This is a genomic window from Flavobacterium gelatinilyticum (assembly GCF_027111295.1).
Classification (GTDB): Bacteria; Bacteroidota; Bacteroidia; order Flavobacteriales; family Flavobacteriaceae; genus Flavobacterium; species Flavobacterium gelatinilyticum.
The window spans coordinates 4151564-4266906 of the sequence record NZ_CP114287.1; the positions used below are offsets into that span (position 1 = coordinate 4151564).

Genomic DNA, 115343 nt, shown 5'->3' on the forward strand with positions numbered 1-115343 from the left:
AATAGGCTCTTAGTTGAATTTGTATTGAATGAATTTAACAGGAAAGGTGTTAGGGTAAAGAGTGATGTGGAATTTATTTCAATATAATGTATGAGTATGAATTGGTATGTTTTATACACAAAACCTAAATGGGAGAAAAAAGTTGCGGAGAGACTTGTTCAAATCGGGATTGAATGTTATTGTCCATTAATAACTCAAATTAAACAATGGTCTGACAGAAAGAAAAAAGTAGAAGTGCCTTTGTTTAATTCCTATGTTTTTGTTCAGTTGCCGGATTCTGACCGTAATTCTGTTTTTCAGATTGCAGGTGTTGTCAGATATTTATTTTGGCTGGGAAAACCTGCAGTTGTAAGAGATGAAGAGATTAACGTTATTAAAACGAGTTTAAAATCCCCTGATCTTGCAGAAATATCCGTTTCGTCCATTCAGGTTGGTGATAAAATAAAATTGGAATCAGGAGCCTTTAGTAATCAAAATGCCATAGTCAAAGAATTGTCGAAAAATTATTATATATTAGTATTGGAATCTTTAGGTTGTTTGCTAAAAATAAAATATAAGTAGATTATTATAAAATAAAATTCAATAATTCAAGTTAAAACAGAGGATATAATTTCAATTAGTGAAATTTATTCTCTGTTTTTTTAATAAAAAAATTCCTTAATTATTGATTAATAATGTGTTGGGAATAAGTACTTTTAATAATAAGTGGTTTTTGAGAGTATTAGGGAAAACGGTATTGAATAAATTGACTTAATATCTTATATTTGCCGAAAATGATTTTCGTACGTCTGATCCAAAATTGGGACTCAGAAGGGCGAAGCCGTGAGTTTTTATCACTGAATTAATAAGAGAACAAATTGGAAAAAAATATTAAAATAGCAGTTATCGGACTTGGGTATGTAGGTCTGCCATTAGCCAGATTATTCGCTACAAAGTACCCAGTTGTAGGTTTTGATATTAATGAATCACGAGTTAAAAGCTTAAATTCTGGAATTGACAGCACATTAGAAGTCGATTCCGATGTTTTAAAAGAGGTTCTTGTTAACAAAATAAATGAAGAAAGAGGTCTGTTTTGCACAGGTAAAATAGAAGATATTGCCTCTTGTAATTATTTCATCATTACAGTTCCAACTCCGGTTGATAAAAATAATCGTCCGGATTTAACTCCATTATATAAATCAAGCGAGTCAGTAGGGAAAGTATTAAAAGCAGGTGATATTGTAGTTTACGAATCTACCGTATATCCCGGAGTTACAGAAGAGCAATGTGTTCCGGTCTTAGAAAAAATTTCCGGTTTGGTATTTAATAAAGATTTTTTTGCTGGTTATTCTCCGGAAAGAATTAATCCTGGTGATAAAGAGCATACTGTTGATAAAATTCTAAAAGTGACTTCAGGATCAACTCCGGAAATAGGCTTAAAAGTTGATGAATTATACAAATCAGTAATAACAGCAGGAACCCATCTGGCGCCTTCAATAAAAGTTGCGGAAGCAGCAAAAGTAATTGAAAATTCCCAAAGAGATATTAATATTGCTTTTGTTAATGAGCTAGCTAAGATTTTCAATCTGATGAATATAGATACACATGAAGTTCTGAGTGCAGCAGCAACAAAGTGGAATTTTCTTCCTTTTAAACCTGGTCTGGTAGGCGGACACTGCATTGGTGTAGATCCTTACTATTTAGCACAAAGAGCTCAGGAGTTTGGATATCATCCTGAAATAATTTTGGCGGGAAGACGTTTAAATGACAGCATGGGAGAATACGTTGCTTCACAAATTGTGAAATTGATGATAAAAAAAGGTGTTTCTGTCAATGGAGCAAATCTGTTAATGTTGGGAATAACATTTAAGGAAAATTGTCCGGATGTAAGAAATACAAAAATTGTTGATGTTATAAAAGCATTAAAAGAATACGGAATAGTAGTTACAATTTATGACCCTTTAGCAAATGTTGAAGAGGTTAAAAAAGAGTACAAACTTGAAACTATAAATTCCTTGCCAATCGAAAAGTTTGATGCTATAGTTTTAGGGGTAGCACATAATGAATTTTTAAAATTAAATTTTTCAGAATTGCAAAAGGAGAATAGTTTATTATATGATGTAAAGGGAGTTTTAGGTTCTATCGCTGATAACAGGCTCTAGAAGCTTCAAAATTCCTTTTTAATTTTAATAACAAAATGGATAATAATAATACAATTATACATGTAATTTTAACAGGTGGAGTTGGAAGCAGATTATGGCCTCTTTCTCGTAAAAGCCAACCTAAACAATATTTAGAGATTTTTGAAAATAAATCCTTATTTGAAATGACTGTTGAAAGAAATAGTCATTTAGCAGATAGAGTAATGGTGGTTGGAAATGTGGATAATCATCATTTAAGCGGTAAAGTGATGGACAAAACACAAACTGCTTATACAAATATAGTTGAAGCCACTCCGCGAAATACGGCAGCTGCTATTGCTTTTGCTGCTTTTGCATCAAATCCTGATGATATATTAATTGTAACACCTTCTGATCATATTATTGATAAAATGCAGGATTACAATAATGCAATACAAGAAGCAGTATCTAAAGCTAAAGAAGGTTTTATTGTAACTTTTGGGATCATTCCTACCAAGCCGGAGACTGGTTATGGTTATATCGAATCAAAAGGTGATAAAGTATTATCATTTCGCGAAAAACCAAATGAAACTACCGCCAAAGAATTTATAGCAAGAGGTAATTTTTTATGGAATAGTGGTATGTTCTGTTTCAAAGCAGGAGTCTTATTGGATGAATTAAAACAATTTCAGCCTGATGTCTATGAAAAATCAAAAGCAGTTTGGGATGTAAATAAAGATGGTTTTCTTGATTTAGATTTGTCATTAGAAATTCCGTCAATAAGCATTGATTACGCTGTAATGGAGCGCAGTAAAAAAATTAAGGTTGTTCAGGCCACTTTTTCATGGTCAGATTTAGGTTCTTTTGAATCTGTTTATGAATATTTGGTTACAAAGGGGCATCCTATAGACGGGAACGGAAATATGGTCATTGGGTGCGAAAACCATACAACATTCCTAGGCCTGAAAAATACAATATTTGTTCACACCGATTCGGCCAATTTAATTTTGCAAAAAGAAAATTCGCAGGATGTAAAAGATATATATAACGAATTAGAGAAGCAAAATTCAGTTTTATTAAATTAATAAAAATCTAAATGAAAAAAATTCTTATAACTGGCGGTGCCGGTTTTATAGGTTCTCACGTAGTAAGACGTTTTGTTAATAAATATCCTGATTACCAAATTTTTAATTTGGATGCATTGACATATGCTGGAAATTTAGAAAATATAAAAGACATCGAGGATAGATCTAATTATACTTTTGTCAAAGGAGATATTGTAGAAGAACAATTCATAAATGAACTTTTTGCAACTCATAAATTTGATGGGGTATTGCATTTAGCTGCAGAATCTCATGTCGACCGATCTATTGAAGACCCGCTTGCATTTGTAAAAACAAATGTTATTGGAACAATGAATTTATTGAACGCAGCCAAAAATCAATGGAAGGAAAATTATGAAGGAAAGAGATTTTATCATATCAGCACAGATGAAGTTTATGGCTCTTTAGGTTTTGATGGACTTTTTACAGAAACAACAGCTTATGATCCTAATTCACCATATTCAGCGTCTAAAGCTAGTTCTGATCATTTTGTAAGAGCTTATGGTGAAACTTATGGACTTCCTTATGTTTTAACTAATTGCTCTAATAATTATGGCTCTTATCATTTTCCTGAAAAACTGATTCCTCTTTTTATCAATAACATCATTAACAATAAGCCATTGCCTGTATATGGAGATGGTAATTATACTCGTGACTGGCTTTTTGTAGAAGATCATGCAAGCGCAATCGATTTGGTTTTTCATGAAGGAAAAAATCATGAAACCTATAACATTGGTGGGTTTAATGAGTGGAAAAACATAGATCTTGTAAAACTTCTATGCAAAATAATGGACGAAAAACTAGGAAGAGAAAAAGGGACTTCAGAAGGTTTAATTACATACGTAAAAGACAGGCCGGGTCATGATTTAAGATATGCAATTGATGCTTCTAAGATTAACAAAGAGCTGGGATGGAAACCCTCTGTAACTTTTGAAGAAGGTTTAGAAAAAACAATTAATTGGTATCTTGAAAATGAAGAATGGTTGCAGAATGTAACTTCAGGTTCTTATAAAGATTACTATAAAAAACAATATTCATAAATACAATTTAAGAAAATATAATTTTTTGATATTAAATTTAAATGAAAAAAATAACATACATCCTTGTTCTGTTTATTACTTTGTTTTCATATTCTGTAAAGGCACAAGACATACTTAAATCAAAAGATTTAAGTGTAGTGAAAGTAGATTATTTATCTGATGATGATTTGGCAAAAATAAGTGCACAGCTTAAAAGTAATAACACTACTATCGAACAGGTTGAAGCCATGGCTCTCTCAAAGGGGATGAGCCAGATAGAATATGACAAGTTAAAAGCCAGACTCAATGAATATTCGCAAAAAAGCGCAGGAGGAGGAAATAAACCTAAAATTCAAGAGAATAAAATTGAATCTGGAAGGAAACAAGAAGAGATTAGAAATGAGAAAGTAAAAGATTCTGCTAATGCATTGATTTTTGGATCGGAACTTTTTGATAATCCCACTTTGAATTTTGAACCGGATTTAAAGTTAGCTACCCCTGTGAATTATTTATTAGGACCAGGTGATGAGTTGCAAGTTAGTATTTATGGCGTTCAGGAATTTAATGCTAATTTGCCGGTTAGTGTTGAAGGAAAAATTTCTATTCAATATGTGGGGCAAATAGCAGTTTCTGGAATGACCGTTGAAGCAGCAACACAAAAAATTAAAGGAGCTATTGCAAGAGTTTACAGCACTGTTCGCTCTGGACAGTCGCAGGTAAGTGTTAGTCTTAGTCAAATACGAACTATTAAAGTTACAATTGTTGGAGGAAAACAACCGGGTAATTATTCCATTTCTTCTTTAGCTACTGTATATAATGCATTGCATTTAGCTGGAGGCCCTGGGAAAAATGGAAGCTACAGAAATATTGAATTAATTAGAAATAATAAAGTTTACAAAAATATCGACATTTATAGATTTCTGGTAAAGGGAGATCAGTCTGATAATGTAAGTCTGAAGGAAAATGATGTGATTAGAATTCCAGCATATTCTCAAAGAGTTACTGTTCAGGGACAGGTAAAAAGACCTGGAATTTTTGAAATGAAAAAAGGTGAGAGCTTTTCTGATTTGTTAAACTTTTCTTCAGGTTTTAATGAGTTTGCCTATACAGCATCTGTAAATGTAGTGCAAAAGACAGGTAAAGAATTTAAAGTACAGGATATAAATGAGGATCAATATAGTACTTATCAGCCACAGTCAGGAGATGTTTTTAGAATTACAAAAATATTAAACCGTTTTGAAAATCGTATTAAGATCGAAGGAGCTGTTTTCAGACCTGATTATTATTCTTTTACAGATGGAATGCGAATTTCAGACCTTGTTGCTAGAGCAGAAGGCTTGAAAGAAGATGCATACAGTAAGAGGGCTAGAATTATTCGTTTAAAAACCGATTTAACAACGGAGATTGTGAATGTTGATTTAGAAGCGGCATTAGCAGGAGACATAAATTCTGACCTTGAATTAAAAAGGGAAGATATTGTGACAGTATATTCTATTTTAGATTTTAGAGAGGAATATAAAGTTACAATTGATGGAGAGGTCAAAAATCCTGGAGTGTATGATTATTTTGAAAATCTTACTTTAAACGATTTAATTGTTCAGGTTGGAGGTCTTACTGGTTCAGCATCAAAACGAGTTGAAATTGCAAGGATGGTAAAATCTGATGTTATTGACGATTCAAATCCAAAACGTATTGAATTGCTTCAGTTCGAAATTTCATCGGATAGTAATGAACAGGCAAAGAATTTTGTTTTAAATCCTTTTGATGTGATTAATATTAGAAGAATAGCTGTTTACGAAAAACCCCAAATGATTACAGTTAGTGGAGCAGTTACCTATCCGGGCAAGTATGTTTTAGAGAATAAAAGAGAGACAGTCTACAATGTAGTAATGAGAGCGGGAGGATTGACCTCTGTAGCTAATATAGAAGGAATGAAAATTCAGAGACCTATAAAGCAAGATCAAATAGATAAAATAAAAAGTATAGATTTAAATTTATCAAAAACAGATACATTAAATGATAAGTTAGTTAAAAAATTGGAGAACGATTTGATGTTTTCCACAATACCGGTAAATTGGGAAAAAATCGTAAAAAACAAAAATCATTATTCGAACGTAAGTTTATTTCCTGGAGATGAAATTATAATAGCTACTTATAATGAGGGAGTAAAAGTTTCTGGTAACGTTTTGTTAACCTCTGAAATTCCATATAGAAAAGGGAAAAACTTTAAATATTATATTAATTCTGTTGGAGGTGTTGATAGTAAGGGATGGAAAAAAAAAGCTTATATAATATATCCTAATGGAAAAGCTGATGTTACAAAATCATTTTTATTCTTTAGATCGTATCCTTCGGTTGAACCTGATTCTCAAATAATAGTTCCAGAAAAACCTGAGACAAGGAAGATGAGTACAGGAGAATGGGTAAGTATAGGAAGTGTATTAACCAGTTTATCATTATTAATAATAACTGCTTTTAGATAAAAAAATAATGGAACATCGAACGACAGAAATTGACGAAGTATCGTTAAAAGAACTTATAGATAAAGGTAAGGATTGGTATTTGTATTTGCTTTTAAAATGGAAACTTATAATTATTGCTGTTTTTTTAGGTGCGCTTTTAGGAATTGGTTATTCTAGTGTGAAAAAAACTACATATACTGCTACATTATCTTTTGCTTTAGAAGATGAAAAATCTGGGGGGCTAGGAAATGCTTTAGGGTTAGCAAGTTCACTTGGACTTGATTTGGGAGGAAATGGAGGAGGAATGTTTACAGGAGCTAATTTAACAGAGCTTTTTAAATCACGTGCAATGGTAGAAAAAACCTTGTTAACTCCGGTAAAATTAAACGGAAAGGTTATTTCATTGGCTGAAATGTATATTCAGAATAATAAATGGCGAGAGAAGTGGAATGAAAACCCAAAGTTACGTTTGTTAAATTTTTATCCTAATTCTAATCGAAACAACTTTACGCGTATTCAGGATAGTGTACTTGGTGTAATGTATGGGAGTTTATCAAAATCGGGTCTTTTAGTTGGTTTAAAGGATAAAAAAATGTCAATTATTAATATTGAGGTTTCTTCTACAGACGAACTGTTTGCAAAATATTTTTGTGAAGCACTAGCAGAACAGGTTTCAGATTTTTACATTAGCACAAAAAGTAAGAAAGCAAGAATGAACATGGCTATACTTGAGCGGCAAACGGATTCTATTAGAGGAGAGCTAAATGGCGCTATTACTGGTGTTGCCGTTGCTAACGATAATACTTTTAATTTGAATCCTGCCTTAAATGTGCGACGAACACCGTCTGCAAGAAGACAAGTTGACGTTCAGGCTAATACTGCTATATTAACTGAATTAGTGAAACAAACCGAACTTGCTAAGGTTACCTTAAGAAGAGAAACTCCTTTGATTCAAATTATTGATAGACCAATTTTGCCATTAGAAAATGAAAAATTTGGTAAGTTAAAGGGGATAATTTTTGGGGGTTTTTTATTTGGTTTTCTTAGTATTATCTTTTTAATCGTTAAACGTATTTTAAACAATTAGTTTAAAATTTATAATAAACATCAATAAGAGCAATTATGTTAAATAATAAAACAATATTAATAACTGGAGGAACTGGATCTCTAGGTAAAGCGTTAACAAAACATATTTTTGAAGTATATCCTTCTGTAAAAAAAGTAATAATTTTTTCTCGTGATGAGCAAAAGCAATTTCAAATGGCGCAGGAATATCCGTTGAATCAATATCCTCAAATAAGATTTTTTCTTGGAGATGTTAGAGATGAACAAAGATTAATTCGAGCATTTCAGAATGTAGATTATGTTATCCATGCAGCAGCGATGAAACATGTGCACTTAGCAGAATATAATCCAGACGAATGTATTAAGACTAATATTGGAGGAGCACAAAATGTAATACACGCTGCATTGCAAACAAATGTTCAGAATGTGGTAGCATTATCTACAGACAAGGCTTGTGCTCCTATTAATTTATATGGAGCGACAAAATTAACCTCAGATAAATTATTTGTTGCTGCAAATAATATAAAAGGTGTTAACCCAATTAAATTTTCAGTAGTGAGATATGGTAATGTAATGGGATCTAATGGTTCTGTAATTCCATTTTTTATTAATAAAAAGAAAGAAGGAAAATTGCCAATCACAGATATTGCTATGACACGTTTTAATATTTCTCTTCAAGGAGGAGTTGATATGGTTATGCATGCAATGGAACATGCTTGGGGAGGTGAAATTTTCATACCTAAGATTCCTTCATATAAAATTACGGACGTGGCAGAGGCAGTAGCTCCTGATTGTCCAATTGAAATAGTTGGTATTAGACCAGGTGAAAAGATACATGAGGAAATGATTACTGCATCTGATTCTTTTTACACATATGACCTAGGAAAATACTATACAATTTTACCATCTATTCCTAACTTTAAGCTTGATAATTATTTAAATCATTTTAAAGCAAAAAAAGTTGATGAAGGTTTTTATTATAATTCTGGATCAAATGATGAATGGGAGACTATTGATAGTTTGAGAAGTTTAATAAAAGAACATGTTGATGCAAACTTTGAAGTGTAATGGAAAATAAAATTATACCTTACGGAAGACAAGAAATAACGGATGAAGATATTAAAGTTGTAATTGAGACTTTAAAATCAGATTTTTTAACTCAGGGACCTAAAATAAAAGAGTTTGAGGAAAAATTTGCAAAATCTGTTGATGCGAAATATGCTGTAGCTGTGAATAACGCTACTGCTGGACTTCATATTGCTGTTATGGTTCTTGGTTTAAAAGAAGGAGATCGAGTGATTTCCACTCCAATTACTTTTGCTGCTTCAGCTAATTGCGCACGATTTGTAGGCGCAGAAGTTTGGTTCGCAGATATTGATAGAGATACTTATTTGTTATCTCTAGAAAAAACAAGAGAATTAATAGAAAGCAAACCTAAAGGTTTTTTTAAAGGAATTATTCCTGTAGATTTTGGTGGATTACCAGTGAACTTAGAAGATTTTAGGAAATTAGCAGATGAACATAATTTATGGATTTTAGAGGATGCCTGTCATGCACCAGGAGGATATTTTATTGATTCAAAAAAGCAAAAGCAATTTTGTGGAAATGGAGTATATGCTGATGCCGCAGTTTTTTCATTTCATCCAGTAAAGCATATTGCATGTGGTGAAGGAGGGATGATTACGACTAATTCAGAAGAAGTCTATAAAAAACTTTTGTTATTACGTTCTCATGGAATAACAAAAGAAAATATGTCAGAAAATCAAGGCGGTTGGTTCTATGAAATGCAAACTCTAGGTTTCAATTACAGAATGACAGATTTTCAGGCTGCTTTAGGAATATCTCAATTAGCTAGAAATGAAAAAGGAGTTATTATTAGAAATGAAATTTCTGAACGTTATAAAAAAGCTTTTTTAGGAAAATTGAAATTTCAAGCCTTACCAGAACATTTTTTAAACGCACACCATCTTTTCGTAATTGAAGTTGATGATAGGAAAGGATTATATGATTATTTGCATAAAAATAAGATATATGCTCAAATACATTATATTCCTGTTCATCAGTTACCTTATTATAAAGAGATAGGATATAATATTGATACAGATTTGAGTAAATCAGAAGATTATTATTCAAAATGTATTAGCTTACCAATGTATCCAACTTTGAGCACTGAGGAACAAGATTTTGTTATAAAGAAAACACTTGAATTTTTAAATGTCTAATCTTTGTATAATTCCTGCAAGAGGAGGAAGTAAGCGAATTCCGAGAAAAAATATCAAATTATTTTTGGGTAAGCCAATAATTGCTTATTCAATTGAGGCCGCAATTAATTCTAAATTATTTGATGAGATAATGGTCTCTACTGATGATGAAGAGATTGCTGAAATAGCAACAAAATTCGGAGCAAATGTGCCATTTTTCAGAACAGAAAAAACAGCAAATGATTTTGCAACAACTTTTGATGTAATTGAAGAAGTTCTTCTAAAGTATAAAGATTTAGGCCAAAATTACGATGTAGTTTGTTGTCTTTACGCTTGCGCCCCGTTTGCAACTTCAATTAAACTTGCTGAAAGTTTAGAAGTGTTAGAAAAAAATAATTATGATAGTGTATTTCCTGTTATGCAATTTGGATTTCCTATTCAAAGAAGTTTAAAATTTGAAGATGATAAGATTAAATTTTTCTATCCAGAGTTCAGTTTGTCAAGATCACAGGATTTAGAAAAAAGTTATCATGATGCAGGACAATTTTATTGGATGCAGGTTGATAAATGCTTGCCAGAAAAAAAGATTTTAACTGAAAATAGTGGAAGTATAGTTATTTCTGAATTGGAAGGGCAAGATGTTGACAATGAAGTGGATTGGAAATTAGCAGAATTAAAATATGAATTGTTACAAAGTATTAAATAAACAAATATATTCTAAAGGAGATTTTTCAATTGTACCGATTCGTTATGAAGATCGTTTAGACATAATGAAATGGCGTAATGAACAAATTTATCATTTGCGTCAGGATAAGCCTCTTACAATTGAGAGTCAAGAGCATTATTTTAAAAATGTTGTAGGTAAACTTTTCGACCAAGAAAAACCAAACCAACTTCTTTTTTCTTTCTTAAAGAAAGGGAAATTAATTGGTTATGGAGGATTAGTTCATATTAATTGGATTGATAGCAATGCGGAAATTTCTTTTATTATTGACACTGAATTAGAAAACAACTATTTTCATGATTATTGGGTACTATATTTGGAGCTGATTGAACAATTGGCTTTTATAGAATTAAATTTTCATAAAATTTTTATTTATGCCTTTGATTTAAGGCCGCATTTATATGTGGCAGCCGAAGCTATTGGTTTTGTTAAAGAAGCAGTTTTAAAAGAGCATTGTAAATTTCAGGATAATTTCATAGATGTTGTTATTCATTCAAAAATTAACAGAAAGTGAAAATAGGATTACTAGCTTCTGGCGGTTTGGGATATAGCATCTTGCAACAAATATATAGTTCATACGAACTATTATTTGTTATGACAGATAAAGGTTCTGATTTAATTTGTGATTTTTGTACAGGAAATAATATACCTTGTTTTGTAGGAAATCCAAGAAATGGGAATTCAGATAATTTTTTATCCACAAAATCATGTGATATTCTAATTTCAATAAATTATCTTTTTTTAATTGAACAAAGTATTATCGATATTCCTAAAATTTTAGCATTTAACATCCATGGATCTTTGCTCCCTAAATATAGAGGAAGAACTCCACATGTTTGGTCAATAATTAATAATGAAATTGCTACAGGAATTACTGCACATATAATTGATTCGGGTTGCGATACAGGAGATGTTCTTGAGCAAGTTAAAATAGACATTGATTCGACAGATACCGGAGCAACAATTTTAAAAAAATTTGAGGCTCATTATTTTCCATTGGTAGTAAAAGTATTGAATAAAATTAAGGAAGGTGAATTAATTAAATATCCTCAGGACAATTCAAAGGCCACATATTTTGGAAAAAGAACTCCTGATGATGGGTTGATCGATTGGTCATGGCATCGTGAAAGAATTTATAATTGGGTTAGAGCGCAATCATTTCCATATCCTGGAGCTTTTACGTTTAATTTACATAATAAGGTGATAATTGATTGGGTCGAATTGGATGATCATGGTTTTGATTATAATGTTCCTAACGGTACAATCGTTACAAATAATCCCGTTAGAATTAAAACGCCAAATGGATTGGTCAAGATTACAAAGTTTAGAAATTCGATAAATAATATCATAGTAAATAATAAATTTGAAGATATATGAAAATTGACTCATTTGAAATAAATAATGTAAGTCCTGTTTTTATTATTGCTGAACTTTCAGCGAATCATAATGGAAGTATTGAAGTAGCTATTGAAACTATAAAGGCAGCAAAAAGAGCTGGAGCAAATTGTATAAAATTACAGACTTATACTGCAGATACTCTTACTATTGATTGTGATAAAGACGATTTTTTAATTAAAGGTACTATTTGGGAAGGGAAAAATTATTATCAATTATATCAAGAAGCTTATACTCCTTGGGAATGGCATGCGGAATTATTTAAAGTCGCCAAAGAAGAAGGTTTAATTTGTTTTTCTTCACCTTTCGATAAGACAGCAGTTGATTTTTTAGAAAATCTTGATGTTTCTGCTTATAAAATAGCTTCTTTTGAAATAACAGATATTCCCTTAATTGAATATACTGCTTCTAAAGGTAAACCAATTATTATATCAACTGGAATTGCGGAAGAAGCAGATATAGAATTAGCAATAGATGCATGCAGAAGAATGGGGAATAATGATATTGCATTGTTAAAATGTACTTCAAGTTATCCAGCTCCAATTGAGGAAGCCAATATGTGTATGGTCAAAGATTTGGCAGAACGTTACAACGTAATCAGTGGACTGTCTGATCATACTATGGGTGCAACGGTTCCAATTGTAGCTACAGTTTTTGGAGCAAAAATTATAGAGAAACATTTTATATTGGATCGTTCTATTGGCGGACCTGATGCTTCTTTTTCAATGAATGAACAGGAATTTACTGCAATGGTTAAAGCTGTTCGTGAAGCAGAAAGCGCAATAGGTGTTGTTGATTATTCTTTAACAGAAAAACAAATAAAAGGGAAAGATTTTTCTAGATCTTTATACATAGTGGAAGATATTAAAGCAGGAGAAATTTTAACAGAGAAAAATGTTCGTTCAATTAGACCCGGTTTTGGGCTGCACCCTAAATTTTATAATGAAATTTTGGGAAAAAAGATAAATACAGATATTGAAAAAGGAGAAAGATTCGATTTAACGTGGATAAAATGAGTAAGCAGTTAAAAAATTATTATTACAATAGTATTACCAAACATCTGGATTACGAACTCTATGATCTTTTATTGAATAATGTTAACGGAATTTTATTTGATTATAGTGATCATCACCTTTCGAATAAGATTACCTTTAAAAAAAAAATTAAAAAAATAGTTAAAAATTATTTTTTTTGGTTTCTCTACTTGAAAAATATTTCTTTTAAAAAGTATGATAAAAAGAAAATAATCATAAGTAGTTCATATGTCGACCTATGTGTAGAAAATAGTATAGTTGTATCACCGCCATGGATTTTTTCTCAGAACGCATTTTGTTCTTGGAAGTTAATACTAATAATTAGAAGGATTAATGACAAAATTCAAAGGAAAAGTATTAAAGTTTTATTTTCTCCTGAGTTCAAAATATTAATAGATAATTTTCAAGATGAATTTTCGTTTTTACTTAATAAGTATAAAGTAAATGCCCTAGTTTTTCCCAATGATTTAGCTTTTTTTGAAAATTTATCAATTAAAATAGCTAAAATGATTAATATTCCAAGCATAGTTTATCTTCATGGAATGCCAGCGAGATATAATAGTATTGATGACAATAGAGGGGAATATTTAATTGTATGGGGTAAGGGGTTTAAAGATCTTTATGTTAAGAACGGAGTAGATGAAAAAAAGATATTAACGTCAAAACATCCTGTTTATTCTGAATTTAAGAAAACAAATCTTAAATCTAATCTAACAAATGTTCTGGTTTTAACTAAAGCTACCTGTGGTGTTCCGAGTTCATCTTCGGAATTGATACTATCCAATGATAGATCGACAGTTTTATATTATATAGAGTTAGTAAAAAATAATTTGAAAAAAATGGGAGTCGAAAAAGCAACTTTAAGACTGCATCCCTCAGAAGATCCTAGTTTTTACAGTGAAAATTGGATTGATGAATTTTATGATATAGATAATTTATCAAAAGAAGAATCCCTTGCTAAAGCATCATTAGTTATAGGGCCTACCTCTACAATGTTACTTGACTCTATAAAAAAAAATACAAACTATATTTTATTTGACCCAGTTGAAGATGGAAAAACTTTAGGAGGAATGCCATTGGTAGAACCTTTTACCGGTGAGTCGTTTATTAAATTGTCTAATGATTTAGAAGAGATGATTTACAATATTAAAAATCCAAATGATAATATTGATTTTGAAAAATTGAATAATTTTTTAGAGGTTAATCCTGATGATGAAATAAGAATCACTAAAATTTTAAGTAATAATTAACAGTTTGTCTGTAAACAAACTTATAATCTCAATTTGTTTTTATTATATTCTTAATTCATAATGCAAAAATCTTACACAAAGAATTATCTTAAAATTTACTTATGGCAAATTGTCTCTTTAGTTTTAAATCTTCTTTCAATGTTTATCGTTGTCCCCTATCTTTCTTCTCAGCCAATGCTCTATGGAATCTATTCAGTTTGTATTTCTTTTTCTATTTTTTTAGCATATGCTGATCTCGGATTTATGGGAGCTGGACAAAAATATGCGGCCGAATATTTTGCCAAAGGTGATAAAATCGAAGAAATTAAAGTAATTGGATTTACAAATTTTGTTTTGTTGATTTTCTTATTCTTATTTTCAATTTTTTTTCTAGTTTTGAGTCAACAACCTGAACTACTTGTAAAGGGAATTGGTGCTTCAAATGAAAGAGATATTGCGTCTTCATTATTTTTAATATTAGCTCTTTTTACACCTACAACGTTATTGCAGCGATTGCTACAAATGATATTTGCTGTTAGAATGGAAGACTTCATTATTCAAAGAACTAATATTGTTGGAAGTATATTTAAAATAATTTCTGTTTTGTGGTTCTTTAAAAGTGACAACTATGACATAGTGGGTTACTTCTTGTTTGTACAATTTGTAAATTTTATATCTGCATTAATTACTTTATTTATTGCTAAAAAACGATATAACTATGATTTTTTAGCACTAATCAAGTCATTAAAATTCAATAAAAATATATTTAATAAAACAAAAAGCTTGGCTTTTACTAGTTTATTCATGACTGTCTCGTGGATATTGTATTATGAGCTTGATTTAGCGGTTATTGGTCATTTATTAGGAGCTGAGCAAGTTGCAATTTATGCAATTGGCTTAACGGTACTTTCCTTTTTTAGAAGTATTTTAGGTATTCTTTTTTCTCCATTCAATGTAAGGTTTAATCATTTTATAGGAAGTGGTAACGAGTCAACATTAAAATCATTTTATTTGCAAATAGTTGTTATAATAGCACCAATTGTGGCTTTTCCTATTATTACTTTCGCAATTTTAGCGGAACCAATTATAAAGTCGTGGGTGGGACCAAATTATACGTCATCAATTACAATTGTACAATTTTTAGTTTTTTGTAATATATTGGCTTTTATTACTTATCCCACTAGTTTTATGTTATTAGCCAAAGAAAGGCAAAAGATGCTTTACTTTGTTAACACTTTATTACCTTTTGTATTTTGGATTGGGATCGTATTTACAATTGATACTTTAGGAATAAAATCTTTTGCTATTTTTAAATTTGTAGCTTTTGTACTTTCAGGTTTAACATTATATAAAATAATGATTGATTACCTCAACTTAAAAATTTTAGATTCTTTAAGTAAAATTTTACTTCCATTGCTTTTGCCCATGATTTTTCTAATCTTTTCATCATTATTTGTAAGGTATTATTTACCTCGAGAAAAATCAAAAGAAAATTTATTTATAGTAATATGTACTATTAGTTTATTAATGCTTGTTTCTTTTGGAATACAGTATTTTACATCACAAGATTGGCGAAAACAAATTAATAAAACTGTAAAATTATTTAGAAAGTAACTTGTTTTAAAGATGAAGAAATTAAAAGTTTTAATTTTTAGTGATTGTTATATTTATGGTGGAAGTGAGAAGTTAGTTTCTTTCTTGTTGAAAAATGAAATTTTAAAGAATAATTTTTGTTTGTTGTATGGTTACAGAAAGCATAAAGAATATGAGATAGGTCTGCGCAATGAGAGAATTTTAGATAGAAATGGGAACTATTCACTAATCTTGCTATCTAACGAATCTTTGTTTCACAAAATTAATCTAACTTCGTTACCCACATTTTTAAAAAATAGTCTAAAAATTCCTTTTTATTTTTTAGAAAGGTTTCGGATTTATTTTTTATGGAATTTAGTAGTATTAATCTTTTTATTGTTAAGAACTAAACCTGACGTGATACATATTAACAATGGAGGTTATCCTGCAGCAAAGAGCTGTAATATTTTAGTTTGGGCAAACTTTTTAAGTTTAAGACGTAAAATAATTTATCAGGTAAATAATCAAGCTAGAGATCGTGAAAATTTTTTAGAAAAATTTTATGATAAATTTATAAATAGGAATGTTAGTTATTTTATTAACGCATCTAATAAAGCTAAAGAAGAATTAATAAAAAAGAGAAATTTTGACGAGAATAAAATTTTAGTAGTTAATAACTGTGTTCCTTTGCCTGAAGTAAATTGCAATAGAGAGCAAATTCTAAAAGACTTAAATATTCCTAATGACAGTTTTTTGATCGTAGAAGTAGCATTTTTATCAGAAAGGAAAGGACAAAGATTTTTAATAAGCGCATTGGCGGACTTATATCAAAAGAAACTTCTGCCAAAGGACAAAGTCTATTGTGTTTTTATAGGTAATGGTGAAGATGAAGCATTATTGAAAAGAAATATTGAAGAATTGAGGCTGGAGTCTAATGTTTTTCTGTTAGGGTATAAAAATAATAGTGAAGATTTTATTTCTGCTAGCGATTTATTCGTATTGCCATCAATAAGAGATGAGGATATGCCTTTAGTTGTATTGTCCGCCTTAGGTTATGGCAAACCAATTTTATCTACAAATTTTGCTGGAATTGCACAAGTAATTGAATCAAATTTTAATGGTGTTTTGATTGAAAATGATAAAAATACATTCATAGAAAGTTTAGCGAATGAAATTCTTCGATTATTTAGTGATCAGGAATTGAGATTGTATTTAGGGAATAATGCCAAAAAAAGTTACATTAATTACAGTCCTGAAAGTTATGGACAGAAATTAAAAAATATTTATGAACAAATCGATGCATGAAGATATAATTTTATTATTAGGAGGTAATGGGTTTATAGGAAGTAATGTAGTAGATTTCATTCTTAAAGATAAGGAATTTTCTTGTTGCAAATTTGTTGTTTTATCAAGACGAATTATTGAAAAACAATTTGATAATATAGAATATGTAACGGGAGATTATTCAGATATAAATTTACTAACTAGTTTATTTTCTAAGTGGAATTTTACAAAAGTTTTTCATTTTGCTACTTCTACAACACCTTTGACATCAGGTAGTAATATTTTGTGTGATATCAATGGAAATTTAATTGCAACTATAGGTCTATTGGATATAATGAAAGATTTTGGTTGTAATTCAATTATGTATTTATCATCAGGGGGGGCAGTATATGGAGAAAAGAATTTAAATAAAATTTCTGAAAATGAAATTTGTGATCCAGTTAGTTCTTATGGAGTTGTAAAATTAACAATTGAAAATTATATCAGATTATATAAAAAACAATATGATATTGATTTTTTAATTTTAAGAGTTTCGAATCCTTTTGGCAAATTCCATACATCTGAAAAGCAAGGTGTTATAAATATAGCAATTAGGAGAGCTTTGAGAGGAGAACCTATTGAAGTATGGGGGGACGGTACTCAATCTAAGGATTATTTGTTTGTTGATGATTTAGTGGAAATTATTTTTCAGCTGATAAAAAATAAAATTGTCAATAAAACTATTAATGTTGGTTCAGGGAAAACTTATCAGTTAAATACAATATTAGGTATTATTAAAAAGTATCTGCCAGATTTGGTAATAAACTATGTTGATTCAAAAAATACAGATGTAAAAGATTTCTGTCTAGATACTTCATTAATGCATTCATTAGTACAACATAATTTTACACAATTTGAAGATGCGATTCAGAAAACAATTTTGTTTGAGAACGAAAAAAATAATTAAAAACTAATTGTAGAATTAGCTTAAATGGAAGAAGTTAGATATAATAAAATCGCGTTAATATTAGTTTTTCTAATAGTCTTTTTCATATTAATGCATCCCCCATTTGTTCTTTCGATTTATGTTCCAACGTATATAAGATTGTCACTTTTTCTTTTTATTGTATTATTTTCTCTTTTTACCATCGTATTTAGAAGATATTTTATAAAAATATATATACCGATACTTTTATTTTTCACTGTTTGTGCATTTTATTGGCTTTTAATAGGTGCTATTTTTGAAGAGATAGTATATACTTTGTTATATGTCCTATTAGCAATTGTACTAATGGTTAGTGTAAGGAGAAATAAAAGCCTCAGAGGATTGGTAATCAAATTTTATTTTATACTAGTTTTAATTCTTTCTATTTTATCAATAATTTCATTTTTAGGGTTCAATTTAGATTTAGTTTCGTATACATTAAAGCCTGTGGGTGAGGGAGATTATGTCTACCAATATTTTCATAATTATTTTTTAGGCTACATAAATCCAAAGGTTTTTGAATCTGGAGTAATCGGAAGAGTTTGTGGATTTTTGTTTGAACCAAGCTATCAAGGTTGGTTTCTTTCTACTAATTTCTTTTTATTATCTAAGTGGATTAAAAATAGATGGTATCTTATTTTGGCTCAGATTATTGTATTTCTTGGAGCCCTAAGTTCTTTTTCAACAATGAGTTGGGTAGTGTTTGCAATTGTTTTTGTGTCTATATTGGGATTTAAGTTCATGTCAATTCTAACTGTTAGAGAGAAGACTGCGAACATTATATATAGCTTAACACTATTTGTTGGAATATTAACACTATTTACAGTGGTAAGTCAAGACAAATTATTCGAAGCATTAGGGCCTTCTTCTTCTGAAGATAGAACAAATAGATTGGATACTTCATCTTTTTTTTTATTTACAGCGTCACCAGTACAATTAATGTTAGGAAGAGGACCAGGTTTTATTGGCAAGAATAGTGATCGTGGAGAGTCAAATCCAATTGTTAAATCATTAGTAGAGAATGGATTAATAGTGACTGTTTTTGTTCTGATATTCATAATATATTGTACTTATAGATCTAAATATTATATGATAGCTAACTTACTATGGCTAAACAGTGTAGTGATTTTATTTACACCATTATTTATTGTAAATGTTTTAGTTTGTAAGTGGTTGGCAGAAATAGAAGATAATTAATTTAAATTCAGAAAAAAATAGTGAATAGTAAAAAAATTGCACGAATTGAGACGTTAGACTGGTTGAGAGGTTTAATGGCATTGTCTATTATGTTTTATCATGTAAGTGGTTGGGAAGGTTTTCGTTTAGAATCTGATACAATACTTGGAAGGCTTGGAATTTATGGTGTTTCTATATTTTTTATTTTATCCGGTTTAAGTATGGCAATAGTATACAATAGTTACATAATTAATTTAAAAACAGCTGTTAAATTTATAATTAGAAGAGTATTTAGAATTTGGCCATTGTTGTGGCTGGTATGTTTTTATCTTTTTTTTCAATCAAGATTGTCAGGAGAGGGTTGTAGTTTACTAGGTCTGATTTTTAATATAACTACTTTATTTGGTTTTATAAAACCATCAGCTTATATGGCTACTGGTTCTTGGTCAATAGGTAACGAAATGGTTTATTATTTCTTAACTCCTGCTATTTTTTCCTGCTATAATTATAGTAAAATTTTAGGAAATTTATTTCTTTTTATGTCATTTATTATAGGTTTTTTCTTTTCTTTCTACTTGCTGAATCAAAATATTAATCTGAGTGGTCAATGGTCACTTTATATAAACCCATTTAATAATTTTTTCTTGTATGTAAGTGGTATTGCCATTTATTATAATTTTAAAAGTATTGAGTGTAATTCAGTGTTGGTTAATTTTTTATTGATAGGTTCGGTAGTAGCTTTTTGTTTTCTTCCTTTTTTTGGAGATCATATTGTATTGGTAACAGGAATAGGTCGAATCTTATTTGTGGCAATTTGTCTTATAATTGTATTTTGTTTTTATAAGATGAAAATTAATTTACCACCATTTGTAGCTAAACCTCTTGAACTACTTGGACTATCAACATATGGAGTTTACATATTACATCCTGTAATATATTCTTTTGTGCTAAATTTTTTGAATGTAAAGAAAGGCTTACTTGTTTTGGTCCCATTATTAACGATTTTTATATCTTTCTTTCTATACAATTATTTTGAACTGAAATTTATAAACATTGGAAAAAGACTAACTTCAAAAAAATAAAAAACTTAAATAAAGTCTAATTATAAAACAAATAACATATTATGAAAGCAGTAATATTATGTGGCGGTTATGGAACTAGAATTCGTGATGTTGCAGATGATATCCCTAAACCTATGATTCCGATTGGAGGAAGACCTATTATATGGCATATTATGAAGACCTATGCATCTTTTGGATATCAAGATTTTATATTATGTATGGGGTATAAAAGTGAAGTAATAAAAGACTTTTTCGTTAATTACGAACTAAGAAGTGCTGATATTAAAATAAAACTAGGCGAAAAAGCTGAGCAAATTATATCAGAAACTAGCCATGATGAAGATGGTTGGGAAATAACTCTCGCAGAAACTGGAATTAAATCAATGACAGGGGCTCGAGTTAAAAAGATTAAAAAATATATTGGAGATGATCCTATGTTTATGCTTACATATGGGGATGGAGTTGGAGATATTGATATAGATGCTTTAGTAGCTTTCCATAAATCTCATGGAAAAATGGTTACTTTAACTGGAGTTAGACCTCCTGGACGTTTTGGAGAATTAGGAATTGCTGAAGACGGATCAACTATTACTGGATTTAATGAAAAACCGCAGGCAAGTGGTGGACGAATAAATGGCGGATATTTTGTGTGCAATAGAGAATTCTTCGATATCTTAAGCGATGACGATGATTTGGTTCTAGAACAGGAACCAATGAAAAAACTTGTTGAATTGGGAGAATTGAAAGTTTTCGAACATGATGGTTTCTGGCAACCAATGGATACTTCAAGAGAGTATTCTTTATTGAATGAACTTTATAATAATAATCAAGCACCTTGGGTAAAATGGGAGAAAAAGTAGTATTTGGAAATGTATATCGTGGAAAGAAAGTTTTAGTAACTGGGAATACAGGATTTAAAGGCTCATGGTTATGTGCGTGGTTGCTTTCATTAGGAGCTGATGTATATGGAATATCCAATGAGATTCCTACTTCTCCTTCAATGTTTGTAGAGCTTGGATTGGAAAATAAAATGAAACATTTTTTTGCTGATATTCGTGATTTAGGCGCTATCGGAAAAATAATCAATGATATTGAACCAGATTTTGTTTTTCATTTAGCAGCGCAGCCAATAGTTTCATTATCATATAGCGAGCCAATTGATACGATTTCTACGAATGTAATGGGGACAGCAAATGTACTAGAAGTATTAAGAAGTTATAAAAAACCTTGTACAGCCATTATAATTACTAGTGATAAATGCTACGATAATGTGGAATGGATATATGGTTATAAAGAAACCGATGCTGTGGGAGGTAAGGATATTTATAGTGGAAGCAAAGGAGCTGCTGAGTTAATTTTCAAATCTTATTATCATTCTTTCTTTAAAAAGGATGAGGGTGTTGTTAAGATTGCTTCTGCTCGTGCCGGAAATGTTATCGGTGGAGGAGATTGGGCTTTAGATCGAATAATTCCCGATTGTATGCGCTCTTGGAGTTTGGGGAAAGTCGTAGAGATTAGAAGCCCAAAAGCAACTCGTCCTTGGCAACACGTTTTAGAGCCTCTTAGCGGTTATTTGCAATTAGGCGAACGTTTATACAATGATCACTCTTTAAATGGTGAAAGTTTTAATTTTGGACCAAAACCAGAATACAATCACACTGTTCAAGAAATTTTAGAAGACATGAGTATACGTTGGCATTTTGAGAATTCTAAAGATGCTTATCAGGTAACAGGAGATATTAAATTTTATGAAGCTGGGCTATTAAAATTAAATTGTGATAAAGCGTTATTTCACTTTCAGTGGAAACCAACATTAGATTATACTACTTTAATTGAATATACTAGTGATTGGTATTATGAGTTTTATAAAAATAAAGGGGATATGTACTCTTATACTCAAGCACAAATAGAGGGGTATGAGAATTTAGCAAAACTTGGAAATATAGCATGGACAAGATAAATGTAGAAGGAGTTTTTTTAACTCCCTTAAAACGTATATATAACCCTAAAGGAGATGTTTTTCATGGAATGAAAAAATCCGATATAGGTTATTCGGGATTTGGAGAAGCTTATTTTTCAACTATACATTTTGAAGATGTAAAGCCATGGAAAAAACATTACGAAATGACTTTGAATTTTGTAGTTCCTTTGGGAGACATTCGTTTTGTAATCTATGATGATAGGGAAGATAGTATTACTAAAGGAGCTTTTTTTGATATAACATTAGGAGAAAATAATTATCAAAGAATCACTATACCTCCAGGAGTTTGGGTTGCATTCGAAGGTGTTGGAAAAAATTATAATCTGCTATTGAATTTGGCTAATATTGAACATGATCCGAATGAAATAGAAAGAAAGGATGATTTATCTGAAATAAGTTATTCATGGTAAAAAAAAAAATTTTTGTTACTGGAGGCAGCGGATATATTGGTGCCCGAATTTGTTTACACTTAGCTAATGCTGGTTACGCAGTGACTGCTCTTTGTCATTCTAAAATTCCTTCAGATAAGGATTGGATAGCAAAAATGGATAAAGTTTTGATCGGAGATATTTCTGATGAAGGATTTTTGAAAAAAATGGCTGATTTTGAGTATGATACATTATTGCATTTAGTTTCATTAGATCATCACCAATCAAATAAAAATCCGGCATATGTCAGTTCAGTAAACATTACTCCAGTTTGGTCTTTGTTAGACGCTTTTTCAAAGAAAGGATTGAAAAAATTCATTTACTTCTCAACTGCACAAGTGTATGGGCAGTTAAAAGATGAATTAGTAAGGGAAGATAAATTGTTATCAAGCCAAAATCCTTATGGATTAACACATCAAATTGGAGAATTAATTTGTGAATATTATAATGCAACATCTAACGTTGATTGTCGCATTGTTAGGTTGACAAATAGTTATGGAGCACCCATTTTTGAAGAAAACAATTGTTGGTGGCTGGTTATTAATGATTTGTGTCGAATGGCGTATAATCGAAAAAAGATTGTTTTACAATCAGATGGATCTCCTTTGCGTGATTTTATCCATGGTTGGGATGTATGCGCTGGTGTTAAACTGATTATAGAAACAGAAGAAAAATATCCTGTCTACAATTTATCATCAGGAAATACAATATCCATATTAGAAATTGCTGAAAAGATAAAAAATGTTTTTGCACAACGATATGGAACCCAATTGCCAATAATAGTGGAATCAGAACAAAAAGCGAACTTAAAAACAAAGCCTTATCAAATAGATAATAGCTTAATTCATAGTATTGGATTTCTGCCTCAATGGTCTCTAGAAGATGGGATTAATGATCTTTTTGACTATTTGCAAAAAGAAAACTAGATTAACTTTTATATATATGTTAGAAACAAATAATTATTTATTTTCTGTTGTAATACCAACCTACAATAGAAAAGTAGATTTAGAAAGATGTCTTAATTCATTGTTGGAACAGACCTTTAAAAATTTTGAGGTGATAATTTGTGACAATGCATCTACAGACGATACTAAAGAGTTAATAGAGAAGTATAAAGCACTTTTGAATTTAAATTATATAATTTTACCCGAAAATTCTGGCGGGCCTGCAAGGCCAAGAAATACGGGGATAATGAATGCAAAAGGAGATTGGATTTGTTTTTTGGATTCAGATGATTGGTATGCACATAATAAGCTAGAGTATATTTCTAATTTAGATTTAGAAAATATAGATTTTGTTTACCATAAACTTGTAGCTATAGACAGAAAAGGGAGGCAAGGAACAATGTATACAAGACAGATAAATAATGATGAGCCTTTAATAGATTTTTTAACACGTTTTAACCCAATATTGACATCTTCAACCTGTATTAGAAAAAGTGTTTTTACCGAAAATAAATTATTGTTTTCAGAAGATAAAAAGATTGTCGGTGTTGAAGACTTTGATTTATGGATTAGAATGGGGCTTGTAGGTACAAAGTTTAAATTAATTGATAAAGATTTAGGTTTTTATAATAAGGAAAGTACAGATAGTTTATCTTATGTGGATGAACGTCAAATTTCTAGATTGAATGAGGTTTATTCTTCATACATGGAATTGCTTTCAAAAAATCAACAAAAAAAATCCGTAGCAGCTCTTAGTTATCAAAAAGGTGTATTGCTATTAGGTAATAAGAATAAAAAAGCAAGTCTTAAAAACTTTGTCATTGCATTAAAAAGTGGTGTTACTTATATAAAATTTAGAGCTCTATTTAGAATTCTTAAATTAAATCCTCTCGAATTGATAAAAACTTAAAAATTATTAAGTGATTTTAATTCTTATAATTAATAAATATAGCCCCAAAAAAATATAGTAAATGGCAAAGAAAATTTTGCATATTTCCGAAAGAGGTGAAGGTGGTGGTGGTGAATCTGTTTTTAGAGAGACAGTAGTTTTATTTCAAGAATTAGATTTGATAAATACTCATTATACTGCTTGTAAACAATCAAATAAATTACCATTCAAAGTAGATTTTGACTTTAAGGAAAAGGAGCAGTTGGCAGATTTTATTTACTCTTTTTCAAACAAAAGAAAAATGGATTTAATGCTGAAAGAAATTGAACCGGATATAATTCATTTACATCACTATGGAAATTTATCTCCTTCTATTTTACATTCTTTACATAACTATAAAAAACGGAGAGATAACATAAGAATAATACAAACCGTCCATACTTTTCAGTACTCATGTTCTCATCAGGCTGCTTATGATTACAATAAAACAAAAAGGTGTTTGGACTGTGCAAGTGTTCATTTTAAAACTAAAATATTTTATAGAAAATGTAGTAGAGCAGGTTTTGTTCATTCAATAGCTAAAGGATTCAATAGTTTAATAACGCATTATTACTATAAGAAAGAGATCATTGATACGATAGTTGTTCCATCAAATTTTATAAAAGAAGCGATCCTTTTAAATAAATTTTATAGTGATAAAAAAATAGTTGAAATTAATAATCCAATTTTTGAAAATTTAGAAAAAAAGGTGAAATTTCATAAAGAAAACAATATAGTTTATTTCGGCAGATTATCAGAGGAGAAAAATATAAAGTTATTGATTACTGCTTTTTCTCTTTTTGCTTCCAAAGATATAGAGAACTATAAGCTATTAATCATAGGAGATGGTTCAGAAAAAAAGGAACTTCAACAATATGTGAATGAAAAAAAGATTTTAGATAAGGTGATTTTTTTTCCATTCATGACACAAAGAGAACTTGCTAAATACTTGGAAACTTCAAAAATCTCAATTATGACTTCAAAGTGTTTTGAAAATGCACCAATGATGATGATAGAGTCATTTAATTATAATATTATACCTATTGCTGCGAATCACGGAGGAATGAGAGAGATGGTCTTAAAATTGAATTTTGGTTTGTTATTTGAAAGTGAAGATGAGTATTCTTTAGTTGATCAAATTACTAAAGCAGTCAATGATTATGAAAAATTAATTAACGAAAAACCAAAATTGGAAGCCAAAATTCGGGATTTGTTTTCAAAATCAAAATATTTTACGGAATTAAGCAACTTATATTCTTACAGATAAATTATGTTACAAAATTTTTCAGTTTTGATGTCTGTTTACATTAAAGAGAACTCAAATTGTTTAAGACAATCTTTAGAGTCTATTATAAAACAAACATTATTACCTAATGAAATAATTATAGTTAAGGACGGGCCGTTGACCATTGAATTAGATGATGTAATTAATGAGTACTGTGGTAAATATCCAATGTTATTTTTAGTAATTGAATTGCCTCAAAATAAAGGTTTAGCATATGCTTTAAATGAAGGTATGAAACATGTTACAAATGATATTATTGCGAGAATGGATTCTGATGATATTTGTATAGCTGAAAGGTTTGAAATTCAAATTAAATATTTGATAAATAATAATTTGGATATAGTTGGAGGGCAAATAATTGAGTTTTCATCAGATATAGAAAATGTAGTTTCAATTAGAAAGGTTCCATTATCTCATAATGAAATAGTTCAATTCATGAAATTTAGAAGCCCTTTTTCTCATCCAACAATTGTTTTTAGGAAAAACTTGTTTGAGTATCTAAAAGGTTATGATGCAACAATATTTCCAGAAGATTATGATTTCTTTGTCCGAGCTTATTTGACAGGATTTAAATTTGGTAATGTGAAAGAAAATGTCTTATATTTTAGACTTGGAGAAAATTTGTCTGAAGCAATAAAAAGAAGATGGGGAAGAAAATATGCAATGAATGAAATGAAATTGTATAGAAAATTCTTAAGATTGGGTTTTTTTAGCCCTCTAGATTTTTTAAAAGTTTTGATCTTTAAAATTCCTTTGCGAATTTTGCCCTTTAGTCTGTATAGTTATATCTATTTTAAATTTTCTAGGTAATGAAAAAAATTTTAATTACTGGTGCAACAGGATTTGTGGGAACAAATCTTAAAGAATCTCTAAATGAAAATGAAATAGAAACCTTAAACATTCGGTATGTTCCAAACCAAAAAATAGAGATAAAAGCAGATGTTGTTATCCATCTTGCAGGAAAAGCTCACGATTTAAAAAAAGTGTCCAGAGCTAATGATTATGAGGAGGCAAATTTTGAATTAACTAAACAAGTATTTGATGCTTTTTTACAATCCAGTGCTTCAACATTTATTTTTATGAGTACAGTAAAAGCTGTAGCGGATAAAGTTGAAGGTATTTTAGTAGAGAACATTATTCCAAACCCTAAAACGCATTATGGAATTACAAAAAGAAAAGCAGAAGAATATATACTAAACACGCAAATATTTGAAGGAAAAAGATTTTATATATTACGACCATGTATGATTCATGGTCCAAACAATAAAGGAAATCTTAATTTACTTTATAAAGTAGTTAATAAAGGATTGCCTTGGCCTTTGGCAGCGTTTAAAAATGAAAGATCATTTTTAAGCATTAACAATCTCTGTTTTGTAATTAATGAAATTATTAAAAATGAATTTATAGAATCAGGTATTTATAATCTTGCCGATGATGAATTTTTGTCAACAAATGAGCTGGTAAAAATTATAGCTTCTGTATCGAACAAGAAGAATCTTTCTCTTGCAATACCTAAAGGTTTTATAAATAATATTGCTAAAATGGGTGACTTAATTAAATTCCCATTAAACTCTGAAACAATTCAAAAGCTAACCGAAAATTATAGAGTTTCAAATCAAAAAATCAAAAATGCAATTGGAATTGAAAAATTGCCTCATTCTGCAAAAGAAGGATTGGAAAGAACAATAAAAAGTTTTATAAAACAATGCAATACATAATATTAGGTTTAATTTTAATGATCTTAATGCTTCTTTATTTTAAAGTTGCAGATCGTTTTAATATTATAGACAAACCAAACCAAAGGAGTTCACATACCGAAATAACTTTACGCGGAGGAGGAATTATTTTTTGGTTCTCAGCTTTATTATATTTTGTGCAAAATATTGAAAGCAATTTTTTTTTCTTTGCAGGAATTACCTTAGTAAGTTTGGTGAGCTTTTGGGATGATATTCAGAGTTTGTCAAACAAAGTACGTATTTCTATTCATTTTCTGGCAATAACTCTGGTGTTTTATGATTTAGACCTGTTCACCTCTATGCCGATTTGGTGGATATTCATTAGCTATGTTTTAGCTATAGGGCTTATCAATGCCTATAATTTTATGGACGGAATAAATGGCATAACAGGATTGTATACTTTGGTTGTTTTGGGATCATTACTTTATGTAAATACAAAAGTTCAGCTTTTTACAGACGGTACTTTTGTAAAATATGGTATGATCGCCAGCTTAGTTTTTCTATTTTTTAATTATAGAAAAAAAGCGAAATGCTTTGCAGGTGATGTAGGAAGTATTGCAATTGCATTTTGGGTTATTTATTTAGTTTTAAAATTAATTCTTATGACTAATTCTTTAATCTGGCTTTTATTTTTAGCTGTATATGGAGTTGATGCTGTTTGTACTATTTTACATCGCTTATATTTGAAACAAAATATCTTTGAAGCACATCGTTTACATTTTTACCAAATTCTGAGTAACGAATATAAAATACAGCATAGATTAGTATCACTTTATTATGGGGTGGTACAAATTGTAGTTTCTATTTTAGTAATATTGCTTTATCAAAAAATAAACGATTATATATTATTTGCTATTATAATTATTCCACTGCTTTTGATGTATTCAATAAAGTTTTATTTAATTAATAAAAGCAATTTAAGATTAACTGTATGAATCCACAAATAATTCAGGGAGGAAACTTTTCAGACCATCGAGGAACTATTTCATATGTAAATGACTTTACTTTTGAAGACATAGAACGATTTTATATCATAAGTAATTCTGAAGAAAATCCAATTCGAGCCTGGCAGGGACATAAACTGGATGCAAAGAATTTTTATTGTGTAAGCGGTTCTTTTAAAATTCATTATGTAAAAATTGACAATTGGGAAATTCCGTCAAAGGATTTACTTATCGAAACTATTGCAGTTTCTGAATTTGATAGTAAGGTTGTTCACATTCCTGCAGGTTTTGCTAATGCGATAGAATCTCTCGAAAAAAACTCAAAACTGATATCTTTTTCAACGTTGCCATTAGTAAACGTAAAAGAAGATGAAGCTCGATATCCTTCTGATTATTGGAATTTAAATGAGTAGAATTTATTTGTCATTGTCAGAACAAAATGGCTCTGAAATTGAATACATAAATAAAGCATTACAGTCTAATTGGATTACTTCTGGCGGGCCTAATGTAAATGATTTTGAAATTGAGCTTGAGAATTATTTTGGAAAGGATTCGTTTGTAACAGCTTTGAATTCTGGAACATCCGCAATACACTTAGCTCTTATTATATTAGGAGTAAAAGCAGGTGATGAAGTAATTTGTCAAAGCCTCACATTTTCGGCATCGGCAAATCCTATTTTGTATCAGGGAGCAACACCAGTTTTTGTTGACAGCGAATCTGAAACGTGGAACATATGTCCTAATTATTTGGAAGCGGCAATAAAAGACAGAATAAAAAAAGGCAGAAAACCGAAGGCAATAATAGCAGTTCATTTATACGGAATGCCATATAAAGTAGATGAAATTCATGCTATAGCAGATCGATATGAAATTCCGATTATTGAAGATAGTGCAGAAGCTCTAGGAAGTAACTATAAAGGGAAGAAATGTGGTACATTTGGCGCATTTGGAATATTTTCGTTTAACGGTAATAAAATAATCACAGCATCAAGTGGAGGTGCTTTAGTTTCCAATTCAAAAGAGTTAAAAGAAAAAGCAATTTTTTACGCTACACAATCAAAAGATAATGCAATTCATTATCAACATAGTGAAATTGGATATAACTACAGAATGAGTAATATTTGTGCAGGTGTTGGATTAGGACAAATGAAAACTCTCAAAGAGAAAATTGAGTTGAGAAGAAATAATCATTTGTTTTATCAAGAATTTTTTTTAGATGTTGAAGAGGCTGAACTTTTTGAGGAAAAAAATGGAAATTATTTTTCAAATTATTGGTTAAATACGATTTTGTTAAAATCAAATAAAGAAAAAAACGATCTATCAGAAGCTTTTGAAAATGCAAACATCGAGACAAGACCTATTTGGAAACCAATGCATATACAGCCAATTTTTGAAAGATATCCTTATTATGGAGGTAAATTGTCAGAAAAATTGTTTGAAAATGGTCTTTGTTTACCATCTGGATCCAATCTTACAGCGCATGATAAAAAGAAAATTGAAAACACACTAAGAACTTTTTTTAATAAAAGATAAGATTATTTTTTTTAAATGAATATAGAACAAACAAATATTAAAGATTTAGTAATTATCGAGCCGGCACTTTTTAGCGATGAAAGAGGTTATTTTTTTGAATCATACAGTAAAGTGAAATTTGAAAATTTTGGTATTAATATTGATTTTGTTCAGGATAATCAATCATTTTCAAAATATGGTACTTTGAGAGGCCTTCATTATCAAAATCCTCCTTTTGCTCAAACAAAATTAGTACGTGTTTTAGAAGGTGAAATTATAGATGTGGCTGTTGATTTAAGAAAAGATTCAGCTACTTACGGTAAATCATTCAGCATTTTATTATCAGCCGAAAACAAGAAACAGTTAATAGTTCCAAAAGGGTTTGCGCATGGTTTTTCTGTTATAAGCGAAACAGCATCTGTAATGTATAAATGTGATCAATTTTATAATAAAGCTTCAGAAGGAGGAATTAAATATGATGATCCATCGTTAAATATTGATTGGGGAATGGACCTGAAGGACGCGATTGTTTCCGAAAAAGATCAGATTCTGCCTTTTATAGAAAATTGTAATAGTTTATTTTAATGAAAACAATTCTAGTAACTGGCGCAACAGGACAATTAGGCTCTGAATTAGCTGAACTGGCTGTAAAATACACAAAGTACAAATGGCTCTTTGCAGATAGAACACAAATTACGTTAGATGATTTAGATTTACTCAGCACTCAGCTTAATAAGATTCAGCCTGATATAATTTTTAACTGTGGGGCTTATACCGCAGTTGATAAAGCAGAAATTGAAAAGGATCAGGCCTTTAAAATTAATCATTTAGCTGTCGGAAAAATAGCAGTATATGCTTCAAAAAATAATGCAAAACTGATCCATATTTCGACAGATTATGTTTTTGACGGATCTTCCTCAATTGCATTAGACGAGAAAGCAGAAACAAATCCAATAAATGTGTATGGTGAAAGTAAGTTAGCCGGCGAAATTGCATGCATTAAACAAAACCCGAACTCCATTATAATTAGAACTTCATGGGTATATAGTAAGTTTGGGCATAATTTTGTGAAAACTATGCAGAGATTAATGCAGGAAAGAGATGAGATTAATGTTGTAAATGATCAGATTGGATCTCCAACTTATGCAGCTGATTTAGCAGAAGCAATGATAAAAATACTCGAATCTCCACAATGGATTTCCGGAATTTACAATTTTTCAAATGAAGGAGAAATAAGCTGGTACGAATTTGCGTTAGCAATAAAAGAATTAGGGAAATATAGATGTAATATAAATGGTATTCCATCTTCATCTTATCCAACTCCGGCTAAAAGACCTGAATTTTCATTGTTAGATAAGGACAAAATTAAAACAGTCTATAATCTATATATACCAGAATATAGAGAAAGTTTAAAGAAAATGTTTATATAATTTTATAAGATTTATGAAAGGAATTATTTTAGCGGGAGGTTCCGGTACACGTTTGCATCCATTAACATTGGCAATGAGTAAACAAATGATGCCGGTTTATGATAAGCCAATGATTTATTATCCGTTGTCGACTTTGATGATGTCAGGAATAAATGAAATATTAATTATATCAACTCCCCACGATTTGCCTAATTTTAAAAAATTATTAGGAGATGGTTCTAGTCTGGGGTGTAAATTCAGTTATGCAGAACAGCCTGTTCCTAACGGTCTTGCCCAAGCTTTTGTAATAGGAGAAGAATTCATTGGAAATGATGATGTAGCTTTAATTTTAGGAGACAATATATTTTTTGGTTCCAATATGCAGGAATTGCTAAAATCGAACACTAAACCAAAAGGTGGAGTTGTCTTTGCTTATCATGTTTCTGATCCTGAACGTTATGGAGTAGTAGAATTTGATAACAATCATAATGCAATTTCTATTGAGGAAAAGCCAGAAAACCCAAAATCTAACTTTGCAGTGCCAGGACTATATTTTTATGATAATTCTGTAGTTGAAATTGCAAAGAATATTAAACCAAGCGCAAGAGGAGAATATGAGATAACTGATGTAAATAAAGTATACTTAGAAAAACAATCCCTAAAAGTTGGAATATTAAGCCGTGGTACGGCGTGGCTTGATACAGGTACATTTAATAGTTTGATGCAGGCAGGGCAATTTGTGCAGGTTCTTGAAGAAAGACAAGGATTAAAAGTAGGCTGTATAGAAGAAGTAGCATGGAGACAAGGGTTTATAGATGATAAACAATTGGAGAATTTGGCACTGCCATTAGTTAAATCAGGTTATGGCTCCTATTTGATAGATTTTTTAAAACAAAAGAAAAACAATTCGAAAGTTTAATTTTGAGGGTAAATAGTTTTTAAAGCCCTTTAATTTGTATTTTTGTAATACTATACTAGTTTTTTTACAACTAACACTAAACCAAATTGAGTACAGATAAACCAAACAAGCTGTCATCCTTGTTATACAATTCTTTTTCGCCAAGGAACTTGAGAGCAAACATTAATAATCTTAGTTATCTGCCGAGGTGGATAATTGTAGGGATTGATGTAATGGTTCTTATTTTTTCCTTTACCTTCACTTATATGCTCTTTGAAGGTACAGCATTGGGCTACATTATAATTTCACACGACTTTTATTTTGTTTCAGGCTTAATAATTGTAAATGTTTTTTTCTTCTGGCTGTTCAGAACATATTCGGGAATTATACGGCACTCTTCTTATATAGATGCCATAAAATTGCTTTTTTCTCAAATGTCAGTTTTAGTTTTCTTTTTGTTTGTTAATTTAATATTTGAATTATATACTGGTCAGAAAGCTTTTTTGAATACGGCATTATTTATAAATCTCGTTCTGTCATTCTGTGGTTTGTTTCTCTATCGAGTTATTGTAAAACAGACTTTTGAATTGTATTTTTCAGAAAAAGCAAATTCAAAACTTATTAGAACAGTTATTTATGGTACAGATGCAAACGCAATCTCGGTAGCTAATGCCTTAAAGTTCGAAACGCCATCAAGATTTAAGATTGTTGGATTTGTAGACAAGAACAATCAGAATGCTTCTAAACGAATGCTAGATCTGCCTATTTTGATCCTTAGAAAAAAATTGCCAGCTTTAATGAGGTCTGTAGCTGCAGAAGGTGTAATTATTGCCGATAAAAGCTTGACAAAAGACGAGCAATTAATTATAGTTGATCAATGTCTTGAATTTAATTATCGAGTTTATACCGTTCCCCTGATTTCTGATTGGGAAAATCAAAAGGAAATTTCTCAAAAGGTAAAGAATATCCAGATTGAAGATCTGTTAGAAAGAAAACCTATTGTTTTAGACAGTAAATCTATTTCTAAACAATTAAAAGACAAAACTATTTTAATCACAGGGGCGGCAGGTTCTATTGGCAGTGAAATAGTAAGGCAGGTTTTGGGCTTTAATCCTAAAACGGTTATTATTTTAGATCATGCCGAAACACCTTTGCACAATTTATGCCTCGAAACATTGCAAATGAATTCTAGTGCTAAAATCGTAGCTGTGATTACTGATGTAAAAAGCAAAAAGGCATTAGAAAAGGTATTTAAAAACTATAATCCTCATGTTGTTTTTCATGCTGCGGCTTATAAACATGTTCCGTTGATGGAAGAAAATCCTGCACAAGCGATTTTGACAAACATAAAAGGAACAAAGAATCTTGCCGATTTATCATGTAAATATCATGTGAAAAAATTTGTGATGGTTTCTACTGATAAAGCGGTAAACCCAAGTAATGTAATGGGAGCCAGTAAACGTATTGCAGAGAAATACGTTCAGTCTTTATTCTTGAAAAATCAAAAAGAAAATGTTCCGGGAGTAACTAAATTCATTACTACACGTTTTGGAAATGTTTTAGGTTCTAATGGTTCTGTTGTGCCATTGTTTACTAAACAAATTGCAGAAGGCGGTCCAGTTACAATTACACATCAGGATATTATACGATATTTTATGACCATTCCCGAAGCTTGTCAATTAGTTTTGGAAGCCGGTGCAATGGGTAATGGTGGAGAGATTTATATTTTTGATATGGGTAAACCGGTCAAAATTATTGATCTGGCTAAAAAAATGATCAAACTTGCTGGGTTTATTCCGGACAAGGAAATCAAAATTAAAATAGTAGGTTTGCGGCCTGGTGAAAAGTTATACGAAGAATTATTAAATGATACTTCTAAAACACTTCCAACCTATCATAATAAAATTATGATTGCTCAGGAGATACAGGATGAATACGAGAATCTTCATACGGATATTGACGAGTTAATTGGAATCGCAGATTTTTACGAGAACGATGATATCGTAGCAAAAATGAAAAAGATAGTTCCTGAGTTTAAAAGTATGAATTCTGCTTTTGAAGTTCTTGATAAATAATTTTTTAAAAAGAATTTAATATATATGTAAAAGGTGTTTTTTAAAAAACGCCTTTTTGCTTTTTAAATAAATAATAAAAGACTAAAAATCCTGTTAAATCAAGATTTGAAAGGTTTTTCTATTACAATTTATAAAAATCAAAATGAATAATAATTCTAATGAATGGCTGTTTGAAATAACACCAAAAAATAAATTCTTCTCAATTAACTTTAAGGAAGTATGGCAATATAGGGATCTATTATTCCTGTTTGTTAAAAGAGATGTAATTACAGTGTATAAGCAAACAGTATTAGGACCATTATGGTATTTGATCCAGCCATTGTTTACATCGATAACATTCACCATAATCTTTAATAATGTGGCCGGTATTAATACAGGTCCAGTTCCTCCCTTCTTATTTAATTTAGCAGGAATTACTGTTTGGAACTATTTTACAGCTTGTTTAAATGGTACTTCTGATACATTTAAAGCTAATGCCGGAATATTTGGAAAAGTTTATTTTCCTAGAATAATTACACCGCTTTCCGTGGTAATTTCAAATTTGATTAAATTAGGAATTCAACTTGTAATTTTTATTGCTTTCTATATTTTTTATTATTTCAAAGGATCGAATTTGTATCTAAATGGCACATTATTTCTTTTTCCTTTCTTAATTATAATTATGGGAATTTTGGGATTTGGATTAGGTATGCTCATTTCGTCTATGGTAACTAAGTATCGTGATTTTAGCTACTTGGTTGTATTTGGAATACAGTTATTAATGTACTTGTCAGCGGTAATGTATCCTATGGAACTTGTAAAATCAAAATTACCAGCTTATGGATGGATTGTTGAATATAACCCGCTTGTGTATATTATTGAAACCGCACGTTATATGCTCCTAAATGTTGGCGAAATTTCAATAATGGGATTAAGTTATACAATAGGTGTTACTATTGCAGTATTTTTTCTGGGTCTATTGATTTTTAATAAGACTGAGAAAAGTTTTATCGACACAGTTTAAATTGAAAATACCTATTAAACTTTTTTTTGACAACTAACAATTAATTATAATTGAAAAAAGATATTATTTTAAAAGCCGAAAATATTTCTAAACAATACCGTTTAGGAGAGGTAGGTACTGGTACTTTAACTCATGATTTGAATAGGTGGTGGCATGAAATTCGTGGTAAAGAAAACCCCTACTTAAAGATTGGTGATACAAATGATCGTTCTACAAAAGGAACTTCAGAATATGTCTGGGCTCTTCAGGATATTAATTTTGAAGTGGAGCGTGGGGAAGTTTTAGGAATCATTGGCAAAAATGGTGCAGGAAAATCTACACTTTTAAAAATACTTTCGAAAGTAACTGCACCTACTACAGGGAGCATAAAATCACGAGGAAGAATTGCATCATTATTAGAAGTCGGAACAGGATTTCATGGAGAAATGACCGGTCGCGAAAATATCTTTTTAAATGGAGCAATTCTGGGAATGACCAAAAAAGAAATTGCTTCTAAATTAGATGAAATTATTGAGTTTTCAGGCTGTGAGCGATATATAGATACTCCTGTAAAAAGATACAGCAGCGGAATGACTGTTCGTCTAGCATTTGCAGTAGCCGCTTTTCTTGAGCCTGAAATTCTAGTAATTGATGAGGTATTGGCTGTTGGTGATGCCGAGTTTCAAAAGAAAGCAATTGGTAAAATGCAGGATATCTCTAAAGGAGAAGGAAGAACTGTATTATTTGTAAGTCATAATATGGCCGCAGTAAAAAGTCTATGCAGCAGAGGAATCGTTCTCGAGCATGGAAAAGTTAAGTTTGACGGAGACATTGAACATGCTGTAAGTTATTATTTAAGTGGAGATTCAGAAATATCTAATCAAAAAATATTTGGAAGTGATTATGAAAATTTAGAATTTAAACTGGAGAAAATTTCATTAAATGGTAAGGGGAAAAGTTTTAAAGAACCGCTTTCTGAAAGTGATGAAATACATTTAAATACTTCTATAATTATTAAAAATGAGAAAGCTCAAAACTATCATATAACATATCATTTATTTAATGAAATGGGTGAAGCGCTTTTTTCTTTTTCGCATCCTAAAGATCAAGTGGCATTAGAGTACGGATACAACGAATTGACTTGCACATTCCCAGCTTCTTTTTTTCAATCCGGACAATATTATCTATCTCTTTTTTTAATAAAAGATGAGAGAGAAGCCGCGTTTATTGAAAAAGATATTATTTCATTTACCATTGTTGACGGCAGCCGCGAATTGGGTGTTTATATGGGACGTGAACCCGGTTACATCAAACCAAAATTTGCCTGGAAGAAGAATTAATAAATATTAACTTTAATTACTAGATATGTAAATATCTAAATGAATTTCAACTATTATAAATGGTAAATGAAAATTTCGTTGTTTCTGTCAACATGATTACTTATAAGCATGAGCCTTATATTAAACAAGCTATAGAAGGTGTTTTAATGCAGCAGACGAATTTTGATTACGAATTAATTATTGCTGACGACTGTTCGCCAGATGCAACGCAGGATATAATTAATGATATAATAAAAAAACATCCTCGAGGTAATAAAATCAAATATTTTAGACATAAAGAAAATATAGGAATGCAGGAAAATGGAATTTTTGCTTTCAATCAATGCTCAGGAAAATACATGGCTCTTTGTGAAGGAGATGATTATTGGACAGATCCATTAAAACTGCAAAAGCAAGTTGATTTTTTAGAAGCCAATCCGGATTATGTTTTATGCTTCCATCCTATTAATATTTTAAAAAAAGATGGAGAAATTGTTGATGATTTTATTACAAAAATTCCAGAGAACTACGAAATTTTGGAAACTTTGGCAAAACATGGAAATTATATACATACCCCGTCTGTCGTTTTTAGAAAAGTGATAACCAATCTTCCTTTCGAATTTAGATTAACCCCAATAGGAGATTATTTTTTATATATAATTCTTGCCGAATTTGGCAAAATAAAATATTTAGAAGATAAAATGGCCGTTTACAGATTTGATGTTGGAGTAATTTCTAAAATGTCGAGTATAGATATAGCAAATAATAATGTCAAAATGTATTCCTGTATAATTGGCTATCTTAAAAATGAAAATATTAAGAAAATTATTCTCGATAAGCAGATAAAAGTCGTGACAGAACATTACAAAATGATTGAATCAAGTTGTAAGGAAATGGTCGAATTAGATTATAAAGATGCTTTTGTATCTCGTCATTTTGTTTTTATTAAAATTAAAACACTTCTCCTTTATTATAAAAATCCAAAAATGTTTTTTAATAGAATAAAAAGAAAGCTTAAATAAATGCTGTCAATAATTATTTGTTCAAGAACAAAAGAAATTTCTCAGCAGTTTCTTGAGAATATAAAAAATACAATTGGTAATGATCATGAGATAATTGTTATTGATAACTCTGAAAATAGGTTTTCGATTTTTGAAGCCTATAATCTCGGAATTAAAAAAAGCAATGGAACTTATTTGTGTTTTATTCATGATGATATCAATTTTCATTCTGTGGGTTGGGGAAAAATATTGATATCCATTTTTCAATCTGATGAAGAAATTGGACTAATTGGTATTGCCGGTACAAAAGTTAAAGGTAAAATGATATCCGGATGGTGGGATTGTCCGGAAAAATATAGAGTAATGAATATAATTCAGCATCTTAATTCAAAAAAGAAAGAAAATTGGAATACAGGATGGCAAGATAATTATATTGAAGAAGTTGTTGCTATTGATGGTGTTTTTATGGCAATACCTAAAAATGCAAAAATATCTTTTTCAGATAGATTCAAAGGTTTCCATAATTACGATTTAGATATCTCATTTAAAACTAAAAAGAGTGGAAAAAAAATAGTGGTAACAAATCAAATTTTGTTAGAGCATTTTTCAGAAGGTCAAGTAGACGGAAATTGGGTTAAATCAACATTAAAAATACATAATTACTATAATAAATTATTACCTCTCACAGTAGAAAATAATTTAAGCAAAGATGAATTAGAAAGTATCGATTTTGAAAACTTTAAAAAAATGATCTATCTGGCCTTTACATACAAAAGACCATACCTGGCGTTTCATATTTGGTTTAAGTTTTTTTTAAAACATCCAAAAAATAAATTTCATAATTATTTTTTAAGAGAATTTATCAAATTGATTTAAAAAATGCTGGCAATAATTATTCCCTATTTCAAACTCGAATTTTTTGAAGAAACATTGTTGTCGCTTGCCAATCAGACCAATAAACAATTTAAAGTCTATATTGGTAATGATGCGAGTCCTTACGATTGTTCTGATTTAATAGAAAAGTATAAACAAAAAATAGATCTAGTATACCATAATTTCGAATCTAATTTAGGAAGTATTTCATTAATTCAGCAATGGGAACGTTGCATTGAACTTTCGGGAAATGAAAATTGGTTAATGCTTTTAGGCGACGATGATGTTTTAGGAAATAATGTCGTAGAAGAGTTTTACAATTTTTTAGAATCAAATAATAAAGAAGTTGATCTAATTAGATTTAATCTTAAAGTTATTGATGAGAATGGTGGTTTAAAAAGTCAGCCATTTGATCATGAAGTTCATGAAACGTCCGAAAAATTACTAGATCAAATGCTTCTAATGAAAGAAACAATAACAGCTAGTGAATTTATTTTTAGCAGAGATGTTTACAATCGAAATGATGGCTTTGTAGAATTTCCGCTTGCGTGGTTTTCAGATTATGCTACATGGTTGGTATTTAGTAAAAACACTGGGGTTTTTTATATAAAAAATGCCATCGTGCATTGGAGGCTTAGTCAAAGTAATATATCTTCTGTTGTATCAACAGAGAAAAATATTCAGCTAAAAATAAAAAGCCTTTTTTTGTTTATGTATTTTGTACAAACTAATTTTAACATTGAAAACAAAAGACTAAAAAGCTATACACATTCACAGTTAATTAATTTTTTTGGTAATATTTCAGATTTTGTAAAAATCAGAATTTTAAGAAAAGAATTTTTTAAGTTCAAATTCAAATTAGCAGATATAATTATTATTGAGTTTATTTTTGATCGTATTAAAAGGAAAAGAATAAAAAATTTATGGAAGTATTTGTACCGCATTTAAAGGATAGAAATATTTACCTTGATGAAATCATTTATTTTTCAGATTGTAATTTTATTTTCAGCGATTTTAGTAATTATAAAAATACTTATGAAATTGTAAATATTCACTTTCCGGAAGCTATTTTTAATTGGACTGTTCCTACTAATGAACAGCTAAATGATCTTGAACAAAAAATTTTAGACTGGAAAAAATATTCGAAAATAGTTTATACTTTAAATGATATCAAATCACATTACGACAATCAAGATAAATTTGCTGATTTATTTAGATTGATACAAAAACATGCAGATGGAGTAATTCATTTAGGAAATTATTCTTTAGAAAAATATAAAAATCTTTTTTCTGTCAATTGTCAACATGTTGTAATTCCCCATCCTTTGTATGATAGTTTAATTAAAGATTTTCCAATATCAGATTTTCAGGAAAAATTTCAATTGAGTTTAAAAGATAAATATATTGTTTCGGTAATTGGAGACATAAGGTCAATGGAAGAAGTAAAACTTATTTTTAAGGTTTTTAATAAAATTCCGAACAAAAATAAGTTTCTAATTGTTCCTAATATGTTTTTGTTTATGAAACTGCCAAAGTTTTTTCCATATCGTTTTAGAAATATATATAGAAAAATTGAAGAGTTCTTGTTTTGTTTTCCACTTCAAAAAAAACAGTACTTTTTTAATTTTAAATTTATAGATTATAATTACATGGTAGATTTAGTAAGGAATTCATCATTAGTTATTATTCCAAGATTAAAAAATTTAAATTCAGGGAATCTATACTTGGGATTAAGTTTCGATAAACCAATGATAATTCCAAAAGTGGGAAATTTAACGGAAACGGCAGAGTATTTTAATTTTCCATTATTAGATTTGCAAAAGAAAAATTATAAAGAAGTTATCGATATTGCAATGGAATTAGATAAAAAAACATTTTTTAAAACTAAAGAATACCTGCAGAAAAAAGAAAAATTTAAAGCCAGTACTATTGCGGCATTATATGATGATTTTTTTTGCCAATTGATAAAAATTAAATGAATCCATTAGTTTCTGTAATTGTTCCATGTTATAATCAAGGTCAGTATTTAGTAGAGGCACTTGAGTCGATATGTAATCAAACATTTGAAAATTGGGAATGTTTAATTATTGATGACGGAAGTATAGATAATACGGCAGAGATCGCGAAATCATTTGTTAATAATGATTCTCGTTTTTGTTATTATTTTAAAAAAAATAGCGGAGTAAGCAGTACAAGAAATTTAGGATTAGAAAAAGCAAATGGACAATATATTCAGTTTTTAGATTGTGATGATGTTTTAGATGTTAGAAAACTGGAATTATCATTAAAAGAACTGGAGTTAAATAAAAACGTACAAATCGTTATATCTAATTTTAGAATGTTTACAGATGATATAAAGGTTTCATCTGACCCATTCTGTATTTTAGATCCTTCATATTTTAATCTCGAAGGATTTTTATACCAATGGAATATATCATTTTCTCTTCAAATGCAATGTGGTTTTTTTGAAGCCTTATTGTTCCATAATATTCGTTTTCCTGAAAATTTATCAGCACAAGAAGACTGGGTAGTCTGGGTAAGTTTGTTTAAAACAGGTACTAAGGCGGTTTTTATAGATAAACCATTAGCATATTATAGAATTAACCCTAACAGCAGAATGTCAACCCTTGGTATTGATGATAATAAAGTAAAGGTTTTAGAGAATTTTAAATCTATTCTTTCTAATGATGAATATAACAAATTTATTTCAAATTTGATTTCAAGAATTTATCAGTCAAATGAAGACGTAAAAAAGAGGTTGAAAGAAGTTAGAAGTTCAAACACTTATCAAACGGGTTTAATGATTAAAAAGATCTTAAAGAAAATTGGCCTGTTAAAAATTTCAAGATCCCTCTTTAAAACAATTCTTCGATTAAAAAAATAATAATGGCTAAACTTACTATAATCATACCAAGCTATAATCATGGAGAATTTTTAATCGATAGATTAGAAACTATTTATAATCAAACATACAAAGATTGGGAAGCAATTATTATTGATGATAAATCCACAGATGACAGCGTAATAATAATTGAAAAGTTTCTTAAAAATAATCCTGATTTTAATATCAAATATTTTATCGTAAACGAGAATAACTCGGGAAGTGGTTATAACTCTTGGAAAAAAGGTATTGAATTGGCCGAAACAAAATATATCTGGATTGCTGAAACAGACGATTACTCTGACCATACTTTTCTGGAAGAATTGATTCCTGTTTTAGAATCTAATCAAGAAGTTTCTTTGGTGTTTTCTGCCAGTCATTATGTTGAAAATAATAAGATTACCTACGATTCATCAAACAGAACAAAAGATTTAAATGTCAATAAAAATGAATATAAGGTAATAGATAAAAGTGTTTTCTTTAAAAGAATGCCATTTGATACTTACATAACAAACGGAAGTTCAGTTGTCTTTAAAAAGCCAAATGAAACTCTACCGGATACTATATTTACAAACAGACAGTGTTCGGATATTTTCTTATGGTCATATTTATTAGAAAACAATTCGTTTGCATTTTTAAATAAAAACTTAAACTTTTTTAGAAGGCATGTTGGATCAACATCTTCATTTTTGCAAAAACATAAATTGGAAACAATCTATCATGAAAATGCTAAATATCTGAATCTTTTTAATCAGACCGAGAAATATTCTCAATTTATTAATCATTACATTAAATACTATATCTGGAGCCATAAAAGGGATTTTTTAAATACCTCAAGTGTTCGAAAAATACAGACTGATAAAAATCTAAGACTGTTGTATTTTTATGAATTGATTCGCTTTACATTCTTTAAACTTTTAAAAAAATGAGTGCTTCACCTCTGGTATCTGTTATTATTACAACTTATAACAGGACTTTTTATTTAAAAAAAGCTATAGATTCAGTTTTTAATCAGACTTATAAAAATTTAGAGGTTATAGTAGTTGATGATGGAACTATTGGAGATGAAAATCAAAATTTATGTTCGGAATATAATTCCATAACGTATTTAAAAATCAAAAATTCAGGTGGTCCTTGTAAACCTAGAAATGAAGGTATTAAAATTTCAAAAGGCAAGTATATTATTTTTTTAGATGATGATGATATTTGGGAACCTAATAAAATAGAAGTACTTCAGGATGTTTTAGAAAAAAATCCGTCATTTGGTTTAGCACATCATTACTGTAAATTAATTGATGAAAATGATAATGAATTAAATAAGTATGTAGGCAAACCGGGTAAAATTGAAGACAAACATGGTGATATATCCATGAAAATGATAGGAAACTATACTGTTAGTGATTATCCTCTTTGCAGGGCAGAAATTATTAGAAAAGTGGGATTTTTTAATGAAAAAATGATAGCAGCTGGTGAAGATGTTGAGTATTGGAACAGAGTCTCTTTTTTTACTAAATTTTATTATGTTGATTTACCACTTACAAGATATCGGATACATTCTTCAAACAATTCAAAGATTAATGAAAAAGAATATTTAAAACTAAATCTCTACAATAAAGAATTTATAACTGAATATAAAAACAGAGGAATTATTTCAAAAAAAGATTATCCCAGATATATTCAAAAACTGGTACACAATCAAATAAAGATGTTTAAATTAAACTATTTAAAAAGTTTAAGCATCTTAAATAAATTAGATTCTTTTTGGTTTCTCAACTGGAAGAATTTTAAATTATTTATTTTTATTTTAATAAAAAGATAAATTGAGAGTAGGTTACAATCCCAATAAAGATAAAAAACAAGAACCAAATGATTTTTTTCATCAGGTTGTTATTCCTGTCTATATACCGGACAGCGAAGGTTATTTTAAAGACAGCTTGAAAATTTTAAAATATTGTATAGAATCCTTATTTAAAACAATTCATCCCAAAACTTATATTACAGTTGTTAATAACGGAAGCTGTACTGAGGTAGTTGATTATTTAACTAATCTTCAAAAAACAGGAAAGATACATGAGTTGATTAACACAAGTAATATTGGAAAATTAAATGCAATTATAAAAGGAATTTCTGGACATGATTTTTCTTTGATAACAATATCCGATTGTGATGTTCTTTTTTTAAATGATTGGCAGAAAGAAACATACAATGTTTTTGAACAATTTCCAAAAACTGGAGCTGTATGCCCAACACCTTCTTCACGTTCACTTAAAAACCACACTTCTAATATTTGGTTTGATTTACTTTTTTCAAAATCACTTTATTTTTCAAAAGTTAAAAATCCAATAGCTTTAAGAGCATTTGCAGAAAGTGTTCAAAATCCAGGTATGTATCAGGATATTCACCTCGAAAAATATCTGACCGTTTCTAAAGATAATTTCAAAGCTGTTGTTGGAGCGGGTCATTTTATTACCACTTACAGAAAAGAAGTTTTTGACAACAACGGTATTAAATATTCAAATTTTATGCTTGGTGGAGATAGTGAAGCAAAATTACTCGATCTTCCGGTTGTAGAAAAAGGAATGTGGAGACTGTCGACAGAAGATAATTTTGCATATCATTTAGGAAATGTAGCAGAAGAATGGATGAAAGAAACTCTATCGGCATTAGATCAAAACAAGTTCTTTATTGATAAACCAATTATTTTGAAAAAAATCAGATTTTCGAAATTTGAACTTTTTATAAAAAATAAAATATTCTCAAGAATTATAATGCAGAAGAAAATCTGGGAATATTGTATTAAATGGAAAGGACTTTCAAATGAGGAAGCAATTAAATACAAATAAATGATGAATGATTCAGTAGAGGTTATATTGATTTCACGGGAGCCGCTTCCTTATCCCGGAATGGGAAGCTGGACAACATTATATAATTATTATTTGGAAAAAAATCATAAAATAAATTATGTTATTTGCCCTAAACCAGAAAAAAATAATAATTCTGTACAATATAGTTTTGTTACTAATAATTTTTTTTACAAAATAAAATATAAAATTTTCAGAAAAAAGAATCAAGATTTTCTTCTGGCCTTAAATAAGATTATCAGATCTGATAAAAAATATATAATTCAGATGGTGGATAATTTTGGTATGGTCAAGCCTTTACACGATTATTTAACTTCAAAACGATTGCTGGACAACTGTTATGTTCAGTTTTTTTATCACGGTTATTTTCCATACAAGACAATGAATTTGAGATTCAATGTTTATGAATTAATTAATGAATTAATTGTCTTAACTCATGATAGTTATAAAGAGTATAAAAAGACAATTAATGTTCTACCTTGTCATGTTTCTGTTCTTCATAATGGTATTGATACTACTATATTTAAAAAAATATCTAATTCAGATAAAAAAATATTAAAACAAAAGTTCGATTTAGAAGACAAAAAGGTTTTTGTCTGGTGTTCACAAGACAGACCTAAAAAGGGATTGCATATTATTTTAAATGCATGGAGAAAAATTTACGAATTGAACCAAAATATTGTTTTGCTTGTCATAGGGTGCGAAAGAACAGAAGAAATTAAGGGAGTAAGATTTTTAGGGAGAATACCAAATCATAATTTATCTCAATACCTTCAGGTATCAGACTGTTATCTTTTTCCGACTCTCTGGCAGGAAGGCTTTGGGCTTAGTTTAATTGAAGCTATGCATTGTGGAAATTACTGTATCGCATCTGCAACGGGTGGAGTTCCTGAAGTCCTGCAATATGGAAAACTGGGCAGGCTAATAGAAAATCCTCATTTTGTTTCGGAATGGGTGGATGCAATGAATGATTTTTTGGACAATAAGTTTGAGGTTTCAGAAATAAATGACGATCTATATTCTATTGAATCATGGATAAATGGAATGAATTGTATTATTGAAGAAGCAAAACTTAGACTGCAAATGCCTACAAAATGAGAATAAACCAATTAACATTTACCAGATTTTTAGCAGCAATTTCAATTGTGATTTTTCACTATGGGAAAAAAAGTTTCTTGTTTAATAACTCTATTGTGGGGTTTGTATTTGATAATGCAGATGTCTGTGTAAGCTATTTTTTTATTTTATCAGGATTTGTAATGATGATTGCATATTCGAATAAAGAAGAAATATCGGCAAAAGAATATTTTACAAATAGATTTGCCAGAATCTATCCTCTGTATTTCTTTGCAATATTTATAATGTTTTTGCTGCAGGTTCGTACTAATGAATTAGATATTTCAGGAGTGTTTTTAAATGTTTTAATGATTCAGTCTTGGATTCCTGGTAAAATTTTATCTGTTAATGGGCCAGGATGGTCATTGTCTGTAGAATTTGTGTTTTATGCCATTTTTCCTTTTATGTTTAACAAATGTTTCAATAGATTTAAAATTAAACACATTTATTTATACATAATTTCATTCTGGGTTTTAAGTCAGTTGGTTTTTCAGATACTTTATTATTTATATGCAGATATATCTGTAACCGCAAAAGATTTCATAATGTACAATCCTATATTGCATATCAATGAATTTTTGATTGGAAATCTGGCAGGTTTTATCTTCATTAAAAAATTACAATTTAAAAAAGCAAACTACGATTTTCTAATTTTGACTTTTGTTGGTCTTATAGTTCTTTCTTTAAAATTTTCAATTGGTAAAATTTTTCATAACGGGTTACTTGCCCCATTATTTATCTCATTAATAATTTTAATTTCATTAAATAATGGAATCATTACAAAACTTTTCCAACAGAAGCTATTTGTATTTCTGGGAGAAATTAGTTTTGGAATCTACATTTTGCAGTATCCTGTTTATTCTATATTTAGTGCTTATAGTTTAAACAAGTATTTTCATCTAACAGATCCTACGTTGGTTTTCTTTATCAGACTTATTATTTTAATTATTGCTTCTTCATTAGCATATATTTATGTTGAAAAACCACTTCAGAATAAAATAAAAACAAGAAATAAAGCAGCATCTGTAATTGAAAATCCGGTGTAATAAAATTTAAGGTAATGAAAACAATAGCAATAATTCCGGCCCGTGGAGGATCAAAACGAATTCCTGAAAAAAACATTCAGTTATTGGGAGAATTACCACTAATCGTTCACTCAATATTATATGCGCAGGAAAACAGTGACATAATACAGGATATTTATGTTTCAACAGATGATGCTGAAATTAAAAAAACTGCATTACAATTTGGTGCAAAAGTTATTGACAGACCAATTTCTATTTCAGGGGATTTAGAGCCAACAGTTTCTGCATTAAAACATGTTTTAGAATCAATTGAATCAGATGTTGAAAATGTCATTTTATTGCAGGCAACAAATCCGTTACGCCCTCAAGAATTATTAAAAGAAGTTTTCGAAAAATATCAAAATGATAATTTAGACAGCATCTTTACAGTTTCAAGAAATCATCAAAAATTTGGAAAAATTGTAAACAATAAGTTCCACCCTTTTAATTATACAATCGGACAGAGAAGCCAGGATTTAGAGCCTCTTTTTTTTGAAAACGGATTACTTTATATTTCCAAATCTTCTTTAATTCAAAAGGATATTATTATTTCAGAAAATGCTTTTCCATTCGAAGTAAATCATATTTTTGCACAAGTTGATATCGATACTCCTGATGATTTAGATTATGCAAGATATCTATATCAGAAACAATAAAACCCCAAATCTTAAAACAAATGAATCCATATATAGAAATTGCAGGCCGTAAAATTGGGCCAGATTTTCCACCTTTAGTTATTGCCGAAATCGGAATCAATCATGAAGGATCGCTTCAGGTCGCAAAAGAAATGGTCGATGCTGCACACAGAGCAGGAGTTGAAGTTGTAAAACATCAAACGCATATTGTAGAAGATGAAATGTCCGGTGCAGCGAAAAAAGTGATTCCCGGAAATGCAGATGTTTCTATTTATGAAATCATGGAAAGATGCTCATTGAATGAAACAGATGAGTTAGAATTAAAAAATTATGTCGAAAGCAAAGGCATGATTTTTATTTCGACCCCTTTTTCAAGAGCGGCAGCCGAAAGATTAAAGAAATTTGATATTCCGGCCTATAAAATTGGTTCAGGTGAATGTAATAATTATCCATTACTAGAACATATTGCCTCATTTGGCAAACCGGTAATTTTAAGTACCGGAATGAATACGATAGAAAGTATCCAAAAAGCTGTAGCAATTTTTGACAAACATAACATTCCTGTTGCGTTATTACACACGACAAATTTATATCCAACACCAATTCATTTAGTTCGATTTGGTGCAATGGTAGAACTTCATGAGGCTTTTCCAGATAAGGTATTTGGGTTAAGCGATCATACATTGAACAATAATGCATGTTTAGGAGCAGTCGCTCTTGGGGCAAGTATTTTAGAAAGACATTTTACAGATCATATGCAGCGAACAGGTCCTGATATTGTTTGCAGTATGGATGAAAAAGCCTGCGCAGAATTAATAGTTTCAAGTGCGGAAATTGCCTTAATGCGAGGCGGAACAAAAAAACCTGCACCAGAAGAACAAGTGACAATTGATTTTGCTTTTGCTACCGTTTGCGCCATAAAACCAATTAAAAAAGGAGAAATTTTAGCAAAAGAAAATATTTGGGTAAAACGTCCCGGAACAGGCAAGATATTAGCAGAGCATTTTAATGACTTATTAGGAAAGAAAGCAGCGAGAGATATTGAAAATGATGAACAGTTAGATTTTACGGATTTTGAGTAATTCTCCAAAAAAAATATTATTTCTTACCGGCACTCGTGCAGATTTCGGAAAAATAAAATCACTTATTCAAACCCTCGAAAAACAGCAGGATTTTGAAGCTTTTGTTTTCGTTACGGGAATGCACCTGCAGGAAATTTACGGTTATACGTTAATTGAAATAGAACGCTGTAATTTTAAAAATGTTTCTACTTTTGAAAATCATACTCACGAAACAACAATGGATTTGACTTTGGCCAAAACAATTGAAGGTCTTTCCAATTATTGTAAAATCATAAAACCAGATATGATTGTGGTTCATGGCGACCGGGTAGAAACGCTTGCCGGAGCTATTGTAGGATCTTTAAACAATATTTTAGTTGCTCATATTGAAGGTGGCGAAGTTTCAGGAACTGTTGATGAGTTAATTCGTCATAGTGTTAGTAAATTAAGTCATGTTCATTTTGTATCTAATAAGGAAGCAGCGAAAAGATTATTGCAGATGGGAGAAGTAAAAGAATCTATCTTTACCATTGGTTCTCCGGATATAGATATAATGTTTTCTAATAATTTGCCTTCGCTTGAAACAGCAAAAGAATATTACGGAATCTCATTTGAAGATTATGCACTTGTAATGTTTCATCCCGTTACGACAGAATTTAATTCGATGAAAGAATACGCCGTTACTTTTGTAGACTGTTTACTTGAAGACAATCGTAATTATGTTGTTATTTTTCCAAATAACGATTTGGGAAGCCAATTTATAATCGACGAATTTAAAAGACTGGAAGGAAATACAAGATTCCGGGTTTTTCCATCTCTGCGATTCGAATATTTTCTAACATTATTAAAAAACAGCCAGTTTATAATTGGTAATAGCAGTGCCGGAATTCGCGAAGCTCCTTATTATGGGGTTCCAATTATAAATATAGGAACACGTCAGCAAAACAGAGCCGTTCATGCAGATATTCTAAATGTTGATTATTCAAAAAAAGATATTCTGAAAGCGCTTTCAAAAATAGATTCTCATAAAGTTCAGGTTTCAGATAATGATTTTGGAGAAGGAAATAGCAACGAATTGTTTTTACAATCATTAAAGAAAAACGATATTTGGCAGCTCAATCACCAAAAGCAATTTAGAGATATATAAATCTCTTTACTAATTACTATCAACATATATGTTTTTTAACTCAGTAGCATTTGCTATCTTTTTGCCAATCGTTTTTTTCTTGTATTGGTTTGTTTTTAATAAAAACAAAAGCACTCAAAATACCCTATTAATTATTGCCAGTTACTATTTCTATTCCTGTTGGGATTGGAGATTTTTATTTCTATTGGTTTTCTCAACTTTTTTAGATTATTATACAGGGATTCAAATAGAAAAAGGAAAATCAGAGAGAAGCAGGAAATTCTGGTTTTGGTTAAGTATTTTGGTAAATCTGGGGTTCTTAGGAGTATTTAAATATTATAATTTCTTTGCGTCTTCATTTGCAGAATTATTAAATTCAGTTGGCGTAAAAGCAAGCCCGATTTTACTGAATGTAATTTTACCTGTCGGAATTTCATTCTACACTTTCCACGGACTTTCTTATGTCATTGATATTTATTTTAAAAGAATAAAAGCCGAATACAATTTTGTAGATTATTCTTTATTTGTGAGTTACTTTCCACTTTTAGTTGCCGGACCAATTGAAAGAGCAACACATTTATTGCCGGAAATAAAAGTAAAACGTACATTTGATTTAGAAAATGCAAAACAAGGCGTTTATCAAATTATTTGGGGGTTAGTAAAAAAGGTAATTATTGCCGATACTTGCGCACCTTATGCCAATGCAGTTTTTGATAATTATGCTTCGATGAATTCCTTCTCGCTTATTTTGGGAGCAATATATTTTGCTTTTCAAATTTATGGGGACTTCTCCGGATATTCAGATATAGCACTTGGAGTTTCAAAACTATTTGGTTTAGATTTACTTCGAAACTTTAATTATCCTTATTTCTCAAGAGATATAGCTGAGTTTTGGCGTCGCTGGCATATTTCGCTTTCATCTTGGTTTCGGGATTATTTATATATTCCGTTAGGCGGAAGTAAAGGGGGGCTTTGGATGAAAATTAGAAATACATTTATCATTTTTGTCGTGAGCGGATTCTGGCACGGTGCAAACTGGACATATGTAGTATGGGGGTTCATAAATGCTGTTTATTTCCTGCCATTACTTCTTTCAAAAAGCAATCGAAACAACATGGATACGATTGAATTAAAATTCAATTTTGATTCTGTAAAAGTGTTTCTTAGTATACTTTATACATTTGCGTTAACCTGCATTGCGTGGGTGTTTTTTAGAGCTAAAACAATTACAGATGCTGTTTTGTATTTAAAGCGAATTATTACCAGCAAAGATTTCAGTTTTCAGTATTTAGACAACGAACGTTACAACTATGAGCTTTTATTGATGATTGCATTATTTGTGTTAATTGAATGGAATAATCGAACTAAAGTCGAACCTCTTTCTGGAAAATGGAGTACATTAAAAGTAGCTTTAGCAATTTTAGCGATAATGGCTTTCGGAACTTTTTCAGATTATAAAGAATTTATATATTTCCAGTTCTAATGAAGAAGTTTTTAATTTATATCGCTAAAATTATTGTCGTAACTATTTTAATAGCATTTCTATTAGACGGCTTGTATACTTATGTTTTCATTCAGTCTAATAATAGAGGAAAAATTGAAAAAGTTTTTAATTCAAAAGCCCAAAAATACGATGTAGTTTTTTTAGGATCCTCAAGAGCAAATAATCATTTTGTGGCACAAATGTTTGAAGACAAAGGATTAAAAGCATTCAATTACGGAATGAGCGGCGGACATTTATTTGAGGCATCATTGATGCTGAAATTAATGATCGAAAGAAAATACGAAATCAAAAATGTCATTCTCGAAGCCGATTTGAATTTATCAAATGAACATCAGGCCGAAGGGATTTCCGCAAGATTTCTGCCTTACATACATAATTCAGAAGTTATTAAAGATCATTTTTCAAAAGAAGCAGATTTTAATGAATTATATTATATTCCGTTTTACAGGTATATAAAATATGATTCAAAAATTGGTTTTAGGGAAACTTTTTTTATCTCAATCAATAAAAAAACAAATGCTTTAGATAATTTGGGCTACTATCCTTTGGTAAAACATAAAAATGGCAATATGAAAAATAATATTGTCAATCTAAATCCATTAAAGCACAATAAGTATTACGAAGAGATTAAAAATCTTTGCAAAGCACATAATATCAATTTTATTGCTGTCATGACACCTATGTGTGAAAATACTAAAGGGATGAATTATTTTGAAAAAGTCAAAAAAGTTTATCCTGAAATTCATAATTACGAAAATGTAGTAATTGAGGACAAATATTTTTCTTCTTGCGGACATATGAATGATGCTGGGGCAAAAATATTTACAGAAAGGATTTTAAAAGATTTTTTTAAAAAGTAATTTTTCAATGGAGAAAAATAAAATACTATTGTTGTTTCCAGATGGTGTAGGAATTAGAAATTATCTTTATTCTAATGTTTTCCATAACTTAAAAGAAGATATTATTCTATTTCATAATTTTGATCCTGAAACTATAACTGCCATTAAAGAAAATACTTCAATTAATGCAGAAATTTTAATTCCAGTTTATAGAGAGTCTATTAAAGAAAAGTTTTTAAGAGAATTAATTTGTCTTTCGCGATTATATTACAATAACTCTCAAGTTAATAATCCAACTTTATTAACCAATTGGAATTGGAAGCAGCAAGGATTTTCAAAAAAGCTATTCTATAGATTGATTGAGTTATCATCCATTTTTTTTAAAAAATATTCAAGTATTTTAAAACTTGAAAAAATGTATCAAAAGGCTATTCGCCAAAATTCATTTTACAAGGAAGTAAAAAATATTTTGAAGGATTCACAAGCTAAACATGTTTTTTGTGCCCATCAAAGAGCATTAAATGCATCTCCTGTTTTTGCTGCCGCCACTGATTTAGGAATTGAGACGAGTACCGTAATTTATTCATGGGATAATTTACCCAAAGCTCGTTTAGCATTGCGTGCAGATAAATATTTAGTTTGGTCTGATTATATGAAAAATGAATTGAAACAATTTTACCCTGAAATTCCGTTAGAAAATATTCATGTCACGGGAACTCCTCAATTTGAGTTTTACAATGATCCGGAAAATATAATTGAAAAAGAAGTTTTTTACACAAAATACAATCTGGATTTAAATAAAAAAATTATTTGTTTCTCTGGTGATGATACCAAAACTTCTCCAGATGATCCGGATTATTTAAAAGATATAGCCGAAGAAATTATTAAAGCAAATCTGCAAAACGAATATCAAATTTTATTAAGAAGATGTCCGGTTGATTTTTCAGGAAGATTTAATGCAGTTGTAGAACAGTATAAAGATTTGATTAAAGAAGCACCGCCTCTGTGGTATTTCAGTAAATCGAAAGAATGGAATATGGTCTATCCAACTTTTGAAGATGTAAAATTATTAGTCAGCACTGCTTTTTATTCAGATATAGTCGTAAATGTTGGCTCTACAATGGCATTTGATTTCGGAGAGTTTAATAAGCCATGTGTTTTTATTAATTATGATCAAAAAAAACAAAATGATAAAAACTGGTCTGTAAAAACTATTTATAAATATCACCATTTTAGAAGTATGCCAAGTCAGGATGCTGTTATTTGGCTAAATAATAAAGAAGAAATTATAGATAAAATCATTTATAAAAAGGATTGGAATTCAATCGATAGCTTAAAGAAATGGTATAATATTGTTGCTGGAGAGGAAAAAAACATCGATTCAGTCAATATTTCTAATACTATAATTATTTAAAAACACAAGCCAATGATTTTTAGAAAACTATTATGGCGTCTTTTAGGAATTAATTACTATAAGTATTTAAAAGGCAAAAATGCGGTTTATTTAAAAGATGCAAAGTGGCCGGTTATAGGCAATAAAACTTATGATAATGGAGCCTTTGTCTGGAAATGGTATGATAACTCAAACATTACTATTGGAAAATATTGTTCAATTGCAAATGATGTAAACTTTATTTGTGATTCAGGTTTTCATACAGAAAGCGAGATTACATCATTTCCTCTATTCCATGAAGTTTTAGAAAAAGATGATGAAGTTATAATTAACAATATTTCCTATACTGTTAAGGATCTAAAAGAGAAATTAAAACCAAAAAAAGCAAATATAGTTATAGGTAACGATGTCTGGATTGGTATGAATGTCACAGTTTTGCCTAGAGTTAAAATAGGAAACGGAGTTACTATTCTGGCTGGTGCGGTTGTTTCTGACGATATTCCGGATTATGCTATTGCAGGCGGGGTTCCGGCGAAAGTAATTAAATTCAAACACAATCAGGAAGATATTGATGATTTAAATAAAATTAGCTGGTGGGATTGGTCTGATGAAAAAGTAAAATTAAATGTAAATGACTTCTATGTCTCAATAGATGAATTTATTAAAAAACATTCCTAATGCATATCTGTTTCTTAACAAACGAGTTTCCAAAAGAAGGATTTCCACACGGAGGAATTGGCAGTTTTGTTAAAACGCTGGCAATTACGCTGGTTAAAAACAATATTAAAGTATCTGTTGTCGGAATTAATTATACTTCAAAAACTGAAAATGAGATAGTAGACGGAATAAATATTTACAGATTAAAAAAAAGTTCAGTAAAAGGACTTTCATGGTATTTTAATTCAAAAGCAGTTAATAAAAAAATTAGCCAGATTCATAAAGAAAATCCCATTCACATTATTGAATCTTCCGAACTTGGTCTTGCTTTTATTTCTAAAATAAAAGACATTAAATATATTATACGTTTACACGGAGGGCATCATTTTTTTGCTGAAAGCGAGAATAGAAAAATCAATAAATGGAAGGGATTTCAGGAAAAAAGATCTTTTAGTAAAGCAGATGCCTTTATCGCAGTTTCTCAATATGTAAAAAAACATACCGAAAAATATTTAAGTTACAATAATAAGCCAGTAGCCTATATCAGTAATCCTATCGATACAGATTTTTTTAAACCAATAGTTAAGAATGAATCTGATAATAAGATTGTTTTTGCAGGAACAGTCTGCGAAAAAAAAGGAATACGACAATTAATTCAGGCTTTTCCATTGGTTAAAAAAGAGATTCCCAATGCTGTTTTGGAGATTTACGGGCGCGACTGGTTTTTTGCTGACGGAACATCGTATATAAAGATGCTGACGGAAAAAGAATTATCAAAAATAGGGAACGTAGCAGAAGATATTTATTTTAAAGGAGCAATTTCATTTAATGAAATCCCAAATGCATATGCTCAAGCCACAGTATGTGTCTTTCCGTCACATATGGAAACCCAAGGTTTAGTTGCGCCAGAAGCCATGTCTATGGAAAAGGCAGTTGTTTTTACAAAACTTGGACCAGGACCAGAAGCCGTAGAAGATTATAAAACAGGATTATTATGTGATCCTTATAATCCGGAAGATATTGCTGAAAAGATTATTTGGTTTTTTTCGAACAAAGAAAAAAAAGAAATAATAGAAAAATCGGCAAGAAAATTTGTTGTTCAAAAATATGGATTGAACACCATAATAGATCAAAATATTGTTTTTTATAAATCATTAATTAAATCTGAAGACTAAAAAATCAAAAGGATGAATTTGTTTCAACTCATGCGATCAGATTACAGGAAATATAAAAAATATGGAGGAAGTTTCTTCGGGATTATATTTCTAACTCAGGGATTTTGGGCTGTTTTTCAATATAGAATAGCGCATTTTATTTATTCGAAAATAAAATGGCAGCCGTTTAGATTTTTAGGATTATTTATACTGCTTATCTATCAAAAAAATATTGAAATTCTAACAGGAATATCAATTTCGGCAGCTTCAAAAATTGGACATTCATTTTATATTGGACATTTTGGAGGTATTATTATTAATGCGAATGCAGTTGTGGGCAATAATTGTAATATTTCTCAGGGAGTTACAATAGGAGTTTCTGGTCGTGGTAAAAGCAGGGGAGTTCCCGTAATTGGAAACGAAGTATATATTGGAGCAAATGCAGTTGTGTCAGGAAATATTAGTATAGGAAATGGAGTTTTAATAGGGGCGTGTTCAATGGTAAATACTTCTGTTGCGGATAATTTGGTAGTTTCAGGAGTTCCCGCAGTTGTAATATCGCAAAACGGATCTAAAGGCTATATTTAATGAAGTTACTAATTGTTTCATCGGCGCCATTTATATTTAAAGATAACAAATGTTATGCTTACAGTCCTTATGTAAAAGAATTAGTAATTTGGGAAAAATATGCTGATGAGATTATTTTTTGCTGTCCAACTTGGAAAAATGAGAATGGATTATTAATCGATGAAATTCCGTTTAAATTCAGCAAACATTATAAATTAATTGATTTTAATTTAAATAGTTTTAGTAATATTATTAAAAGTATTTTTTCTTCTATACTAAACACGCTGATTATTTTTAAGGCAATGTATCATGCAGATCACATTCATTTGAGATGTCCTGGAAATATTGGTTTATTAGGAAGTTTTGTTCAGGTTTTTTTTCCAAATAAAATAAAATCTGCTAAATATGCAGGAAATTGGGATTCTAAAAGTAAGCAGCCATGGACATATAAACTACAGAGGAAAATCTTAAGCAATACATTTTTTACCAAAAATATTAAAGTCTTGGTTTATGGAGATTGGGAAAATCAGTCTAAAAATATAAAACCTTTTTTTACGGCAACTTATTCAGAATCTGAAAAAGAAATTGTAGAGAAAAGTAATATCGATTTGAGAACAGAATTTATTTTCGTTGGAAGTTTAGTTGAAGGCAAAAATCCTTTATATGCCATAAAACTAGTTCAAAAGCTAATTGAAAATGGAAAAAATGCAGTTTTAAATCTTTATGGAAATGGCATCGAGAAAGCTTCCTTAGAAAAATACATTAGAGAAAATGAACTTGACAATTTTGTTTTTCTGCAAGGAAATCAAAATTATGAAACGTTGAAAAACGCCTATAAAAAAAGTCATTTTGCCATTTTACCCTCCAAAAGCGAAGGATGGCCAAAAGCAATTGCCGAAGGAATGTTTTGGGGTTGTGTACCTATTGCTACAAAAGTTTCATGTATTCCTTTCATGTTAGATTTTGGCGCCCGAGGTATTTTATTAGAAATGAATATAGAAAAAGATATTTCCCGACTACTAAAAATTTTAGAACATAAAAGTATCTTTGATATTAAAAGTATGCTGTCGGCACAATGGTCACAAAAATATACAACTGATTTATTTGAATCAGAAATAGAAAAAATATTAAAACATTGAAACATACAGTAAAAACAAAAATATTTAAAGTAATTGCTTTATTTCCGGATCGGTTAGGATATTTTTTATACCACTTTTTACAAAGTATAGGAAGTAAAGTAACCCTTGAGAATAAAATTCAATCTACAAACAATACTTTTGAAACCGTTAAAAGAATTTTATTAAAAAATGATATTACCCTTCAGGATTCGAAAATTGCAGAATTAGGATCAGGCTGGGTTCCTGTATTTCCTTACCAGTTAATTTTTGAAGGACATGCAAAATGTGTTGATACATATGATATAAATGAGCATTATAACGAAAAAGAAATTTTGAAACTCAATGAATATTTTAGTAAACAATACGATTTTACAACCAATGAGAAGAAGAAATATTCTTTAGTAAAAGGAGTTAATTACTTTCCTAAAACAGATATATGTAACGGCTGTCTAAAAGATGTAAATTTAGTATTATCCAGATTTGTTTTGGAACATGTTCCTCCAAATGAAATTATTAAAATTCATGATTTTCTTTATTCCAATTTAGAATCCGGAAGTCATATTTTGCATTTAATTTCGCCAAGCGACCATCGCGCATATAGTGATTCATCTCTTTCATTGCAGGATTTTTTAAAATATAGTGAAGAAGAATGGAATAATATTCAAACCAAATTTGATTATCATAATAGGCTGCGACTTCCTCAATATTTGGAAATTTTTAAAGATAAATTTGAAATACTTTTTTTTGAGCATGACAAAATAAATGTAGAATCAAAGAGCTTTAAAAAATTTAAAGAATTAAAGATTCACGAGGATTTCCAAAAATATAGCGACCAGGAATTAATGGCAGGCAGTATCAATATTTTGTTGAAGAAGAAATAAATGAGGATCATTCAAATTATAGATTCACTAGAAGCAGGCGGTGCAGAAAAAATGGCGGTCAATTATGCCAATGCTCTATCTAAGAAAATAGCATTTTCGGGTTTGGTTACGACCAGAAAAGAAGGTTTGCTTTTAAATCAAATTAATAAAAATGTAGATTATTTATTTTTAAATAAAAAAAGACAAATTGATTTTAAATCAATATTGCAGTTAAGGAATCTTATAAAAAGAAATAAAATAGAGTTTATTCATGCTCACAGTTCTTCCTTTTTTATTGCTGTTTTAGTTAAATTGACTTTTTTTAAAATTAAAATAATATGGCATGACCATTATGGAATTTCACAGGATTTAAAATCCAGAAAAAATTTAAGTTTAAAATTGGCCTCTTTTTTTTTTAGTGGAATTATTTCTGTCAATTCGGCATTAAAAGATTGGGCTCAGGATTACTTATGGTGTAAAAAGATTATTTACCTGCCAAATTTTATTGAAAATAATATTAATTTAAATGCTGAAATTTCTTTAAAAGGATTAGACGGGAAAAGAATTATTTGCGTAGCAAACCTAAGACCTCAAAAGAATCATGAACTTCTAATTAACACTGCAAATATCATAAAAGATAAATTTCCTGATTGGACTTTTCACTTAATAGGCAAAGATTTTGAAGATACCTATTCGGATAGTTTGAAGAGAAAAGTTGTAGATTTACAACTTACAAAAAACATTTTTTTTTACGGAACAATTAATAATATAACTTCTGTTTTAAAACAGTCAGATATTGCAGTTTTAACATCACTCTCAGAAGGACTTCCTTTAGCTTTGCTTGAATATGGAATAAATGAAATGCCGGTTGTGGTAACTAATGTAGGTGAAATTCCAAAAATAATTACTTCAGAAAAAATGGGATTAATCATTCCATCAAATGATTTAGATGAATTTGTGAAAGCTATTCAAAAATTAATTGAAAACAGAATTTACAGAACAGAAATAGGTTTGGAGTTAAATAAAATTATAAAATTAAATTACAGCGAAGAATCAGTTACAGAAAAATATATTTCATGGGTTGATTCTTTGATTAATTTTGTGCTTTAAAAGTTTTAAAGATTTAATGAAAAATACTAAACTACCTTATATTTCACTACTTTTAATTCACGCAGTAATTGCGCTTGTGGTTTTTGTATTGCCTTTTCTGTCAAAAATATATGCGTTATTAATTCCTGTAATTGGTTTTTTTATAGTTTATAGAGCAAAAAACAAAAACAATGAAGCTCTTTATGTTGCCGCTTATCTTGTTGGAGTTGAGGTTTTTTTGCGAATGACAGGCGGAAACTTCAATAACGAATATGTAAAAGGCACAGTTATCTTTTTTATGCTTTTGGGGATGATTTATAGTAATTTTTCTTCAAATGCACTTATTTATGCAATTTTTTTATTGTTGTTAATTCCTGGTATTCTTGTGGCAGTAAATGTTGCAGCATTTGATACAGATATTAAGAAAGCATTAGTTTTTAATTTATCAGGCCCCTTGTGTTTATGCATTTGTGCTATATATGTGTTTAACAGAGGGATTTCTTTTCTTGATCTTCAAAATATTGTCATTACGATGGGATTTCCTATTTTGTCAACTACAATCTATTTATTTCTATATAATCCAAGTGTAAGAGATGTTGTGACAGGGACCCAATCAAATTTCGAGACTTCAGGAGGATTTGGACCCAATCAGGTATCGACAATTTTGGGATTGGGAATGTTTATTTTCTTTTCACAGCTGGTTCTTTTTTCAAAATCAAGGAAAGAAATAATCGTTAATGGAATATTATTAGTATTTATTAGTTATCGGGCGATCGCAACTTTTTCAAGAGGAGGGGTAATTTGTGGCATTTTAATGATTATTTCATTACTTTTTATAATGTATTACTTTTCAAATGCAAAAGGGAAAGGTAAAATTATATTGGTTGTTTTTCTGGTAGGCTTATTTGGAGCAGGAATTTGGTTCTATACTTCATTACAGACATATGGACTTATTGAGAAAAGATATGCAAACCAGGATGCAAGAGGACGAGAAAAAAAAGACCGCCTGGGCGGAAGAGAAGCAGTTATCGACACAGATTTAAAATTATTCTTGGATAATCCAATTTTAGGTGTAGGTGCAGGGATAGGAAAGGAAACAAGAAAGGAATCATTAGGACATGCTGTTGCTGCTCATAATGAAATTTCACGTTTACTTAGTGAACATGGATTGTTTGGAATATTTAGTTTTTTAATATTAATTACTGTGCCATTTATCTTGTATATAAACAATAGACAGCACCTATATTTCCTGCCTTTTTTTATATTTTGGCTCCTAACTATAAACCACGCAGCGATGCGAATAGCGGCCCCTGCATTTGTCTACGCCTTATGTCTTTTATCTGTTCAGGTTAAAATTCCCGAAAAAACAAAAGCATAATATTTTATCTTATGTTTTTTATAATACATTTGCGCCAATTTAAGTCCCTTTAAATCTATAAATATATGCGTTCAAATAACAAAATGCATTTCGAAATCTCAGAAAGAAAAATCTTGCTTTTCAGCATAGATAGTATTTTTGTTTTACTAGGATTGTATTTTTTGAATACACTTTTTGATTATCAGTATTTTGCTTTTGACAATAATACAATTTACAGACCATTTATATTTGTGGGGTACTTGTATATTTTCGGGACTATTTTCGAAATGTACAATCTGCAGGTTGCCAGTAATCAGTTTCAAATACTCCGTAGTGTTGTTCTTGCTGTTTCGACAACTGTTTTGGTGTATCTGCTTACACCGGTTTTATCTCCCGAACTTCCAAAGCAGCGTTTAATCATTTTGATATTCTACTTCACAATTTTACTAATTGTATTATTGTGGCGCTTTTTTTACGCCTTATTTCTGGCGTCGCATCGTTTTTATCAGAATGTTATTTTGATATGCGATCAGGATCAGGTCGAGGAATTGGTCCTGGGACTTGAAAATGTTGACCCAAACTATAAAATAATAGGCTTTGTGAATTCTGATTCGGCTTCTGTTCAAAATACTGATTTTCATTACGTAAGAGAAATTAAGAAAAGTGAACTGGAATCATTTGTAGTACAAAATCATATTTCAGAAATAGTAATTGCATCTAGAAAAACAGATGGTATAACGGCCGATTTATATCAGCAATTGCTTCATTTACTGGAATCCGGAAATGTTATCCGCGAATATACACAGGTCTACGAAAATAAGACACATCGAATTCCGGTACACTATATAGAGAAAGACTTTTACCGTTTCTTCCCCTTCAGCCGAAGTAATAATAATAAACTGTATCTGTTTTTTATTCGGTTTTTAGAATTGGTGTTTTCTTTAAGCGGGCTTTTGATTTGTACTGTTTTTATTCCTTTTATTTTTATTGGTAATCTGCTTGGTAACAAAGGAGGTTTATTTTATACTCAGCAACGCGTAGGTAAAAACGGGAAGATTTTTAAAATTTATAAGTTTAGATCTATGATCGAAGCTTCTGAAACCCATGGAGCTGTTTTTGCAGTTTCAAATGATAAAAGGGTAACACCATTTGGTAAATTTATGCGTAAATCGAGAATAGATGAATTACCGCAGTTTGTGAATATTTTGAAGGGTGACATGGGGGTAATTGGCCCAAGACCTGAGCGCCCATTTTTTGTTGAGGAAATTGCCAAAATAATGCCTTTTTATGAAACCCGCCATGTAATAAAACCGGGCCTTACAGGATGGGCACAGGTTAATTATTCTTATGGTGAGTCAATTGACGAAAGCCTCATTAAACTTCAATATGATTTGTATTACATCAAGCACAGAAGCATATTTCTGGATTTGAGTATTACTTTTAAAACCATCACTACGGTCTTATTTTACCGAGGGCAGTAATTAAATGATAATTGGAATTCGTTTTTTGTTCCGAATTGCCACTCTTGCCAACGTAAAGCCGCTTGTAATTATCATTGGCAGCACGATTAAGAAATGGGCTTTGTTTAGTAGAAAAATGCTATAGATTATCAGAAAAATTAAATGTAAAACGGCAAATCGATACGTCCATTTTTTGTTTTTTAGTATCGAAAGAAAAAGTAAAACCAATAAAAGCGGACTAAATAAAAGCACATTATAATTCATTGCCAGTTCCTGATGAAAAGAATAAAATCCAACGCCGACAAAAAACACTCCCATTAAAGACAAAATCAAAAGATAAATCTTATCGATAACTTTGTTGTGCGCCACAACTACGAATCCTAAAATAAAAAGATACGTATAAACATTATTCCACCACGATATTGGTGTTTCTTTTTCGAAACTGAGTAATGTTTTGCTCTCTCCGGCTAAAAGGCGTCCTTGAAAAGTGGTTTCTTCTAAACTTTTTTTCAATTCAAACGGAAGAAAAATTCTGCTTCCCATCTGGTCAACTTTGGTTCCAAAAATAATACTTGTTCCTAATTGATCATAAAAGTGCCCTTTGAAATAAGAAAATAATATGGAACGATAAGTTTTGTCTGTATCTTCTCTTTTTACAATAACTTTTCCGTTTAAAGTAGAATTGATAACATCAACAACCATCGAAGTGCAGTTTTTATCAATGAATTTATAAGTATAATAACGTTCTTCGGATAATAAAACAGTGTTTAATTTATTAAAAAGTTTCTGTTTTAAATCTTGTGAAATAAGTAACTCCTGCTCAAAAACACTTCTCTTTTCGTACGTGTAATCATTTATAAAATCGGCGAAAGAATGAGCAATTACAAAATACTGTAAATCGCCTTTTGCAAATTTGGCAACAAAGTTTGGTGTTCTAAAATCAAAAGCACCGTAATTATAAACCACATCCAAATTACTTTCAGGATCCGCAACACGAATGGCGGTGTGTCCAAAATAAGAATAGGTTTCGTTTCCTAATCCGCAGGTTATGACACTTATTTTTGCATATTTGGATAAAGGCAGATTTTGACCAAAGCCAGAAAAGAAACTTAGTAATAATAGTAAACTAAAAAGTGTTTTTTGTAAAATGACTTTTTTCATAATTTAAAATTTTAAGAAGTTTGATACTTCGTAAAGATCATCTAAAAATGCCCAAATCTACTTTTAGCGAAAAAATATTCGAATACAAAGCGGCACTTTGATTTCCCAAATCGGTTAAGGCGTAATCAACCTGAATGCCTTTGTATTTGAAACCAAGACCAATATTGGGTTGAAAACTTAATTTTTCTGTGTTATCTAACTGCATTACATTCTGAAAATTTCCGGCGCCCGCTCTTAGAAAAACAAGATCAGTGTAACCAAATTCAAAACCAATTGCAGGATCAATACTCACAATTTTAGACGAAATAATATCATTAGTCTGTTCAAAACGCATATTTAAATTTCCCGCAGCTAAAAGACTGTAATCGTTGTGAAATTCAAATTTTCTTGAAATTCCTAATTGCGCTTTTGGTAAAGTTATTTCAGTACTTTCCGGTAATTCATTGTTTTCTCCCGGAATAGCATTGGCAATTTTTGCATATTCCTCCTCATCAATATTCCACACGTTATAAGTTGTTGTAATATCACGAAGCATTAATCCGAATTTCCAGTTGTTGTGATTAAACTGCAGACCGGCATCAAAACCAAATCCCCAAGAATTGGCAAACTTTCCAATAACCCTGCGGATAATTTTTGCATTGATTCCGTATTGAAATCCTTCGATGGGAAGTTTTCGAGCATACGAAAAAGTAAAACCATAATCGGCTGTCGAGAATAATCGGATTCTATTGTAATCAATATTACCCTGACTATCGATTAATTGTGTCGTATCCATAATGTCATCGACACCAAAACGAATCATCGAGATTCCCCAGGCACTTCGATCGTCAATCGGACTTGCGTAACCTATAAAATCGTATTGGGCAATATTGGCAAAATAACTGGCGTGCATCAGCGAAAGCTGATGATCTTCAAGATTAGTTAATCCGGCCGGATTCCAGTAGACAGAATTTACATCATTTGTAGAAGCCGTAACAGCGCTGGACATTCCTAATGCAGCGGCATCAACACCAATATTCATAAACTCATTCGAATATTTTCGAACGGTTTGTGCATACTGTGAAGTAAAAATCCAAAATAATGAAAACGCTAAAAGTTTCTTCAACTGATGTTTTTTTGCAGGCTTAGGCCTGTTTTTAATTTTTATCAAAAATATAATATTTTACTCATCTAATTTCTTCCTTTTGATAAATATTGCGAAAGAATCCTTTCGGTAAATAAGGTTTTTTAAACTGATGATGTTTTATTTAAACTTTAGTACTATTTTTTGTTGCCAATAGTAATATAAATGTTGTTTTTTATGCGAAATTTGTCATTCACAATTTATCAATTCAAAACATGAATATCAAAAAACACATTCCGAACCTCATTACATTAATCAATCTTTTTTGTGGCTGTGTAGCAATAGTTTTTATTTCTCAGACTAATTACGAAATGGCTTTTTATATGGTTTGCCTGGGAATCTTTTTTGATTTCTTTGATGGATTTTTTGCCAGATTATTCAAAGTTTCCAGTCCGCTTGGTTTACAGCTGGATTCATTGGCCGATATGGTTACCAGCGGTGTTGCCCCAGGATACGTAATGTACACTTTGTTTTTAAAAAGTGCCAATCCTCATGATGTAATAGCATCATCATATATACCTTTTTTAGGATTTATAATTGCATTAGGTTCTTGCTACAGATTAGCTAATTTTAATATCGATACACGTCAGACAGATTCATTTATTGGTCTGCCGACACCAGCAAATTCACTTTTTATTTTAAGCCTTCCTCTGGTTATAGAGTTTTCAGAATCACTTATGATTTTTGAAATACTAACCAATCACTGGGTTTTACTGGCTATAACTTTATGCAGTGCTTATATTCTAAATGCCGAAATTCCGTTGTTTTCTTTAAAAGTAAAGAAATTCAATTTTAAAGACAATGCCTTACAGATTGTTTTTCTTGTAATTTCCTTAATTTTAGTTTTACTGCTTCATTTTACTGCAGTGCCTTTAATTATTATTTTCTACGTATTGCTCTCAATCATCAATAATATCTTTTTGAAAAAGTAATTTATTCGAATGGCAAGAAGAACGACCAGAAAAACCAAACAGGGAAGATCTTTTTTGAGCAGAGCAATCCGTTTTGTTGTGTTTTCTTTGCTGATGGTGCTTTTTATTGGAGCAATTTATCATTATCGGGCCGGACTGGCGTATTATCTCGGATTTAAAACCAATAAAGTTTTAGATGAAGATGAGGTAGATAAACACCTTTCGGATGTGCGGAATATTCGCGTACTTGAAAATCACAAAGGCAAAGTGGTTGGAATTGATGTATCTGAATTTCAGGGAAAAATCGATTGGGAAGAAGTTGAAATCCTCGACGATAAATATCCCGTTCAATTTGTTTTTATCCGTGCTACAGCCGGAAATGACCGTGTTGACAGGCAGTTTAAACGTAATTGGGAAGGGGCAAAAGAAAACAAAATTATGCGCGGTGCCTATCATTATTATCGTCCAAACGAAAATTCGATAGAACAAGCCGATCTTTTCATCAAAACCGTAAAACTGCAAAAAGGAGATCTGCCTCCGGTTTTGGACATCGAAAAATTACCAAAAAACCAGCCCTTGGACAGTTTGAAGAAAGGATTAAAAAGGTGGCTGGCAAAAGTCGAAAAACACTATCAGGTTCGTCCGATAATTTATTCGGGAGAAAGATATTATTCTGATTTCTTAAAAGAAGAGTTTGGGGAATATTTATTCTGGATTGCCAATTATAATTTCTATAGAGAAAAAATTGAAGATGACTGGCTCTTTTGGCAGTTTACAGAAAAAGCATCGCTGCCCGGAATTAAACACCGAGTTGATGTAAATATCTATAATGGAGATATAGAACAGCTTCAGTTTATCACAGTAGAGTAAGATGTGAAAAAGTGAGATGTGGAAAGTCAAAATAAAAAATGGTAAAAAGTAATTTACATCTCACTTTTTACCATTTATATTTCACTTTTAAAATTCGAGTTTCTTCTTACGAAGCTCAAAGTTTTGTCCAAGATAAACACGGCGGACCATTTCATCTTCAACTAATTCTTCCGGAACTCCGGCTTTTAGGATTCCACCTTCGAACATTAAGTACGTTTTATCAGTAATTGCTAAAGTTTCTTGTACGTTGTGATCGGTGATCAAGATTCCGATGTTTTTATTTTTTAACTGCGCTACAATTCGCTGAATATCCTCAACCGCAACGGGGTCAACTCCCGCGAATGGCTCATCCAATAAAATAAATTTTGGATCGGTTGCCAATGCACGAGCAATTTCGGTACGGCGGCGTTCACCTCCGGAAAGTAAATCACCTCGGTTAGTGCGAATGTGCTCTAAGCTGAATTCTTCGATTAAACTTTCCATTTTGGCAATCTGAGCTTCTTTAGAAAGTTTTGTTAATTGCAATACGCTTAGAATATTATCTTCGATACTTAGTTTTCTAAAAACAGAAGCCTCCTGTGCCAGATAGCCAATTCCCTGCTGAGCACGTTTGTACATCGGATAATCGGTAATATTTAAATCATCGAGGTAAATATTTCCCTGATTTGGTTTTACCAATCCCACAATCATGTAAAAAGAAGTTGTTTTTCCGGCTCCATTTGGACCCAAAAGGCCCACGATTTCTCCTTGATTTACTTCAACAGAAATCCCTTTTACAACACTACGTCCTTTATAAGTTTTGATTAAATTATCGGCTCTTAGCTTCATTTGTTCAATTAGATTTGATAATGTGCCAATTAGGCAATTTGATAATGAGATAATTTAAAAAATTAAATAATTATCTATAACGGCAAAATAAAATAAAATAAACTAATCAATTAAGAGAATTAACATATCGTATGAAAATTATCTAATTGACTAATTGTCAAATTTTCTAATTACTTAGACTCTTCAAGAGCTTCCCAGAATTCGTAAGCTCTTCTTAAATGCGGGATTACTATAGTTCCCCCAACAAGAGTTGCGATTCCCATAGCCTCCATCATTTCTTCTTTAGTGATGCCTTCTTTATAACTTGTTTCCAAATGGTACTTTACGCAGTCGTCGCAACGCAAAACTGCCGAAGCCACTAAACCTAAAAGTTCTTTTGTTTTTACATCAAGAGCTCCCGGTGCATACGCATTGGTGTCAAGGTTAAAAATTCGCTTTACAATTTTGTTATTGTCAGCAAGCAGTTTTTCGTTCATTTTAGAACGATAGTCATTAAATTCTTGAACTAAATCAGACATTTTCTTTCATTTTATTTTTATAAACAACCTTCGAAATCCATATACTGAGTTCGTAGATAATTAACATTGGGATAGCCACGATAGTCTGGCTTACTACATCTGGAGGTGTTACAATTGCGGCAACAATCAGGATGATTACTACAGCATATTTCCAGTATTTTCTTAAAAATTCAGGGGTTACTAGTCCTAATTTGGTTAAGAAATAAATGATAATTGGTAATTCGAAAAACAAACCGCTCGCCAGAATACTTGTTTTTACCATTCCCATGTATGAATCAAGGGTGAATTGGTTTTTCACCACATCACTGATAGAGAAAGTGGCAACGAAGTTAACCGACATTGGAATTACAACATAATACCCAAAAATTACTCCTAAAAAGAAAAGCAAAGAAGAAGTGAAAATGAAGATTTTTGCATTTTTTCTTTCTTTTTCATAAAGGGCCGGACGAATGAATTTCCAGACTTCCCATAAAATATAAGGAAAACTTAAAATGAAACCAGCCAAAAGACACATCCATACAAAAATGTTAACCTGACCTTCCATCTCAGTATTCTGAATAATAAAATTCAGTTCTGTAATACAAATACTTTCGGCAAATCCTAACTGATGTGATAAGTCACAAAACCAGACATAAGTGAAAAATGTAGGCCGGATAGGTCCTAAAATAATTTGATCAAATAAAAAGTCACTAAAAAAATAAGTGACAAAAGCCATTATACATATTGCAAATGTGCTTCTAACTAATAACCATCTCAGTTCTTCAAGATGGTCCAAAAATGACATCTCGCCAAGGTTTTTCTTTGCCATTATACGATTCCTTCTTTTAAAATGTCATGTAAATGTAAAACTCCTTTATATTCTCCTTCATCAGCAACAATAAGCTGTGTTATAGAGAAATCTTCTAATATATTCAGGGCATCCACCGCCATAGTTTCTGAAGAAACTACTTTTGGGTTTTTAGACATAATATCCCTTGCAGTTAAGTCCGCAATAGTATCTACGTCGTTTAGCATTCTTCGGATGTCTCCATCTGTAATAATCCCGATAATTTTATTGTCTTCGATTACTGCTGTTACACCCAATCTTTTTTCAGAAATTTCAAAAATTGCTTTTTTGATAGAAGTTTCCGGTGTTACCATTGGTTTTAACGAATGCTCGATCATATCCTTTACACGAAGCAATAATTTTTTTCCTAAAGCGCCTCCCGGATGATACACCGCAAAATCCTCAGGTTTAAAATCACGCATTTCCATTAAGCAAACTGCAAGCGCATCTCCCATAACAAGCTGGGCTGTGGTGCTGTTTGTTGGTGCTAAATTTATAGGACAGGCTTCTGTATCAACTGTTGTATTTAAAACATAATCAGAACCTTTTGCTAAAGATGAAGTCACGTTGCCGGTTATCGCAATTAAGGTGTTTCCAAAGCGTTTTAATAACGGAACCAGAACTTTAATTTCAGGACTGTTTCCACTTTTGGATATACAGATAATAATATCCTCGTTTTGAATCATTCCCAAATCACCATGAATGGCTTCTGAAGCATGAAGGAACATAGACGGCGTTCCTGTAGAGTTAAAAGTCGCTACCATTTTTTGAGCGATAATCGCACTTTTTCCTATTCCGGTAACGATCAGTCGGCCTTTAGTTTCATAAATTCGTTGGACAGCTTCGAAGAAATTTTCATCCAGAAAATCAATCAGCTTTGTAATTGCTTCACTTTCAGAAAGTATTGTTTTTTTGGCGATTGCCAGTATATTTTCTTTTGTAATCAAAACAGAATATTTAAAATTTGTATGTATAAAAGAAAGTTGTATCTTTATGTGTTGCAAATTTATACAAAAATATCCATTAAAATAAAGAATGAATTCAAACGAAATTGAAATACACAAGGAATTAAAGAAGTATTTCGGCTTTAGCCAATTTAAAGGCTTGCAAGAGCAAGTCATTACGAGTATTTTAGATAAAAAGAATACTTTCGTAATTATGCCTACGGGTGGTGGTAAGTCTCTTTGTTATCAATTGCCCGCTTTAATTCAGGACGGAACAGCAATTGTTGTTTCTCCTCTGATTGCTTTGATGAAAAATCAGGTCGATGCAATTCGAAGCCTTTCTTCAGAAAACGGAATTGCACATGTGTTGAATTCCTCTCTTACAAAAACAGAAATTGCACAAGTAAAAAAAGACATTAGTTCAGGATTAACTAAACTTTTATATGTCGCTCCCGAATCGTTAACCAAAGAAGAGTATGTGGCGTTTTTGCAAAGCGTGCCTATTTCTTTTGTTGCGATCGACGAAGCGCACTGTATCTCAGAATGGGGTCATGATTTTAGGCCAGAGTACAGAAATCTTAGAAGTATCATTAAACAATTAGGTAAAGTACCTATTATAGGTCTTACTGCAACGGCAACTCCAAAAGTTCAGGAAGATATTCTTAAAAACCTGGACATGTCTGATGCCAATACTTTTAAAGCATCATTTAACAGACCTAATTTATATTACGAAGTACGTACCAAAACGAAAAGTATAGAATCTGATATTATTCGTTTTATAAAACAACATAAAGGTAAGTCGGGAATTATTTATTGCCTGAGCCGTAAAAAAGTAGAATCTATTGCCGAAGTTCTTCAGGTAAACGGAATAAGTGCGGTTCCTTATCATGCAGGTTTAGATGCTAAAACGAGAGCAAAACATCAGGATATGTTTTTGATGGAAGATGTAGATGTTGTAGTGGCAACAATCGCATTTGGAATGGGAATTGACAAGCCAGACGTTCGTTTTGTAATTCACCACGATATTCCAAAATCACTCGAAAGTTATTATCAGGAAACAGGACGCGCCGGGCGTGATGGCGGCGAAGGACACTGCTTAGCGTATTACTCCTATAAAGATGTAGAAAAGCTGGAGAAATTTATGTCCGGAAAACCAGTTGCGGAACAAGAAATTGGTTTTGCGCTTTTACAGGAAGTTGTGGCTTACGCCGAAACCTCAATGTCACGCAGAAAGTTTCTTCTTCATTATTTCGGAGAAGAATTTGATAGCGAAACAGGCGAAGGTGCAGACATGGACGATAACGTTCGTAATCCAAAAAACAAAATCGAAGCCAAAGATCAGGTGGTTAAACTGCTTGAAATTGTCCGCGATACCAAACATATCTACAAGTCAAAAGAAATTGTATTCACTTTAATAGGTCGTATAAATGCGGTTATTAAAGCACATAAAACCGATACGCAGTCTTATTTTGGCTCAGGTTCAGACCACGACGAAAAATACTGGATGGCTTTACTTAGACAAGTTCTGGTGACCGGATATTTATCTAAAGACATCGAGACGTACGGAGTCATAAAAATTACACAGGAAGGTTTGGACTTTATTAAAAAACCGGTTTCCTTTATGATGTCAGAAGATCATGAATACACAGAAGCCGATGACGAAACTGTTGTAGCAGGTTCCAAAGCTTCCGGCACTGCCGATGAAGTTTTAACCGGAATGCTTCGTGAACTTCGTAAAAAAGTAGCCAAAAAACTGGGAGTTCCGCCATTTGTGGTTTTTCAGGATCCTTCTCTTGAAGACATGGCGTTGAAATATCCTATCACTTTACAGGAATTATACAACATTCATGGAGTGGGTGAAGGAAAAGCTAAAAAGTACGGAAGCGAATTCGTGGCCCTAATCAGCCGTTATGTTGAAGACAACGATATTATCCGCCCAGACGATTTAGTTGTAAAATCTACCGGAGTAAATTCTGCCAATAAATTATATATCATTCAGAATATCGACAGAAAGTTGCCGTTAAGTGATATTGCTTCTGCAAAAGGATTAACAATGGACGCTTTAATTAAGGAGATGGAACAAATCGTTTATTCCGGAACCAAATTAAATATCAAATACTGGCTTGATGATATTTTAGATGATGACCAGCAGGAAGAAATTCACGATTATTTCATGGAATCAGAATCAGACAAAATCGAAGATGCTCTTAAAGAATTTGACGGAGATTATGATATTGATGAGCTTCGTTTAATGCGTATTAAGTTCATTAGTGAAGTGGCTAACTAAGATTCTATGAAATGTTATAAGCTGTTTTTTGTTTTCTTTTTATTGTTTACAGTAAATAAATCTTTTGCAACTGCTCAAGTTCCTGATTATTTGATTGTTGATAGGGATACTTTAATGATTCAATCCAATCCATTGGATGATTATTTTAAAGACCATCCATTCCCAGAAAAATTAAGAACTAATATTTCCAGTGCTAATTGGAGAGGTTATATCGCATATTTTAAATTTTTGAATGGGAAATTAGTTGTTGAAAATATTTATAAAGAGGAATATAATGATGAGAATGGTAAAAGAGATTATTCTTTAGTGTCGATTTATAAAGATATTTTTGGAGAAAATCAAAATTTTGACTGTAGTTTTTATTCGGGGTTACTAATCTGTCCTTCAGGTAAAATGCTCCAATATGTTCATATGGGATATAGCTCTCTTTATGAGAATTATAAGTTGATTGAAGTTGAAAAAGGAATGAAAATGAAGTCCAAGGAAATGACCGGTGAAGAATTTCAAAATTTCAAAATAAATTATTTCAAATATTTTAAAACAACAGAAGAATATAAGCAGAAGGCAAAAGAGTTTAAGGAGATGATGACAGATGTCGAAAATGATCCAGCCTTGAATTTGGATAATAATACCAAAAAGAAGAGAGAAAATAAAGCATTAAAGAAAAAAGAAGCTGAATTTAAAGCAGATAAACAGGTAGACTCTTTTATGTTCATGTTTTTATCTGATTATATAAAAACCATCGAAATTCCTGTAGATTGATTATGAAGAGTAAATATCTTAAAGTATTTGGACTTTTGTTATTGACCATTGTTATTGTTAGTTTTTCTGTCACAAAGAAGCAGCAAGATTCTAAGTTGATAGGTATCTGGAAAGGATTTGAAAAAGATTCTCAGATTGAAGGTGTTGAAAAACATTGGATACAACAAAGATTTAAAGATGGAACTTATGTGATAATGTTTACTGCTAAAGAAAATTGCGAAGTGGAAACTTTTACCGAAAACGGAAAGTGGTGGACAGAAAACGGAAAGTTTTTTGAAGTATCGAATAGTTCACAAGGAACAGATGAATATATTTATGATGTTAAAAGTGAAGAAGAAGTTGAGTTTAAAAGTCTTAAACTTAATGGAAAAAACGACAATACTTATACTTTCAGTGATTACAGAATAGATTTAAAATAATACAAATCTTGAATTTTTTAGTAATAAAGTAAAATCCAAATCCCAAGTTTACTGATTGGGATTTGGATTTTTTATTGGTGTTTTATTCAGTATAAATCTCTCCTCTATGCGGTTTCAAAGCATCTCTTACAAGAATCATATTCTCATCGGTTACAACCATGAATGCTATGGCATGCATATCGTTTACGATTTTAAATCCTGTAATATTTAAAGGTAATTTTTCAATTGCGATATATTCCTTCAAATGAATTTCGTGATGCTCGGCAGTTTTGGCTGCAGCTGGCCCGCGGAAATCCCAAATTAGTTTTATTTTTCTAGACATTTTTTTAAAGTTGCAAAGGTTCAGAGCAACAAAGGTACAAAGTCTTTTTTTAAGGTTCTAAGGTTGTGAGATGCTGAGGTTCTAAGATTTTTTACGTAGAGACGCACTGCAGTGCGTCTACGCAACGTATATCCTAGAATATGTTAGACGTACTGCTGTTCGTCTCTATGATAATGCTTTATGTTGAAAATCTGCTGTAATCTGCGTGCAAATTTTATAGTAAAGATAAAATATCATTTCAAAATACTACTTTTGCTGCTTCTTTTCATAGAAAGAAAAGCTAATAGAATAAATAAGATAAAATGCCAAAAGAACTTTTATTTCAGGTATCACCGGAAATTGCTTCAAACGAATTACTGCTTAAAGACTATTTATCCAAACAGATTAAAGTTTCTTCGCAGGAAATCCAGCACGTTTCCATTTTAAAACGATCAATTGATGCGCGTCAAAAAGCGATTAAGATCAATTTAAAAGTACTTATTTATTTAAAGGGCGAATCTTTTCAGGAAATCAAACCAGAACTTCCGAACTACCAAGACGTTTCGAAAGCGCAGGAAGTTATTGTTGTGGGCGCTGGTCCGGCAGGACTTTTTGCCGCCTTGCAGTTAATTGAATTAGGTTTGAAACCAATTGTGCTTGAACGTGGAAAAGATGTTCGTGGACGCCGACGTGATCTTAAAGCCATCAATCGTGAACATATCGTAAACGAAGATTCTAATTATTGTTTTGGAGAAGGCGGAGCCGGAACCTATTCAGACGGTAAATTATACACTCGTTCTAAAAAACGCGGAGATGTAACCCGAATTCTGGAACTTTTAGTTGCTTTTGGAGCTTCCGAAGATATTTTGGTGGAAGCACATCCGCATATCGGAACCAATAAACTGCCAAAAATTATAGAAGATATTCGAAATAAAATCAGAGAATTTGGAGGTCAGGTTTTATTTGAAACCCGTGTCAGCGATATTTTGGTAAAGAATAATGAAGTTGAAGGAATCGTAACGCAGAACGGAGATAAAATCCACGCCAATAAATTGATCCTGGCAACAGGACACTCAGCACGTGATATTTTTGAATTATTAGATAAAAAGAAAATCTTAATAGAAGCAAAACCTTTTGCTTTAGGAGTTCGTGCAGAACATTCTCAGGAATTAATCGACAGCATTCAATACAGCTGTGATTATCGTGGTGAACATTTACCGCCGGCACCATATTCTATTGTAAAACAAGTTAACGGACGCGGAATGTATTCATTCTGTATGTGTCCGGGTGGTGTTATAGCACCCTGTGCAACAAGTCCTGGCGAAGTGGTTACAAATGGATGGTCGCCGTCTAAACGAGATCAGTCTACAGCAAATTCAGGAATCGTAGTCGAATTAAAATTAGAAGATTTTAAACCTTTTGCAAAATTTGGCGCTTTGGCCGGAATGGAATTTCAAAAAAGCATCGAACAAAAAGCCTGGCATTTAGCAGGGGAAACGCAAAAAGTTCCTGCACAGCGAATGATCGATTTTACCAAAAGCAAAGTTTCAGCAGATATTCCAAAAACCTCTTATGTTCCCGGAACAACTTCGGTCGAATTGGGACAGGTTTTCCCGGGATTCTTAACACAGATTATGCGTCAGGGATTTCAGGATTTTGGAAAATCAATGCGAGGTTATTTAACCAACGAAGCTATTTTGCATGCACCGGAAAGCCGAACTTCATCGCCGGTTAGAATTCCAAGAGATCCTATGACTTTAGAGCATTTGCAGATCAAAGGATTATATCCTTGTGGAGAAGGAGCAGGTTATGCCGGAGGAATTATTTCTGCAGCAATCGACGGTGAAAAATGTGCTTTGATGATTGCCGAATCTTTAAAATAGTTTTTTGTAGTAAAAAGCTTTGTTTATGTTTGCATTCTTTTGGTTCATATGCTGAAAGATGAATTTTAATAATTGACTAATGGTGAGCTTCTTTTCAAATTTATTTGGACGTAACAACGATCCAAAATCGATAATTTCTTTTGATATTATTGAACCTATTTATTCTTATTTGTATCATCAGCAGGGAAGTCTTGAATTTAAAGTAAAAGGAATTCAGGATCATGTCTGGGTTAATTTATTTTACTTTCCCGGTTCATTTGATCATGATGAAGCAAAAGGAGAAATTAAAAAAGCGGGTTTTAATAATTCGTATGAAGTTTTAAATGAGCTTTATAAAAAGGCTGATATTGGAACTCTTACTCCTGAAATGATTGAAGAAGGATTAGAGTATGATTACATTCATATCCAGTTTTACTCGGAACCAACAAAAGAAGCGAAACAGTACTTTAAGCGTACAATGAATAATTTTGTGATTTTATTCTGCTGTTCTAACAGTCTCGAAATAAACGATTTCAAAATATTGTATTCAGGCACTCATTTTACAGATTATACCAAAGGATTATTAGATACAGAGTTATTGGATTTTAATAATCCGAAAAATGAAACCCAGGAAATAGGGGTTCGGGATTTTAAAATTGTTCTGCAGGGAATCTGTCAGTATTTAAATATTGAAATTCCAAAGACAGTTGAACTTCCTTCAAATGAAAATTTAGTAGAATTTGAAGAAGTAACCGAAAATATTTTTCAGGAATTTATCAGGCTAGTTTCAAGAGGAAATATCGAAGAAAAAGAACTTCAAAAGGAATCTAAAAAACTATTCAAAAACTTCAAGAAACCTGAAGAAGATTATTATGATGTAGTCGAAAGTCATTTTGAATTTTTTGAAAGTATCGATGCCCGGAACAGCGACTGGAAATTTGATCCCGAAGATGCAGAATATTTTATTTCTGAAATGATGGGCGAAGACTGGAGTTTTGATTATCCGGATGAAACATATAGTCATGATTTGTTCCCATATATCCAGTCAGCTTTAGAAAAGATCAACCTGGAATTAATGAGTTACAATACAAATGGCGATAATTATTTATTTTTCTTAGCCAATAAAAATGATGTAAGCAGGATTTTAGAATTATCAGAATTAACTAAAGTAGAGATTGACCGATTGTAAGTTTGAGCCATAGTTTGTCATTTCGAGGAACGAGAAATCTTCGTAAGAAACTCCACTTCTAGATTCATCAATCTTTGTAGAGCTGCTTGTGAAGATTTCTCGTTCCTCGAAATGACAAGATTACGGTGAAACCGAGACTGAAAACTGATAACAGACACGCTCAGATATTTTTACGGAATCAAAATAATTTTCCCGGTGCTTTTTCTGCTTTCTAAGAAATCATGCGCCAGTTTTCCTTCTGATAATTTAAAAGATGTTGGTTCAGAAAGTTTAATTTTTCCATCAGCAATCCAACTGAACAATTGAGTGGCTCTTTTAATTCTTTCTTCTTTAGAAATTAAATAGCTCCATAAATCGCCTCCCGTCAAAGTTTTAGAACCGTCCATAAGCATTCTTGGATCTACAGGTTCAGGATCACCACCCGCCATTCCAAAGAAAACCACCTGACCGCATTCTTTCGTAACTTCAAAACTATCTTTCAAAGTGCTTCCAATACTGTCATATACGACATCAACACCTTTCGGATTCACTTTGAAAATTTTGGCTTTCCAGTTTTCATTGTAAAGAAAAACATCGTCTGCGCCTTGTTCAAAAGCAATTTTTGCTTTTTCAGGAGATGAGGTTAAACCAATAACTCTCGCACCAAACAGTTTACTAATTTGAGTCAAAAGCTGACCAACCCCGCCTGCAACGGCATGAATTAATACTGTTTCACCTTCTTTGGTCTTATGACTGTCGGTTGTTAAATAATGTGCTGTTAAACCCTGTAGTAAAACTGAAGCGGCAGTTTCAAAGGAGACTGCTTCCGGCAGAGGGAGCACATGATTGATGTTAACTGCCACCAATTCTGCATTTGCAAAAGGAGCATCGGCGAAAGCCACACGATCACCAATTTTATATTCCGGATGATTGTTGGCATTAACTACAATTCCTGCGCCTTCATAACCGGCAATAAAAGGAGGATTTCCTTTTAGGTGATAATTTCCTTTTCTTCGGTAAACATCGGCAAAATTTAACCCGATGGCTTTCATTTCGACTAAAATTTCATCGCTTTTTAACTGTGGATTTGGAATATCTATATATTCTAAAACATCTGAATCTCCAAAAGTAGAAAAGGTAAGTGCTTTCATTTTTAATTAATTTAAGAATGTAAAGTTCGGAAAAAATGAAAAGCCTCTATTAAAAAATTAACAGAGGCTTTTGAAAGTACTTTTTACAGCTGCAGATTAAAGATTTAGGTTTATTTTAAAATCCTTTAGTAATCCGTAGCAGAAAAAATGAAAACTATATTTTAGGGAATTTCATATCGTTAAAAGTGCTTTTTTGTTTGGCCAAAGCTTCAATTTCCTGCCATTTTCTAGGAGAATCTATCGATAGATTTTCATAAGAATCTTTTTTAATCAAAATATCATCTTCGATACGAACCCCAATATTCCACCATTTTTTGTCACATTTGCTATTTGCCGGGATATAAATTCCAGGTTCAACCGTAATAATCATATTTTCTTTTAGAGGCCCCATATAATTTCCTTTGTCGTGAACATCTAAACCAAGAAAATGCGAACAGCTGTGCGGATAATATGTTCGCACATCTCGGACATCTGTAATGATTCCTAGTTTTATCAAACCCGCAGCAATAACTTCTCTTGCTTTGTTGTTCACATCCTGAAACGGAGTTCCTTCCTTGCAGATTTTAAAAACTTCTTCCTGCGCATCATAAACCAATTGATAAATTGCTTTTTGTTCCTCCGTGAATTTTCCGTTTGCAGGAATAGTTCGCGTAACATCTGCAGAATAACCGTGATATTCAGAACCAACATCCATTAATAATAATTGGTTATCAATTTTTGTGGCATTGTTTTCTCCATAATGCAAAATACATCCGTTTGCTCCCGCGCCAACAATTGGCGGATAGCCTTCTCCCTCTGCGCCGTAATGTCTGTGAACATATGCGTGAATTCCGTCAGCCTCGTTTTCACTCATATCCGGACCAATTGCTTTCATAACTTCGTTGTGTGCGATACAGGAAAGTTTAACCGTTTTACGCATCATAACAAGCTCTTCGGGAGTTTTTATTTCGCGAAGAGAACTTGTAATATTAGTAAAGAGATTTAGAGAAGTTTCATTTTCTTTTATAATTCCCGCTTTATTTTTAAAAGTCTGCAATAACGAATACAAATTATCAGAACTATTGTTGATTTCAAGGTCAGTCGGAATTTTATCGTAAATTAAAGTATCAAATTTTTTAAAATCAACGACAAAATCTTTAAAGTCCTTTCCGTTATAAACCGTTTTAAAACCAAGTTTCGATTTTGCACCCTCAATTCCCAATCGCCTTCCTGTCCACATCTCACGATTAGCATTTCGCTCTCTCACAAAAAGGACTTCAGTATATTTTTCTGCTCCCTGCGGATCTTTAAAAAGCAGTAAAACAGCATCTGGTTCTTTATAACCAGTTAAATAATACATATCCGGATTTGCGTGATAGTTGTAATTAATATCTTTTGAGAAAACCCTTTCAGGATAAGAAAAAACAACTGCAGCAGAATTAGCCGGCATTAAATTTCGAAAAGCCTCACGGCGTTCCTGGTGAAATTCCTTCGAAAGATAATCAGTTGGAAGATTTTCCTGAGAATGAATCTGAGAAAACGTAAATAAGAAAGCGAACAATACAAAGAATTGTTTCATTTTTTTAGTTTTTTATTAATGGTTATTGGTTTTTTGACACCGCAAAGTACGAAAAATATAAATTGAATCTGATAAAGAGATCTGTCGTGAATTACACAAATTGTGCTGATTTGTTGAATAAAGAAAAGCTTCGTGCAGATTTGTAGAATTTGCAGCAAAAAAAACGCCCACAGGAATGTGGACGTTAATTCGAATTATTTCTTCTTTTTGAGTTTGTCTTTAAAAACTTTTTCAAACTTTTCCAGTTTGGGCTGGATTACCATTTTGCAATACGGCTGATTTTTATTGTTGGCATAATAATTTTGATGGTAATCTTCGGCTTTGTAGAACTTTGAAAACGGCTCGACTTTTGTCACAATAGGACTGTTGTAAACTTTTGCTTTGTTTAGTTCTGTTATAATGTTTTGAGCTGCTTTTTTCTGTTCTTCATTATTATAAAAAATTACAGAACGGTACTGTGTTCCAACATCTGCACCCTGACGATTTAATGTTGTAGGGTCATGAACGGTAAAAAAGACTTTGAAGATTTCATTAATATTAGTTACGTTTTTGTCATAGGTAATCTGAACAACTTCGGCATGACCGGTTGTACCGGTGCAGACTTCTTCATAACTCGGATTTACAGTTTTTCCACCCGAAAAACCCGAGACCACAGATTTTACTCCGTCAAGATTTTCGTAAACCGCTTCAACACACCAATAACAACCACCGCCAAGAGTGATCGTTTCCAGATTTGAAGCTTTCTTATTTTGTGAAAATCCGCTTAACGATAAAGCAAAAAGGCAGATTAAAAATATATTTTTCATTTGTGGATTATTTAGTGTCGGGAATAAAATCGAGAGCGATCGAGTTCATACAGTAACGTTTTCCGGTTGGTTCAGGACCATCATCAAAAATATGTCCTAAATGTCCTCCGCAACGACCGCAGAGGGTTTCGATTCTTTCCATTCCAAGAGAATTATCTTCTTTAAAAACAATGCTTTTTTTGTTTTCCTGTTCAAAGAAACTCGGCCAGCCGCAACTGCTTGAAAATTTGGCAGTCGATCTAAATAATTTATTTCCGCACGAAGCACAATAATAAGTTCCTTTTTCGTCAGTGTTCCAATATTTACCCGTAAAAGGTCTTTCGGTATCGGCTTCACGCATTACAGCATAAACATCTGCGGGTAAAACCTTTTTCCATTCGGCATTGCTTACATTTAATTTTGTTGTATCGGTATTAGAATAATAGGGATTTCCGGGTTTAGCGATTTTATTTTCCATAACCGTTGTTTTAGCAGGTTGTTTTTTCGTGTTTTGTCCACATGCCTGAAAAATAAAAAGAGGCAGCATAAAGCAAAGACTAAAAATTAGGTTTTTTGTTTTCATAAACTTTTGGGTGCATTAATCTGATTTTCAAAGATACGATGACATTTTTCTCCAAAACAGCATCAAAATTACAATTCAGATATATTTAAGTATGTTTTAACTTTTTATTATTTACGTAAAATAAGCTTTTGCAGATTTTCTGTCTTATTTTTAAAGGATTTTTATTTCGGGAAGAATGTTCATTTTGTTGAAAATCAAAATATTGCAAGAAAAGTAAACAAGTTAAACTTTTCACAATGTTTTACAGGATTTTATAGCCATTTCTTTTTTCGTATTTTTGTTAATTCAATACGCCCTATGACAGAAGAAAACGTAATATTAGTTAACGAAAACGACGAACAGATTGGCTTGATGCCAAAATTGGAAGCGCACGAGAAAGCACTTTTGCACCGCGCCTTTTCGGTTTTTATTTTAAATGATAAAAATGAGATAATGCTGCAGCAGCGTGCACATCATAAATATCATTCACCTTTGCTGTGGACAAATACTTGTTGCAGCCACCAGCGGGAAGGGGAAACCAATATTGAAGCAGGAACCCGAAGACTGTTTGAGGAAATGGGCTTTAAAGCCGAATTGAAAGAACTTTTTCATTTTATATACAAAGCACCTTTCGATAACGGATTAACTGAGCATGAACTTGATCATGTTATGATTGGATATTACAATGATCAGCCTGCAATAAATCCCGATGAGGTAGAAGCCTGGAAATGGATGAGTATCGAAGATGTAAAAGCTGATATTGAAAAACAGCCTGAAATATATACTGTATGGTTTAAGATAATTTTTGATGAATTTGATCATTATCTGGAAGACCATAAATTATAACAAATCAACCAAAACCTAAATGAGAGTAACCATATCAAGAAAAGCACATTTTAATGCTGCACATCGATTATACAGGAAGGATTGGACGCCCGAAAAAAACAATGCTGTTTTTGGAAAATGCAACAACCCTAATTTCCATGGTCATAATTATGGTTTAACTGTCAGCGTTACAGGACAAATTGACCCGGAAACTGGTTTTGTATTAGATGTCAAAGTATTGGCGGATATTATACTCGATGAAGTAGAAATTCCGTTTGATCATAAAAACCTGAATCTGGATGTTCCGGAATTTAAGGATTTGAATCCAACAGCCGAAAATATTGCCGTTGTGATATGGAATAAAATTAGAAGAAGAATTCAGCCTGACTTCGATCTTGAAGTTGTACTGAATGAAACAGACCGCAATTTTGTAACTTATAAAGGAGAATAATAGAATGTCATTAAAAATAGGAGATATCGTTCCGAATTTTACTGCAAAAGATAATCACGGAGAAGTTTTTGAAAGCAAAAGTTTTTTAGGCAGAAAACCACTGGTGATTTATTTTTACCCAAAAGATAATACACCGGGCTGCACTACTGAAGCCTGCAGTTTTAGAGATCAGTATGAAGACTTTAAAGATTTAGGAGCAGAAGTAATTGGTATTAGTGCCGACAGCGTAAAATCGCATCATAAATTTGCAAACAAACACAAACTGCCTTTCATCTTACTTTCAGATGAAGATAAAAGATTGAGACATCTTTTTGGTGTCAGAAACAATCTTTTTGGACTTCTTCCGGGGAGAGTAACATATATTATTGACAGAAACGGAGTAGTTATTTATATTTTTGACAGTATGAATGCTGCCAGACATATTCCGAAAGCGCTGGAAATAATAAAAGAATTAGTGTTGTAAAGTATAACATCATGTTTAATTAATTATAGATATTAGCCGAAAACTTAAAATTATGAAACCAGAAAACCTGTATCCGCTTCAATTTGAGCCAATTCTTAAAGAAAGAATCTGGGGTGGAGAAAAATTAAAAACATTATTAAACAAACCAATTACTTCAAATATTACCGGTGAAAGCTGGGAATTATCTACAGTAGAAGGAGATGTCAGCGTTGTTGCCGACGGAGATTTAAAAGGCAAATCATTAATGGAGCTTATTAATGAAGTGCCAAATGAAATATTAGGGACAAGAGTTTACGAGCGTTTCGGAAAACAATTTCCGTTGCTTTTTAAATATTTAGATGCACGTGAAGATCTTTCAATTCAGGTTCATCCAAACGATAAATTAGCAAAAGAACGTCATAATTCTTTTGGTAAAACAGAAATGTGGTATGTAATGCAGGCTGATAAAGATGCCAGAATTATTGTTGGATTTAAAGAAGATTCAAGCAAAGAAGAATACCTGAAACATTTAAATGATAACACGTTAGTTTCAATTCTTGATGATGTAAAAGCAAAAGCAGGCGATGTTTTCTTTTTAGAAACCGGAACAGTTCATGCCATTGGGGCAGGTTTAGTAGTAGCCGAAATTCAGCAGACATCAGATATTACATATCGTTTGTATGATTTTGACCGTGTAGATGCACAAGGAAACAAAAGAGAACTTCATGTCGATCTGGCACTTGATGCTATTAACTATAATAAAGTAGAGACTCAGAAGAAATACGATTCAAAAAACAATACATCTAATGTTGTGGTTGATTGTCCTTACTTTACCACCAATTTTATTCCGTTAGAAAATAAAGTAGAAGTTTCTAAATCAGGTGAAACGTTTACAGTATATATGTGTATCGAAGGAACTTTTGAAATCGAATATAATGGATTCATAAAAACATATATACAAGGAGACACAGTGTTAGTTCCTGCAGCAATAAATTCATTTGTTTTGAGTGGAAAAGCTTCTATTTTAGAAATTTACATTTCTTAACACATATTCTAAAGATAATATGTACTTTTGCAGACGCAAATTAAAATTATAATAAAAATGGCAAACGTTAAAAATTTAAAGAAAGACATCAATTTCGTATTAGGAGATATTATTGAGGCAGTTTACTTGTTTGAGATGTCTACAACAGGAAATCCAACTCCGGAAACGAATGCTTTAATCGATGAAGCTATCGCTGCATTTGATACTTTGATTACAAAAGTTAACGCAAAGAACGTTGAAAATAAAAAAGCACACTTTAAACAAATCAATGTTGAATTAGAACAAACTGCTAATCAATTGATTGAAAAAATCAACGCACTTTAAGCAAAAAAAAGTGTAAAAAAGTGCAAATTTATTTTGGCAAAACAAAAAACCGCTTTATATTTGCACCCGTAATGACGCCGATGTAGCTCAGCTGGCTAGAGCAGCTGATTTGTAATCAGCAGGTCGTGGGTTCGAGTCCCTCTATCGGCTCAAAAAAAACGGAAACCATCACGGAAATGTGGTGGTTTTTTTAATTATAGAGAGAGGTGTTAAAATATTTTTGGAATATTAAAAAACAATTTTATCTTTGCACTCGTAAAATAGGCCGATGTAGCTCAGCTGGCTAGAGCAGCTGATTTGTAATCAGCAGGTCGTGGGTTCGAGTCCCTCTATCGGCTCTAAAAAAGAAAACCATCACAGAAATGTGGTGGTTTTTTTATTTGTGTAAAAATGAGTTTTTGTTTCTTAGGAGTTTTGTTCTTAATCTGACGTTAGATTTGTGGTTGTTGGTTCTTTTTTTCTGTGAGGTGTTATGTGTGGTTGTTTGTTGTAATGTGAAAGGGGTAATCTGTATTGTGTTCGATTTTTTTGGATGTCGATTTTTTGAAAATGTATATATTAAGTATAATTTGCTCTTACGCTATGTTAGGGATGATTTTAGTTCTGAACCCGGCAGGTTTTTAAAACCTGCCGTTTTTTGTTTTTTTATACATATATATAATAAGTGTAAATTCTCCGGCTGATAGGAGTTGAAGCTTTTTTTTGGAATTTCAGATTTAATAAGGGGCTTTATCCCGCTATACGCTTCAATCTTTAAGCTCCGAACGCCGGCTGGAAAAGGATTTTGGCTTCTATCGGATCTGTGAAATGAGTTTTGATAATAGTTATTTTGAAAAAGACGGGATTTAAAAAGATAAAGAATCACCTTAAAAGAGATCAAAAGAATAAGAACTCCTCAAAATCGAGGGTCTGAAACCATTCCAAAATAATAAAAAAGGTAACAAAAGAGGAAAAATCCTGCATAATATGCAAAATAATTAAAATGTAAAAATGCTGTTATCAGTTAGTTAAGAAAAAGAGAGAAAAAAGATTAAAAAAACTCTTGAAAAAAGCTTGTTTAAGCGGAAAAAGGTTCTACTTTTGCACCCGCAACAGCGAAAAACGCTCTTCGAAATACTGACAAGGATTTGAATTAAGAGAGGAAGAAAATTTCTTGAAAAAAAAGATTCAAAAAAGCTTGTGAGATTTGAAAATGCTTTTTACATTTGCACCCCGCAAAACACGGAAAGTTCCTTGAGAGATTGATAAGAGAGATTAGAAAACGAGACGAAAAAAAAGTTTCAAAATTTTTTAAATTTTTCTTGCCAGAAACAAAAAGAATTTTTAGTTTTGCACCCGCTTTGAGAAACAAGCGATAAAGATTAAAAGAATACGTTCGTAGACATATTGAATTGACAGCTGTCCCGATTACTCGGGACATAAAAAATAAGAGTAATAGAATTGAGAGATTCGAGAAGAACCGATAGAATCTGCATCGCATAATAATATAAAAATATACGATGAAGAGTTTGATCCTGGCTCAGGATGAACGCTAGCGGCAGGCTTAACACATGCAAGTCGAGGGGTATGCTTCTTCGGAAGCAGAGACCGGCGCACGGGTGCGTAACGCGTATGCAATCTGCCTTTCACAGAGGGATAGCCCAGAGAAATTTGGATTAATACCTCATAGTATTACGACCCGGCATCGGGATGTAATTAAAGTCACAACGGTGAAAGATGAGCATGCGTCCCATTAGCTAGTTGGTAAGGTAACGGCTTACCAAGGCTACGATGGGTAGGGGTCCTGAGAGGGAGATCCCCCACACTGGTACTGAGACACGGACCAGACTCCTACGGGAGGCAGCAGTGAGGAATATTGGTCAATGGACGCAAGTCTGAACCAGCCATGCCGCGTGCAGGATGACGGTCCTATGGATTGTAAACTGCTTTTGTACGAGAAGAAACACTGATTCGTGAATCAGCTTGACGGTATCGTAAGAATAAGGATCGGCTAACTCCGTGCCAGCAGCCGCGGTAATACGGAGGATCCAAGCGTTATCCGGAATCATTGGGTTTAAAGGGTCCGTAGGCGGTCTTGTAAGTCAGTGGTGAAAGCCCATCGCTCAACGGTGGAACGGCCATTGATACTGCTGGACTTGAATTATTAGGAAGTAACTAGAATATGTAGTGTAGCGGTGAAATGCTTAGATATTACATGGAATACCAATTGCGAAGGCAGGTTACTACTAATTTATTGACGCTGATGGACGAAAGCGTGGGGAGCGAACAGGATTAGATACCCTGGTAGTCCACGCTGTAAACGATGGATACTAGCTGTTGGGCGCAAGTTCAGTGGCTAAGCGAAAGTGATAAGTATCCCACCTGGGGAGTACGAACGCAAGTTTGAAACTCAAAGGAATTGACGGGGGCCCGCACAAGCGGTGGAGCATGTGGTTTAATTCGATGATACGCGAGGAACCTTACCAAGGCTTAAATGCAGACTGACCGATTTGGAAACAGATCTTTCGCAAGACAGTTTACAAGGTGCTGCATGGTTGTCGTCAGCTCGTGCCGTGAGGTGTCAGGTTAAGTCCTATAACGAGCGCAACCCCTGTTGTTAGTTGCCAGCGAGTAATGTCGGGAACTCTAACAAGACTGCCAGTGCAAACTGTGAGGAAGGTGGGGATGACGTCAAATCATCACGGCCCTTACGCCTTGGGCTACACACGTGCTACAATGGCCGGTACAGAGAGCAGCCACCTCGCGAGAGGGAGCGAATCTATAAAGCCGGTCACAGTTCGGATCGGAGTCTGCAACTCGACTCCGTGAAGCTGGAATCGCTAGTAATCGGATATCAGCCATGATCCGGTGAATACGTTCCCGGGCCTTGTACACACCGCCCGTCAAGCCATGGAAGCTGGGGGTGCCTGAAGTCGGTGACCGCAAGGAGCTGCCTAGGGTAAAACTGGTAACTAGGGCTAAGTCGTAACAAGGTAGCCGTACCGGAAGGTGCGGCTGGAACACCTCCTTTCTAGAGCCTTAGTGTTAGCTTTAATGAGCACGCTTAGGAAATAAGATGCAGGAAATTGAGGTTCTGAATCTGAGATTGTATTACTCTTGCTGTTAATTTAAAAAAATGAAAGAATTAAGTAAAACAGAGTCTCGTAGCTCAGCTGGTTAGAGTACTACACTGATAATGTAGGGGTCGGCAGTTCGAGTCTGCCCGGGACTACTTTTTTAAGCTTCTTGATTAAAAATTAAGAATTAAAAATTAAAAAAGACTGTTAGCTTAATAAAAAAAAGGAAATTTTAGAAGTTGAAAGATTAAAGGATCAAAAGTTCATAATTTTTAATTCACGATTTTTAATTTTTAATTAAAATGGGGGATTAGCTCAGCTGGCTAGAGCGCCTGCCTTGCACGCAGGAGGTCAACGGTTCGACTCCGTTATTCTCCACCATCCCGATAAATAGGGAAAAAGTTCATTGACATATTGAGATAAGAAAATAATAAGAAAGTAGAAAGCGTTTTTTGTTATAGTAGAAATACAAAGACAGAAAACAAAAAAAAACGGTCTCATTGTAATAATGAGATTGGTACAATAAGCAAAATAAGGGCGTATGGGGAATGCCTAGGCTCTCAGAGGCGATGAAGGACGTGATAAGCTGCGAAAAGCTGCGGGGACTGGCACACACAGATTGATCCGCAGATATCCGAATGGGGCAACCCGTTATATTGAAGATATAACACACCGATAGGTGGGCAAACCCGCTGAACTGAAACATCTAAGTAGGCGGAGGAGAAGAAAACAAAAGTGATTCCGTAAGTAGTGGCGAGCGAACGCGGATTAGCCCAAACCAATGTTGTTACGGCATCATTGGGGTTGTAGGACCGCGACATTTTATGCACAAGGAACCGGAAGTTTCTGGAAAGGAACGCCATAGAGGGTGACAGCCCCGTATGGGTAACAAGTGTAATAGATAGCGGTATCCTGAGTAGGGCGGGGCACGTGAAACCCTGTCTGAATTTGGCGGGACCATCCGCTAAGGCTAAATACTCCTGAGAGACCGATAGTGAACCAGTACCGTGAGGGAAAGGTGAAAAGAACCGTGAATAACGGAGTGAAATAGATCCTGAAACCATACGCTTACAAGCGGTCGGAGCCCTTTCGTGGGGTGACGGCGTGCCTTTTGCATAATGAGCCTACGAGTTAACGCTGCTGGCAAGGATAAGTACTTCAGGTATGGATCCGCAGCGAAAGCGAGTCTGAATAGGGCGCTTTAGTCAGTAGTGTTAGACGCGAAACCGTGTGATCTACCCATGGGCAGGTTGAAGCTGTGGTAACACACAGTGGAGGACCGAACCGGTTGACGTTGAAAAGTCTTCGGATGACCTGTGGGTAGGGGTGAAAGGCCAATCAAACTCGGAAATAGCTCGTACTCCCCGAAATGCATTTAGGTGCAGCGTTAGTTATAAAGTTATATAGAGGTAGAGCTACTGATTGGATGCGGGGGCTTCACCGCCTACCAATTCCTGACAAACTCCGAATGCTGTATAATGTTCACTAACAGTGAGGGCTTGGGTGCTAAGGTCCAAGTCCGAGAGGGAAAGAACCCAGACCATCAGCTAAGGTCCCCAAATATATGCTAAGTTGAAAGAACGAGGTTTGTCTGCCCAGACAGCTAGGATGTTGGCTTGGAAGCAGCCATTCATTTAAAGAGTGCGTAACAGCTCACTAGTCGAGCGGACGAGCATGGATAATAATCGGGCATAAGCATATTACCGAAGCTATGGATTTGACGTAAGTCAAGTGGTAGGGGAGCATTCCAACAGGGTTGAAGGTGTATCGTAAGGTATGCTGGACCGGTTGGAAAAGAAAATGTAGGCATAAGTAACGATAATGCGGGCGAGAAACCCGCACACCGAAAAACTAAGGTTTCCACAGCTATGCTAATCAGCTGTGGGTTAGTCTGGTCCTAAGGCGAACCCGAAAGGGACAGTCGATGGCTAACGGGTTAATATTCCCGTACTACTAATTACTGTGATGGGGTGACGGAGTGATGAAAGCGCCGCGAACTGACGGAATAGTTCGTTGAAGTACCTAGCTATAGGTCCTGTAGTAAAATGCGCAGGAACTGGTGAAATACGATAGTACTCGGAGTCTTCGGACAAAGAGATAGTGCGCCTAAGGGCTTCCAAGAAAAACCTCTAAACTTCAGGTAGTTAGTACCAGTACCGTAAACCGACACAGGTAGTTGAGGAGAGAATCCTAAGGTGCTCGAGAGATTCATGGCTAAGGAATTAGGCAAAATAGACCTGTAACTTCGGGAGAAAGGTCGCCCCGAGCAATCGGGGCCGCAGTGAAAAGGTCCAGGCGACTGTTTATCAAAAACACAGGGCTCTGCAAAATCGTAAGATGACGTATAGGGCCTGACACCTGCCCGGTGCTGGAAGGTTAAGAGGAGATGTTATCTTCGGAGAAGCATTGAATTGAAGCCCCAGTAAACGGCGGCCGTAACTATAACGGTCCTAAGGTAGCGAAATTCCTTGTCGGGTAAGTTCCGACCTGCACGAATGGTGTAACGATCTGGACACTGTCTCAGCCATGAGCTCGGTGAAATTGTAGTAACGGTGAAGATGCCGTTTACCCGCAGTGGGACGAAAAGACCCTGTGCACCTTTACTATAGCTTAGTATTGACCTTGGATAAATGATGTGTAGGATAGGTTGGAGACTGTGAAGCGGCGTCGCCAGGCGTTGTGGAGTCATTGTTGAAATACAACCCTTTGTTTATCTGAGGCCTAACCCCGCGATGTGGGGGACAGTGCTTGGTGGGTAGTTTGACTGGGGTGGTCGCCTCCAAAAGAGTAACGGAGGCTTCTAAAGGTTCCCTCAGTACGCTTGGTAACCGTGCGTAGAGTGCAATGGCATAAGGGAGCTTGACTGAGAGACATACAGGTCGATCAGGTACGAAAGTAGAGCATAGTGATCCGGTGGTTCCGCATGGAAGGGCCATCGCTCAAAGGATAAAAGGTACGCCGGGGATAACAGGCTGATCTCCCCCAAGAGCTCATATCGACGGGGGGGTTTGGCACCTCGATGTCGGCTCGTCACATCCTGGGGCTGGAGAAGGTCCCAAGGGTTGGGCTGTTCGCCCATTAAAGTGGCACGCGAGCTGGGTTCAGAACGTCGTGAGACAGTTCGGTCTCTATCTACTGCGGGCGTTAGAAATTTGAGTGGATCTGATTCTAGTACGAGAGGACCGAATTGGACAAACCTCTAGTGTATCTGTTGTCCCGCCAGGGGCACCGCAGAGTAGCTACGTTTGGAAGGGATAAGCGCTGAAAGCATATAAGCGCGAAACCCACCACAAGATGAGATTTCTTTTAAGGATCGTGGAAGATGACCACGTTGATAGGCTATAGATGTAAAGGCAGTAATGTCATAGTCGAGTAGTACTAATAATCCGTAAGCTTATGTACACCCTTTTCCTCTCTCGTCCCAGACGAGAGAGGAGGAAACTTTCTAAAGTATGCTTATTGTGTTTCTTTATCTCAGTATGTTAAAATATAAGCTCGACGCAGAGCAGTGACTAGTAGATAGTAACTAGTGACTAGGTTAAACCTAATTACTAAGCACTATACACTAATTACTAACAACCTTAAGGTGGTTATTGCGGCGGGGCTCACCTCTTCCCATCCCGAACAGAGAAGTTAAGCCCGCCTGCGCAGATGGTACTGCAGTTTTGTGGGAGAGTATGTCGTCGCCTTTCTTTTCAAAAACCCTATCCAATAATGGATAGGGTTTTTTGTTTTATAAAATTATCAAATACTTGAACTCAAATAACGAATATACACCCCAAAAGATGGAAGATGATAGGGGAAATTTGTTTTTTAATATGAGTGCTGTGTAAGTCTTTATTTTGCCTCAAAATAGATCGGATAAGATCTTCTTAGTTTTTTCTTATAACTAGCTCAAAATTGGGAGTGATGGTGTATTAGTAGCTGTAATCGCTGCTATAAGCTGAGCAAATCTTTTTTTATGGAATGTGCTAGTCTTCTTTTTAAGGTTTTGGTGTTTGCTTTTGTGGTTTACAATAAAATTTTATAGACATCTTATAGCTGAGTTTTTTTTCTGTATTTAAGTGTGTTCTCAAATGAAGAGTTTTCTAATTTTTTTATTACAGTTTCAATGAAAGTAAAAAAAGTTGTTCTTGTTTTTTCATGAGGTAATAGTTCTGGATTTTGTATAAAATTGCTGAGGGTGATGGTGTAATCGTACCTTTCTAAAAAATCGGTGCGCCCTTCTTCTAAAATGAAGGCGGCTTTGCTGTTTTTTGAAATTATATTATCGTAAAGTTCAGTGAAAGATTTGAACTGCCCGGTTATTGAAAAAATAATGACAAGACTATTTTTACTCAACAAATCGATTATAGATGTTTCATGGGCGACGGCCCATATAGGTATGTCTAATTGGTTTCGTAGTTTATACTCAAAATACTGCCCTGCAATAAAGGAAGGTCCGTAGCCAAATAAAATAATTTTTTCGAATTTCTGGATGTGTGAAGTGAATTGATCTATAATTTCGTCATTATAGTCGTCTAAAAATTTATGTAACCGTTCGTTTTCGTCGGGAATTACACTAAAGATCTGTCCGCTTATAAAAGCTAAATATTCCTTATAGTTTTTAAATCCCAGCTTCTGTACAAATTTTGAAATTTTTGAAGCTGAACAATTGCAAATGATACCAGCATCTGTGATAGAAAGTGTGTTATTTTGCTTTATTTCATTGATTAAGATGGAATAAATGTTTTTCTCCAGTGTATTGAGCAGTTCTTTATTTACAATATACATTTCTCTTAATAGTTTTAGTAAAAGTATTACATTTTGTTTAAAACAAATATTTTTTCCTCTTTTTGTCAATTTTTGAAATCTCTTTTTACAATGTCCAGGTTATATTGTAATTCTTCAGTAGTTTTATTTTTCATTTAAAATCGATCTTTTTCTTTCTTTTAGAAGGTAGATTTATTACGTATATATCACCTTTTTCTGCAATTTTAGTTTTTGTTTTCATTTTTATTTTCGTCAATCTAATCATTTTTATCGTTGTATTTTCCATATTTATGCATGTATGGCAAAAATATGGAAAATATTTGTTTTATTTGAAATATATTTCTTACATTCGTTTAGTTGTGTTTCTGTTTTTACTAGCATTTAATATGTGTAATGAAATAGAAAATCAAAGTTGAAGGAGTGTTTTAATCAAAAAAGTTTAATATAAAATGAAAGAGAACGAAATGATCTTAAGCGATTTAAAGAAGATGCTTAAACAAGAGCAGATAAATTTTAATCCGGATGATTTGTATGAAGCATCGGCGGATAGGTATAAGAAATATGCTAAAGCAAAAAAAGTTTTAGATGTCCCGGCTCCAGTTGCAATCGTTTATCCGGAATCTGCCGGGGAAGTTTCCGAAATACTGAGATATTGTAATGCGAATGGAATTAATGTTATCCCGAGAAGCGGCAGAACGTCAACTGAAGGAGGATTGGAGAACTGGAAGCAGCAGACTTTAGTTGTCGATGGGAAAAATCTGAATAAGATTATAAAAATTGATCCTTACAACCTTCAGGCTACAGCTCAATCAGGAGTTGTTTTGCAAAAATTAGAAGATGAAGTTCGTAAGTATAATTTAACGACAGGGCATTCTCCTCAATCTAAACCTGTTGCACAAATGGGAGGATTGGTATCTACTCGTAGTATCGGACAATTCTCGACTTTGTACGGTGCTATAGAAGACATGGTTGCGGGATTAGAATGTGTTTTTCCTGACGGACATATTTCTCATATAAAAAATGTACCAAGAAGAGCAGGAGGCCCAGATATTAGACATATTGCAATTGGTAACGAAGGTGCCTTATGCTATATCACGGAAGTCACAGTTAAACTTTACCGATATTTTCCAGAAAACAACCGTTTTTTTGGATACTTAATTAAAGATATTGATACAGGAGTCAGTATTTTAAGAGAAGTTATGGCAAATGGATACAAACCTTCAGTGGCGAGAGTATATTCGGAAGAAGATGCGGCGCAGCATTTTAGTCATTTCCATAAAAATCAATGTGTTTTAGTTTTTATGGCAGAAGGAAACGAAAACATGGTAAAAGCTACCGCTGCCGGAATCGAAGAAGCAGTTGAAAAACATAAAAACGGAATCATAGAAAAGGTTGATTCTAAATTTATTTCTGATTGGTTTAATCATCTTAACTGGACGCAGCAGCGCATAGATGACGAAATAAAAGATATGATTACTAAAAATTCTCATGATGGGTTTACAACCGAAATATCTGCAGATTGGGAGAATGTTACAAAAATTTACTACAATGTAATAGAAAGAATTCGAAAGGAATTCCCTCGAAGTAAAGATATTACTATGCTTGGCGGACATTCTTCTCACAGTTATATCAACGGAACCAATATGTATTTTGTGTATAACTATAACATCAATTGTGAGCCTGAAGATGAAATGCGCTTATACCATCACCCTATACAAACAATTATTGTCGAAGAAACTTTAAAACTTGGCGGTTCTATGTGTCATCATCACGGAATTGGTAAGTATAGAAATGAGTGGACAAAAGAAGAGCATGGAAGTGCTTATTATATGCTTGCGAAACTAAAAGAAGTTTTTGACCCTAACGGAATCATGAATTTCGGAACTATCTTTCCTCAGGCAGAAGGCGAAAAGTATCAAAAATAATAACGACTTTAAACACTAAGAGTATGAAACGATATATTCAATTTATTCTCATAGTGCTGGCTGCCGGAGCAATTTATCCACTAATTTATTTAAGGACAAATTATCAGGAAACTATTTTATCTGTTTTTAAAATAGGATTAGATGATCTTAATATTATTTATACTGTCTTGGGATTTATATTCATATTAGGATATTTCCCAAGCGGTATATTAAGCGATAAATTTTCGGCTAAATATCTACTTGTTTTTTCTTTGTTAGGTACAGCACTTGGAGGTTTTTGGTTTGCTCAAATTCCTGACTATACATCTGTTATAGGCATATTTTCTTTGTGGGGCGTGTTTTCTGTATTTACGTTCTGGGGAGCTCATATGAAACTGGTTAAGTTGTTGTCTACTCCCGAAGAAGAGGGACGTTTCTTTGGGTTTCTCGATGGAGGAAGAGGTGTTGTAGAAGCTATATTAGCAAGTGCAGCATTGTTTATTTTTTCTCATGTTTTAGAAAAAGGAGAAACCCTTGCAGATAAAACTCATGCACTTCAGTATGTTATTTATATGTATTCGGCTGTATTACTTGTTGTAGGGATTCTGATTGCTTTTTTTGTAGAAAAAGAAGTAGCTAAGCCAGCTAAGAATGCACTTTCAGTGATAGATGATAATGCCCAGACAGAAAAAGGTTTTGACTTTAAAGATGTTAATTCGGTCATTAAAAACAAGTTTGTATACTTAATGGGCGCCATAATCTTTTGTTCATATTCAGTAACCTGGGTAGTTTATTATTATGGAGGTTTTATGGAAAAAAACCTTAAAATCACTCCTGTTACCGTAAATACAATTATGGTAATTGTACTATGGATGAGACCAATTGGCGGAATTTTAGGTGGTTTTTTAGCAGACAAATTAGGAAAGAGTGTAACACTGGTTTTTTCTTTGAGCGGCGCAGCTCTTACTTTATTCTGTATTGCTTTACTTCCTGCATCCACAACAAATTTTAACATCTACTATATTCTAATAATACTGGGAGGAACGTTTGTTTATGCTATCCGCGGCACGTATTGGTCTTTATTGGGAGACAGCAGGATAGATAATAAGATAATGGGAACAGCCGTAGGTTTTATTTCTCTTTTAGGATACCTGCCGGATATTTTTATACCCTATTTCAGTACGATAGTTTTTAACAAATTTGGTCCCAACGAAGGATACAACGCCTATTTTATAATAAGTGCAGTTTTGGGAGTAGCAGCGATTTGCGTGGTTACAATTTTTAAAAGAGAAACTCAAAAAGAATAAACTAAAAATAAAAAAATATATAAAAATGGATATTACAGATTTTAACATGGGGTATTTTTCTCTTAAAGGGAAAAATGCAATTGTAACAGGAGGAAATACAGGATTAGGACAGGCTTTTTCTTTAGCTTTAGCAAAAGCAGGTGCAAATATTTTTATGCCAAGTATAATGCCTGATGACGCAGATTTCAATCGATTGATAGAAAGTGAAGGAGGCAAAGCGGTGTATATGAAAGCTGATATTACCAAGGACGGAATACCAAAAAAAATAGTAGAAGAATGTGTAGAGAAATTAGGATCAGTAGATATTCTGGTAAACTGTGCAGGAATTTGTTTAATTGCAGATGTATTGAATTTCGGCAGAAAAGAATGGGATCCAATGGTAAGTATCAATTTAACAGCCGCTTTTGAAATGTCAGCTGAAGTTACAAAGTTTTTTATTCCGCAAAAAAGCGGTAAAATCATTAATATTTGTTCTTTGTTTTCTTTCTTGGGAGGACAATGGTCTCCTGCTTATTCGGCTACCAAACACGGATTGGCGGGTTTAACAAAAGCTTATTGTGATGAATTAGCACAATACAATGTACAAGTTAACGGAATTGCTCCGGGTTATTTTAAAACAAAAGTAGCTCAGGCATCGATTGATAATCCGGAACGAAATAAATGGATTGTAGATCATACTCCCGAAGGACGTTGGGGAGATGTGGCAGATTTAATGGGAGCAACTGTATTTTTGGCAAGTCAGGCTTCTCAGTTTGTAAACGGACATATTTTATCTGTTGACGGAGGATTCTTAACGAGATAATAACGGATTGTTATGAAAGAGCAATATTTTATTTCAATCGATAACGGGTCTCAGAGTACTAAAGTATATATTATAAGTTCCAAAGGAGCGGTAATACATTCTGAAATTGAGCCTCTTAAGCCTATGATGTTTAGAGAATCCGGATATGTGGAACATCCTGATGATGATTTGTGGGATAGTATAAAAACGGCCCTGATTCGGTTAATGAAAAACTTCAAAGGCGATGTCAGTCTTATTAAAGGTGTTGGGCTCTGTACTATTCGCTGTTGCAGGGTGTTTATGAAAAAAGATGGAAATCTGGCCGCTCCGGTTATGAGCTGGATGGATGTAAGAGCATATGAAACTTTTGAGGATTCTGATGAAATTGCATATACATGTCCTACAACAGGATATATTACACATCGCCTGACAGGAGAATTAAAAGATACCGCTGCTAATGCTTTTCAGTGGCAGTTTCCTGTAGATATGGAAACCTGGAATTGGTCTGAAGATAAAACTGTTTTGGACAACTTTAAAATTCCAAATGAAAAGTTATTAAAATTACAGATGCCCGGAACTATTTTAGGAACCGTAACTAAAGCTGCTTCTCAGGTAACAGGTCTGCCGGAAGGTCTTCCTGTTGTAGCTACTGCAAATGATAAAGCGGTTGAAGCCTTAGGTGCAGGATTAATAGATTCATCCAGAGGATTATTCTCATTAGGAACCTATATTACCTCGATGGTTGTAGGCAGCGAAAACAGACCGCCGCATGATAATTATTTCACAAATCTATCTTGTATACCTAATCGTTATTTATTTGAAAGTGGCGGTGTAAGAAGAGGGATGTGGCTAATATCATGGTTTAGAGATCTTATAGGTGAAGAATTAAATAGTAAAGCAAAAGAAAGAGGAGTTTCACCGGAAAAAATTTTAGAAGAAGAAGCCTTGAAAGTTCCCGTAGGATCCAATGGTTTAATGATCATTCCAGACTGGCTTGCGCCTGCATATCAGGCTTATAGAAAAGGAGTTATGATAGGTTTTAACGGTCAACAGGGACGCGGGCATATTTATCGTGCTATTTTAGAAGGAATTGCGTTCACCTTAAACAATCATTATCAAACCATGAATAAAACGCTAGGACATAATCCTGAAAAAATTATTATATCCGGCGGCGGTGCTAACAGTGATTTATTCATGCAGATTTTTTCGGACATAAGCGGAATGCCGGTTGTTCGTAACGAAATGAGTGGTTCTGCTGCTTTAGGTGCAGCTATTTGTGCGGCAGTTGCAGTAGAGTGTTACCCTGATTTTGAAACTGCGGTAAAAAATATGGTAAAAGAAAAAGAAGAGTTCCTTCCTGATTTAGCTGCTCACAAAAAGTACAATTATATCAATGATACAGTGTATGGCAAATTACCACAACTGCTGGAAAATACACTAAAAGAAATGCAGAAGTTAGATCTCAAATAAAACTCCTGTTTTTCTTTCTCTTATTTAAGAATAGCTTTCTGCTTTCAAACCAGAAAGCTATTCTTCCTCAAGTGTTAAATCAATTTTACAATAAAACGACGGCATAATGTATCCCTTACATTTCATGTCCTAAGATTGTATGCCTTTGATCGAAACTTGAATCAATCAGGATTTTATAATTTAATTAATTGAAAAATTATGCAATATAAGTATGGTAAAATGCTGTTAGTTTTAACCCTTTTATTTATAAATAATTTTGGTTATTCTCAGGCAGCTGCTATTGATGTAAAAGCGGATACTCTGATAACAGATTCTGAAAAGCCCAGATTTTCAATAAACGGAGCTTTTAGAGTGCATTACAAAAATGAATTTTATAATGAAACAAGAAGAAAAGAAGGAGGCGAATTTGGGTTCGACTTATTTGGTTTGGTCGTAAATGCTTCTTATAAAAAGTTTAAAGTATTTGCTGATATGCGATTTATGCCTGCTGTATCAGGAGGTACAATGCCGAAAGAAGGATGGATAGGTTATGATTTTGAAAATGGAGATGATTTTCAGGTAGGTTTAGTACAAAGTCCCTTTGGGAACTTAGATTATAATTCATACAGTTGGTTTTTAGGAATTGGATATGCACTGGGATTTGAAGGAAAGTATAGTATGGGCGCAAAGTACCATCATAAAGGGAAAAACTGGGACTGGCAGGCTGCTTTTATGAAAAATGCAATGGAAACCTTTACAAACGATCCTGATTTAAGGGATAATCAGTGGTCTGCAAGTGTGTTAGGAGATAATAAAGAAATTAATCAGGTTGCAGCGCAGTTGGTATACAAAATTAAAACACATAACTTTTCGCATAAAATAGGTGCATCGGGACAATTTGGACAGCTGTATAACTTTGTAGAAAATAAAATGGGAAGCCGAAATGCTTTTGCTTTGCATTATCATATGGATTATAAAAATCTGGGCATAAAGGCAGAAGTTTACAAATATGAGTTTAACCCCAAGGGAGCAAATTCAGAATATGTAGATATCGGATCTTTTAATTATACCTATCGCGTGGTTTCAAAAGCCAATGTGTATGCTTTATCAGCTCAATATAGTATTCCTTTTAAAGGGAAATCATTAAACGAAATAGCGTTTTACAGCGAATACGGATATTTAGGAAAAAAGTATAATCTGAATGCCACGCATATGCTTACAAACGGTGTATTATTTAGAATATTAGACGGGATGTATACATATGTTGAATATGTTGCCGGTTATAATCATCCCTTTTTGGGAGGCAGTCAAGGGAGTTTGTACAACGAGTTTGATAATAAATGGCATGCGCGTCTTCAATGTAACATAGGTTATTATTTCTAACTCAAATGTCATTCAGATAGTTAAATAGTCTGGAAAAATATGAGTATATTTTCTTATGTTTGTTTCTTAACCAAAAACTATTAAAAATGGAAGAAACCTCAGTATTTGAAAAATTCGAGCTGCATCTCGATCAATCTGCAAAAGATTTTTTGAAGGAAATTGGCAAGTGGGCCTACTTTTTGTCTATCCTCGGATTTGTTGGGATTGGCTTTTTTGTAATCTTTGCCATATTTGCCGGAGCCATCTTTTCTCAATTAGGAAGTTCAATACCTGGCTTTGGAATGTATGGCGGTTCATTTGGAACTATAATGGCCGTTTTTTATTTGGCTTTCGCCGCTATTTATTTCTTTCCGGTTTACTATTTGTTCAAATTTGCTTCGAACATTAAAAGGGCTTTTAGTGAAAATGATTCTGAAGCTTTGAGTACTTCTTTAGGATACTTAAAATCGCATTATAAGTTTATCGGAATCTTAATGATTTGTATGCTTGCATTGTATGGTTTGTTTTTCGTATTTGCGATGCTTGGCGCTTTAATGGGAAGATAAAAAGCCAATTTCAAATTGTAAACATATTAAAGAGACGTTCTGAATTTTCAGAACGTTTTTTACTTATCTTACTATTAACCCACTTGATAAAGTTGTAGAACTTTATGAACGTTTGGTTTAGGCCGAGAAAGACAAAGTGGAGTATTTAGAAAAGTTAATGAACAAATAAGTATAAAAAAACGTCCTGAATTTCAGGACGTTTTTGTTTTATTCTGCAGCAGTTGGTGCTGCTTGTTGTTCTTGTTTTTTGATTTCGGCTACATATTTTGTCAGCTTCTTTCCGTAAAATGACTGCGCTACTTTTGGAGTCATTGATTTCTGAATTGTATCAAGAAATTTAATATTGATGTCGTAAATCTCTGCCAAAGCAATATAAGGTGCTACTTCGTGATCTTTATTGTTAAGAGCAAAGTTGGTGGCGTATAAATATTTCCTTTTAATATTTGACTGCTGTTTTGCATCAATGCTGTCAATTGTTTTTTGATCCTGTCTTTTAATGGCTTTAAATCTGGCTTCAACCATTGTCAGGTTTTCATCTATAAAACGAGAATTTACTTTTTTATATTCTTCGTATAATTCCTGATTTTTAGAACCTGTAATTTTTGCACCTGTAATGAAATTATCCAGATTGGTTTCGATATTGATATTGCCCGGCTCAGCAAAAAATAAAATATTATTGTCAAGAGAATTGGTTACCCCGCGATCAAGGAATAAATAAAGCATTTCTGGAGAATCTAATTTAATAGTTCTTTCAAAAGCAGAATTTCCGTCGATTTTAATACTATCAATAGCAACAAGAGAAGTATCAACAACTCTCTGGATATATAAAGTTCCGGTTTTTAAGCCTTTTATATTTCCGGTAATGTGTAAGCCGTCCGTTGATTCTTTTTTGCTGCAAGATGCAAGTATTGCAAGAGTAACAAAGGCAATAAGTGATTTTTTCATTAGTTTATTGGATTTTGCTGCAAAATAAAGAAAATAGTTTGAATGTAAATAAGCTGCTGTTTATTTTTTACAAAAAATAAAAACCCAATCTATTTCTAAATTGGGATTTGCATACTTTTTTAAAAATGAAAGGGTTACATTGCCAATTCGTAGCTTGTGCCACTTTCGTGTGTATAGATATATCGGGTATCGCATTCGTTATTTCCGTAATCTACTACGCCGTTTAAATCGCCGCCCTGAATTTTTAATTTTCCTTTAGAAATGTATTCGCAGGAGTATTTTTTGATCAATGTTTCCTGAACTGTAAGGGTAAGTGTGATGCCTTTATCTGTTATTACAGAATGATTGCCTTCGGGCATTTCGTAAATATTGTCATCTAAAATAAAAGGAGTGTCTACACCGGCAGTTTGTTTTATAGTATGTATGCCGGAGTTTAAAAATACACGACCCATTTTATCGGTAAGTTTTCCGTTGGTAACTTTTGTGGTCCATTGCGGGATTGTGGCTATGCTTGTTGTGTTAGTATATTCTATAGTTCCTTCCAGTAAAAGCCCGTTTATGGAATAATTGATTCTTTCAATAGTCATTTTACTTCCTGTTTCAATTACAGAACCTGTAAGGGTTACTCTTAGTTTTCCTTTTCTTGTAATCAGGCCGCTGGTGCATCCTGACCCAAAATCGACAGTAATAATTTTTGGATAAGCCGTTTCATTTGGTGTTTCGGTCGAAACGGTAAGACAAATTGCCGGACCGGTTTCTGATGGCTTTGCAGTCTGGTTCGAAACACTTACAGATAATCCGGTTTTAAGATCAAGCTCATTTACAGCATCGATTAGTACTGAAGCTCCAACTCCGGCTGTGTCCATTTGAGTAATAATTTCGTCGTCATTACTGGAACAAGAAACATATAAAAGTGCCGAAAAACAAAGAAATGCCAGTGTAATAATTGTTTTTTTCATAGTGGTATTTTGGTTTAAGATTAGAAAATAAGGCAGTCAAATGTAATGAAAAATAATAATCCACAAATAAATTTTATAAGGTTCAGTTGTTGATTATCCGTAATTTAAGTTTTTCGTTTATCAATTAATACGAATGTTTATTCTGAAATTAGAGAAAAATAAAATAAATCAGTTTAAAAAACTTTGTGCTTTCGTGTCTTCGAAGGAAACAAAAAAAATCCCGCAAAATTTAATCTGCGGGATTCTTTTAAAATATTTCCGAATGATTATTTAATCATTTCAAAACTTCTTTTTACAAAAGCAGTAAGTGCTTCACCTTTTAAAAGGTTTTGAGATAATTTAGCTAAATCTAAAGCTTGTTTTACCAAATGTTCCTGATGCGTTTTGTCTTCGGTATTTAAAATGCTAGAAGCCAAATCAGAGTTAGTGTTTACTACTAAATTGTACATTTCAGGCATATTACCCATTCCGAACATACCGCCTCCGCCAGTCTGGCTCATTTCTTTCATTCTTCGCATAAATTCCGGCTGTGTAATAATGAACGGTGCTGCCTGAGAATCCATAGCTTCAAGCTGTACGCTGTACGCTTTAGGAATGTAAGCTTCTAATGAAGTTTTAAGAGTTTCTTTTTCTTCATCAGATAATTTTGAAATCGTGTTTTCGTCTTTTTTGATCAGGTTATCAATGTGATCAGAATCTACACGTACAAAAGTCAGGTCTTTATTATCGTTTTCGATTTTCTGAATTAAGTGCGAAATAATTGGAGAATCTAAAAGCAATACTTCGTAACCTTTGTCTTTTGCTGTCTGAATGTAAGAGTGCTGTTCTTCTTTGTTTCCTGCATAAAGAACAACCAGTTTACCATCTTTATCAGTTTGATTCTCTTTTAGTTTTTCTTTTAATTCTTCTAATGTAAAATACGTATTATCTACCGTTGGGTATAGTACAAATGCACCGGCTTTTTCGTAGAATTTATCTTCAGAAAGCATTCCGTACTCTAAAACGATTTTAATATCATTCCATTTTGCTTCAAAATCAGCACGGTTTTCGTTGAATAAAGATTTCAACTTATCTGCTACTTTACGAGTAATGTAGTTAGAAATTTTCTTAACTGCACCATCTGCCTGTAAGCCTGAACGAGAAACATTTAAAGGAATATCCGGAGAATCAATAACACCTTTTAACATCGTCAAAAATTCAGGTACGATTCCTTCTACGTTATCTGTAACGTAAACCTGGTTTTGGTACAATTGAATTTTATCTTTCTGGATCTGCATATCTGTCCCCAATTTTGGGAAATACAAAATTCCGGTTAAGTTAAAAGGGTAATCTACATTTAAATGAATGTTGAACAAAGGCTCTTCGAACTGCATTGGGTACAATTCTCTGTAGAAGTTTTTGTAATCTTCGTCAGATAATTCAGAAGGCTGTTTTGTCCACGCCGGATTTGGGTTGTTTATGATATTGTCAGTCTCAACTGTTTCATTCACGTAATCTTCAGGAGCATCTTCCGGTTTTGGAAGTGTTTCTGTTCTTGTTCCGAATTTAATTGGAATAGGCATAAACTTGTTATACTTATTCAATAAACCGCTGATTTTTGAATCGTCTAAAAATTCAAGAGAATCTTCCGCAACATGAAGTACGATTTCTGTACCGCGTGAAGTTTTGTCAGATGGTTCAAGAGTAAACTCAGGACTTCCGTCACATGTCCAGTGTGCCGCAGGCTCATCTTTGTATGATTTTGTGAAAATTTCAACTTTTTCAGCTACCATAAAAGCAGAGTAAAAACCAAGCCCAAAGTGTCCGATGATTCCAGAGTCCTTAGCAGAATCTTTGTATTTGTCCAAAAATTCCTCGGCACCTGAAAAGGCTACCTGATTAATGTATTTTTCAACTTCATCGGCTGTCATTCCAAGACCCTGATCGATAATGTGGATTTTTTTCCCTTCTTTATCCACTTTTACCTCAATAATAGGGTTTCCGTATTCTACTTTAGCTTCGCCAATGCTGATAAGATGTTTTAATTTTAAAGTAGCATCGGTTCCGTTAGAAACAAGCTCTCTTAAGAAAATTTCGTGGTCGCTGTATAAGAACTTTTTGATTAAAGGAAAAATGTTCTCTACTGAAACATTAATTTTACCTGTTGCCATATTTTTTTATTTTTTATTTAATGTGATGATTTTCATTTATTCAAATAGAATACCAATTGTTTTTGAATGACAAAATGTCGGAAATGTTAATTTTGAAAGAAAATAAATAGATTCTAAAAGATAAATTTTGTTAATGAATCGTATATTTGTGGTCTAATAATTGTTAAACGTGTAAGTATTAACTTAAATAAAATGAACAAAATGAAGAAGATAATTTTCATTTGCATGGTTTCCGTGATGTTTTTTGCGTGTAAATCTGCTTCGTCAACAGCTTCAACAGAAGCGCCTACGCTATCAACTAAACTTGACAGACCTACTCAGGTAGCAATCAAAGGGAATTGGATACTTACAAACGTATCATATCCGGGTTCTGATTATATCAAAGTAAACTCATTTGATATTGCAGATTCTAAATGTTTTATTGGAAGTACCTGGAATTTTATTTCAAATAATAATAAAGGTACAATGAGTTTAACAGCTCCAAGTTGCACAGGATTTACTTCTCCAATTGTATGGAGTATCAACAATCAGGGACTTTTTGTTCTTAAAATTGTTGAAGCAGGAACAAAATCAAAAAATGTAAGAGAAGGATATTTATTAAAAGTAGCTAATTTAACTGAGAGTTCTTTCCAGTTAATTGACAATATAAATGTGGGCGGACAGGTAAAAGATGTTACTTACCAATTTCAAAGAGCTAATTAATATTAAAAAAAGATAAAAATGAAAAAGATAACAGTTTTAGGTTTAAGTAGTTTACTTGTATTAGTTAGTTTTTTTGCAAGCTGTGATTCAGTAAAAAATGCTAATAACACACAAAAAGGAGCCGGAATTGGTGCTGTTGCAGGAGGTGTTATTGGAGCCGTTCTTGGTAATAATTTAGGAAAAGGCGGAAACGCTGCCCTTGGTGCTGCAATTGGAGCTGCCGTAGGTGGTGGAACCGGAGCACTTATTGGAAACAAAATGGACAAACAGGCACGTCAGATCGATCAGGCTCTGCCAGGTGCATCTGTAGAGAGAGTTGGAGAGGGAATTCACTTAACATTAAATGAAAACTCTGTTCGTTTTGATACTAACAAATCAACATTGACTACTCAGGCAAAAGCAAACTTAGATAAATTAGTTCCTGTATTTAATGAGTACGGAGATACTGATATTCAGATTTTTGGATATACTGACAGTACAGGAAAACCAGAATATAACTTAACACTTTCAGGACAGAGAGCTGCATCTGTACAAGCGTATTTGGTGTCAAAAGGATTAAAATCAAGCCGTTTTAAAACTTCAGGTTTAGGTATTGCAGATCCAATTGCAACAAACGATACTCCGGAAGGAAGAGCTCAAAACCGTCGTGTTGAGTTTTCTATTACAGCAAATGACAAAATGGTTAACGATGCGAAAGCAGAAGCCGGAAAATAATTTACGGTAAAATAAAATACCAAAAAAGCTGTTTCAATTATGAAGCAGCTTTTTTTTTTACTTTAGAAATAACATTGTAAATTTGAACTTTCAAATATAACTCATGCTTGACATTCAAAATATATCCTTTTCATACACGGATACACCGGTTATAAACAACGTTTCATTTACCATCAATAAAGGTGAGAATATTGCCATTATAGGCGAGAGCGGCTGTGGTAAGAGTACGCTCTTAAAACTTATATACGGATTGTTCGATCTGGATGAGGGTAAAATATTTTATAACGAAAAACCAATTCTGGGACCAAAATACAATTTGATTCCCGGAATGCCCTATATGAAGTATCTGGCGCAGGATTTTGATTTGTCGCCGTATGAAACCGTAGCCGAAAATGTTGGGAAGTTTCTTTCGAATGGTTTTGCGAATATGAAAAAACTTCGCGTGCAGGAATTATTGGAAATGGTCGAAATGGAACAATTTTCTAACGTAAAAGCTAAATTTTTAAGCGGGGGACAACAGCAAAGAGTCGCTTTAGTAAGGGTTTTGGCACTCGAGCCCGAAGTGATTCTGCTTGATGAACCTTTCAGCCAGATTGATGCTTTTAGAAAAAATGCGTTGCGAAGAAATTTATTCCGTTATCTGAAGCAAAAAAGAATCACTTGTATTATTGCTACTCATGATAGTACAGATGCCTTGTCTTTTGCAGATGAAACAATTGTAATGCGCCATGGAGAAGTTATTATAAAAGATAATCCTGCCAAAATATATGAAGATCCCAAAATAAAATATGTTGCTTCTTTATTTGGAGAAGTGAATGAAGTGCCAACTCATTTATTACTTCCGTACGAAGATCAGACACATAAAACGTTAGTATATCCGCATCAGTTTAAAATGGTTGCCGAATCCGGGCTTCCGGTAAAAATAAGAAGAACTTATTTTAGAGGAAGTCATTATTTGGTTGAAACGGTATATAAAAGACAGCTGATCTTTTTTGAAAGTGAAATTGATCTTCCTTTAGAACAGGAAATATTTCTTGCTCTGAATTATTTATAAAATAAAACCCGATAGAATTTACTATCGGGTTTGTTTTTAAATACAGCATCCGGAAAAGGAAATTATTCTTTAGTAACCGTTTTGTTTCTTATTCGGGTTAATTTTAATTTTTTTCATCATTTTACCTTAAAATCTGCTTTTTCAAAAAGCAAATGATTTTAAATAGTCTTATAATTAAAGTATATTAAATTGATAATTACGAAAAAAAGAGTAATTTGTACTCTAATATTTTAAAGTATACTTAAATTTGCATTCTAAAATTTTTAAATAAAATAAAGTACATATGTATCATTCAAAAATAGCAGGCTTAGGATATTATGTTCCTTCAAATGTTGTGACAAACGATGATTTGTCGAAGATTATGGATACCAATGACGAATGGATTCAGGAAAGAACCGGAATTCAGGAGAGAAGACATATTATTCGCGGAGAGGATACGACAACTTCTATGGGAGTTAAAGCAGCTAAAATTGCAATCGAACGCTCCGGTGTTGCCAAAGAAGATATTGATTTTGTAGTTTTTGCTACACTAAGTCCGGATTACTATTTTCCTGGACCGGGAGTTTTGGTACAGCGTGATTTAGGATTAAAAACAGTTGGGGCTTTAGATGTTAGAAATCAGTGTTCTGGTTTTGTTTATGCGCTTTCTGTTGCCGATCAGTATATTAAAACCGGTATGTATAAAAATGTTCTGGTAATAGGTTCAGAAGTTCACTCAACCGGACTGGATATGACCACTCGCGGACGAGGTGTCTCGGTAATTTTTGGAGACGGAGCGGGAGCGGCCGTTTTAAGCCGTGAAGAAGATTTGACAAAAGGAATCTTGTCTACACACTTGCACTCTGAAGGGCAGCATGCCGAAGAGTTAGCTTTGCAGGCACCGGGAATGGGTGCACGCTGGGTAACGGATATTCTTGCCGATAATGATCCGAACGACGAAAGTTACTATCCTTATATGAACGGACAATTTGTATTTAAAAATGCAGTAGTTCGTTTTGCAGAAGTTATCAACGAAGGATTAGAAGCAAACGGTCTTCAGGTTTCGGATATTGATATGCTGATTCCGCATCAGGCAAATTTAAGAATCTCACAGTTCATTCAGAATAAATTTAAACTGACAGATGATCAGGTTCATAATAATATTCAGAAATACGGAAACACAACGGCAGCTTCTATTCCGATTGCTTTAACTGAAGCATGGGAAGAAGGCAAAATTAAATCAGGAGATACAGTTGTTCTGGCTGCTTTTGGAAGCGGCTTTACCTGGGCAAGTGCTATCATCAAATGGTAAATTAATTCATCTTGCATTATATGTAAGCCTGCTTCGTTTGGAGCAGGTTTTTTTATACTTTCGTGGTATAATATTTGTGCGGAAAGTGTCAAAATTATATGGACGGACAATTTGAAAAACACGTCCGGATTTCTCATTCAACCGAATGATAATTATGAATAATGATTCTGTAAAATGAAAAAAAATCAATTAGAAATAGCCTGCTTTAATTATGAATCGGCATTGATTGCCGAGGAGAACGGAGCAGACCGAATTGAATTGTGCGAGAATATGAAACTGGGAGGTACAACACCCAATTCTATTTTGGTGGTAAAAGTCCGCGAAAGCGTAAAAATAAAAATGCATGTTATCATAAGGCCTCGCGGCGGTGATTTTGTTTATTCTGATGAAGAGCTTACAGAAATGAAACAGGACATCAAACAATATAAGAAACTGGGAGTTGATGGGTTTGTTTTTGGAATTTTAAAAGAAAACGGAAAAATCAATAAAAAACAAAATAAGGAATTGGTGCATTTGGCTTATCCATTATCCTGTACATTTCATCGCGCCTTTGATGTGGTTAAAAATCCTGAGAAATCACTAGAAGATGTAATCAAATGCGGTTTTAAAACCATCCTGACTTCAGGACAAGGTGTAAATGTTACCGAAGGAATCTGGGCATTAGAAAGGCTTCAGGAACTGGCAGGAGACCGAATCGAAATTATGCCGGGAGGAGGCTTGCGGTCTTCAAATATTAAATTGCTGCAGGAAAAGCTGGATCTGACTTTTTATCATTCATCTGCCATAACAGACGATTCAGAAACAGCAAATCCCGAAGAAATAAAAGAACTCAGGAATTTTTTATAAGATTCCGGAACATAAAAAAGCCTGAAGCTGGCAAACTTCAGGCTTTTTTTCTACAAGAATTATTCAAAAATATTAAAATGTAATCTTTAAAGGTGAGGTTAAAACATGCCGCCTCCGCCTTTATTAGTATTATCGTCTCTTTGTTTGCGCTGTAAATTTTTAATTTTTGCACCGCCAAAGTTATATGTTAAACCTAGATACACCGTCTGGCTTTCCCATGTAAACTGCCCGGTCTGCGGATAAGGATACATTGTGTCGAAAGCATATTTCATCGTATTGAACACATCGTTGAAACGAACGCTGATGTTCATCTTGTTGTCTAACAATGTATAACGCGAACCAATGTCCATTTTGTACATTTCATGGCTATTATTTTGAACTCCGTCAACAGGACCTCTGTAAAATCCAAAAAGCAGGAAGCTTAAACGTTTGTTTACTTTGAAGTTTGAGTTCATACGTCCATTAAATGCAGCAACAGTAACTTTTCTTTCTTCTGCGATACTTTTATTAGTTTTCTCGTCAAGTTTAGATACAATTCCTGCCTGATTTATACTCGAAAAATCAATAGACGGCTGGATATCCCACCATTTTGTAATTTTATAATTCATCGATACTTCAAATCCATAAGCTGTATTATGATCAAAGTTTGTAAAAGACATAATTTGTTTATTTCCACTTGTATCTGTGTTATCCGGATACAAAATTCGGCTTATCTGATCATTAATACTTCTCACGAAAATACCGGCTGTAAAGCTTCCTTTTTCAAGTGTTTTGGTATAATTTACTTCTACAGAATTGGTAAACTGCGGTCTTAGGTCGGGATTTCCGTAAGAAGTTACCAATGGAGTAGAAAACTCACGAATTGGTTTTGTCTGTTCTATACTAGGACGGTCAACACGACGGCTGTAGCTGAATTGTAAAGTGTTTTTCTCATTTAAATTATAGGTCAAATAAGCAGAAGGGTATAAAGTAAGATAATCATCATCGTACAAAGTTTGCTCCTGATTTAAATTTGCCTGCATTTTGTAGCTTTCAAAACGAGCTCCTACTTGATAACTGAATTTGGTGAATTTTTGACCAAAAGTTACGTAAGCAGAATAAATATCAGTATCATATGCATAGCTTGAAGTTTGATTCTCTAATGCATTTTGAGGATTTACCCTGTTGTAATCATTATCTGTTCTCGTTAATCTGGCTTCAGCTCCGGCTTCCAGAGTGGTTTTTTCGTTTAACGGATTTACATAATCAACATTAAACGTGCTTAATTTTCTGTCCATCTTTATAAAATCGTTATAAAGTGATGAACTGTTTGTGTTATTTGTAAATGTTGTTTTTGTATCAAAATCAGCATTTTGCGTTTCTTTAGTATCACTGTAATTTCCTTCGAAATCCAGAGTATGACCTTCTTTCTTGAAAATGTGCTTGTAAGCTAAATTGTAAGTTCCGGTTTTACTTGGACCCTGATACCTTGATTTTTGGTATACATTCAGAATGTTTTCAGGAGAATCCTTGTAATCAATATCAGTGTTTACAAATCCAAGTCCGGTCGATTTATTTTGATTGGTATAGATCGAAATTGTATTACGATCATCAATTAAATAATCCATTCCAATTTTGTACAAATAAGAATCATCGTCATTTGTTACGTCAATTTTTTGAACAATGCTTTGATCTGATTTGGTTATAAAACCATCATTGAAATATTTCCCGAAATTATTTCCGCCATTCCCAAAAAAGTTAACTTTTCCTGTTTTGTAGTTCAAATCCAGAGACTGATTGTATTTTGCCGTTTCTCCAAAAGTGATTCCGCCGCTGTAACTTCCGTTAAAACCGGTATTTGCATTTTTGTGCAGAATGATATTGATGATTCCCGACATTCCTTCCGGGTTGTATTTAGCGCTTGGATTAGTAATCAGCTCAATTTTTTTGATCGAAGTTGATGGAATTTGTTTCAATAATTGCGCAGGATCAATGTTAGAAGGACGCCCGTCGATTAATACACGCACATTATCATTTCCGCGAAGCGAAAGTTTTCCGTCCTGATCTACATTTACAGATGGAATATTATTCATAATATCCGATGCCGAAGCTCCTGCCGTTGTCAAATCTTTACCAACATTCACGACTTTTCTGTCTATTTTTTGTTCGATTGTTGAACGTTCTGCGACAATGTTTACACCTTTTAATTGGGTAGCTTCTTCTTCAAGAGAAACATTTAAAGTTGCTGCTTTTTTATTATCATTTAAAATTACAGACCCAACATATTTTCTAAATCCAATGTATTGTATTTCGATGGTATAACTTTTTAAAGCAATATTTTTAAATGAAAAATCACCATTGTCATCGGTATTTACAGCTGCAACTTGTTTTCCGTTTTCTTTAAGGGAAACTGTCGCGTACGAAATAGGCGCGCTGTTTGATTTTTCGATAATTTTTCCAGTGACAGATCCTGAGTTCTGTCCCTGGACTGTCGCAATTACCCCCAATAATGCGAACAGAAAGAATTTTAATTTCATAACTTGTTTTTTGTTTTTTTTTGATTGATGATGATATTGTTTTTGTTTTTTTATTTCCTGACAGGCTTCAAATAGAATTTAAAGTTCTTATTAAGACTCTTCTGTTAGGGTTATGTTACAAGAAAAAGATAAAAAACTTTCTGATTTTTTGCGATGCCTTGTGTTATAAGGAATTATCATTTTGATTTTTTGATAATTTTAACAATTGAAATAATCCTTTTTTTAAGAAATTATAATCGTTATGTACGATTTTATATGTTTTTCATTTTCTCTAATTGATGAATAAGCAGTATCTTTGCTCACTTTAAAAATAAGTTTACATGTCATTATCACAAATTCTTACACCTTCTATACAACAAGCAATACAGGCATTATTTGATGTTTCTGTTGATAAAATCGAGTTTCAGACTACCAGAAAGGAGTTTGAAGGCGATATTACAATGGTAATTTTTCCTTTATTAAAAGTGATTAAAAGTAATCCTGCCGATTTAGGAAATAAAATTGGAACCTATCTGGTTGAAAATGTTTCTGACGTATCGCGCTTTAATGTGGTTTCAGGTTTCCTGAATATTGTAATTTCAGACAGTTATTATCTGAACTTCTTTAATGATATCAAAGACAATCAAAAATTTGGTTATGTATCTCCTAATTCTGCTGATAAAGCAGTTATGGTTGAGTACTCTTCGCCAAACACTAATAAACCGCTTCACTTAGGACACGTTCGTAACAATTTGTTAGGATATTCTGTTGCCGAAATTTTAAAAGCTTCGGGTAAAAAAGTTTATAAAACTCAAATTATCAACGATCGTGGAATTCATATTTGTAAATCGATGCTGGCTTGGGAAAAATTTGGAGAAGGAGAAACACCTCAAAGTTCAGATTTAAAAGGAGATAAATTGGTTGGAAAGTATTATGTTGAGTTTGACAAAGCTTATAAAACAGAAATTAATCAGTTAATAGAATCTGGTAAAACCGAAGAAGAAGCAAAAAAACAAGCGCCGATTATTATTGAAGCGCAGGAAATGCTAAAAAAATGGGAAGCCGGTGATGAGGCTGTAATAGCACTTTGGAAAAAAATGAACCAATGGGTTTATGATGGTTTCGCTACAACTTATACCAATCTTGGAGTTGATTTTGATAAATATTACTACGAAAGCAATACGTATTTATTAGGTAAAGATGTTGTTCAGGTTGGTCTAGACAAAGGCGTTTTTGAAAAAGATCCGGACGGTTCTGTATGGATTGATTTGACAGATGAGGGACTAGATCGTAAAATTGTACTTCGTTCAGATGGAACTGCGGTTTACATGACACAGGATATTGGAACTGCAATTCAGCGTGTAAAAGATATGCCGGATGTCGGCGGAATGGTTTACACCGTTGGGAATGAGCAGGATTACCACTTTAAAGTATTATTCCTGATTTTGAAAAAACTTGGTTTTGACTGGGCTTCTAGTTTATATCATTTATCATACGGAATGGTTGATCTGCCTTCCGGAAAAATGAAAAGCCGTGAAGGAACTGTAGTCGATGCTGATGATTTGATGCAGGACATGACTGATACAGCCAAACAAATCTCTGAAGATTTAGGAAAATTAGACAGCTACTCTGACGAAGAAAAAGGTAAGTTGTATAAAACGATTGGTCTTGGTGCTTTAAAATATTATATTTTAAAAGTAGATCCTAAAAAACGTATTTTATTTAATCCGGAAGAATCTGTAGATTTTGCCGGAAATACAGGACCGTTTATTCAGTATACATATGCGAGAATTCAGTCTATTATCCGTAAAGCCGATTTTGATTTTTCAGCGCAAACCAATATCGAAGAACTTCACGAAAAAGAAAAAGAACTGGTAAAACAAATCGAACTTTTCCCTGAAGTAATTCAGAATGCGGCGTCAAATCACAGCCCGGCATTAATTGCAAATTACACGTATGATCTTGTAAAAGAGTACAATTCGTTCTATCAGTCGGTTCACATTTTGGGCGAAGCCGATTTAACAAAAAAGATTTTCAGAGTGCAGCTTTCTCAAAAAGTTGCCGAAGTTATAAAATCAGCATTTAGCTTGTTAGGAATTGAAGTTCCGGAAAGAATGTAGAAACTTATAAAGAATTTTAATATCAAAGCCGATAGTTTGCTAACTATCGGCTTTTCTGTTTTTTAACTTTTTTTTAGATGTAAAAAGTAGTAAAATAAGACATTTTTCGGTTTTTTAAGAAATATATTGTAGGAAAGTACTTTTATTTGTTTTATGTTTGCTGAAAATATCCAACCACAAACCAGATCCCAAAATATTGCAACAATATCTCCTGGAAAAATTTTAGACTATGTTTTTCTGCTATAGAACAGCTTAGATATAATTAAAATACTTTCCTAAATTTTCATTTTAGGTTAAGAACCCTTCTTTTAGGTTTACGAGATACGAACCGTCTAGTTTTTCTGGATGGTTTTTTTATTTGCTGCAATATGAGTTTTTCTCCCCTTCAAATTCTATCCTTAGTTGGCAGTGAAAAACTGGCTTATGGATGCTAAAGTGTGTATAATTCAAAACAAATAATAATGAAACAAAAAATCGTGGGATTTGTACTGCTGTTTTTAATGGCCGGAGTACAGCTGAGTTTTGCACAGGGCAGAACTATTTCAGGAATAGTATCGGATGCTTCGGGACCAGTTCCGGGTGTAAATGTTGTAGTAAAAGGAACTAATAATGGCGTTCAGTCAGATTTTGACGGGAAATATTCTATTAAAGCAAATACCGGAGATGTTTTGATTTTCTCTTATATGGGAATGAAAGATAACTCTGCAACAGTTGGAAGTGCTTCTGTAATTAATATGAAAATGCAGGAGGATGGTAAGGAATTAGAAGAAGTTGTGGTTGTTGCTTTCGGAACGCAGAAAAAACAGGAAATCACGGGAGCGGTAGCCAAAATTGATGCTAAACAATTAGAGAATGCTCAAGCATCAAATGCTGTTCAATCTCTAACGGGTAAGGTTGCTGGTGTTCAAATCGCTGCCAATTCAGGACAGCCGGGGGATAAACCACAGGTTCGTTTTAGAGGTATTGGATCAATTTCTTCGTCTAATGAACCTTTATATGTTGTTGATGGTATACCATTTGCCGGAGATATAAATGCAATTGCAACACAAGATATTGAATCTATTAGTTTTTTAAAAGATGCATCATCAAATGCGTTGTATGGCAGCAGGGGAGCAAATGGAGTGATAATTATAACAACTAAAAAAGGTAAAAAAGGGCAATTGAATATTACCTATGAAACAAAAGTCGGAGTTAATACAAGAGCAGTTTCAGAGTATGATATGATTACTGATCCTGGAGATTATTACAAAGCAGTATATAACAGAATAAGAAATGGTTTGATATTTCAAGGTCAAACCCCAAAAGCGGCTGCAATTACGGCCTCTCAAAATTTAATAACAGGAGACACTTATTCTTTGGGATATAATAATTATAATGTGAATCCTAATGAAATTATTGATATTAATACAGGTCAGTTAAATCCTAATGCAAAGCTGTTATATCATGATGATTGGGCTAAGAATCTTTTTAGAGATGCAACAAGAATAGAGCACTTTTTAAGTTTATCCAGCAGTACAGATAATCTTAATACGTATTTGTCTGTAGGGTATCTTTCTGATAATGGATATACGATTAATTCTAATTTTAAACGTGCAACTGTAAGAGCAAATGTTGATTACACTATTAATAAAAATGTGAAAATTGGAACAAATCTGAATTATGCTAATTCAGCTCAAAATGCTCCAATCTCCCAAGTTTCGTCAAGTACATATAGTAACTTGTTTTATTGGTCAAGAAATATTGCTCCAATTTATACTATTTGGCAGCGAGATGGTAAGGGAAATTTTATTTTAAATGAAGATGGCAGCAGAGCTTATGAATTTAATAAATCCGGTGAAAGACCATTTGGATCAAACATTAATCCTTATGCTACTACTTTGTTAAATACGAATCTTAGTGAGGAAAATAAATTTGGTGCAAGAGGATATGTGTCTATTGACTTCTTAAAAGATTTTAACTTTAGATATAATCTTGGATATGATTTATTGTCAGGTTATTATTTAAATACTACAACTGGTTTAGGTGGTGATGATATGGGAGTTAACGGTAGAATTGGTACCGCTACACAAAATGACTATACAATAACAAACCAACAATTATTGTCTTGGAAAAAGACTTTTGGTAATCATAATCTAGATATTTTAGTGGGGCATGAGTCATCTAGTTTTACTTCAAAAATGCTTGCAGGAAAGAAAAGTGGTGTTGTAATTCCAGACCTAAATATTGTTAGTAATGCTACAGTTTATAATTATTTAGACGGTTATAATGATTTGTATAAAGTTGAAGGCTATTTTTCAAGGCTAAATTATAACTATCAGAATAAATATTTTTTAAATGGGAGTTTTAGAAGAGACGGATCTTCAGTTTTCTCACCAGAAAACAGATGGGGTAATTTTTATGGTCTTGGAGCAGCATGGTCACTGTCAAAAGAATCGTTTTTTCCTAAGACTAAATGGATAAATGATTTAAGATTGAAAGGAAGCTATGGAGAACAAGGTAATGATAATATCTATTATCCTTCAACATCTGAAATTAGCCATCGTTCTTATTTTGGAGGTTCAAGAAATTATTATGCTTATCAAACACAGTATGAAGTAGTACCTGATGCAGAAGGTAATGCCAGTGTACTTACAGTGTACCAAGGTAATGACAAAATTAAATGGGAGAAGTCTAAAAATTTAAATATTGGTTTTGATCTTAAATTGTTTGACAGATTAACTATTGAAGCAGAATATTTCGAAAGAAATGTAAGTGATTTGATTTATAACCGTCCTAATTCACCATCAACTGGCGTATCATTTTTTACAGAAAATATCGGCGATATGTCTAATAAAGGTATTGAAGTTAATTTAGGATTAGATGTTTTGAAAGGTGAAAATCTAGACTTAAATATTTGGGTAAATACTACACATTATAAAAATAAAATTACAGCATTACCAAAACCTTTTACTAATGATTTATTTCGATTCGAGGTTGGAGCTCCTGCTTATGCTTTTTATTTAAGACAATTTGCAGGTGTAGATAAAACAAATGGTGATGCATTATGGTATATGAATCAAAAAGATGCTTCAGGAAATATTATAGGTAAAGTAACAACTAATGTATATGCCAATGCAACCCCGTATTTAAGTAGTAAAGATGCAAATCCAGATTTTTATGGAGGATTTGGAACATCAGTTAGATATAAAAACCTGACTTTGCAGGCAAGTTTTGCTTATCAGTTTGGAGGTTATATGTATGATGGGGTTTATCAAACTTCAATGTATTCCGGATCTGATAATATAGGAAGAAATTATAATAAAGATGTTACTAAGGCATGGTCAATTGATAATCCTAATTCAGATATTCCTAGGATTGATCATATATCTACTTTCCAAATGGCAGCATCAGATTATTTCTTAACAAAATCGGATTATATAAGTCTTCAGGATGTATCCTTAACTTATGATTTTAAGAATGAAGCTCTTTTGAATATGGGAATTCAATCTACTAAATTTAGTTTAATGGGATCAAATTTAGCACTATGGTCAGCTAGAAAAGGAATGGATCCTCGATTAAATAATTTAGGATCCCGTACAAATAATGGACAGTCTTTAAATGTATATGGGGTAATGAGGTCTATTTCACTTGGTCTAACAGTAAATTTTTAAAAACATGAAAAAAATAATAATCTTATCATTAGCATTCCTTGTTTTTACAAGTTGTGAAAGTGAATTTTTAGATATTAAACCTGAGTCGACTATTAATGGCGATCAGCTTGCCTCATCTGCAGAAGCAAACGAAGCAGTTATAAACGGAATATATTCTGCCTTAAGATCTTATGGTTTGTCAATAGGTAATCATGAAGATTATGGGCATAAATCGATTCTTTCTGCTACTGATTTAATGTCAAACGATATGTTAATGACAAAATCAAGTTGGTACAGTAATTTTTATAATTATTTAGGCAGACAGCAAATTAACTTAAGATCTAGATTGGCATGGAGCACCTATTATCCACAAATCAAAACCACAAATGTTGTATTGAAAACCGTTCCTCAAGGAGTAAATGATGAAAAGTTAGAGGTTATCAGAGGACAAGCATTAGCTTTGAGAGGTTATTTTTATTTTATGCTGGCTCGTATGTATGGTCCTACCTATATTAATAATGAAACCAAACTTTGTGTACCGCTATACACTGAGGTTCTTTTTGAAGGTAAAGAACGAGCTACAGTTAAAGAGGTCTATGATCTTATTGAAAATGATTTAAATGAATCTATTGATTTGCTTGAAGGAAGTAAACGTAAAAATAATAATGCGATTGATCAAAGTGTTGCCAAAGC

102 protein-coding genes, 4 tRNA genes and 3 rRNA genes (2 of these 109 running past the window's edge) are annotated in these 115343 nt (G+C 32.5%); 93 read left to right on the plus strand and 16 right to left on the minus strand.

Translation table 11 applies throughout. The annotated features are described in order from the left end of the window. From OZP11_RS17760 to OZP11_RS18055, 60 genes are all read left to right on the plus strand, one after another. Window positions 1–13: the 3' portion of a UDP-glucose 6-dehydrogenase gene (locus tag OZP11_RS17760; protein ID WP_281231854.1), read on the plus strand. Its footprint begins 1379 nt before the window's first position; the window shows 13 of its 1392 coding nt (coding positions 1380–1392); its start codon lies off the left edge, out of view; the stop codon is at window positions 11–13. Between the two features lie 83 nt (window positions 14–96). Continuing rightward, a complete protein-coding gene (locus tag OZP11_RS17765; protein WP_281231855.1) occupies window positions 97–561 on the plus strand; it encodes a UpxY family transcription antiterminator in 465 nt (154 codons plus the stop codon). A 296-nt stretch (window positions 562–857) separates the two neighbouring features. Next, on the plus strand, window positions 858–2141 hold the full coding sequence (locus OZP11_RS17770; protein WP_281231856.1) for a nucleotide sugar dehydrogenase: 1284 nt from the start codon (window positions 858–860) through the stop codon (window positions 2139–2141). 35 nt (window positions 2142–2176) lie between these two features. Further along, window positions 2177–3184 carry a mannose-1-phosphate guanylyltransferase gene (locus tag OZP11_RS17775; protein WP_281231857.1) on the plus strand — a complete coding sequence of 336 codons (1008 nt, stop codon included), beginning with the start codon at window positions 2177–2179 and terminating at the stop codon, window positions 3182–3184. A gap of 11 nt (window positions 3185–3195) precedes the next feature. Continuing rightward, window positions 3196–4242 (plus strand): dTDP-glucose 4,6-dehydratase, encoded by a 1047-nt coding sequence (gene rfbB / locus OZP11_RS17780; RefSeq protein WP_281231858.1) that lies wholly within the window; start codon window positions 3196–3198, stop codon window positions 4240–4242. Between the two features lie 41 nt (window positions 4243–4283). Next, entirely contained in the window at window positions 4284–6704 is a 2421-nt protein-coding gene (locus tag OZP11_RS17785) for an SLBB domain-containing protein (protein ID WP_281231859.1), read from the plus strand. A 7-nt stretch (window positions 6705–6711) separates the two neighbouring features. Beyond that, the gene (locus OZP11_RS17790) at window positions 6712–7770 is read left to right on the plus strand and encodes a GumC domain-containing protein (protein ID WP_281231860.1); all 1059 of its coding nucleotides are present in this window, start codon (window positions 6712–6714) and stop codon (window positions 7768–7770) included. Window positions 7771–7805: 35 nt separating this feature from the next. Beyond that, a complete protein-coding gene (gene pseB, locus OZP11_RS17795; RefSeq protein WP_281231861.1) occupies window positions 7806–8816 on the plus strand; it encodes a UDP-N-acetylglucosamine 4,6-dehydratase (inverting) in 1011 nt (336 codons plus the stop codon). Beyond that, on the plus strand, window positions 8816–9970 hold the full coding sequence (gene pseC / locus OZP11_RS17800) for a UDP-4-amino-4,6-dideoxy-N-acetyl-beta-L-altrosamine transaminase (RefSeq protein ID WP_281231862.1): 1155 nt from the start codon (window positions 8816–8818) through the stop codon (window positions 9968–9970). Before pseB ends, pseC begins: the two co-directional genes overlap by 1 nt. Beyond that, window positions 9963–10655: a pseudaminic acid cytidylyltransferase gene (gene pseF, locus OZP11_RS17805; protein WP_281231863.1), complete on the plus strand. Its 693-nt coding sequence runs from the start codon at window positions 9963–9965 to the stop codon at window positions 10653–10655. Before pseC ends, pseF begins: the two co-directional genes overlap by 8 nt. Beyond that, complete coding sequence (locus OZP11_RS17810) at window positions 10630–11187, plus strand: GNAT family N-acetyltransferase (protein ID WP_281231864.1); 558 nt, start codon at window positions 10630–10632, stop codon at window positions 11185–11187. Before pseF ends, OZP11_RS17810 begins: the two co-directional genes overlap by 26 nt. After that, window positions 11184–12050 (plus strand): methionyl-tRNA formyltransferase, encoded by an 867-nt coding sequence (locus tag OZP11_RS17815; RefSeq protein WP_281231865.1) that lies wholly within the window; start codon window positions 11184–11186, stop codon window positions 12048–12050. The genes OZP11_RS17810 and OZP11_RS17815 overlap by 4 nt, the downstream gene beginning before the upstream one ends. After that, window positions 12047–13084, plus strand: coding sequence for a pseudaminic acid synthase (gene pseI, locus OZP11_RS17820; RefSeq protein ID WP_281231866.1), 1038 nt, complete (start codon window positions 12047–12049; stop codon window positions 13082–13084). Before OZP11_RS17815 ends, pseI begins: the two co-directional genes overlap by 4 nt. After that, window positions 13081–14352 carry a hypothetical protein gene (locus OZP11_RS17825; protein ID WP_281231867.1) on the plus strand — a complete coding sequence of 424 codons (1272 nt, stop codon included), beginning with the start codon at window positions 13081–13083 and terminating at the stop codon, window positions 14350–14352. Before pseI ends, OZP11_RS17825 begins: the two co-directional genes overlap by 4 nt. A 60-nt stretch (window positions 14353–14412) precedes the next feature. Further along, the gene (locus tag OZP11_RS17830; protein ID WP_281231868.1) at window positions 14413–15945 is read left to right on the plus strand and encodes a lipopolysaccharide biosynthesis protein; all 1533 of its coding nucleotides are present in this window, start codon (window positions 14413–14415) and stop codon (window positions 15943–15945) included. 12 nt (window positions 15946–15957) lie between these two features. Continuing rightward, a complete protein-coding gene (locus tag OZP11_RS17835; RefSeq protein ID WP_281231869.1) occupies window positions 15958–17208 on the plus strand; it encodes a glycosyltransferase family 4 protein in 1251 nt (416 codons plus the stop codon). After that, window positions 17189–18133: an NAD-dependent epimerase/dehydratase family protein gene (locus OZP11_RS17840; RefSeq protein WP_281231870.1), complete on the plus strand. Its 945-nt coding sequence runs from the start codon at window positions 17189–17191 to the stop codon at window positions 18131–18133. The genes OZP11_RS17835 and OZP11_RS17840 overlap by 20 nt, the downstream gene beginning before the upstream one ends. Window positions 18134–18157: 24 nt before the next feature. Continuing rightward, window positions 18158–19348 carry a hypothetical protein gene (locus OZP11_RS17845; RefSeq protein ID WP_281231871.1) on the plus strand — a complete coding sequence of 397 codons (1191 nt, stop codon included), beginning with the start codon at window positions 18158–18160 and terminating at the stop codon, window positions 19346–19348. 20 nt (window positions 19349–19368) lie between these two features. Next, on the plus strand, window positions 19369–20409 hold the full coding sequence (locus tag OZP11_RS17850; protein ID WP_281231872.1) for an acyltransferase family protein: 1041 nt from the start codon (window positions 19369–19371) through the stop codon (window positions 20407–20409). A 41-nt stretch (window positions 20410–20450) separates the two neighbouring features. After that, complete coding sequence (gene rfbF / locus OZP11_RS17855) at window positions 20451–21248, plus strand: glucose-1-phosphate cytidylyltransferase (protein WP_281231873.1); 798 nt, start codon at window positions 20451–20453, stop codon at window positions 21246–21248. Then, the gene (rfbG, locus tag OZP11_RS17860) at window positions 21233–22348 is read left to right on the plus strand and encodes a CDP-glucose 4,6-dehydratase (protein WP_281231874.1); all 1116 of its coding nucleotides are present in this window, start codon (window positions 21233–21235) and stop codon (window positions 22346–22348) included. The genes rfbF and rfbG overlap by 16 nt, the downstream gene beginning before the upstream one ends. Then, complete coding sequence (locus tag OZP11_RS17865; RefSeq protein ID WP_281231875.1) at window positions 22336–22779, plus strand: dTDP-4-dehydrorhamnose 3,5-epimerase; 444 nt, start codon at window positions 22336–22338, stop codon at window positions 22777–22779. Before rfbG ends, OZP11_RS17865 begins: the two co-directional genes overlap by 13 nt. Further along, window positions 22773–23723, plus strand: a complete 951-nt coding sequence (locus OZP11_RS17870) for an NAD-dependent epimerase/dehydratase family protein (protein ID WP_281231876.1) — start codon at window positions 22773–22775, stop codon at window positions 23721–23723. The genes OZP11_RS17865 and OZP11_RS17870 overlap by 7 nt, the downstream gene beginning before the upstream one ends. Before the next feature lie 16 nt (window positions 23724–23739). Continuing rightward, window positions 23740–24651: a glycosyltransferase gene (locus OZP11_RS17875; protein WP_281231877.1), complete on the plus strand. Its 912-nt coding sequence runs from the start codon at window positions 23740–23742 to the stop codon at window positions 24649–24651. A 61-nt stretch (window positions 24652–24712) separates the two neighbouring features. Next, complete coding sequence (locus tag OZP11_RS17880) at window positions 24713–25936, plus strand: glycosyltransferase family 4 protein (RefSeq protein ID WP_281231878.1); 1224 nt, start codon at window positions 24713–24715, stop codon at window positions 25934–25936. A 3-nt stretch (window positions 25937–25939) separates the two neighbouring features. Further along, on the plus strand, window positions 25940–26764 hold the full coding sequence (locus tag OZP11_RS17885; protein WP_281231879.1) for a glycosyltransferase: 825 nt from the start codon (window positions 25940–25942) through the stop codon (window positions 26762–26764). Next, on the plus strand, window positions 26764–27672 hold the full coding sequence (locus OZP11_RS17890) for an NAD-dependent epimerase/dehydratase family protein (protein WP_281231880.1): 909 nt from the start codon (window positions 26764–26766) through the stop codon (window positions 27670–27672). Before OZP11_RS17885 ends, OZP11_RS17890 begins: the two co-directional genes overlap by 1 nt. Beyond that, on the plus strand, window positions 27660–28625 hold the full coding sequence (locus OZP11_RS17895; RefSeq protein WP_281231881.1) for an MraY family glycosyltransferase: 966 nt from the start codon (window positions 27660–27662) through the stop codon (window positions 28623–28625). Before OZP11_RS17890 ends, OZP11_RS17895 begins: the two co-directional genes overlap by 13 nt. Beyond that, complete coding sequence (locus tag OZP11_RS17900; protein WP_281231882.1) at window positions 28622–29047, plus strand: cupin domain-containing protein; 426 nt, start codon at window positions 28622–28624, stop codon at window positions 29045–29047. Before OZP11_RS17895 ends, OZP11_RS17900 begins: the two co-directional genes overlap by 4 nt. Beyond that, window positions 29040–30167: a DegT/DnrJ/EryC1/StrS family aminotransferase gene (locus OZP11_RS17905; protein ID WP_281231883.1), complete on the plus strand. Its 1128-nt coding sequence runs from the start codon at window positions 29040–29042 to the stop codon at window positions 30165–30167. Before OZP11_RS17900 ends, OZP11_RS17905 begins: the two co-directional genes overlap by 8 nt. A 15-nt stretch (window positions 30168–30182) precedes the next feature. Then, window positions 30183–30731, plus strand: coding sequence for a dTDP-4-dehydrorhamnose 3,5-epimerase (rfbC, locus tag OZP11_RS17910; protein ID WP_281231884.1), 549 nt, complete (start codon window positions 30183–30185; stop codon window positions 30729–30731). Continuing rightward, window positions 30731–31576, plus strand: a complete 846-nt coding sequence (gene rfbD / locus OZP11_RS17915; protein ID WP_281231885.1) for a dTDP-4-dehydrorhamnose reductase — start codon at window positions 30731–30733, stop codon at window positions 31574–31576. Before rfbC ends, rfbD begins: the two co-directional genes overlap by 1 nt. Before the next feature lie 13 nt (window positions 31577–31589). Beyond that, window positions 31590–32474: a glucose-1-phosphate thymidylyltransferase RfbA gene (rfbA, locus tag OZP11_RS17920; RefSeq protein ID WP_281231886.1), complete on the plus strand. Its 885-nt coding sequence runs from the start codon at window positions 31590–31592 to the stop codon at window positions 32472–32474. Between the two features lie 86 nt (window positions 32475–32560). Then, window positions 32561–34528 carry a polysaccharide biosynthesis protein gene (locus OZP11_RS17925; protein ID WP_281231887.1) on the plus strand — a complete coding sequence of 656 codons (1968 nt, stop codon included), beginning with the start codon at window positions 32561–32563 and terminating at the stop codon, window positions 34526–34528. A 142-nt stretch (window positions 34529–34670) separates the two neighbouring features. After that, a complete protein-coding gene (locus OZP11_RS17930) occupies window positions 34671–35531 on the plus strand; it encodes an ABC transporter permease (RefSeq protein WP_281231888.1) in 861 nt (286 codons plus the stop codon). Window positions 35532–35581: 50 nt separating this feature from the next. Continuing rightward, window positions 35582–36850: an ABC transporter ATP-binding protein gene (locus tag OZP11_RS17935; RefSeq protein ID WP_281231889.1), complete on the plus strand. Its 1269-nt coding sequence runs from the start codon at window positions 35582–35584 to the stop codon at window positions 36848–36850. A gap of 59 nt (window positions 36851–36909) precedes the next feature. Continuing rightward, a complete protein-coding gene (locus OZP11_RS17940) occupies window positions 36910–37851 on the plus strand; it encodes a glycosyltransferase family 2 protein (protein WP_281231890.1) in 942 nt (313 codons plus the stop codon). Then, entirely contained in the window at window positions 37852–38706 is an 855-nt protein-coding gene (locus OZP11_RS17945) for a glycosyltransferase (RefSeq protein WP_281231891.1), read from the plus strand. It abuts the gene before it with no gap. A 3-nt stretch (window positions 38707–38709) separates the two neighbouring features. Then, window positions 38710–39651: a glycosyltransferase family 2 protein gene (locus OZP11_RS17950; RefSeq protein ID WP_281231892.1), complete on the plus strand. Its 942-nt coding sequence runs from the start codon at window positions 38710–38712 to the stop codon at window positions 39649–39651. Beyond that, a complete protein-coding gene (locus OZP11_RS17955) occupies window positions 39627–40682 on the plus strand; it encodes a glycosyltransferase family protein (protein WP_281231893.1) in 1056 nt (351 codons plus the stop codon). Before OZP11_RS17950 ends, OZP11_RS17955 begins: the two co-directional genes overlap by 25 nt. Continuing rightward, the gene (locus OZP11_RS17960) at window positions 40679–41587 is read left to right on the plus strand and encodes a glycosyltransferase family 2 protein (protein WP_281231894.1); all 909 of its coding nucleotides are present in this window, start codon (window positions 40679–40681) and stop codon (window positions 41585–41587) included. Before OZP11_RS17955 ends, OZP11_RS17960 begins: the two co-directional genes overlap by 4 nt. A gap of 2 nt (window positions 41588–41589) precedes the next feature. Beyond that, complete coding sequence (locus tag OZP11_RS17965; RefSeq protein WP_281231895.1) at window positions 41590–42513, plus strand: glycosyltransferase family 2 protein; 924 nt, start codon at window positions 41590–41592, stop codon at window positions 42511–42513. Then, entirely contained in the window at window positions 42510–43403 is an 894-nt protein-coding gene (locus OZP11_RS17970; protein ID WP_281231896.1) for a glycosyltransferase family 2 protein, read from the plus strand. The genes OZP11_RS17965 and OZP11_RS17970 overlap by 4 nt, the downstream gene beginning before the upstream one ends. A 1-nt stretch (window position 43404) precedes the next feature. Beyond that, complete coding sequence (locus OZP11_RS17975) at window positions 43405–44427, plus strand: glycosyltransferase family A protein (RefSeq protein ID WP_281231897.1); 1023 nt, start codon at window positions 43405–43407, stop codon at window positions 44425–44427. Next, window positions 44428–45543: a glycosyltransferase family 4 protein gene (locus OZP11_RS17980; protein WP_281231898.1), complete on the plus strand. Its 1116-nt coding sequence runs from the start codon at window positions 44428–44430 to the stop codon at window positions 45541–45543. Continuing rightward, a complete protein-coding gene (locus OZP11_RS17985; protein WP_281231899.1) occupies window positions 45540–46607 on the plus strand; it encodes an acyltransferase family protein in 1068 nt (355 codons plus the stop codon). Before OZP11_RS17980 ends, OZP11_RS17985 begins: the two co-directional genes overlap by 4 nt. Window positions 46608–46621: 14 nt before the next feature. Continuing rightward, complete coding sequence (locus OZP11_RS17990) at window positions 46622–47281, plus strand: acylneuraminate cytidylyltransferase family protein (RefSeq protein WP_281231900.1); 660 nt, start codon at window positions 46622–46624, stop codon at window positions 47279–47281. A gap of 20 nt (window positions 47282–47301) precedes the next feature. Continuing rightward, window positions 47302–48342, plus strand: coding sequence for an N-acetylneuraminate synthase (gene neuB, locus OZP11_RS17995; RefSeq protein WP_281231901.1), 1041 nt, complete (start codon window positions 47302–47304; stop codon window positions 48340–48342). Beyond that, entirely contained in the window at window positions 48335–49468 is a 1134-nt protein-coding gene (neuC, locus tag OZP11_RS18000; RefSeq protein ID WP_281231902.1) for a UDP-N-acetylglucosamine 2-epimerase, read from the plus strand. Before neuB ends, neuC begins: the two co-directional genes overlap by 8 nt. A gap of 28 nt (window positions 49469–49496) precedes the next feature. After that, window positions 49497–50930 (plus strand): MBOAT family O-acyltransferase, encoded by a 1434-nt coding sequence (locus OZP11_RS18005; protein ID WP_281231903.1) that lies wholly within the window; start codon window positions 49497–49499, stop codon window positions 50928–50930. Beyond that, entirely contained in the window at window positions 50930–51811 is an 882-nt protein-coding gene (locus OZP11_RS18010; protein ID WP_281231904.1) for a hypothetical protein, read from the plus strand. Before OZP11_RS18005 ends, OZP11_RS18010 begins: the two co-directional genes overlap by 1 nt. A 7-nt stretch (window positions 51812–51818) precedes the next feature. After that, window positions 51819–53204: a UDP-glycosyltransferase gene (locus OZP11_RS18015; RefSeq protein WP_281231905.1), complete on the plus strand. Its 1386-nt coding sequence runs from the start codon at window positions 51819–51821 to the stop codon at window positions 53202–53204. Window positions 53205–53216: 12 nt separating this feature from the next. Beyond that, complete coding sequence (locus OZP11_RS18020) at window positions 53217–53861, plus strand: CatB-related O-acetyltransferase (protein WP_281231906.1); 645 nt, start codon at window positions 53217–53219, stop codon at window positions 53859–53861. After that, window positions 53861–55015 (plus strand): glycosyltransferase family 4 protein, encoded by a 1155-nt coding sequence (locus OZP11_RS18025; RefSeq protein ID WP_281231907.1) that lies wholly within the window; start codon window positions 53861–53863, stop codon window positions 55013–55015. Before OZP11_RS18020 ends, OZP11_RS18025 begins: the two co-directional genes overlap by 1 nt. Window positions 55016–55027: 12 nt before the next feature. Continuing rightward, complete coding sequence (locus OZP11_RS18030; protein ID WP_281231908.1) at window positions 55028–55582, plus strand: serine O-acetyltransferase; 555 nt, start codon at window positions 55028–55030, stop codon at window positions 55580–55582. Further along, window positions 55582–56700 (plus strand): glycosyltransferase, encoded by a 1119-nt coding sequence (locus OZP11_RS18035; protein WP_281231909.1) that lies wholly within the window; start codon window positions 55582–55584, stop codon window positions 56698–56700. The genes OZP11_RS18030 and OZP11_RS18035 overlap by 1 nt, the downstream gene beginning before the upstream one ends. Beyond that, a complete protein-coding gene (locus OZP11_RS18040; protein ID WP_281231910.1) occupies window positions 56697–57560 on the plus strand; it encodes a hypothetical protein in 864 nt (287 codons plus the stop codon). Before OZP11_RS18035 ends, OZP11_RS18040 begins: the two co-directional genes overlap by 4 nt. Next, window positions 57561–58649: a glycosyltransferase gene (locus OZP11_RS18045; RefSeq protein WP_281231911.1), complete on the plus strand. Its 1089-nt coding sequence runs from the start codon at window positions 57561–57563 to the stop codon at window positions 58647–58649. 16 nt (window positions 58650–58665) lie between these two features. Further along, window positions 58666–60006 (plus strand): O-antigen ligase family protein, encoded by a 1341-nt coding sequence (locus OZP11_RS18050; protein ID WP_281231912.1) that lies wholly within the window; start codon window positions 58666–58668, stop codon window positions 60004–60006. Window positions 60007–60071: 65 nt separating this feature from the next. Further along, entirely contained in the window at window positions 60072–61466 is a 1395-nt protein-coding gene (locus tag OZP11_RS18055; protein ID WP_281231913.1) for a sugar transferase, read from the plus strand. Here the strand turns inward: OZP11_RS18055 and OZP11_RS18060 are convergent, their stop codons facing one another. Together OZP11_RS18060 and OZP11_RS18065 are read right to left on the minus strand one after the other, a co-directional pair. After that, a complete protein-coding gene (locus OZP11_RS18060) occupies window positions 61467–62606 on the minus strand; it encodes a lipoprotein N-acyltransferase Lnb domain-containing protein (protein ID WP_281231914.1) in 1140 nt (379 codons plus the stop codon). A 37-nt stretch (window positions 62607–62643) separates the two neighbouring features. Further along, window positions 62644–63711, minus strand: a complete 1068-nt coding sequence (locus tag OZP11_RS18065) for a putative type IX sorting system protein PorV2 (protein WP_489886119.1) — start codon at window positions 63709–63711, stop codon at window positions 62644–62646. A gap of 233 nt (window positions 63712–63944) precedes the next feature. Here OZP11_RS18065 and OZP11_RS18070 point away from each other — a divergent pair, with 233 nt between their 5' ends. Both OZP11_RS18070 and OZP11_RS18075 read left to right on the plus strand, forming a co-directional pair. Beyond that, complete coding sequence (locus OZP11_RS18070; protein ID WP_281231915.1) at window positions 63945–64661, plus strand: CDP-alcohol phosphatidyltransferase family protein; 717 nt, start codon at window positions 63945–63947, stop codon at window positions 64659–64661. A gap of 9 nt (window positions 64662–64670) precedes the next feature. Next, window positions 64671–65510: a glycoside hydrolase family 25 protein gene (locus OZP11_RS18075; RefSeq protein WP_281231916.1), complete on the plus strand. Its 840-nt coding sequence runs from the start codon at window positions 64671–64673 to the stop codon at window positions 65508–65510. A gap of 87 nt (window positions 65511–65597) precedes the next feature. On the opposite strand, the gene lptB is transcribed toward OZP11_RS18075, so the two are convergent. The 4 genes from lptB to OZP11_RS18095 all read right to left on the minus strand — a co-directional run bounded on the left by lptB (window position 65598) and on the right by OZP11_RS18095 (window position 68629). Next, entirely contained in the window at window positions 65598–66338 is a 741-nt protein-coding gene (gene lptB / locus OZP11_RS18080) for an LPS export ABC transporter ATP-binding protein (RefSeq protein WP_012022391.1), read from the minus strand. A gap of 170 nt (window positions 66339–66508) precedes the next feature. Then, the gene (locus tag OZP11_RS18085; RefSeq protein ID WP_281231917.1) at window positions 66509–66856 is read right to left on the minus strand and encodes a carboxymuconolactone decarboxylase family protein; all 348 of its coding nucleotides are present in this window, start codon (window positions 66854–66856) and stop codon (window positions 66509–66511) included. Continuing rightward, on the minus strand, window positions 66849–67664 hold the full coding sequence (tatC, locus tag OZP11_RS18090) for a twin-arginine translocase subunit TatC (RefSeq protein WP_281231918.1): 816 nt from the start codon (window positions 67662–67664) through the stop codon (window positions 66849–66851). Before tatC ends, OZP11_RS18085 begins: the two co-directional genes overlap by 8 nt. Continuing rightward, window positions 67664–68629, minus strand: a complete 966-nt coding sequence (locus OZP11_RS18095) for a KpsF/GutQ family sugar-phosphate isomerase (RefSeq protein ID WP_281231919.1) — start codon at window positions 68627–68629, stop codon at window positions 67664–67666. Before OZP11_RS18095 ends, tatC begins: the two co-directional genes overlap by 1 nt. An 88-nt stretch (window positions 68630–68717) precedes the next feature. On the opposite strand from OZP11_RS18095, the gene recQ reads away from it, so the two are divergent. The 3 genes from recQ to OZP11_RS18110 are packed head-to-tail and all read left to right on the plus strand — an operon-like array spanning window position 68718 to window position 72094. Next, the gene (gene recQ / locus OZP11_RS18100) at window positions 68718–70913 is read left to right on the plus strand and encodes a DNA helicase RecQ (protein WP_281231920.1); all 2196 of its coding nucleotides are present in this window, start codon (window positions 68718–68720) and stop codon (window positions 70911–70913) included. 6 nt (window positions 70914–70919) lie between these two features. Beyond that, a complete protein-coding gene (locus tag OZP11_RS18105; RefSeq protein WP_281231921.1) occupies window positions 70920–71675 on the plus strand; it encodes a hypothetical protein in 756 nt (251 codons plus the stop codon). Between the two features lie 2 nt (window positions 71676–71677). Continuing rightward, the gene (locus tag OZP11_RS18110; protein WP_281231922.1) at window positions 71678–72094 is read left to right on the plus strand and encodes a hypothetical protein; all 417 of its coding nucleotides are present in this window, start codon (window positions 71678–71680) and stop codon (window positions 72092–72094) included. Between the two features lie 82 nt (window positions 72095–72176). On the opposite strand, the gene OZP11_RS18115 is transcribed toward OZP11_RS18110, so the two are convergent. Continuing rightward, the gene (locus OZP11_RS18115; RefSeq protein ID WP_281231923.1) at window positions 72177–72416 is read right to left on the minus strand and encodes a hypothetical protein; all 240 of its coding nucleotides are present in this window, start codon (window positions 72414–72416) and stop codon (window positions 72177–72179) included. 302 nt (window positions 72417–72718) lie between these two features. On the opposite strand from OZP11_RS18115, the gene OZP11_RS18120 reads away from it, so the two are divergent. Together OZP11_RS18120 and OZP11_RS18125 are read left to right on the plus strand one after the other, a co-directional pair. After that, a complete protein-coding gene (locus OZP11_RS18120) occupies window positions 72719–74278 on the plus strand; it encodes an NAD(P)/FAD-dependent oxidoreductase (RefSeq protein WP_281231924.1) in 1560 nt (519 codons plus the stop codon). Window positions 74279–74357: 79 nt separating this feature from the next. Further along, a complete protein-coding gene (locus OZP11_RS18125) occupies window positions 74358–75446 on the plus strand; it encodes a DUF6630 family protein (RefSeq protein WP_281231925.1) in 1089 nt (362 codons plus the stop codon). A gap of 170 nt (window positions 75447–75616) precedes the next feature. On the opposite strand, the gene OZP11_RS18130 is transcribed toward OZP11_RS18125, so the two are convergent. The 4 genes from OZP11_RS18130 to msrB form a co-directional block, all read right to left on the minus strand. Further along, the gene (locus tag OZP11_RS18130) at window positions 75617–76576 is read right to left on the minus strand and encodes a quinone oxidoreductase family protein (RefSeq protein ID WP_281231926.1); all 960 of its coding nucleotides are present in this window, start codon (window positions 76574–76576) and stop codon (window positions 75617–75619) included. A 154-nt stretch (window positions 76577–76730) separates the two neighbouring features. Further along, window positions 76731–78134 carry an aminopeptidase P N-terminal domain-containing protein gene (locus tag OZP11_RS18135; protein ID WP_281231927.1) on the minus strand — a complete coding sequence of 468 codons (1404 nt, stop codon included), beginning with the start codon at window positions 78132–78134 and terminating at the stop codon, window positions 76731–76733. 194 nt (window positions 78135–78328) lie between these two features. Continuing rightward, entirely contained in the window at window positions 78329–78940 is a 612-nt protein-coding gene (gene msrA, locus OZP11_RS18140) for a peptide-methionine (S)-S-oxide reductase MsrA (protein ID WP_281231928.1), read from the minus strand. Between the two features lie 7 nt (window positions 78941–78947). Further along, the gene (gene msrB / locus OZP11_RS18145) at window positions 78948–79502 is read right to left on the minus strand and encodes a peptide-methionine (R)-S-oxide reductase MsrB (RefSeq protein WP_281231929.1); all 555 of its coding nucleotides are present in this window, start codon (window positions 79500–79502) and stop codon (window positions 78948–78950) included. A gap of 297 nt (window positions 79503–79799) precedes the next feature. Between msrB and idi the strand changes: the two genes are divergently transcribed. The 12 genes from idi to rrf all read left to right on the plus strand — a co-directional run bounded on the left by idi (window position 79800) and on the right by rrf (window position 89316). Beyond that, window positions 79800–80327 (plus strand): isopentenyl-diphosphate Delta-isomerase, encoded by a 528-nt coding sequence (gene idi, locus OZP11_RS18150; RefSeq protein WP_281231930.1) that lies wholly within the window; start codon window positions 79800–79802, stop codon window positions 80325–80327. A gap of 19 nt (window positions 80328–80346) precedes the next feature. Then, on the plus strand, window positions 80347–80757 hold the full coding sequence (locus tag OZP11_RS18155; RefSeq protein WP_281231931.1) for a 6-pyruvoyl trahydropterin synthase family protein: 411 nt from the start codon (window positions 80347–80349) through the stop codon (window positions 80755–80757). 4 nt (window positions 80758–80761) lie between these two features. Continuing rightward, complete coding sequence (locus OZP11_RS18160; protein ID WP_281231932.1) at window positions 80762–81220, plus strand: peroxiredoxin; 459 nt, start codon at window positions 80762–80764, stop codon at window positions 81218–81220. Between the two features lie 52 nt (window positions 81221–81272). After that, window positions 81273–82244 carry a type I phosphomannose isomerase catalytic subunit gene (locus OZP11_RS18165; protein ID WP_281231933.1) on the plus strand — a complete coding sequence of 324 codons (972 nt, stop codon included), beginning with the start codon at window positions 81273–81275 and terminating at the stop codon, window positions 82242–82244. Between the two features lie 57 nt (window positions 82245–82301). Then, entirely contained in the window at window positions 82302–82568 is a 267-nt protein-coding gene (locus OZP11_RS18170; RefSeq protein ID WP_012022371.1) for a hypothetical protein, read from the plus strand. Between the two features lie 76 nt (window positions 82569–82644). Then, window positions 82645–82718, plus strand: a tRNA-Thr gene (locus OZP11_RS18175). 114 nt (window positions 82719–82832) lie between these two features. Continuing rightward, a tRNA-Thr gene (locus OZP11_RS18180) sits at window positions 82833–82906 on the plus strand. A 1158-nt stretch (window positions 82907–84064) separates the two neighbouring features. Further along, window positions 84065–85578 (plus strand): 16S ribosomal RNA (locus tag OZP11_RS18185). A gap of 127 nt (window positions 85579–85705) precedes the next feature. Next, window positions 85706–85779 (plus strand) — tRNA-Ile (locus OZP11_RS18190). Window positions 85780–85928: 149 nt separating this feature from the next. Next, window positions 85929–86005 (plus strand) — tRNA-Ala (locus OZP11_RS18195). A gap of 139 nt (window positions 86006–86144) precedes the next feature. Continuing rightward, window positions 86145–89026 (plus strand): 23S ribosomal RNA (locus OZP11_RS18200). Window positions 89027–89206: 180 nt separating this feature from the next. Continuing rightward, window positions 89207–89316: ribosomal RNA gene (rrf, locus tag OZP11_RS18205) — 5S ribosomal RNA — on the plus strand. The 16S, 23S and 5S rRNA genes sit together here with 2 tRNA genes alongside, the layout of an rRNA operon. A gap of 343 nt (window positions 89317–89659) precedes the next feature. Here the strand turns inward: rrf and OZP11_RS18210 are convergent. Continuing rightward, window positions 89660–90397, minus strand: coding sequence for a MurR/RpiR family transcriptional regulator (locus tag OZP11_RS18210; protein WP_281231934.1), 738 nt, complete (start codon window positions 90395–90397; stop codon window positions 89660–89662). A gap of 428 nt (window positions 90398–90825) precedes the next feature. Here OZP11_RS18210 and OZP11_RS18215 point away from each other — a divergent pair, with 428 nt between their 5' ends. The 6 genes from OZP11_RS18215 (at window position 90826) to OZP11_RS18240 (ending at window position 97745) form a co-directional block, all read left to right on the plus strand. After that, window positions 90826–92301 (plus strand): FAD-binding oxidoreductase, encoded by a 1476-nt coding sequence (locus OZP11_RS18215; protein ID WP_281231935.1) that lies wholly within the window; start codon window positions 90826–90828, stop codon window positions 92299–92301. Window positions 92302–92324: 23 nt separating this feature from the next. Then, on the plus strand, window positions 92325–93587 hold the full coding sequence (locus tag OZP11_RS18220) for an MFS transporter (RefSeq protein WP_281231936.1): 1263 nt from the start codon (window positions 92325–92327) through the stop codon (window positions 93585–93587). Between the two features lie 25 nt (window positions 93588–93612). Next, complete coding sequence (locus OZP11_RS18225; RefSeq protein ID WP_281231937.1) at window positions 93613–94389, plus strand: SDR family oxidoreductase; 777 nt, start codon at window positions 93613–93615, stop codon at window positions 94387–94389. A 12-nt stretch (window positions 94390–94401) separates the two neighbouring features. Continuing rightward, window positions 94402–95838, plus strand: coding sequence for an FGGY-family carbohydrate kinase (locus OZP11_RS18230; RefSeq protein ID WP_281231938.1), 1437 nt, complete (start codon window positions 94402–94404; stop codon window positions 95836–95838). Between the two features lie 198 nt (window positions 95839–96036). Beyond that, window positions 96037–97200 carry a hypothetical protein gene (locus OZP11_RS18235; RefSeq protein ID WP_281231939.1) on the plus strand — a complete coding sequence of 388 codons (1164 nt, stop codon included), beginning with the start codon at window positions 96037–96039 and terminating at the stop codon, window positions 97198–97200. An 86-nt stretch (window positions 97201–97286) separates the two neighbouring features. After that, window positions 97287–97745, plus strand: coding sequence for a DUF5362 family protein (locus OZP11_RS18240; protein WP_281231940.1), 459 nt, complete (start codon window positions 97287–97289; stop codon window positions 97743–97745). A 207-nt stretch (window positions 97746–97952) separates the two neighbouring features. Here OZP11_RS18240 and OZP11_RS18245 read toward each other — a convergent pair whose 3' ends face one another. From OZP11_RS18245 to htpG, 3 genes are all read right to left on the minus strand, one after another. Beyond that, complete coding sequence (locus OZP11_RS18245; protein ID WP_281231941.1) at window positions 97953–98690, minus strand: DUF4369 domain-containing protein; 738 nt, start codon at window positions 98688–98690, stop codon at window positions 97953–97955. A 134-nt stretch (window positions 98691–98824) separates the two neighbouring features. Next, window positions 98825–99649, minus strand: coding sequence for a hypothetical protein (locus OZP11_RS18250; protein ID WP_281231942.1), 825 nt, complete (start codon window positions 99647–99649; stop codon window positions 98825–98827). Between the two features lie 266 nt (window positions 99650–99915). Next, window positions 99916–101799 carry a molecular chaperone HtpG gene (htpG, locus tag OZP11_RS18255; protein WP_281231943.1) on the minus strand — a complete coding sequence of 628 codons (1884 nt, stop codon included), beginning with the start codon at window positions 101797–101799 and terminating at the stop codon, window positions 99916–99918. A gap of 201 nt (window positions 101800–102000) precedes the next feature. On the opposite strand from htpG, the gene OZP11_RS18260 reads away from it, so the two are divergent. The 5 genes from OZP11_RS18260 to OZP11_RS18280 all read left to right on the plus strand — a co-directional run bounded on the left by OZP11_RS18260 (window position 102001) and on the right by OZP11_RS18280 (window position 106406). Further along, a complete protein-coding gene (locus OZP11_RS18260; RefSeq protein WP_281231944.1) occupies window positions 102001–102501 on the plus strand; it encodes a lipocalin family protein in 501 nt (166 codons plus the stop codon). A gap of 18 nt (window positions 102502–102519) precedes the next feature. Then, a complete protein-coding gene (locus tag OZP11_RS18265; protein ID WP_281231945.1) occupies window positions 102520–103215 on the plus strand; it encodes a YiaD family glycine zipper/OmpA-like lipoprotein in 696 nt (231 codons plus the stop codon). Window positions 103216–103318: 103 nt separating this feature from the next. Further along, entirely contained in the window at window positions 103319–104269 is a 951-nt protein-coding gene (locus OZP11_RS18270) for an ABC transporter ATP-binding protein (RefSeq protein WP_281231946.1), read from the plus strand. A 283-nt stretch (window positions 104270–104552) separates the two neighbouring features. Further along, on the plus strand, window positions 104553–105560 hold the full coding sequence (locus OZP11_RS18275) for a 3-oxoacyl-ACP synthase III family protein (RefSeq protein WP_281231947.1): 1008 nt from the start codon (window positions 104553–104555) through the stop codon (window positions 105558–105560). Between the two features lie 174 nt (window positions 105561–105734). Continuing rightward, entirely contained in the window at window positions 105735–106406 is a 672-nt protein-coding gene (locus OZP11_RS18280) for a copper homeostasis protein CutC (protein WP_281231948.1), read from the plus strand. Between the two features lie 98 nt (window positions 106407–106504). Here OZP11_RS18280 and OZP11_RS18285 read toward each other — a convergent pair whose 3' ends face one another. Next, window positions 106505–108922 carry a TonB-dependent receptor gene (locus OZP11_RS18285; protein WP_281231949.1) on the minus strand — a complete coding sequence of 806 codons (2418 nt, stop codon included), beginning with the start codon at window positions 108920–108922 and terminating at the stop codon, window positions 106505–106507. A gap of 320 nt (window positions 108923–109242) precedes the next feature. On the opposite strand from OZP11_RS18285, the gene argS reads away from it, so the two are divergent. The 3 genes from argS to OZP11_RS18300 all read left to right on the plus strand — a co-directional run. After that, window positions 109243–111021, plus strand: coding sequence for an arginine--tRNA ligase (argS, locus tag OZP11_RS18290; RefSeq protein ID WP_281231950.1), 1779 nt, complete (start codon window positions 109243–109245; stop codon window positions 111019–111021). Between the two features lie 461 nt (window positions 111022–111482). Next, entirely contained in the window at window positions 111483–114671 is a 3189-nt protein-coding gene (locus OZP11_RS18295; protein ID WP_281231951.1) for a SusC/RagA family TonB-linked outer membrane protein, read from the plus strand. Between the two features lie 4 nt (window positions 114672–114675). After that, window positions 114676–115343: the 5' end (the start) of a RagB/SusD family nutrient uptake outer membrane protein gene (locus OZP11_RS18300; protein ID WP_281231952.1), read on the plus strand. The gene runs 772 nt beyond the window's last position; the window shows 668 of its 1440 coding nt (coding positions 1–668); it begins with the start codon at window positions 114676–114678; the stop codon falls past the right edge of the window.

Excerpts from the sequence above, each read along its gene's own strand:
- OZP11_RS17765 (WP_281231855.1), top strand. The coding sequence starts at position 97 with ATGAATTGGTATGTTTTATACACAAAACCTAAATGGGAGAAAAAAGTT.
- OZP11_RS17775 (WP_281231857.1), top strand. The coding sequence starts at position 2,177 with ATGGATAATAATAATACAATTATACATGTAATTTTAACAGGTGGAGTT.
- rfbB (WP_281231858.1), top strand. The coding sequence starts at position 3,196 with ATGAAAAAAATTCTTATAACTGGCGGTGCCGGTTTTATAGGTTCTCAC.
- OZP11_RS17785 (WP_281231859.1), top strand. The coding sequence starts at position 4,284 with ATGAAAAAAATAACATACATCCTTGTTCTGTTTATTACTTTGTTTTCA.
- OZP11_RS17790 (WP_281231860.1), top strand. The coding sequence starts at position 6,712 with ATGGAACATCGAACGACAGAAATTGACGAAGTATCGTTAAAAGAACTT.
- pseB (WP_281231861.1), top strand. The coding sequence starts at position 7,806 with ATGTTAAATAATAAAACAATATTAATAACTGGAGGAACTGGATCTCTA.
- pseC (WP_281231862.1), top strand. The coding sequence starts at position 8,816 with ATGGAAAATAAAATTATACCTTACGGAAGACAAGAAATAACGGATGAA.
- pseF (WP_281231863.1), top strand. The coding sequence starts at position 9,963 with ATGTCTAATCTTTGTATAATTCCTGCAAGAGGAGGAAGTAAGCGAATT.
- OZP11_RS17810 (WP_281231864.1), top strand. The coding sequence starts at position 10,630 with ATGAATTGTTACAAAGTATTAAATAAACAAATATATTCTAAAGGAGAT.
- pseI (WP_281231866.1), top strand. The coding sequence starts at position 12,047 with ATGAAAATTGACTCATTTGAAATAAATAATGTAAGTCCTGTTTTTATT.
- OZP11_RS17825 (WP_281231867.1), top strand. The coding sequence starts at position 13,081 with ATGAGTAAGCAGTTAAAAAATTATTATTACAATAGTATTACCAAACAT.
- OZP11_RS17830 (WP_281231868.1), top strand. The coding sequence starts at position 14,413 with ATGCAAAAATCTTACACAAAGAATTATCTTAAAATTTACTTATGGCAA.
- OZP11_RS17835 (WP_281231869.1), top strand. The coding sequence starts at position 15,958 with ATGAAGAAATTAAAAGTTTTAATTTTTAGTGATTGTTATATTTATGGT.
- OZP11_RS17840 (WP_281231870.1), top strand. The coding sequence starts at position 17,189 with ATGAACAAATCGATGCATGAAGATATAATTTTATTATTAGGAGGTAAT.
- OZP11_RS17845 (WP_281231871.1), top strand. The coding sequence starts at position 18,158 with ATGGAAGAAGTTAGATATAATAAAATCGCGTTAATATTAGTTTTTCTA.
- rfbF (WP_281231873.1), top strand. The coding sequence starts at position 20,451 with ATGAAAGCAGTAATATTATGTGGCGGTTATGGAACTAGAATTCGTGAT.
- rfbG (WP_281231874.1), top strand. The coding sequence starts at position 21,233 with ATGGGAGAAAAAGTAGTATTTGGAAATGTATATCGTGGAAAGAAAGTT.
- OZP11_RS17865 (WP_281231875.1), top strand. The coding sequence starts at position 22,336 with ATGGACAAGATAAATGTAGAAGGAGTTTTTTTAACTCCCTTAAAACGT.
- OZP11_RS17870 (WP_281231876.1), top strand. The coding sequence starts at position 22,773 with ATGGTAAAAAAAAAAATTTTTGTTACTGGAGGCAGCGGATATATTGGT.
- OZP11_RS17875 (WP_281231877.1), top strand. The coding sequence starts at position 23,740 with ATGTTAGAAACAAATAATTATTTATTTTCTGTTGTAATACCAACCTAC.
- OZP11_RS17880 (WP_281231878.1), top strand. The coding sequence starts at position 24,713 with ATGGCAAAGAAAATTTTGCATATTTCCGAAAGAGGTGAAGGTGGTGGT.
- OZP11_RS17885 (WP_281231879.1), top strand. The coding sequence starts at position 25,940 with ATGTTACAAAATTTTTCAGTTTTGATGTCTGTTTACATTAAAGAGAAC.
- OZP11_RS17890 (WP_281231880.1), top strand. The coding sequence starts at position 26,764 with ATGAAAAAAATTTTAATTACTGGTGCAACAGGATTTGTGGGAACAAAT.
- OZP11_RS17895 (WP_281231881.1), top strand. The coding sequence starts at position 27,660 with ATGCAATACATAATATTAGGTTTAATTTTAATGATCTTAATGCTTCTT.
- OZP11_RS17900 (WP_281231882.1), top strand. The coding sequence starts at position 28,622 with ATGAATCCACAAATAATTCAGGGAGGAAACTTTTCAGACCATCGAGGA.
- OZP11_RS17905 (WP_281231883.1), top strand. The coding sequence starts at position 29,040 with ATGAGTAGAATTTATTTGTCATTGTCAGAACAAAATGGCTCTGAAATT.
- rfbC (WP_281231884.1), top strand. The coding sequence starts at position 30,183 with ATGAATATAGAACAAACAAATATTAAAGATTTAGTAATTATCGAGCCG.
- rfbD (WP_281231885.1), top strand. The coding sequence starts at position 30,731 with ATGAAAACAATTCTAGTAACTGGCGCAACAGGACAATTAGGCTCTGAA.
- rfbA (WP_281231886.1), top strand. The coding sequence starts at position 31,590 with ATGAAAGGAATTATTTTAGCGGGAGGTTCCGGTACACGTTTGCATCCA.
- OZP11_RS17930 (WP_281231888.1), top strand. The coding sequence starts at position 34,671 with ATGAATAATAATTCTAATGAATGGCTGTTTGAAATAACACCAAAAAAT.
- OZP11_RS17940 (WP_281231890.1), top strand. The coding sequence starts at position 36,910 with ATGGTAAATGAAAATTTCGTTGTTTCTGTCAACATGATTACTTATAAG.
- OZP11_RS17945 (WP_281231891.1), top strand. The coding sequence starts at position 37,852 with ATGCTGTCAATAATTATTTGTTCAAGAACAAAAGAAATTTCTCAGCAG.
- OZP11_RS17950 (WP_281231892.1), top strand. The coding sequence starts at position 38,710 with ATGCTGGCAATAATTATTCCCTATTTCAAACTCGAATTTTTTGAAGAA.
- OZP11_RS17955 (WP_281231893.1), top strand. The coding sequence starts at position 39,627 with ATGGAAGTATTTGTACCGCATTTAAAGGATAGAAATATTTACCTTGAT.
- OZP11_RS17960 (WP_281231894.1), top strand. The coding sequence starts at position 40,679 with ATGAATCCATTAGTTTCTGTAATTGTTCCATGTTATAATCAAGGTCAG.
- OZP11_RS17965 (WP_281231895.1), top strand. The coding sequence starts at position 41,590 with ATGGCTAAACTTACTATAATCATACCAAGCTATAATCATGGAGAATTT.
- OZP11_RS17970 (WP_281231896.1), top strand. The coding sequence starts at position 42,510 with ATGAGTGCTTCACCTCTGGTATCTGTTATTATTACAACTTATAACAGG.
- OZP11_RS17980 (WP_281231898.1), top strand. The coding sequence starts at position 44,428 with ATGATGAATGATTCAGTAGAGGTTATATTGATTTCACGGGAGCCGCTT.
- OZP11_RS17985 (WP_281231899.1), top strand. The coding sequence starts at position 45,540 with ATGAGAATAAACCAATTAACATTTACCAGATTTTTAGCAGCAATTTCA.
- OZP11_RS17990 (WP_281231900.1), top strand. The coding sequence starts at position 46,622 with ATGAAAACAATAGCAATAATTCCGGCCCGTGGAGGATCAAAACGAATT.
- neuB (WP_281231901.1), top strand. The coding sequence starts at position 47,302 with ATGAATCCATATATAGAAATTGCAGGCCGTAAAATTGGGCCAGATTTT.
- OZP11_RS18005 (WP_281231903.1), top strand. The coding sequence starts at position 49,497 with ATGTTTTTTAACTCAGTAGCATTTGCTATCTTTTTGCCAATCGTTTTT.
- OZP11_RS18010 (WP_281231904.1), top strand. The coding sequence starts at position 50,930 with ATGAAGAAGTTTTTAATTTATATCGCTAAAATTATTGTCGTAACTATT.
- OZP11_RS18015 (WP_281231905.1), top strand. The coding sequence starts at position 51,819 with ATGGAGAAAAATAAAATACTATTGTTGTTTCCAGATGGTGTAGGAATT.
- OZP11_RS18020 (WP_281231906.1), top strand. The coding sequence starts at position 53,217 with ATGATTTTTAGAAAACTATTATGGCGTCTTTTAGGAATTAATTACTAT.
- OZP11_RS18025 (WP_281231907.1), top strand. The coding sequence starts at position 53,861 with ATGCATATCTGTTTCTTAACAAACGAGTTTCCAAAAGAAGGATTTCCA.
- OZP11_RS18030 (WP_281231908.1), top strand. The coding sequence starts at position 55,028 with ATGAATTTGTTTCAACTCATGCGATCAGATTACAGGAAATATAAAAAA.
- OZP11_RS18035 (WP_281231909.1), top strand. The coding sequence starts at position 55,582 with ATGAAGTTACTAATTGTTTCATCGGCGCCATTTATATTTAAAGATAAC.
- OZP11_RS18045 (WP_281231911.1), top strand. The coding sequence starts at position 57,561 with ATGAGGATCATTCAAATTATAGATTCACTAGAAGCAGGCGGTGCAGAA.
- OZP11_RS18050 (WP_281231912.1), top strand. The coding sequence starts at position 58,666 with ATGAAAAATACTAAACTACCTTATATTTCACTACTTTTAATTCACGCA.
- OZP11_RS18055 (WP_281231913.1), top strand. The coding sequence starts at position 60,072 with ATGCGTTCAAATAACAAAATGCATTTCGAAATCTCAGAAAGAAAAATC.
- OZP11_RS18060 (WP_281231914.1), bottom strand. The coding sequence starts at position 62,606 with ATGAAAAAAGTCATTTTACAAAAAACACTTTTTAGTTTACTATTATTA.
- OZP11_RS18070 (WP_281231915.1), top strand. The coding sequence starts at position 63,945 with ATGAATATCAAAAAACACATTCCGAACCTCATTACATTAATCAATCTT.
- OZP11_RS18075 (WP_281231916.1), top strand. The coding sequence starts at position 64,671 with ATGGCAAGAAGAACGACCAGAAAAACCAAACAGGGAAGATCTTTTTTG.
- lptB (WP_012022391.1), bottom strand. The coding sequence starts at position 66,338 with ATGAAGCTAAGAGCCGATAATTTAATCAAAACTTATAAAGGACGTAGT.
- OZP11_RS18085 (WP_281231917.1), bottom strand. The coding sequence starts at position 66,856 with ATGTCTGATTTAGTTCAAGAATTTAATGACTATCGTTCTAAAATGAAC.
- tatC (WP_281231918.1), bottom strand. The coding sequence starts at position 67,664 with ATGGCAAAGAAAAACCTTGGCGAGATGTCATTTTTGGACCATCTTGAA.
- recQ (WP_281231920.1), top strand. The coding sequence starts at position 68,718 with ATGAATTCAAACGAAATTGAAATACACAAGGAATTAAAGAAGTATTTC.
- OZP11_RS18105 (WP_281231921.1), top strand. The coding sequence starts at position 70,920 with ATGAAATGTTATAAGCTGTTTTTTGTTTTCTTTTTATTGTTTACAGTA.
- OZP11_RS18110 (WP_281231922.1), top strand. The coding sequence starts at position 71,678 with ATGAAGAGTAAATATCTTAAAGTATTTGGACTTTTGTTATTGACCATT.
- OZP11_RS18115 (WP_281231923.1), bottom strand. The coding sequence starts at position 72,416 with ATGTCTAGAAAAATAAAACTAATTTGGGATTTCCGCGGGCCAGCTGCA.
- OZP11_RS18120 (WP_281231924.1), top strand. The coding sequence starts at position 72,719 with ATGCCAAAAGAACTTTTATTTCAGGTATCACCGGAAATTGCTTCAAAC.
- OZP11_RS18125 (WP_281231925.1), top strand. The coding sequence starts at position 74,358 with ATGGTGAGCTTCTTTTCAAATTTATTTGGACGTAACAACGATCCAAAA.
- OZP11_RS18130 (WP_281231926.1), bottom strand. The coding sequence starts at position 76,576 with ATGAAAGCACTTACCTTTTCTACTTTTGGAGATTCAGATGTTTTAGAA.
- OZP11_RS18135 (WP_281231927.1), bottom strand. The coding sequence starts at position 78,134 with ATGAAACAATTCTTTGTATTGTTCGCTTTCTTATTTACGTTTTCTCAG.
- msrA (WP_281231928.1), bottom strand. The coding sequence starts at position 78,940 with ATGAAAAATATATTTTTAATCTGCCTTTTTGCTTTATCGTTAAGCGGA.
- msrB (WP_281231929.1), bottom strand. The coding sequence starts at position 79,502 with ATGAAAACAAAAAACCTAATTTTTAGTCTTTGCTTTATGCTGCCTCTT.
- idi (WP_281231930.1), top strand. The coding sequence starts at position 79,800 with ATGACAGAAGAAAACGTAATATTAGTTAACGAAAACGACGAACAGATT.
- OZP11_RS18155 (WP_281231931.1), top strand. The coding sequence starts at position 80,347 with ATGAGAGTAACCATATCAAGAAAAGCACATTTTAATGCTGCACATCGA.
- OZP11_RS18160 (WP_281231932.1), top strand. The coding sequence starts at position 80,762 with ATGTCATTAAAAATAGGAGATATCGTTCCGAATTTTACTGCAAAAGAT.
- OZP11_RS18165 (WP_281231933.1), top strand. The coding sequence starts at position 81,273 with ATGAAACCAGAAAACCTGTATCCGCTTCAATTTGAGCCAATTCTTAAA.
- OZP11_RS18170 (WP_012022371.1), top strand. The coding sequence starts at position 82,302 with ATGGCAAACGTTAAAAATTTAAAGAAAGACATCAATTTCGTATTAGGA.
- OZP11_RS18210 (WP_281231934.1), bottom strand. The coding sequence starts at position 90,397 with ATGTATATTGTAAATAAAGAACTGCTCAATACACTGGAGAAAAACATT.
- OZP11_RS18215 (WP_281231935.1), top strand. The coding sequence starts at position 90,826 with ATGAAAGAGAACGAAATGATCTTAAGCGATTTAAAGAAGATGCTTAAA.
- OZP11_RS18220 (WP_281231936.1), top strand. The coding sequence starts at position 92,325 with ATGAAACGATATATTCAATTTATTCTCATAGTGCTGGCTGCCGGAGCA.
- OZP11_RS18225 (WP_281231937.1), top strand. The coding sequence starts at position 93,613 with ATGGATATTACAGATTTTAACATGGGGTATTTTTCTCTTAAAGGGAAA.
- OZP11_RS18230 (WP_281231938.1), top strand. The coding sequence starts at position 94,402 with ATGAAAGAGCAATATTTTATTTCAATCGATAACGGGTCTCAGAGTACT.
- OZP11_RS18235 (WP_281231939.1), top strand. The coding sequence starts at position 96,037 with ATGCAATATAAGTATGGTAAAATGCTGTTAGTTTTAACCCTTTTATTT.
- OZP11_RS18240 (WP_281231940.1), top strand. The coding sequence starts at position 97,287 with ATGGAAGAAACCTCAGTATTTGAAAAATTCGAGCTGCATCTCGATCAA.
- OZP11_RS18245 (WP_281231941.1), bottom strand. The coding sequence starts at position 98,690 with ATGAAAAAATCACTTATTGCCTTTGTTACTCTTGCAATACTTGCATCT.
- OZP11_RS18250 (WP_281231942.1), bottom strand. The coding sequence starts at position 99,649 with ATGAAAAAAACAATTATTACACTGGCATTTCTTTGTTTTTCGGCACTT.
- htpG (WP_281231943.1), bottom strand. The coding sequence starts at position 101,799 with ATGGCAACAGGTAAAATTAATGTTTCAGTAGAGAACATTTTTCCTTTA.
- OZP11_RS18260 (WP_281231944.1), top strand. The coding sequence starts at position 102,001 with ATGAAGAAGATAATTTTCATTTGCATGGTTTCCGTGATGTTTTTTGCG.
- OZP11_RS18265 (WP_281231945.1), top strand. The coding sequence starts at position 102,520 with ATGAAAAAGATAACAGTTTTAGGTTTAAGTAGTTTACTTGTATTAGTT.
- OZP11_RS18270 (WP_281231946.1), top strand. The coding sequence starts at position 103,319 with ATGCTTGACATTCAAAATATATCCTTTTCATACACGGATACACCGGTT.
- OZP11_RS18275 (WP_281231947.1), top strand. The coding sequence starts at position 104,553 with ATGTATCATTCAAAAATAGCAGGCTTAGGATATTATGTTCCTTCAAAT.
- OZP11_RS18280 (WP_281231948.1), top strand. The coding sequence starts at position 105,735 with ATGAAAAAAAATCAATTAGAAATAGCCTGCTTTAATTATGAATCGGCA.
- OZP11_RS18285 (WP_281231949.1), bottom strand. The coding sequence starts at position 108,922 with ATGAAATTAAAATTCTTTCTGTTCGCATTATTGGGGGTAATTGCGACA.
- argS (WP_281231950.1), top strand. The coding sequence starts at position 109,243 with ATGTCATTATCACAAATTCTTACACCTTCTATACAACAAGCAATACAG.
- OZP11_RS18295 (WP_281231951.1), top strand. The coding sequence starts at position 111,483 with ATGAAACAAAAAATCGTGGGATTTGTACTGCTGTTTTTAATGGCCGGA.